We start from the raw sequence: 115,343 nt of genomic DNA, 5'->3' as shown, positions 1-115,343 counted from the left end.
TACTACGATGGTGGATTTCGGTACCAAAGTATTGGGTACACAAAATGCAACGTTAGACCATATCTTGGATTTTAAAGCCGAAATTGCGGACGCGCGCACATTCAGCTTTTTACACGAGTTGGAAATGCTTTTGGAGCATGGCCTTATAAAGGGTGGTGATCTCAACAATGCTATCGTATATGTGGACAAGGAAATTTCTGAATCCACCATGAAAAAATTAGAAAAAGCTTTTGATAAAAAAAAGCTTTCCGTAAAGCCGAACGGTATTTTGGATAACTTGACATTGCACTATCCCAATGAAGCGGCACGGCATAAATTATTGGATGTTGTTGGTGATTTGGCCTTGGCGGGAACTAGAATTCGGGGGAAGGTTATTGCCAATAAGCCTGGACATTATGTGAACACACAATTTGCGAAGAAGCTTTCCAAAATAATCAAAATAGAGAAACGTAATAAAGTGCCAAGCTTTGATTTGAATCAAACACCACTTATGGATGTTACACAAATCATGGGTATGTTGCCACATAGACCACCTTTTTTACTGGTCGATAAAATATTGGAACTTTCCGAAACCCACGTAGTTGGGGTTAAGAATGTGACCATGAACGAACCTTTTTTTGTAGGGCATTTTCCTGGTGCTCCCGTTATGCCAGGTGTACTACAAGTAGAGGCAATGGCACAAACCGGTGGGATTTTGGTTTTGAGTACGGTTCCCGACCCAGAAAATTACCTTACGTTCTTTATGAAGATAGATAATGTGAAATTTAAACAGCAAGTTGTTCCAGGAGATACTTTAATATTTAAATGTGATTTGATCTCTCCCATTAGAAGAGGAATCTGTCATATGCAGGCGTATGCCTATGCCAATGGTAAATTAGTATCAGAGGCGGAGCTCATGGCTCAAATCGTAAAAACCAAAAACAAAGACACTTAGATGAATCAACCTCTTGCTTATGTTCATCCTGGGGCAAAAATTGCAAAAAATGTTGTAATTGAGCCTTTTACTACAATTCATAATAATGTTACCATTGGGGAAGGTACTTGGATTGGCTCTAATGTAACTATTATGGAAGGCGCCCGCATAGGCAAAAACTGTAATATATTTCCAGGTGCAGTAATTTCCGCAACTCCCCAAGATTTAAAATATAAAGGAGAAGAAACAACCGTACATATAGGTGATAATACAACCATACGTGAGTGTGCAACTATTAATAAGGGTACGGCTGACCGCATGAAAACCATTATAGGAAATAACTGTTTAATAATGGCCTATTGCCATGTTGCCCATGATTGCTTTATTGGCGACGGCTGTATTTTTAGCAATAACTCAACATTAGCTGGCCATGTAACCATCGGAACAAACGTAGTCTTGGCAGGGATGGTAGCGGTACATCAGTTTGTATCGATTGGCAATCATGCTTTTGTCACCGGAGGCTCATTGGTTAGAAAAGATGTTCCACCTTATGTAAAAGCAGCAAGAGAACCACTTTCTTACGTTGGAATAAATTCAATAGGTTTACGTAGAAGAGGATTTACTGCCGATAAAATCAGGGAAATCCAAAATATTTATCGCATACTTTATCAAAAAAATTATAATAATTCACAAGCTGCCTCAATCATAGAAGCAGAAATGGAAGCAACTCCAGAACGTGATGAGATTCTTCAATTTATCAGGGATTCGCAGCGTGGAATAATGAAAGGATATTTTAGCTCAAATTAAGATTATGGCAAGTACTTCAGATATAAGAAAAGGATTGTGTATCAAATACAATCATGATATTTTTAAAATAGTTGAGTTTCTTCATGTAAAACCGGGAAAAGGTCCTGCTTTTGTTAGAACTAAACTTAAAAGCGTTACTACAGGAAAAGTGATAGACAATACATTTTCTGCCGGACATAAAATAGATGATGTACGTGTTGAAACGAGGTCTTATCAATATTTATATGCTGAGGGGGAAACCTTTCACTTCATGAATACGGACGATTACAACCAAATATCTTTGGAAAAGAACACTTTAGACGCACCAGACTTGTTGAAAGAAGGACAAGTAGTTACCATTCTTTTTAATACGGAAGATAGTATGCCACTTTCAGTAGACATGCCAGCCAGTGTTATTTTAGAAATTACGCATACGGAACCAGGAGTAAAAGGCAACACAGCCACCAATGCTACCAAACCTGCAACTGTTGAAACCGGCGCCCGGGTAAATGTTCCCCTGTTTATAAATGAGGGCGACAAAATAAAGGTAGATACCGAAAAAGGAGCCTATTTGGAAAGGGTAAAAGAATAATCCTTAATGAAGTTTCCGAAAACCTATACCCTTAAAGAAATCGCAGAAATTATTGATTCCGAATATATTGGAGTTGCTGATTTTCCTGTTTTGGGTATGAACGAAATTCATGTAGTTGAAAACGGTGATATTGTTTTTGTAGATCACCCAAAATATTATGATAAAGCGCTGCAGTCAAAAGCGACTACAATTCTTATCAATAAAAATGTAGAATGCCCAGAGGGCAAAGCGCTGTTGATCTCTGATGACCCTTTTAGGGATTTCAACAAGCTTACCAATTATTTTGAACCTTTCAAACATGCTAATAAATCCATTGCGGATACTGCAGCGATAGGAGAGGGAACCGTAGTTCAACCCAATGCCTTTATCGGTAACAATGTCAAAATAGGAAAAAACTGTGTTATCCATGCCAATGTTTCCATCTATGATAATTGCATTATCGGGAACAATGTAACCATCCATAGTGGAACAGTTTTAGGAGCTGATGCGTTCTACTATAAAAACAGACCAGAAGGTTTTGACAAATTGCTTTCTGGCGGTAGAGTGGTCATAGAAGATAATGTAGACATTGGTGCATCTTGCAGTATTGATAGAGGTGTAACCGCTGATACCACTATAAAAGAGGGAAGTAAATTGGACAATCAGATACAAATTGGCCATGATACCGTAATCGGAAAGAAATGTTTGATTGCTTCGCATACCGGTATTGCTGGCTGTGTTGTGATTGAAGACGAAGTTACGCTTTGGGGACAGGTAGGTGTCATTAGTGGTATAACCATTGGTAAGGGTGCAGTTGTTTATGCACAGTCGGGAATTGCAAATAGTTTAGAAGGCGGCAAGACTTATTTTGGTAGTCCTGCGGTCGAAGCAAGAGCAAAAATGAAAGAGTTGGCCATGATAAAAAATATTCCACTGCTACTTAAAAAAACAAAGCAGAAATAGCATACAATTTACTTTAAATTTCAGGGGCAAAATCCTATTTTTGTTCTACATTTTAAACATAAAATATGAGCGTTCTAGTTAACAAAGATTCTAAAATAATTGTACAAGGTTTTACAGGAAGCGAAGGCACGTTTCACGCAACTCAGATGATTGAGTATGGAACAAATATAGTAGGGGGGGTCACCCCGGGAAAAGGTGGGCAAGAACATTTGGGAAAGCCTGTTTTTAATACAGTTGAAGATGCGGTTAAGGAAGTTGGCGCTGATACCACAATAATTTTTGTGCCGCCTGCTTTTGCCGCAGATGCCATTATGGAAGCTGCCAGTGCGGGAATCAAGGTTATCATTACCATTACAGAAGGAATACCGGTTGCCGATATGGTAAAAGCGAACGATTATATAAAGGATATGGACTGTACGCTTGTTGGTCCAAACTGTCCAGGTGTCATTACTCCAGAAGAAGCTAAAGTTGGCATTATGCCAGGCTTTGTATTTAAAAAAGGTAATGTAGGTGTTGTTTCAAAATCTGGAACATTAACTTACGAAGCTGCCGATCAAGTTGTACGACAAGGGCTTGGAATAACAACTGCTATAGGAATTGGTGGAGACCCCATTATTGGAACCACGACCAAAGAAGCGGTTGAACTTTTGATAAACGATCCAGAGACAGAATGTGTTGTGATGATTGGTGAAATTGGGGGCCAATTAGAAGCCGATGCAGCCAAATGGTATAAAGAAAGTGGCAGCAAAAAACCTATTGTAGGATTCATTGCAGGAGAAACGGCACCAGCCGGAAGAACTATGGGGCACGCAGGTGCCATTGTAGGGGGAAGTGATGATACGGCGCAGGCTAAAAAACGAATCATGAGCGAATGTGGTATACATGTAGTAGATTCGCCAGCCGCAATAGGCATTAAAGTAAAAGAAGTTGTTGGGTAGCCAACAGTTAAAACTATTGTAAATCCCGTTTTATACGGGATTTTTTTTCTTCAATACGTAAAACAAAAACTATATTTGGTCAATGACCAATATGGATAAACTAAGAATAGCATGAAACTTTTAGAAGGCAAAAACGTAATCATCACGGGAGCAAGTAGAGGAATTGGTAAAGGAATAGCCCAAATATTTGGAAAGCATGGTGCAAATGTGGCTTTTACCTATAGTTCTAGCGAAGCACCAGCTTTAGAACTGGAAAGTGAACTAACTGCAATGGGGGTTCATGCCAAGGCCTATAAAAGTAATGCCGCAAGTTTTACGGAGTCAGAAGAATTGGTCAAGAAAGTTTTGGAAGACTTTGATAGTATTGATGTATTGATCAATAACGCTGGTATAACAAAAGACAACCTTCTCATGAGAATGGGCGAGGAAGATTTTGACAAAGTCATAGAAATCAACCTTAAATCTGTTTTCAATATGACCAAGGCCGTTCAGCGTACCATGTTAAAACAGCGTAAAGGTTCCATAATAAACATGAGTAGTGTGGTGGGCGTAAAAGGAAATGCTGGGCAGACCAATTATGCTGCTTCCAAAGCAGGGATGATAGGATTCACAAAATCAGTGGCATTGGAACTGGGCTCTAGAAATATTCGTTCCAATGCAATAGCTCCAGGATTCATCGAAACCGAAATGACCGATAAGCTTGACGAAAAAACTGTACAAGGGTGGAGAGATGCAATTCCATTGAAAAGAGGTGGAAGCCCTGAGGATGTTGCTAATGCTTGTGTATTTTTAGCTTCAGACCTGTCCGCTTACGTTACAGGTCAAGTCCTTAATGTGGACGGCGGCATGTTAACCTAAGATTGAATGGAAATACGTACGGTACTACTTATAGTTTTGGCAGTAATTGCTGCCCTTACCATCGTATTTTATCAATATTTCTACAAGGCCCGAAAGCGAGGTAAATTATCGATAATTTTAGCAAGCTTGCGTTTTTGTGCACTATTCGGTGCGCTATTGTTGCTAATCAATCCAAAATTTAAAAGGAACGAGTACTCACTTGAAAAAGCCAATCTTATCGTGTTGGTGGATGATTCTTCATCCATACAGGATGCCGCTGAGGAAATTGGCATAAAGGATAAAGTAAATTCGATAGTTGAAAATCAAGATTTGAACAAACGGTTTTCTATCCAACAGTACAGTTTCGGGAATCAAGTCAAACAGATTGATTCTTTTAGTTTCTCCGAAAATAATACGGATATTTCCAACGCGCTCAATAAGACTGGAGAAATCTTCTCAAAGAGCAATACTTCTATTGTGATTTTTACCGATGGAAATCAAACTTTGGGAAGGGACTATGACTATATCGATTTAGATGAAAATATAGCTGTTAATCCCATAGTTGTGGGCGATACCACAAAATATGAGGATATTTCTATTGGACTGATAAATACCAACACCTATGCTTTTTTAAAAAATAAGTTTCCTGTTGAAGCTACTGTACTTTACAACGGAAGGCAGAATATATCAAAAACCGTGAGTATTTTAATGGATGGTAAACGGGTACATAGTGAAACCATCAATTTTAATCAAGATAAGAGTAGTGCCACAATAAATGCTGAACTGGGAGCAACAAGTGTGGGCGTGAAATCGATTGAACTGGTTATTGAAAACTTAACAAATGAAAAGAACAAGAGCAATAACAGAAAGGTAACAGCAATTGAGGTCATCGATGAAAAAACCAATATTGCTATCGTTTCAGGTATTTTGCACCCAGATATTGGTACCTTAAAGAAAGCTATAGAAACAAATGAGCAACGTTCTGTTTCTATTGTAAAACCATCTGTTCAAACCAACAGGCTTTCGGACATTGACGTATTTATTCTATATCAGCCCAATAGTAGATTCCGGAATATCTACAGACACATCGAAAAAGTTGGGGCAAGTATATTTACCATTGCAGGAACAAAAACGGATTGGAATTTTTTAAATCAGTCCCAACAAAATTTTTCCAAAGAGAATTATAATCAAAGCGAAGAAGTTCTACCTGTTCTGAACAAGACTTTTAATGTTTTTGGTCTTGGAGATTTTAATGTATCTGAATTCCCTCCTTTAGAAGGCAATCTAGGTGATATTCAATTGAACAAAGAAGGGGAAACTTTGTTGTACCAACAAATTCGAGGAGCACAGTTGGATAAGCCACTTTTTTCGATTCTTAACGGGGGTGAACAAAAAGAAGCTATTTTATTTGGGGAAAATATATGGAAATGGCGTGCGCAAACATATCGAACGAATCAAAACTTTAAAAGCTTTGATGATTTCATTGGTAAGCTTATGCTCTATTTGTCCAGTAGTGGTACTAAAAGTAGGCTGGAACTTGACTATGATTTTATTTTCGATGATTCTAGCTTTGCTAAGGTGCGGGCTTCTTATTTTGATGAAGGCTATAGTTTTGACGCCAATGCAAACATTAAAATTGAGATAAGAGCCAAAGAAAATAATAGACTTAGAGAATATCCAATGCTTCTTAAAGGTACATTTTTTGAGGCTGACTTGAGCGATTTGCAAGCTGGTGATTACCAATTTACGGTTACTGTTAACAACGAAAACCTGAAACGTTCGGGCGCTTTCAAAATCTTGGACTTTAACCCAGAAAAACAGCTGGTAACCGCCAATTACGATAAACTTAAAAGACTCGCCAAAAAAACCGACGGAACTCTTTATTCCCCAAATGACATTGATTCGCTTATTGATGATTTGTCGACCTCTAGCAAGTATGTTCCTGTCCAAAAAAGCAAGCAAAATGTCGTATCTTTAATCGATTTTCGACTTCTTTTAGGCCTCATAATATTCACACTTTTATTAGAGTGGTTTATCAGAAAATATAACGGACTAACATAAAATTTAACACATGGATAGATTACCTAAGATTGCTTTACCTGTAATAGCGGTCATTATTGTTTTAATTATTTTAATTTCAAAGTCGGCCGTGACCATAGGTTCTGGAGAAGCTGGAGTATTGTACAAAACATTTGGAGGTGGTGTGGTAACCGAAAAACCACCTTTGGGGGAAGGTTTTCATATTGTTGCGCCTTGGAACAGGGTATATATTTACGAAGTACGGCAACAAGAGGTATATGAAAAAATGAAAGTGCTTTCAAGTAATGGACTTGATATCCAGTTAGAGGCATCCACATGGTTTCAGCCTAAGTATGGAGATCTTGGAAGACTTCATCAGGAAAAAAGTGAACAGTATAAAGATCGTATCTTGCTCCCGGCGATTCGTTCAGCGGCCAGGTCTGTTGTAGGACGTTATACACCGGAACAATTATATTCCAGTAAACGGGATGCCATACAAAACGAAATTTACGAGGAGACCAAAAAAATTGTGGACGACCAATACATACAGCTCAATGAAATATTGGTTCGTGATGTGACCCTCCCACCAACAATTAAAGAAGCAATCGAAAGAAAGTTAAAACAGGAACAGGAATCATTGGAATATGAGTTTAGGTTGGTAACTGCTCAAAAAGAAGCAGAAAAGCAGCGAATAGAAGCTCAGGGTAAAGCAGATGCAAACCGTATATTGAGCGCATCCTTGACAGATAAAATATTACAGGACAAAGGTATTGAGGCAACACTAAAGCTTTCCCAGTCGCCAAATGCCAAGGTTGTGGTAGTTGGTTCTGGCGACGCAGGTTTGCCCTTGATTTTGGGAAATAACTAAATAAACCTTTTTTGATATAAAAATAAATTTTACATTTGATATCGTAATGAAAAACAAGAACACACATCATCATTTTTATACTTGCACTCAAGCGAGATAGAAATGTATTGTTGTTTTTAAAATATATTCTAAACCCGTTTGAGAAATCAAACGGGTTTTGTTTTTGTGCCTGTTTGGTTTCCAAACAAAATTTAAAATAATGACTAGAATTAGAATTGCTGTACAAAAGAGTGGACGTCTTAATCAGGACTCCCTAAAAATTTTAAAGGATTGTGGTATTTCCATCGACAACGGTAAGGACCAACTCAAAGCTACGGCCCGTAATTTTCCAATGGAAGTTCTTTATCTCCGGAACGGGGATATTCCCCAGTATCTAAGGGATGGCGTTGTTGACATCGCAGTACTTGGAGAAAATGTATTGATAGAAAAGGGAAAGGATATATCAATAGCTGAAAAGCTTGGTTTTTCAAAGTGCAGGGTCTCTTTAGCGGTACCAAAGTCAACTAAATACGATTCGGTCAAAGATTTTGAAGGCAAGCGTATAGCCACTTCGTATCCCAACACGGTATTGGACTATTTAAATTCCAAGGGGGTCACGGTCGACCTTCACATCATTAACGGGTCTGTAGAAATAGCTCCAAATATTGGACTGGCCGATGGTATCTGCGATATTGTTTCCAGCGGTAGTACGTTGTTCAAAAACAATTTGAAAGAGGTCGAAGTGCTATTGAAAAGTGAAGCTGTCTTGGCAGTTTCCCCAAAAATCTCTGCAGAACGTACAGCTATTCTCGAAAAGCTACAGTTTCGTATTAAATCCGTGCTGCAGGCAAGAAAGAATAAATATGTATTGCTAAACGCTCCAAATGATAAGTTAGAAGAAATCATTTCAATATTGCCAGGTATGCGAAGCCCTACGGTACTTCCTTTGGCAGAAGAGGGATGGAGTTCAGTACACACAGTACTCAATAAAGACACTTTTTGGGAGGTTATCGATGAGTTGAAAGAAGCTGGTGCAGAAGGCATCTTGGTATGTCCTATCGAAAAAATGGTAATTTAAAAATACGAGGTCAGAGGTACAAAGCTGAAAGTACGTGATAGAATAATTAGGCTTTGTTTTTCCGGATAAGTTCAGGAATATGAAAAAGTATAAAAATCCAAATAAATCAGAATGGTCTAAAATCCTGTCAAGGCCCACACAGACATTTGATGAGGTTGAACCGATCGTGAAGGAGGTTTTTGAAAAGGTTCAAAATGAAGGAGATACAACGCTAAGAACATACACACAAAAGTTTGATGGCGTTACCATTTCAAACTTTAAAGTTTCAGAGCAGGAAGTACTTGAAGCTACTGTTCTAGTTTCAGAAGATTTAAAACAAGCCATTTCTCTGGCAAAAGGCAATATAGAAAAGTTTCATTTAGCTCAGAAAACCGGGAAAACTAAACTTGAAACGATGCCAGGAGTTTTATGTTGGCAGGAAAAAAAGCCTATACAAAAAGTTGGATTGTATATTCCGGGGGGTACAGCCCCTTTGTTCTCTACGATTTTAATGCTTGCTGTTCCTGCGAAAATTGCAGGTTGCGAAGAAATTGTATTGTGTACGCCACCAAACAGTAAAGGAGAAGTAAATCCGGCAATTTTATATACGGCACAGTTATGCGGTGTAACCCAAATCTTCAAAGTAGGCGGAATACAAGCTATTGCCGGAATGACATTTGGTACAGCATCTATTCCCAAAGTGTATAAAATATTTGGTCCGGGTAATCAGTATGTCACGGTGGCCAAACAGCTGGCAACTAAATATGGAATAGCAATCGATATGCCTGCTGGTCCAAGTGAATTATTAGTAGTGGCCGATGATACGGCCAATGCGGCTTTTGTGGCTTCTGATTTATTGAGTCAAGCAGAGCATGGCATGGATAGTCAAGTTGTTTTGGTCTCTACATCAGAACGGTTACTGGATGCTGTTGCAAAGGAGATTGACATACAACTAGAGCAACTGCCCCGCAAGGCGATTGCAAAAAAGGCGATTGAAAACAGTAGGCTTATTTTAGTTGAAAACAATCAAGTAGCGGTCGATATTATCAATGAATATGCACCAGAACATTATATCGTCTGTGTTGCCGATGAAGATTTTTATATCCAGAATACGATAAATGCAGGTTCGGTTTTTATTGGAAATTACACTCCGGAAAGTGCGGGCGATTATGCTTCTGGAACCAATCATACCTTACCAACTAACGGATATGCCAAGCAGTATAGTGGCGTAAATTTAGATAGTTTCATGAAGAGTATGACCTTTCAAAAAATAACAAAAGAAGGTATTTTAGGTATTGGTAACGCTATTGAACTGATGGCAGAAGCGGAAGGATTACAAGCACATAAAAATGCCGTGACGCTTCGATTAAATAGTGTAAAGAATTAATAATGTCAAGTCAAGCCTTTTGGTCGAGGTCTTTATAAAATGCAACATACGTTCAACATACAAGGTTTAGTTAGGGAAACCGTAAAAGATTTAAAACCCTATTCTTCTGCTAGGGACGAATATGTTTCGGATGGTTCTGAAATGATTTTTTTGGACGCGAATGAAAACCCCTTTGAAAATGGTTTAAATCGATATCCCGATCCACAACAACGAAGTCTAAAGACACTGTTAGCTGAAGAGAAGCAAGTTTCAGAAAAAAATATTTTGTTGGGGAATGGAAGCGATGAAGTACTGGATTTGATTTTTAGGGCCTTTTGCGAACCAAATTGGGATAATATCATCACATTGCCACCTACCTATGGCATGTACAAAGTGCTATGCGGAATCAATGCTATCGAAAACAGAGAAGTGCTACTGACATCTAATTTTGAGCCAGATGTACCTCAAATTTTAAGCGCCATAAATGGTAAATCCAAGATTATCTTTATTTGCTCTCCCAACAACCCTACGGGCAATGCCTTTTCGAGAGCGAAAATCGAAGAACTGTTGAACAATTTTAATGGGTTGATAGTGATAGATGAAGCCTACGTGGATTTTTCATCAGAAAAAAGTTGGATTGCATCTCTGGAGAGATATCCCAATCTTATTGTTACGCAAACCATGTCCAAAGCTTATGGCATGGCGGGAATTCGGCTGGGAATTTGTTATGCTTCCGAAGAAATTATTGAGATTTTGAACAAAATCAAGCCTCCTTACAACGTAAATCAACTCACGCAATACCAAGCATTAAAACGGATTTTGGACGAAACATTGGTACAAGAAGAAGTAAAGAAGATTCTTGTTGAACGTGATATTTTGATTAAAGAACTGAAGGAGCTAAGCTTTGTGGAATACATTTATGATTCAGATGCAAATTTTGTTTTGGCCAAAGTAGACGATGCTGATAAAAGGTATAAAGAGTTGTTGGCATTAAAAGTTGTGGTCAGGAACAGAAGCAACCAACCTTTATGCGAAAACACGCTAAGATTCACGGTTGGCACACCAAATGAGAATAGAAAATTGATAGCGATTTTAAAAGAAATTGAATAATGGGTAAAAAAGTACTTTTTATTGATAGGGACGGAACGATTATCAAAGAAACTGCTGATGAGCAAGTAGATGCCTTCGAGAAAATGATTTTTTATCCGAAAGCATTTACCTTCCTTGGAAAAATTGCCAAGGAACTGGATTACGAATTGGTCATGATAACAAATCAAGATGGTCTTGGTACTGCTATTTTTCCTGAAGAAACATTTTGGCCCGTACATAATTTCATTCTAAAATCCTTTGAAAATGAAGGTGTTGTCTTTGATAAGGTATTTATCGACCGAACATTTCCCAAGGATAATGCTAATACACGAAAGCCCGGTACTGGGATGTTAACTGATTATTTCTCAGAAACTTATGATTTAAAAGGATCGTTTGTAATAGGAGATCGCCTAACGGACGTGGAGTTGGCAAAAAATCTTGGGGCAAAAGGAATTTTTATAAATGACCAGACGAATTTGGGGACAAATGAGATTACTACAGCACAAGAAGCTTTAAATGAATATATCGCCTTAGAGAGTAATGATTGGGAAAAAATATATGAGTTTTTAAAACTGGAAAATCGGGTCGCTCGGATAGCAAGAAAAACTAACGAAACTGATATTCAAATCAAATTAAACCTTGATGGAACAGGAAGGGGCAACATAGATACTGGATTAGCTTTTTTTGACCATATGTTGGACCAATTGGCTCGGCATGGACAAATGGATTTAGATATAAAAGTAAAAGGTGATTTAGAAGTTGACGAGCATCATACCATTGAGGATACAGGAATTGCCTTGGGTGAAGTTTTCTTCAAATCGCTGGGAGACAAACTTGGAATAGAACGTTATGGTTTCTGTTTACCTATGGATGATTGCTTGGCGCAAGTTGCTATCGATTTTGGAGGGCGTAACTGGTTGGTTTGGGATGCAGATTTTAAACGGGAAAAAGTTGGGGATATGCCGACGGAAATGTTTCATCATTTTTTTAAATCGTTTACGGACGGTGCCAGGGCCAACTTAAACATCAAAGCGGAAGGCACCAATGAGCACCATAAAATTGAGGCGATATTCAAGGCTTTTGCAAAATCGATTAAAATGGCGGTAAAGCGCGATGTGGAAAAAATGGTTTTACCCTCAACTAAAGGAATGCTTTAGATACATATCAGGGGTATTGAGCTGTGAATATTTAGAACATTTAAAGGCATTTAAAACTCAATTCTAATATCTCATAACTAAAAAATGAAAATAGTAATCATAGACTACGGTGCAGGAAACATCCAGAGCATTAAATTTGCCGTTCAACGCTTGGGTTTCACGTCGCATTTGACGAATGACGTCGAAGAAATTGAAAATGCGGATAAAGTTATCTTTCCCGGAGTTGGTGAAGCAAGTTCAGCAATGAAAAAGCTTAATGCCAGTAGATTGGACAAGATAATCCCCAGTTTGAAGCAGCCTGTTTTGGGAATATGCTTGGGAATGCAGTTGATGTGCAATGCATCCGAAGAAGGAAACACAAAAGGTCTAGGAATCTTTGATTTGGATGTTGTGAGATTTCCATTATCTGTAAAAGTGCCTCAAATTGGCTGGAACCAGATAAGTGATTTAAAATCGGATTTATTCAAAAGTATTCCCGAGAAATCACATATCTATTTGGTACATAGCTTTTATGCGCCTATTGGAAAGGAGACCATAGCAACATCGGAATATGCATTGCCTTATAGTGCCGCCCTTGGAAAAGACAATTTTTATGGAACACAGTTTCATCCTGAAAAAAGTAGTAAGGTCGGAGCACAGATTTTACAAAACTTTTTAGATTTATGATGAAATATAAGGTTGTAAATCGGATATCAGAAAACAAAAACAGAAAGCAGATATCAGAAATCTGACCTCTGAAACTCGAAGTCTGAAATATGAGGTCCGAAGCTAAAACTATAAACTTGACACTAAGAGCTAATATTCGAGAATCAAAACCAAAACTTAAAGTTTGAAATTCAATACGCTAATGATATCGAATTTTCCCGCTTACAAAATCTCACGTCTCAATACTCATATCTAATTACTAATTATGCGAATTATACCAGCAATTGATATTATAGATGGAAAGTGTGTACGCCTATCCAAAGGAGATTATGATACCAAAAAGATTTATAATGAAAATCCTTTGGAAATTGCCAAACAATTTGAAGCCCATGGTATCGAGCATCTACATTTGGTAGATTTGGATGGTGCTAAATCAAAACATATAGTCAACCATAAAGTATTGGAAAACATAGCGACAAGTACCAATCTTAAAATTGATTTTGGAGGTGGCTTAAAAACTAATGAAGACCTGCATATTGCCTTTGAAAGTGGGGCAAATCAAGTTACTGGTGGCAGCATTGCAGTAAAAGAGAAAGAAACATTTTTAGGCTGGCTGCAAAAATATGGTGCTTCTAAAATCATTTTGGGAGCAGATGCCAAAGATGAAAAAGTTGCAGTTTCAGGCTGGTTGGAAGAATCGGACAGGCAACTTATTCCGTTTATTCAATCGTATCAAAAAAACGGTATTAAATACATCATCTGTACCGACATAAGCAAAGATGGAATGCTTGAAGGCCCCTCTTTTGAGCTCTACAAAAAAATCCTGTCCAAGACAATGAAAACTGAAACTACCATAACGGGAAGTGGTGTGGAAGACAAAGAAGTTGTTGGAGTCAACTTGATAGCAAGTGGTGGTATTTCCAGCTTCGAAGAACTGCCAAGGCTTAAGGAGATAGGCTGTGAAGCAACGATTATTGGAAAAGCCATCTATGAGAATAGAATCAGTTTAAAACAGTTGGAAAACTATATTTTGGGTAATGTATAAACAATGGCAAACAGAAGTAGTCCTTAATGCAAACTACAGAATGGACGAAAGTTTACGAATGATTAAAATCTGTTTGGATAAGCTTTCAGATGAAGTAATTTGGCGAAAACCCAATGAAAGTACAAATAGTATCGGGAACCTTATTTTACATCTATGTGGCAACATCACACAATATGGAATTTCTTCGATTCAAGGTACTGAGGATAACAGAAACAGGGATGAAGAATTTATGGTTTCATCTGGTTTGGACAAAGACGAACTATTTCAAAAACTAATTTCAACGGTAGAAAAAGCCAAGTTTGTATTTGTTTCAGCAACAAATGAAGAATTAATACGGAAAAGATCGGTACAGGGGTTCGAATTCTCTGGGATTGGCAATATTATCCATGTTGTGGAACATTTGTCGTATCATACAGGGCAGATTGCGTTGTGGACAAAAATTTTGAACAACAAAGATTTGGGATTTTATGATGGTATTGATCTTAATGTGAAAAATAGAGATTAGAAGTTAGAATTAAAAAGTACGAAGTACAATGTGGAAAATGAGTAATATCGTCACCCTGAACTTGTTTCAGGGTCACACTACTGGAAAACGGATAATTGGGATGGGATTCTGAAACAAGTTCAGAATGACGTAGAACTTAACTGAAAGTACATATATAGAGAGATGCAAGAAAGTTTTATTTATATAATGACGAACAAGTACAGAACTACATTTTATATAGGTGTGACTTCAGATTTATCTAGAAGGATTATAGACCATCAAACGGGTCAGAAATCAAAATTTGCAAAAAAATATAATATATGGGATTTAGTATATTTTGAAGTTTTTACGAATATTAAAGAAGCTATTGCTCGTGAGAAACAGTTGAAAAATTGGAAACATGAATGGAAAGTAAACTTGATTAAAGAAAAAAATCCTACTCTGGAAACGCTTTATTTTTAAAAGGATATCGTCACCCTGAACTCGTTTCAGGGTCACACTAAAAACTTAAGATAACAAGAATGGTGTTCTGAAATGAATTCAGAATGACGTTCAATTAAATTATAATAATGTGCTAACAAAACGAATAATTCCCTGTTTGGACATCAAAAATGGACGTACCGTAAAAGGCGTCAATTTTGTTGACCTTAGGGATGCAGGAGACCCAGTGGAACTTGCCCAAATATATGCGGACAAAGGGGCGGATGAATTGGTATTTCTTGATATTTCCGCAACCGAGGAAAAAAGAAAGACCTTAGCTGATTTAGTATATCATGTTGCGGAAAAAGTGAATATTCCATTTACTGTAGGAGGAGGAATTTCATCCATTGAAGACGTTGATATGTTACTTCAAAATGGGGCTGATAAGGTTTCTATTAATTCCTCAGCTGTCAAAAGACCTGAATTGATCAACGAACTGGTAGCTAAATTTGGTTCTCAGTGTATAGTGGTAGCTATTGACGCGAAGCTAATAGATGGATACTGGAAAGTACATCTGGTAGGTGGTAAAGTACCCACGGATATTGATTTGTTCGAATGGGCAAAAGAAGTTGAAGAACGTGGAGCAGGGGAGATATTGTTCACCTCTATGAACCACGATGGGACAAAAGGTGGTTTTGCGAACAAAGCTTTGGCAAAATTATCAACTTTGGTGAACATACCGGTAATCGCATCAGGCGGTGCGGGAACCATTTCACATTTTACCGATACTTTTACTGATGGGAAAGCGGATGCTGCATTGGCAGCCAGTATTTTTCATTTTAAAGAAATCGAAATAAAGGATTTAAAGCAACAATTACAGAAAGAGGGAATTCCCGTTAGACTTTAAAAATGAAAATAGACTTTACTAAAAACCCAGATGGATTGGTACCTGCCATCATTCAAGATTCAAGAACAAAAAATGTCTTGATGCTTGGGTACATGAACCAAGAAGCATTTGACAAGACAATAGAGACCAAAAAAGTAACTTTTTTTAGCAGATCCAAAAATAGACTTTGGACCAAAGGTGAGGAAAGTGGCAACTTTTTGAATTTGGTGCGTATAACAAATGACTGTGATAATGATACATTGCTTATAATGGTGAATCCGGCAGGACCCACTTGTCATAAGGGAACTGATACTTGTTGGGCAGAGGACAATTCACAGACTTATGGATTTCTAACGGAACTAGAGGATATTATAACTTCCCGAAAAGAAAATAAGGATGATGAAAAGAGTTATGTAGCTTCATTGTTTAGAAAAGGCATCAATAAAATAGCGCAAAAAGTAGGGGAGGAAGCTGTTGAAACAGTAATTGAGGCCAAAGATAATAATGATGAACTCTTTTTGAACGAGAGTGCCGATTTGCTATTTCATTATTTGATTTTGTTACAGGCCAAAGGATACAAGTTGAGTGCCATTGAAAAGATTTTAAAAGAACGACATAAATAAAATAGTACCATTCTTATTCGGAAATGTTCTTTTTGTAACGGTTTCGCCCCATATTGAAGATTCCTACTTTGATGCCAATACCAGTAGAAAAACCATTTAATCTTGTAATTGGGCTAGTGGCAAGGTCTATTTTATTGGTAAAACGGTATTTGACACCAGCTTCTAATTGTAGATATCTAGAGATGTTAAAAAGTACACTTACTCCTGGTTCAATCACATAAATGTTATTCACATTCTCAAATTCCCTATCTATAAATTCCTCACTAAAATCGTCACTGTTCCCAGTAGTATATCCTATACCTCCAAAACCGACAAACAAAGGCACTGATAAATTCAATCTTTTTTTACTAAAGAATATAGGTTCTAAATGTGCGCCCAGATAAGCTCCAATAAGTTTGTTGTCAATATCTACAACGGTAATGAACTCTTGATCAGATTGTAGGACATTTGCCGCTAAACCAATCTCAAATTTTCGATTGGCCACATAAGCGAATTTAATACCGACACCATAGGTTGATATCCCTTTTAACTCTCCGTAATGCCCAGTTACTCCTAAATAGACCCCGTGCACCACATTCTTGCGATCATTGAATTCAATATAGTCCATGGAATCCTTCTGTGCCTTTAGTTGTAAACCAAAGTGCAAGAATAGTAGTAGCAATATAAATTGGACAGTAGTATTAAGCATAGGTATTGGTTTTTATTAAAGACAATTTAAATTTTTAAGGGTTGCATGGAAACAACATTATTTTATAAATATCAGGTATTGTGTAATCTCTAAAACGAGCTTTTGGGTTATTTCCTTCACCACCAAACCACAAATAATTTTTCAATAGTTCCGTCTGGTTTTTTTACCCAGAGCATTGGCGCATTTTCTTTTAGCATGCTTAGGTTGACTTCAAGGAGTGCTGCATAGTGAGATGTGTATTTTCGATTTGATGTAGGGGTAATGACCCATTCTTTTTTAAAAGGAATGTAATACTCAAACTTCCTAAACGTTTCTGAGTTAAAATCGTTAAACCTAAGCCAGCTCCCTTGAATACATTTATTGTTTAATGGGCGGATAGAAATGTTACTATCGCCATAAGGAACGAAAAGTTGTGTTTTAAAACATGCCTGTTGAATAACAATAATGGGGTTTATCTCTAATTCTTGCAGCTTATCATGTAATGCAGCATTATATAACAAAGGAAATTGTTTTTCCTTCAATTTATCCAGTTTGGTAAAGAACATATCGCGTTTGTTCGGTCCCATTAAACGGTGAATTGGTTCTGAAATATCTGGATTGACAATGTAAAATTTATAGGCTAGCTCTATATGATACACTTGAGCGGTTTCTATATTCCTCAAGATAAAATCAAGTTCACCCAAGCGTATTTTACCTTCATCAATCAATAGATTCTTAGCTAGAATTTTCCACTGTTCCGAAAATGAAATCAATTGTTCAAAAACAATTTCCATTTGATGCCCTAGGCGTAAGCGTTCGTTAATAGTTTCAGACTCAAATTCAGTTAGTAAAAGCTCAGGAAATTCAAATTGTTCAATCCCAAATTGTTCATTCACCCAAAGCGGAGCAGTATTGTAAAAGCCCAAACATAGTTCTCTATCCATCCCAACAAATGTAATAGAATCAAGTAAACTCTTTTTTAAAATCATATCATTGAAATCAAATACGAGAGCGTAAGCTTAAGTTTGAACTTAAAACTTGAAACTTGAAACTTGAAACTTGAATTTGTGTTTGAACTTTGAATAAAGTTAAGTTTTCATTAAAGCGGTAATCATAAAGCAGAAAGTGTTAATTTTATGTAATGGCTATGAATACAAGAAAAGGATTTCGTTTTACTACATACGAAGCACCTAATCAAACCCCGTTTGAAAAACTTTTTGAGATTTTTCAAGAACTCATTACGCATACTTCCGGTGATGTCGAAGAAGCCTTGGATTGGCTCAGGGAATTGGACAAAGAATATGAACTTACCGATGATGATTACACTATCGACGACTTTATAGAAGATTTAAAAGCAAAAGGATTTATTCGAGAGGAGTTTGACGACGATGCGAAACAAGGAGAAGGTGATGGAGAAGAAGGTGACGGTAGCGGAAACCTTTCGATAACAGCTAAATTGGAACGGATGCTTCGGCAACGCGCATTGGACCAAATTTTTGGTAAGCTTAAAAGAAGTGGTTCTGGTAATCATAAAACTGGAAAATCAGGTAGGGGAGATGAACATACAGGAGAGTTTAGGGAATATCGTTTTGGGGATGGCCTAGAGCATATCTCCATGACGGAAAGTCTTAAAAATGCACAAATCAATCATGGATTGGACAGTTTTTCGTTAAATGAAGACGATTTGGTGGTAGAGGATACGCAGTACAAAGCACAGATGAGCACTGTACTGATGATCGATATAAGCCACAGTATGATTCTATATGGTGAGGACAGAATAACCCCGGCCAAGAAAGTTGCTATGGCACTGGCAGAATTGATTACCACGCGTTATCCTAAGGATACCCTCGATATTTTGGTTTTTGGTAATGATGCCTGGCCCATTCCAATTAAGGATTTACCATATTTGAAAGTAGGCCCTTACCATACCAATACTGTAGCCGGATTGCAATTGGCAATGGATATGCTCAGGCGTAAGCGAAACACCAATAAGCAGATTTTTATGATTACGGATGGAAAGCCATCTTGTCTGCGACTTCCAAACGGGGACTATTACAAAAACAGTGTTGGACTGGATGATCATATCGTGGAGAAATGTTACGCAATGGCGCAGCAAGCCAGAAAACTCCATATACCCATTACTACGTTTATGATTGCACAAGACCCTTATCTTATGCAATTTGTACGGCAGTTTACACAGGCCAATAAAGGGAAAGCATTTTATACGGGATTAAAGGGTCTTGGTGAAATGATATTTGAAGATTACGAACAAAATAGAAGAAAAAGGATAAAGTAAGTGCGAAGTAGGAATACGGAGCACAAATTTAGAAATAAACAAAAAACTGTCGCCCTGAGCCTGTCGAAGGGTGGAATGTTATAAAAATTGATTGAAAGAGGAATGAAAATAGATACCAAAAAAATAACAACTTTAGGCGCACTAAAAAAAATAGGCTACCAATCCAAGAGCATAAAAGACGAGCTAAGAGAAAATCTGTTGGAGAAAATAGCCCAAGGCGAAAATACTTTTCATGGGGTCTGGGGATATGAAAATTCCGTGATTCCAGAACTGGAGCGTGCGATTTTGTCCAGACATAATATCAATCTATTAGGATTGCGAGGTCAGGCAAAAACACGTTTAGCAAGGTTGATGGTGCAATTGCTGGACGAATGGATTCCAGTTGTAGAAGGTTCTGAAGTCCATGATGACCCATTTCAACCTATTTCTAGGTATGCGACTGAACTCATCAAAGAAAAAGGTGATGATACCCCGATTGATTGGATTCACAGGGATGAGCGCTTCTATGAAAAATTGGCTACACCAGACGTGACTGTTGCTGATTTGATAGGCGATATTGATCCCATAAAAGCAGCAAACCTAAAATTATCTTATGCGGATGACAGGGTCATTCATTTTGGTATGATTCCACGTGCAAATCGTTGTATTTTTGTTATTAATGAATTGCCCGACCTTCAAGCAAGAATACAAGTGGCCTTATTTAACATACTGCAAGAGGGAGATATACAGATTCGTGGATTTAAGTTGCGACTTTCCTTGGACCTACAATTCGTTTTTACCGCTAATCCTGAAGATTACACCAATAGAGGTAGTATTGTTACCCCTTTAAAGGATAGGATTGGCTCACAAATATTGACCCATTACCCAGATTCATTGGAAATTGCCAAAAAGATAACAAAGCAAGAAGCGCAATTGGACGGAAGGCAAAAAGATAGTATCCAAGTACCCGAAATTGCCATGGATGTTTTGGAACAAATCAGTTTTGAGGCACGTAATAGTGAATATGTAGATGCTAAGAGTGGTGTGAGTGCAAGGATGAGCATCACCGCATTTGAGAATCTTTTGAGTACTGCTGAGAGGAGAATCATTAGGTCTGGGGAAAAGCAGACCACAGTACGTTTGAGCGACTTTATGGGCGTGGTTCCATCAATCACTGGAAAAATAGAATTGGTTTATGAGGGCGAACAAGAAGGTGCAGGCTCTGTAGCAGAAATCCTTATTGAAGATGCCATAAAGTCTTTGTTCCCCAACTATTTTCCAGAGATTGCAAAATTAGAACGTAAAGATGCCGAAACTGCATATGACGATTTGATCCATTGGTTTTTTGATGGTGAAGGCTTTGAACTTCTGGACGAAGACACAGATGATGAGTACAAGACCAAATTGGATGCTGTTAAACCCTTAAATAAACTCATTGCCGACCATCAACCAGCTATTTCAAAAGAAGATTCCTACTTTATGAAAGAGTTATTGCTTTGGGGATTGGTCGCACATAAAAAATTGACCAAAAACCGTTTTACCGAAGGTTATCAGTTTAAAGATCTTTATGGTAGTTATATAAGGGGATTATAACGTTATTGCCAAATATTGATATCGTTGTATTTTTCAAAATTGTACCCACCAATATAGTGCTTGCGTTGCCAAAAGGAGAATAGTGTCAATACTATCAATAAACCGTATAAAGCAATGGAAAGCAAAACCATAGGTTTAAATATAGGTGCAATTAAATGTTGTTGGTATTGTGAAGAAGAACCCAGAACTACTATCACGTCATACATCTTGAATATGTAAAAGAGTAATACTGCATAAAGTCCATATTCAAGATTTCTCATTTGGGGATCAGGAATCTCTTCTTCCTTTATTTTGAACCAAATTACGTACATATACAAGAAATGTACTATGCTGAGCAGCGGTAAAATATAATTACTTAGCTTAAAAATGTAGAACTTATTGGTATAGGGACCGTAAAAATTCAATCCAATCAATATTAGTAAAACTACGGCGATAAGAATATTGGTTCTTTTCCAATTAAAAGTTTTGGATAGCGATTTCATATCATTTTCAAATTTGTGCCAGTTAACATGGTGTAAATAAAAGGATTAGAATTCAGAAGCTAGAAACAAATCGATATGTAACCAAAAATGTTGGTTCATCTGACAAACAAGTATTAAAAATGGCATTTGGATAGGAGCTTTTTATCCAGTAATCAACGGTATTAAAATGCCGGTTTTTAATGTATTGAAAAATAGCACAGTAGCATTGACTAAAAAGTTTTTTTGTATTTTGAAACAAAAACTAGCTACATGCCAAACTGGCTTTACATTTTGTTGATTGTTATTACAAGCTATTTGGTGATCAGTGTTTTGCTATATTTTTTACAGGATTACTTTTTATTTAAGCCTGAAAAATTATCCAAAGATTTTCAGTTCCATTACGATAATCAGGTAATTGAAGAGTATAATGTTGAGACAAGGGACGGGGCCGTTATCAATGGATTGCACTTTAAATCGGAAAAACCCAAGGGAATAGTTTTTTATCTAAAGGGGAATTCAAAAAGCATAAAAGGATGGGGGAAGTTTGCTGTCGATTTCACGCGTCATGGTTATGATGTCATTATGGTAGATTACCGCGGTTTTGGCAAGAGTACGGGGAGAAGAACACAGAAAGCGGTAAAACGTGATATGCAGGTAATCTATAACAAGCTCAAAGATAAAGTGACTGAAAAATACATTATACTTTATGGTCGTTCCATGGGTTCAGGTTTCGCTGCAAAATTAGCTTCAATGAACAATCCCCGTATGTTGATATTGGATGCTCCCTATTATAGTTTGAGCAAAGTCGCAAAAAAGTTTATTCCGTTTATGCCACTTTCTTTACTGATAAAATTTCCAATGCCAACTTACAAATGGTTAAAATATGTAAACTGCCCAATTCATATTATCCACGGCACGGATGATAAGTTAATACCCTATAAAACAAGTGTCAAACTCTCAAAAATTAAACCTGAGCTTACCAAACTTTACACGGTAATAGGAGGGGGACACAAAAATTTAAACACTTTTGAATCGTATCATACCATGCTGACAGAAATCATTACGACAAAACCCAAGAAAGTGGATCTAGAAGGTTCCAGTATTAATGTTAAACACTCTTCAAAACGCGCCAATGCAAAAGCTTAGACGTTTTGGGCTATCCATCTTATCTTTATTTTTACTACTTATAGCGATGCTTTATTTTCTTCAAGAAAAACTCATTTTTCTACCCTCAAAACTTCCTCTTGACTACGAATACTCGTTTACCCAAAATTTTGAAGAACTCTTTTTGGAGGGTACAGACGACGCTAAATTAAACGCCTTACATTTTAAGCAAGAGAATCCAAAAGGCTTGATACTATATTTTCATGGCAATGCGGGCGATTTATCTAGATGGGGGAACATTGCTTCTTCATTTGTGGAATTGCGCTATGACGTAATTGTCATGGATTATAGGACCTATGGAAAAAGTACCGGAAAACTAAGCGAATCGGCACTGTATGAGGATGCGCAATTGTTCTATGATTATGCACTGGACTTCTATGAAGAAGATAGTATTGTTGTCTATGGTCGTTCCTTGGGGTCTGGTATTGCAACCAATTTAGCATCCAATAACAAGCCAAAAAAACTGATTTTGGAAACTCCTTTTTATAGTTTGTTGGATGAAGCTCAAAATCGTTTCCCCTTTTTACCCGTCAAACACGTTTTAAAATATAAAATGACTTCATTTGAGTATATTCAAAACGTATCGGCTCCTGTTCGTATTTTTCATGGAACACTTGACAATGTTGTTTCTTATGAATCAGGCAAAAAATTATACGTTGCCATATCAAGTGAAGATAAAAAAATGTACACCATTAAAAATGGAAACCACAATAACTTGATAGAATTTGAAGCTTTTCGAAAAGGAATCAAAGAGGAACTATAGTAGTTTATTCGAATAAATCGGAAGATAGGTATCTATCGCCCCTGTCACAGACAATAGAAACAATAGTTCCACTTTCTAGGGATTTTGCCAAGCGAAGTGCAATGGTAGCTGCACCACCACTGCTCATCCCAGAAAAAATACCTTCTTCTTTAGCCAATCTTTTAGCCATTTGGTGTGCTTCTTCCTGGCTCACTTCCATTACCGTATCTACCTTTTTGGGATTAAAAATCTTAGGCAGATATGCTTCAGGCCATTTTCGTATTCCCGGAATTCTCGAATCATCCGTAGGTTGGACACCGACAATTTGAACATCAGAATTCTTTTCCTTTAAAAAGCTTGAGGTCCCCATGATCGTACCGGTCGTACCCATACTCGAAACAAAATGTGTGACTTGTCCATTTGTATCCTTCCAGATTTCTGGTCCAGTGGTTTTATAGTGCGCTTTCCAATTATCATCATTCCCAAATTGGTTGAGCATTTGGCACCCCTCATTTTTAACTTTATTTTCAGCATAATCACGAGAACCTTCTATACCAACATCAGCAGAGGTTAGAGTGACCTTGGCACCATATGCTCTCATGGTCTGTACACGTTCTTTTGTAGAGTTTTCTGGCATCACAAGCTCAATATCAAGCCCATAGATTCCGGCAATCATAGCTAGGGCGATACCTGTATTTCCACTGGTCGCTTCAATTAGTTTTGAGTTTTTTGTAATCTCGCCCCGTTCCATGCCTGCCCGTATCATGTTCAGAGCTGGTCTGTCCTTTACACTACCACCTGGATTGTGTCCTTCTAGCTTGAACAATAATTTCACATTAGGATTGGTATTCAAAACCTTGGATTCGACCAGAGGCGTATTGCCTATTAAATCAAGAATGCTATTGGACATTGGAAACGGTCTTTATTTTTATTTCTGGCGTATGAAAAACGGTTGAATTGGCAGGAACCGAAGCCGTCAACCAAGCATTACCGCCTATAGTGGAATTTTCGCCAATAATGGTTTCCCCGCCTAAAATTGTTGCATTCGCATAAATGGTGACATTGGACATTATTGTGGGGTGCCTTTTTACTTTCTGTAACTCTTTTGCAACATAGAGTGCACCCAACGTAACACCTTGATATACTTTTACATTGTCATGGATTATGGCTGTTTCGCCAATGACAACTCCCGTGGCATGATCTATAAAGAACGATTCCCCTATTTGTGCCCCGGGGTTGATGTCCACACCAGTTTGTCTATGGGCATATTCTGTCATTAATCGTGGAACCAAAGGAAATCCTTGGTTGTAGAGTTCGTGTGCCAATCTATATATGGCAATGGCATAAAACCCAGGATAGGCCATATATACCTCTTGAATGGATAAAGAGGCTGGATCACAATCCAAGATGGCCTTGGCGTCAAAGTTAAGTTTTTCCAAGATTCCAGGTAAGCACTGAATATAATGTTCCCATACCTTTGTGCAAGGTTTGTTAGAATCCCAACAGGCCAGTTCCACAAGTAGGCTGAATTTTTCACCTAATGCATCAAGATTGTTGGCAACAGGTGTATTTACATCAAAAAGTGTATAAAAAAGGGTGTTGGTGAAATGTTCTGTCTCTTCTTTTAGCCTATAGTCTAAATAGGGTAATTTCTTGTGCTTTTTTAAAGCAGCGATTATCGATTCTTTGTCCATTACCTGATTAAAAAATTAAAAATAACTAAATCCATTACCTTCACTGGATGAAATCGTTAACTTTAGCTTAAAAATAACACATCCTTTCCACACTGTGAAGAATTCTAGAATTACCAAAGAAACTTTGGACATTTTAAAAAAGTTGGCAAAAAACAACAATAAAGATTGGTTTGAAGCGAACAAAGCCACGTTTAAAAAATATGAAGCCGAAGTTAAATCCTTTTATACCATGCTACAAGAGAAACTGAATGTACATGATGACATTGAAAAAATGAAAATGTTCCGTATTTATCGGGATGTTCGTTTTTCAAAGGACAAGACACCTTACAAAACGCATTTTGCTGGTTCCTTCTCAAGATTGGGCGCCCATTTGAGGGGCGGATACTACGTTCATATTAAACCTGGGGGTTCATTTATTGCGACAGGCTTTTGGAATCCAAATAAGGAGGATTTGCTTCGTATTCGGAAAGAATTGGAGATGGATGCATCGGAATTTAGGGAAACCATAAATGAAAAAGCGTTTAAAAAGGTTTGGGGCGCATTAGAGGGCGATGAAGTAAAAACGGCTCCCAAAGGTTTTGACAAAGCGCATCCCGATATCGATTTAATAAAAAAGAAACAATTCATCTTTATCAAAAACTTTTCAGATACGGAAGTACTGTCCGATTCATTTATTGAAACGTTGGATGAATCGTTCAAGGCCATTAGACCTTATTTTGATTTGATGAGCGATATTTTGACCACCAATCTTAACGGGGAATCCATCTTAGACTAATACTGCGTTATCCAATAATTGCACTTGGTCTTTTATCCGCTCAATGACCATATTCATCATACGCTTGTTGAGCGCAGAGGAATTTTGAATGTAGTTTTGATACTCTTCAACAGTAAACTGCCCAATGATTATCCCTTTTAGCGAATTACGGAACTTGATATCCTTCTGGATTGATTTTTCAATAAACTCCAATCTTTTTTCCAAGGAAAGATCGTAAAATGCGCCTTTGTGTTTATCAATATAATTTCTAAAAACCTCTATGAGCAAGAGATTCTGAAATTTGATGACTGGACGTAAAGTTTTATTTTGAAAACGCTCATCGCGGCTCATATTATCATGTAGCCGAGCTTGTGCAATCTCTGGACGAATGTCCAAAAGATTCTTGGATCTTGAATCCATGGTCGTAAGTTTTATTAAAGTTACGTAATCACAAACTGCATAGTTTTAGAAGCACCAATAGTTTTTAACGATGTTATGAACAGGGGTGTTTTTAAGGGCTAGACCTGTTGTCTTGTCTTATCTCACTAAAATTTGGGAAAAGAGATACGTGGCAGAGCCTAAGTATTAGAACTACGAACGCTTCGCTAAAAGGGCCAAGAAACTAGACCTTTTTATCTTGATGTTAGATTCAAGCCAGGACCACGGGGTAAATTCTATAGATTAGAAAAATACCTATTTCTAACTCTTTTGCTTTTTTGACCCAGAAATTTCTTGTTTTAGTTCCTCAATCTCCTTTTGTTGTTGTATCGTATAGAGCATGAGTTCCTCTATCTTTTGGAGCAGTTTGGCGTTCATCTCTCCAAGTTTGATACCGTTCTCTTCAACTTCTTTGGCACTGGGAATATCCTGTAAATGTCCCTTTTCCGTTATATGAGCTTCAACTTCTTCCAACGTTGGTAGGTTATATTCCTTTTCGAACACGTAATCTGGCCATCCCACTAGATCTACTTTTACTTCTTTGGTATGGATATTACCGTTGACGGCTAGTTTGGCATCAGGATTTATAGTGCCAATCCCGACGTTTCCTAATGAGGTCCCATCTGTTTTTGTCGCCAAAATAGTATTTCGGTCCAAGGATTTGATAATATCCAAATCGCCCCCATCCGTATTAGTGGTAACTCCGTTCGAATACTGATATACGCCTCTCAAACTCCAATTCATGGCTCCTGTGGGACCACTGTATCCTAAAGGTATTATTCTGGCTACATTTTTTGTGATAAAGTTTGTTGCCAATCTAACTTGTATCTCATCTTGGACTTCCAACGAAGCATTTGGATTTGTTATTCCAACCCCAACGTTTCCTAATGGGGTTCCATCTGTTTTTGTCGCCAAAATAGTATTTCGGTCCAAGGATTTGATAATATCCAAATCGCCTCCATCCGTATTATTATCGACCCCGTTCGAATACTGGTACACTCCTCGTAAGCTCCAGTTCATTGCCCCAGTGGGACTACTGTACCCTAAGGGTACTATCCCTACCACATTTTTGGTAATGGAAATTGTAGCTAGTCTAACCCGAATCTCATCTTGGGCTTCCAGTGGAGCATTTGGATTGTCTATTCCTATCCCAACATTATCATTTGTAGTAATACTGGTTCCGTTGTCCGTCCATTGGGCATTAAGACCAAATTGAATTAAAACTGTAACTAAAAGAGTAGCTTTTTTCATTATGAAATGTTTTATATTCTATGAAGTGTTTGTAATTAAAAATGACAAAAAAAGTGTAAACTAATTAGTTGTCTTTAGCATTTTGATATCATCCAGTAATTCCATGTTCTGTTTCTTGAGCTTTTCAATCTCCTTTTGCTGTTGTATCGTATAGAGCATGAGTTCCTCTATCTTTTGGAGCAGTTTGGCGTCCATCTCTCCGAGTTTGATACCGTTCTCTTCAACTTCCTTGGCACTGGGGATATCCTGTAAATGCCCCTTTTCTGTTATATGAGCTTCAACTTCCTCTAACGTTGGTAGGTTATATTCCTTTTCGAATACGTAATCTGGCCAGCCTACCAAATCTACTTTTACCTCTTTTGTATGAATATTACCGTTGACGGCTAGTTTGGCGTCTGGAGAATTGGTTCCTATGCCTACATCTCCATTCATTCCAAGAAAAAACTCTTCATTACCAAAACCATCATAACCTCCTATCCAAAATCGAAGACCATTAGCATCGACCCCATAATCTACTTTCCCAGGATTGTTTCCAACCCTATTTAACTGAACTTGGACAGTACGGTCAAGAGCATCAATTTGAAGTTTTTGTGAAGGATTGTTTGTGCCAATGCCAATGTCTCCATTCATTCCAAGAAAAAATTCCTCATTTCCAAAAGCATCATATCCCCCCAGCCAAAAGTGCAATCCGTTTCCATCCACACCAAAATCTACTTTTCCTAGATTCGAACCCGTTCTATTCAGTTGAATTTGTGCGGTGCTATATGAAGCATTAATCTGCAATTTTCGTGATGGATTATCTATGCCTATCCCAACATTGTCTATTGTAGTAAGACTAGTTCCGTTGTCCGTCCATTGGGCAGAAATACCAAATTGTACCAAAATTGTAGCCAAAAAAGCAGCTTTTTTCATTCCTGTTTATTTTAATTTAAAAGTAAGAAATATATACTATGAAAAACAGTAAAATTGTACAAAAAGGATTGAAAGAATTTGGATAAAACGCTTTGATTTTATTAGACTTTTAAGAAGTGTAACGCAATTGGATTTTCGAGCTTTTAATGAGCCAAAATTATATGGTTGATTCGGAGTTTCAGTTTTTTTGGATACTATTGATTGTATTTGAATACACCATTGCTACAAGTTGTTTTCTTACCTTTATTTTTAAATTCGTGTTGACTTAAACTATATCCATGAAATTCGGAAAAGTAGACCATCCTGAATTAATAGATTTTACCATTCCCAATAATCACCCAGATACGGAAGTATTGCTTTCAAATACCCCTAAAAGCAAAAAAACCGATATCTATGTGGGCTGTGCCAAATGGAACAGACAGGACTTAAAAAACTTTTACCCAAGGGGTACCAAAGATGAACTTGCCTATTACTCGTCTCAATTTAATTGCATTGAATTAAATGCCACGTTCTACAGAATTTTTCCGGCTGAACAGTACCAAAAATGGTATGATAAAACCCCAGAGGGTTTCAAGTTCTTTCCTAAAATGACCAATGAAGTGAGCCATCTAAGAAGATTGAACGACAAAGTGTATGACATTGTTGATAGATATTTGGAAGTCACAGCACAATTAAAGGATAAACTGGGTACTATTTTCTTGCAGATGCACAATAACTTTGGACCAAAAAATTGGGATAGGATAGTGCAGTTTGTAAACTATTGGCCAAAAGAGTTTCCCTTGGCAATGGAGTTTCGGCACACAGATTGGTTTACAGATGAAAAAGTGGCTCAAGAACTGTATCACTTATTGGAAGAGAACAATATTGCCAATGTTTTAGTAGACACCGCAGGCAGACGCGATATTATGCACATGCGATTGACCAATAATGAGGCTTTCATCAGGTATGTGGGTGCCAATCATGCCTCAGATTATAACAGGTTGGATGACTGGGTCAACAAACTAGCTGATTGGAAAGCAAAAGGACTACAAAACATTCATTTTTTCGTTCATCAAAACTTGGAACTGGAATCTCCTTTGTTATCGGCTTATTTCATTGAAAAATTAAATCAAAGACTGGGTTGCGACCTAACAATTCCCAAGACAGCAAAACTGCCTCAGAAGAATTTATTTGATTAGGAATATCCTTGATCAAGGCAGTAATAAATTCATTTATTCTGATTTTTTAACGCAAAAAATTCATTGCTTGCAATTCTATGGACAAAGTGAAAAATGCCTATTACTACCCATATTTTTTTGCCCTAAATTTGTTTGACAACACGTAGAAAAACAAAATTCTTATGAGATTTCATACAAGAAAATGGGTCAAACCCGAAGATTTAAATGCCAATGGAACTTTGTTTGGCGGTAAGTTACTTGCTTGGATAGATGAAGAGGCCGCATTGTACAGTATTGTTCAATTAGAAAGTAAAAAAGTAGTGACCAAATATATTTCCGAAATCAATTTTATGAGCACCGCAGAAAAGGGCGACATCGTTGAAATTGGTATAGAGGTCATAAAATTTGGGACTACATCCATCTCACTGAACTGTGAGGTGCGCAATAAGATGACCCACGAAAGTATTGTTACCGTTGATAATATCATTATGGTTAATCTGGATGAAAAAGGGAATCCAAAGCCACACGGAAAAACGAAAATCGAATACGTAAAAGACAGGCTCGCAAAGCGCGAAAAAGAAGAATCTTAGTTTACCCCTTTGGCAATTTCCTGTACCTCGTCCAAGACACGCAGTAAATTTCCGCCCCAAAGTTTGCTAATTTCTTCTTCCGTATAGTTTCTTTTTACAAGCTCTAGCGTTACGTTAAAGGTTTCAGATGCATCTGACCATGCTTCAATACCGCCGCCGCCATCAAAATCTGAGCTAATTCCTACATGGTCAATTCCAATGAGCTTAACCATATAATCAATATGGTCCACAAAGTCCGAAACGTTTACCGCTGGAGGAGCATTTTCATCTTTTTTTGCTAACGCTGTCCCCATTTTCTTGACCTTTGGGTAATTCTCCATGAATTCGGCACGTTGTGTAGCTGACAATGTTGAAAATTGGGAGCGTTCGTACCAGTTAATACCCAGGGAATCAGCAATCTGTTTATGGATTTTTTTCATGTATTCTGCTCTTGCCTCATGCTTTTCTGTGTTTAAATACGAACTAAATGCCACTGTTTGAACTACCCCGCCATTCTGTTTGAGCAATAAAAGTTGTTCGTCGTCTAAATTTCTACTGTGGTCGCACAGTGCTCTCGCCGATGAATGTGAGGCTATGATAGGAGCTTCGGAAATTGCCACCATCTGCTTCATGGATTCTTTGGACGGGTGCGAAACATCTATCATTATTCCAAGTCTATTCATCTCTGTTACAGCATCTATACCAATATCACTTAAACCATTATGTAACCAAATACTATCTTTTTCGCCTGTATTGGAATCACAGAATTGACTATGTCCATTATGTGACAATGAAATGTATCGTGCTCCTCGTTTGTGGTATTCTTCAAATTTTGATAAGTCTTCACCTATAGGGTATGCATTTTCCACACCGATCATAGCCACTTTCTTGCCAGCGTTATTAATTCGCCTAACATCATTGGATGTCATTGCCAGTTCTATTTTGTCCGGCGCATACGTTTCGCAAAGCCGATGTATGGCTTCAAACTTGGCAATTGCATTTTCTGATGCCTTTGCGTAGCCTTCGGCATTTAGAGAATCCTGCCCGGTATAGACTATCAGCCAGGTTACATCCAAACCACCTTCTATCATTTTTGGTAACGTTATTTGCGTTTCCAGATCTTGGGTGTAGTTGATACTATCTGTAAAATTCTTCACATTGATATCGTTATGGGTATCAATAGTGATTACTTTTTCATGAATTCGTTTTGCTATTTCTTCCAAGGTTTCTTTCGGTTTTTCGTTTTTGTTGGCACATGAAAACAATAGGCAGACACTGCACAGTAAATAGAAATACTTCATAATGGTTTGTTTACACCTACAAATAAAGCAATTTGACAACAAAATGGGAACGGTTTGGAACAATAAGTTGGGAAACCCTCTTTAAATCAGGATTTTTAATAGTGTAAGCAACATATATAGAAAATTTGGGAACACGAGAATTATTACTGTATTTAGAAAAATTGGAAATAGGATTGAGCAACTTTTCCTATGAAGAACTTGGAACGGTCGAAGCAGGTGAATTGAAAAGATCTTTTGATTGTTTTAAATCCGGTCTTGAGAACAAAGTATTTGGCATTTCCGAAATGGAGCAGCTGGATGTAATTTACCAGCGAGTAGGCATTGAGGGTAACTCTGAACCATTCAGCGTTCAGAAAGAAGAAAATGAATTGAGCGATATCAATGTACTGCTCGATTTAATAAATACGCTTCAAAAAACTGGACTGTCCAAAAGTCAGCGAGAAATTGCCCAAATGATCAAAAATGTTTGTCTACAATTGGAAAATGGTCATAAAATACATAAAATCAATTCAAAAAATGAGACCAATATGCCTTCAAATATACTTTCAATAGAAAAAGACTTACAGTCTGTTGTTTTTGCCCAAAAGGTAAATTTAAAACCTGTGCTCACTGAGTGCATGGGACAAATGGAACTGCTGGAGGAATTGATACGGTTGTACAAACAGAATATTTTTGAATTTATAGGTAGCCTAAAAATTCATTTGGATACTGAAGATTTTAAAGAAATTGAGTATGCTTGCCAAAAAATTCAGCCCTGCCTTCGGATGATGAAAACGGTGAGCCTTTTAGAGATAACCGACCAAATTGTTACGGTTTGTAAAACGGACAAGGATACCAAGCATCTTTATTTTTTGTACGAGCAATTTTTGGTTGAATACCCAAAAGTTGAAGAAATGGTCGATTTTGAAATTGATGTGTTGCGAAATATGTAGAAATTAAACTAGTATTGTCATGGAAGATGGTTTTTTACCCGAATATCACCACAGTATCTTTTATCATCTTATAGAGTATGCATCGGATACGGATTCTAAACTTATTCTTTTGGACCAGATTTTAGAAGTAGGGGACAAGAAAGAAATACCTTTGCTTGAAGAACTTGAGAATTGTTCTGAACTTGTCATTAGCAACAAAGCCTTTCATGTTAAGGAGCAACTGTTATCGAACATTAAAGTTACTGAATTGGAAGATGAACTCATGCCTATGAGCCTATGCTTTTTGTATGAGGAGTTTGATATTAAGCCACCTAAAATCGATATAGATCTAGATATTGATTTTGAACTAACCCTAGATATTTTCAAAACAGAACTTTCCGATTCCGAAAAATAATTTGCTGCAAAAAATTCAAATTCAATTATCACTTGAATTTTCTCCCATAAAAAGTTATTCCTTTTAAAACTTTTTTTTCGATTTCACAACTCAAAAAAAGAATTTCACCACAAAATATTGTACTCTTATAATCTTTCATTTAGGTTTACGTTATAATTATAACCCAAATAAAAAACGACCTAAATATTATGTTATACGATACCTACGGAGAAGAATATTTGTCATTTCTTCAAGAACTTAACGAAATATTGAGCATTAACGAATTAGTGGAACTTGACTATTTATAGCCCAAATCTAAAAATACATCCCATGAAAAATCAGAACAACGAAAACACGGCCTACCTAAATTTCATCAAAGATTTGAATGACATGTTAACCGACTTTAACATAAGCCAATTGAACCGTACTTAAATGTTTTAAAGTGTATAACTAAGAAAGGGGACGTCAACGTCCCCTTTTTTTGTATATAGTACAAATTGGATTCACCCCAGGTAGGATTTCAAAATCTTGCTTTTAGATGCATGTCTTAACTTTCTAATCGCTTTTTCCCGTATCTGCCTTACACGTTCCCGTGTTAGGTCAAAAGTGCTTCCAATCTCTTCTAGGGTCATGGACTGCTGGTCTCCTATTCCATAATACAGGCGTACAACATCAGCTTCTCTGGGTGAAAGGGTTTCCAAAGCACGGTTGATTTCCGTGTTTAGGGATTGATGCATCAGTTCCTTATCGGGTTTGGGCGATTCGCCAGAGTTGATCACGTCATACAAACTGGATGTTTCTCCTTCTTTAAGCGGGGCGTCCATAGATACATGTCTCCCTGTATTCTTTAGCGATTGTTTCACCTCAGAAACCGTCATATCCAATTCTTTGGCAATTTCTTCAGGGGAAGGAGGACGTTCATGGGCCTGTTCCAAGTACGAAAATGTTTTTTTTATCTTATTGATCGAACCTATTTTGTTAAGTGGAAGTCGCACAACCCTAGATTGCTCAGCCAATGCTTGTAGGATGGACTGCCTGATCCACCATACGGCATATGAGATAAACTTAAATCCACGGGTCTCATCAAAACGTTTGGCGGCCTTTACCAAACCAACATTGCCTTCGTTGATTAAATCTGGCAGTGTCAAACCTTGATTTTGGTATTGTTTGGCAACGGAAACGACAAACCTTAGGTTGGCATTGGTAAGCTTTTCCAGGGCTACTTGGTCTCCATCCCTTATGCGTTGGGCCAGTTCTACTTCTTCTTGGGCAGTGATCAAATCTATTTTGCTAATATCTTGAAGGTATTTGTCTAGGGATTTTGATTCTCTATTGGTTACCTGCTTGATAATTTTAAGCTGCCTCATATGTGTAAATGATTTCTAAATGATTATAGCTTACATTATACATCATAAAAGGTTATTTTCCAAACAGCAAGTGTTATTGTTATCAAAATGTTATCAGAAGGACAAAAGATGACTTAAAAACCAGGTTCAAATGGTTGTTGATAGTATCTTGAAAGAATTGATGCAATAAAGCTCATAGGGCATACAAAAAACTCCTAATTTTGTAAGGTTTGATAATTTGGAACATTTAATATCCCGTTTTCCTTTGGAGATAGAAAGAACAGCTAGCAAAAAAACATTATACGATTACCAAGAAGAAGACCTTAAAAAAATCTTCAAGCACATTGATGAGCTACCGGCAGGTACAAATATCTTGTACCAGTTGCCGACAGGCGGTGGAAAGACGGTAGTTTTCTCAGAAATAACCCGTAAATATATTCAGGATACGGGTAAGAAGGTGATGGTACTTACCCACAGGATTGAATTGAGCAGACAGACATCTAAAATGCTTCACGGTTTTGGTGTTGCCAATAAAATCATTAACAGTGAGGTAAAAGAGCTTCAGGACCAAGATGATTATATGTGTTTTGTTGCAATGGTGGAAACCTTGAACAATAGACTTCAAGAAGAAAAGGTTACCATAAACAATGTTGGACTGGTCATTATTGATGAAGCACATTACAATTCCTTCAGAAAATTGTTCAAATATTTTGAAGGGGCCACGATTCTTGGGGTGACAGCAACCCCCTTAAGTTCCAACATAAAACTCCCTATGAAGGATCATTACAAACATTTGATCATTGGGGAGTCCATCAAATCTTTGATAGCGAAACGTTTTTTGGCCAAGGCGAACCTTTACAGCTATGATGTAAGCCTTAAAACACTGAAATTGGGCATCAATGGTGACTATACGGTAAAATCGTCCGATGAACTCTATGGCAACCACAGTATGTTGGGCAAACTGGTCTCTGCCTATGAGGAGATAGCAAAAGGTACCAAAACGCTTATTTTCAATAATGGGATAAATACATCGCTGTATGTTTACGAGACCTTTAGAAAGGCGGGTTACAACATACGGCATTTAGATAATAAGAATACCGCATCAGAACGAAGCGAAATATTGGAATGGTTTGCAAACACGCCAGATGCCATACTTACTTCTGTGAGTATCTTGACCACAGGTTTTGATGAACCCAGTGTACAGTCCATCATTCTTAACCGTGCCACTAGGTCACTTACGCTATATTTTCAAATGATTGGGAGGGGGTCACGTGTTCTGCCCAATAAAGATGAGTTCTCGGTCATCGATATGGGAAACAACCTTGCCAGATTTGGCCCTTGGGACGACCCTTTGGATTGGCAGGAAATCTTCCATTTCCCCGACTTCTATTTGGAGAACATCAAAAATGATGAGGAAATAGAGCGCGATTTTGTGTATGAAATGCCGGCAGAACTCAAAGCGAAGTTCAGTAAATCAGAAAATATTTCTTTCAACATTAAAGAAGAGTACAAGAAAATCTTCGCACAGGGTAAAAAGTCCAAATTGGTTTTGGAGATGAGCATTGAGCAACATGCACAGATCTGTGTGGAAAATAGTGAGGATGTGTTTGATGCCCGTATCTTGGCAAAGGAACTTAAAGAGGAAATTGCTTATCGGGTTCGTCAATATTCGTACTGTATCATGAACAACACCAAAAATTACAAAGAGTGGTTAGAAGAAGATTATGAACGTAAATTGCGTTCCAGTATTTCCAAAAAATTTGCTGCTATGCTATAATTGGCGGTTATTCTTTTCAATGTAGCTCATAAACAATGGGGAAGACTGTATTTATAATTGGTTACGTTTGGCCTGAGCCTGCCACAACAGCTGCGGGCCATCGTATGTTGCAATTGATATTATTTTTTAAAACCAACGGTTATACTGTTGTTTTTGGGACAACAGCAACTAAGACAGAGCATAGCCTTGATTTAGATACTTTGGAAGTAGAAACAGTTTCCTTAAAACTGAATCATTCCAGTTTTGACACGTATGTACAGGATTTACATCCTACCATGGTAATTTTTGACCGATTTATGGTCGAAGAACAGTTTGGTTGGCGTGTTGCAGAATTTGTTCCCAGTGCAATTAGAACACTGAATACGGAAGATTTACATTCCTTAAGAACGGCTAGAGCGGAATGCGTTAAGAAAGGGCAGGAGTTTACCTTGCAGCAATGGAAAAGCCACCCAAAAACAATGCGTGAAGTCGCCAGTATCTACCGTTCTGATTGTACGCTGTTAATTTCTTCCTACGAAGTTGAAATCTTGGAGAGCAGATTACAGCTTCCAGCAAACTTACTTTTCCACCTTCCATTTCTTTTGGAAAAAAACTTAGAAGCAGACATAACAAGGTGGCCCAATTTTGAAAATCGTAAAGATTTTGTTTGTATTGGCAATGGTAAACACGCTCCTAATGTAGATTCGATTGTTGTATTAAAAAACAATATTTGGCCCTTAATCACGAAAGTTTTGCCAGATGCAAAGCTACATATACACGGAGCTTACCTTTCGCAGCAGGTTTTGGAAATGCACAACCCAAAAGAAGGGTTTTATGTAAAGGGCTGGGCAAGGGATTTAAAAAAGGTAGTGCAAAATCACCGTATACTACTGGCGCCGCTTCAGTTTGGTGCAGGAATCAAAGGAAAGCTAATAGATGCGATGACGAATGGCACTCCTAGTATCACTACAAGTGTTGGGGCAGAAGGGATGCATGAAAATATGCCGTGGAACGGAACTATTACTGATGATTGGGAAACATTTGCAAAAGCTGCCATTACACTTTATAGTGATGAAAAAAAATGGCTGCAAGCTCAACGAAGCGGAGTATCCATAATAAACCAATTATACGATAAGGATATTTGGGAAGGCAAGTTGATGACCCATCTTGAAACACTTCAAAGTGAATTGTGTTCGCATCGAAACAATAATTTTATAGGAAAACTTTTGCAACAGCAAACCATGGCAAGTACTAAGTACATGGCAAAGTGGATTGAAGCAAAAAACAATAAATGAGTTTGGATTATGACAAATCTTTGCCCATATTCATAAGCGATAAGCTTAGCTCGTAATATTCGGCTTCCGTCAGTTCATTTCTAAGTTGCTCTGATGGGATTTCAACCATTAATCCTAACTTTTCAATGAGCAAAGTGCTGTTGGGCTTCAAAATTTGCATAACATATTCCCCATTTTTATGAAATCTTGCTCGTATCGTTGATTCATTAAAACGAAAAAATTTATTAAGCCTATATTTTGATTTACAATTACTTTCATCAACTTGTTCCAAAAATCGCTTACGGGCGATATAAAAGTCGCATAGCTCATAATATTCCTGCTCGGTCAGGTCATCTATGTACCTATCATCAACGCTCAGTACATTTACTTGCCTGCATAGAGTAGCAGTCTTCGTTTTTATGTAATCGGCATAGTTAGTGGAGCCATCTTGCAATCTAATCACCCTAACGGGAGTTCCGTCCCAATCCCTTTTGTATTCATAGTTTTTAAAGAATTGTTGGTTCTTTAGCAATATTTGTTCTCCATCTGGCGAATCATAGGATTCCACATGATTAAAATCTATTCCGTATTTGCTTACAAATTGTGTTTTCATCAAAATCGATTATTCCAATAAATATAGAGGATACTATTTGAATTGAGAACAGAGTAAGTGTATTTCTTTACAAGCATAACCAAGTCTGTAAAGTTCTTGCATGCTTTTCCAAATAAATACGTAGAGTAACTTGGCTTATTGTTCCCTCTTGTATTTAGGTACAGGTCATAACCAGGGAGTCCAAATAATTTTGATTCATTATGACATTTCAACCGATGGACCATTTAGACTTTGACTTTTGTGTACACTAGGAAAAGAGCTGTTAAATAGACTTATAGCTGTCCGTTGTTACCTATCAACAACTAGCACAACGGCTTTTATGGTTGTTATAAGTAGTTTTTATGTATCTAAGCAAATCTCTCTATTATTTGCTTTAGAATTATAGCACTTAGGTATAAACCCAGTCCAAATACCGAATGAGTTATAAAGCTCATAAGCCTGGCTTTGTTCGGGTCTGGTAAATTTGAGCCTGCAACACCAAAACCAAAAGCAGGTTGCATTAGAAAAAAAGGAGCAATAATAGTTATAATGCCAATACACAAAGCAGGTAGTACGGTTGGATTTTCCAACCATTTTTTCCCAAAAGCAAAAACCAATAAAAGTGCGAACGTGATTCCAATGAGATAGTGGGCAGTCCACCCAACTGACAGTTCATAAGGCATAGCTGAGGATTTCATGATATGGTTATGACGAAAATGCCCTTTTGTGAAATGCCCTATCCACCGGCCTAAAAATCTATAGTCAAGCGATTTTATACCGAAGATTTTTAATAACAAAGCATACAGGTCCATAAAAAGGGTAGCTCCAATACCTATTAAGATTGTCTGTAAGATTAAATTCATAGTCACTATATTTTAATTTTCATAGATACTTGTTCTTATGCCAGATAGAACTCATTTACTATCCTGTTAAATTCAGTTGGGTTATGTTTCCAAGGTATATGCCCGCTCTTTTCTATAAGTTCAACTTTAGCTGTTGGAAATCTTTTTAGAAGTTCATTTTTGCTATTTCCATAAATATCAGTTTTCCCATAGGTTATTAGTATCGGATAATTTGGATTGTTGAATATTGACAGTGGCCTATAGTTCACGATTTCTTTTGTAGTCTTGTTAATTGGCTCTGCATGTATTTTATTAAAAAAAGCTTCTTCAATTTTCACTTCACCATACGCGCTATGGTAGTTTTTAAGCACTTGTTTAAAAAGCTTTTGATATGCGCTATCACTTCCCAACATTCCTAATACCGAATTCCAGCCCATTTGTATCCATTCTTTTTTGGATGTACTCTTCTTATTGAATTCCATGACTTCCTTTTCAGTCTTTTTCCATGTTTCATTCGTACCGGAACTTGGGCTACAGAGAAATAAGCTTCTAATTTTCTTAGGTCTTGCTTCTGCATATATCTGGGCATATAGACCGCCCCATGAATGTCCAAACAGATGAAATCTGTCTATTTTTAAGTTTTCACTAATGGCGTCAATATCCGAAATGTAATCTTCCATAGCATATCCACACGCATTACATACCGATTGTCCAACTCCTCTTTGCTCAAAAGTTATTACCCGAAAATCATTTTTAAGTACTTCAACTATTTCCAACATATCATCAGGAACTCCTGGCCCTCCATGAAGTAACATAATTGTTTCAGAAGCTCTATTTGAATATGCTTTTAAGCTTAATGTGTGTGCTCCATTTCTTATAAACTCTGCGTTTTGTGCTGTTGAATCCATATACTCCGAGATTATACCAATACTGCTATTGCACTCAAATCGCTCATTTTTGGTATGAAGCAAAATTAGAATGCGGTCTACACTTTTCCATTAACAAATGATAAAAACGGTCAGCGGGACAACTCTTTGCGAAGTCTACTTAAAGAGATAGTTGTAATTCCTAGGTATGATGCAATATCGGTATGTGGAATACGGTTTTCCAAAAGTGGGTGTTTTTTGCGGAATCGTATCAATCTTTCTTTTGCCGTTAAAGAGGCTAGACCAATTTCTTTTTCAACTTTTGATATAAGCTCATTTTGAAGAACGGCGTTTCCGAAGTTGCGAATTTCTCTATTCGCTATTCTTAAATTTTCAAATGCTTCGGCATTCATCGATGCTAATGTTATATCAGTTATCGCTTTGAAATTTAGGTTGGAAATATTTTTTGAAGTCCTAATGGACTGAGGGGATAAAATGGTATTTTCAGTAAATAGGGATATGGTAATTTCGTCACCATCCGGATTGACTAAATAGCTTTTGCAAACTCCATCTAACAGGAAATATTCCTTTTCATTGTGTTTGGTATTTTGAATAAATATCTCTCCTTTTTTAAAGGTTTCAAGCGTGAGTAAACCGTCAATCTTACAAAATGATTTTTGGGATATTGAAAAAACCCCATCTACGATGTTTTTTACTTGCTCGTTCACAATATTAACAACGGTTTAGTGTATGATTACGTAGTGCATAAAGCATTAGTTGTTTTAAACTAATTGGTCTTCGACTATCCTTCAACCCTTCTTTTAAGACGCCAATTGGTAAAATATTCCCATCCTTCTCTTTCCGTTGAATTTTGAAGAGGATCAATTCCAAAAGCTTCACCCAAACTTTGCTTAATTCTTGGTTTAGTATCTATATCCTTCAACTCAGTTTCTGATTCCAACGCTTGATTGATATCATTTTTCAATTTGATATAGAACACTTCCATTTCCGACTTGGTGCTTAACTCAGAGATTTTCTCCGATAAGGTTTTATTTGATTCTTGCAGGACTTTTAAACTAGATTGTAAAAACTTATTGCTCTTTCTTGCCCTTAATAAGGGAATAATGAAAGTGATTATAGTCGCCACTATGGACAAAGCCCATAGCATCCATTGCGTTGATTCTGTCATCCCAGTTTTAATTTAATTTTAAAATTAGGGCATTATTCATAAAGATTGTGTGCAGTTTCAAAATAGAAGACTGACCGTAAAGAATTTGTTTTAGCCCTATTTTATGACTAATTGTGCATATATCGATTATCGATTGAATGACATCTGTATTCTCTTGACAAAGAAATTATTCAGTCTTGTATTTGACCTTAATTTCACGTTCCAAAATAATTTCTTGGTCCAGATTTATTCTAATTTTTAGAACCCCTTCAGGTATTATTATTTCTCTGAATTTTCTTGAATTCCATGTATTGTGAGTTTTCTTTTTAGGCCTGAACTTATATGCGCTACTTTGGGCTAAAAAGTTATTGTTGACATCTAAGAAATCCATTGAAGTTGTATAGGAGTTCTTGGTTAGATTGAACCATTTAATATAAAAGAATACCTTTTCACCCTCTTTTACATTAATCTCTTTTAGATTATTCAAAGGAATATTCTTTTCTGACATTCCAGAACTAACAATCAATCTTGCATTTATTTTGCTGGTTTTTTGAGCTGAAATTTTATTTTCATTGCCTTGTCCGTAGACTGTGTCATAAGGGAATATTGTTACTATAAAGATCAAGAATAAAGCTTTTATTTTCATTTTAATTCAGCTATTTTATTGTGTTTGGTTATATATTTTGAATAGTCCTTGTCGTTTCAGTATTGCAGCATTATTGATAACTGGTTTTTCACAATTTAAACTCCGTTATTTTTTCATTCGTATCAAAGATATCAGGATAGTGTTTTTTAATATTCTCGACCATGAAATCAAAAGGGACATCATCAAAATACCCATAATCGTCCAAGTATTCCATAAATCGGGTTCCCTTGCTATCGTATTGTTGCAAAAACGAATGGTTTTCCCCATCAAATTCCAATGGTTCAACATTCAGTTTCTTACACAGTGATTTATTGAATGCTGGCGACATTTTCAACCACTTCGCATCTAGATAGACGTTGACCATTCCGTGGGGCGTCAATTCATTGGAACCAAATTTTTCGGTTAATCTTTCAACAGCTATATGATTTTTGACTTTTCCCAAATGTAATCTTGCAGGTATTCCCAAAACACGAAGGCAAGCAATTAGCAATATTGATTTTTCCACACAATTTCCAGACTGTTTTTGCGCAATATGACTTGACTTATACTTGTCTTTTGAAAGACTTATGCTGTAAGGGTCATATTTCCAATGATCACGTACTTTGGTGTAAATTCCAATTGCCTTTTCTTTATCGGACCACGTATCAGTTTTAAATTCGGAAATCAGGTCTTGAACTGATTTGTTTTCAAAATCGAAGTAATATGTGGGTTCCAAATATGTCATTCACGATGGCGTATGGTTTTTAGTTTGTGCCCAACTGTAACGTAGCGAATTTATACAGGCTACTTTTTCTGAAAGGAATTTACAAAGTAAAAAGTAATAGCAGCATGAATTTGAATTCAATTTGCTATTACTTATACATCTTATTGGGAATAGTTACTTCTTTTTTAAACTACGACCTTCAGATTTTATAAAGTATTCGCAACACTTTGATTCCAAACACCAGATGCTGCTGTTTTTGTTGCATATGTTTCAAAATCTTTAGCAGGTCTACCTAAAACTTTGGCAACATCATTAGAGATCTCTTGGTTCTTAGGATTCCCCAATACTTCTTGGAATAAATAACCGAATAGCCAAACGTAAGAATCAGGTAATCCTGCCTTTCGCATACCTTCCTTAAATTCGTCAATAGAAATGGGTATAAATTGAATCTGTTTATCAGAAGCTTCTGCCATAATTTCAACGACCTCCTTAAAGGTTCGCTTTTGAGGCCCGGTAACGGTTATGGTTTGTCCATTATACGAATCATCCAAAATAACTTTCGAAACTACGTCAGCAATATCATCTACATCCACAAATGGAATTTCGGCCTCTGGCATGGGCAGTGCGACCGCACCATCTAATACAAATTCTAAAAAGGCACCTTCACTAAAATTCTGATTAAACCATGACGCTCTTACCAAGGTATAGTTTAATCCAGAATTGGCCACAATTTCCTCACAAGCTTCAGCTTCAGTTTCACCTTTACCAGAGAGTAATACTACTTTTTCTAAACCTGCCTCTAATGCCTTTTTAGTAAGTGTGCTGATCGCATCTCTTGAGCCTGGGACAGCCAAATCAGGATAATATACAATGTAAGCTCTATCCATATCTTTTAAAGCGGCACTATAGGTTTCTGGATTTTCCCAATCAAAAGCCGGGTTCGTTTTTCTCCCAACAACCCGTACGTTATGTCCAGATTGTGTTAAGTTTTCTGCAACTCTACGACCAGTTTTTCCAGTGCCTCCGATAACTAAAATGTTTTGTTTCATAATGCTTATGTTTTAAATAATTTGATGATACAAAGTTGCGCAGTGATCAAATGGGATTTTTGACACTTCAGGACAACCTTTTGACATTTTGCGCCAAAATGGAGTTTTTAGCTATTTTTCTAAATTCTGATGGAGTTTGGTTGGTCCATTTCTTGAATGCACGATTAAATGTACTTTGTTCTGAAAACCCCGTTAAGAAGGCAATCTCGCCAATGCTATGTACATCATCAAGTAACATTTCCTTAGAGAGATGTTCTTGAGTTTTTCTAATTAAATCCCGATAGGTCACACCTGCTTCAGAAAGTTTTCTGGTAAGTGTTCTATTGCTCATTGCCAAAAGGGCGCTTATATCTTGAATTCCCGGTATACCTGTTGGAAGGGCATCTTTAATTAACGATTCAACATCGCGGACAAATGTATTGCCCGGTATTTTAATTCCTTTTGTATTTTCATCTACTTGTTGCAGCAAGTAGTTATTGATACTTGCATCTGCTTTGGCAGTTCTCAGATTTAAATCAGCTGTTTTATAACTTATGGAATAGGACGGCTGATTAAAGTGTATAGGGCACTTAAAAGCGGCATTAAAGCTAGTCAAATCTTTGGGTGCGTTGTGCTTAAAACTAACTTGGGTTGGTAAAATATCTTTTTCGGACATGGCTTGCAATACCACAACAGTAGCAGATAAACTTGCCTCAGTTGATAATTCCATTCCTCTTCTATGGGCTTCTCTATTAAGTAGTACGTGAGAAACGTTTCCTTCTTCTTTGATTTGCCATACAAAGGTATTTGAGAGCAATTTAAAATAGCGTTCACTACGTTCAAAAATCTCACCAACTCTTGAACAAGTACGCCAGGAAAGCCCTAAAACGCCATAATCTTCAATAATCATTTGCTGACCTACACGAACCCCAAAACCAGGGCCAAGTTTATCATCGAGTAATTCGTGCGCAGTTAAAAACTCTTCTGCTGAGATGACCTGTAATTTTTCAGCTTCTTCAATTGGAGTAGGCCAATTTTTAAATTCATTTCTGGACATACCTTCTGCTATAGCACAATTGAGCATTTTGAGATATAGATTTATAGAAAAGTATTTCATTTTTACTTAGAAAACTTGAAGAGGTTATGGGCTTTCGGTTTCTTTAAATTATTGTAACGGTCACATATATTAAACGTAGCATGTAAATAGACGTTTATTTTTCGGATTATATATAAGCCGAATTTTTATGTTTTGTTTTTATCTTTTCTTTCTTAAAAGTCAAATTTAAAAATTTGGCGACTTTGCAAACACGCAAAAACCTCTCGGAAAGCCTTTACTAACTATGTTTTATAGGATACTTTGTTGCCATTAATACTTTATCAGAAGCCTAAGCCAACTGGTAAGGTTTTTGAATTAAAAGGATAAAATTTCGGTATTGTTCCTTCCAAACTTCCGTCTTCATCAATCCACGTTTGTCTAATATTAGTAAATAAATCTCGTCTTAGAGGAATTAGTGCATTTGGATTGTGAAAAATATTAACTCCTTCATTCCAATCTTCTTTTAAATCCCCAGGAATAATTGATTGAGAAAATTCTACGGGATGAGCACTCGGTGTTGTGTCAAATGCCAATCCTGCACGTTCCATAATAATTATCTCATCAGAAATTCCGCTCTGATATCCCATTCTATTGAATTTGTGTAAATCACTATTGTTTGTAAATATTACTGCACTTATATTTTCCGTGTCTGGTAGTCCAAAAAAGTTAGGTGGGATTTCTTTTTCTCCAAATTTGTGATTTTCAGTCCGTACTATTTCTTTTGGAATATGAGGTTCTTCGTCAGATTTTGATTCATAAGATAAACCATATAGATATTCAATGATTTTTGCATCAGGTAAAAAACTTGCTAAATAATTATGTGCTGGCGTTATCGCTAAAACTAATGGTTTGCCGACAACCCATTCAAGTTCCCAATATCTTTTTTGTAATTTGGAATACAATACACTTCCCATTCGCATGATGTAATGTTCAATCAGCTCATTTTGTACTTTTAAATCATTAGTTTTTTCAGCTTCGAGTATATATTCCTTTGTGAATTTTTCTTCTGGAACTTCATTTGATAAACTCGCTTCAACAAAAAAGTCGAAGCCGTCTTTTTCAACATAAAAATCTGGTCGATTGTGAGAATTATCAAAACTAAATCCACTTTCCTTAAAAAACTTGTACAAGAAAATTTCCCAAATTCTTGAATTAAATCCTGTAGTTTGAAATTGTTGAATAAAATTCCCATCATTATCTTCCATTTCAGATGTAATTTCTTCAATCAGTAATTTGGCTGGGTCTAATTGTTTTCCGGTACGTAATAGTTCAAAGATTGGATTCAATTTTGCTTCAGGAACGATATGTTTAAAGATGTCTTTCAGTTTTTTCAGTATTAATGGCAACGGTTGGATAAATACAACTTATCATAAAAGTAGGCATATCCAAAGTAAAAAATCGGTTATAGTATACCCTTTTTAGGATTTTGCAATAACCACTCAAAACAGCGTTATTGAAGAATACTTGGTTATAATATATTTAGAAAATCATATAAGTAAATGGGGTATGATATGTCACGGTATTAAAAACCAAATCCTCTTAACGCGTATTAATCTTCAATATAAAATTTTCTAAAATAGCATTAAATGTAGCAGGATTGTCCAAATTGGCAAAGTGTCCTGCATTTCTAATAACTATCATGCTGAAATTACCTCGTTTTTTAAATCTGGTCAGTGTGCTCCCAAGCACTTTATTGATTTCCTTGTCCAGTTTTCCTTTAAGTATCGTGACTGGTACAGTGGTTTCTTCTACAATGTCCAGATAGTCAAAGTTTGCCAAATGAGGCACTAATGTCATGATTGTCTTTTTGTTGGATTGCATTAGCATTTTTTCAATCCGCTCTTTGGAAGCAGCCGTTTGTCCAGCAGATTTGGATAAAAAAGCAATATATCTCAATGGTAATACCTTGTAAGACAATAGCAACAGCCCCAACATAAACTTTGAAGTTTTCATATGTGCCGTTGTACCAAAGGTCGTAAAGGATTTTATGCGTTCTGGCGCTAATCGCAACACTTCATAACCAACGTTACCACCCATGGAATTGCCCACAAAATGAACATGTCTGATTGCCAGCCTATAAAGTAGACCAATAATATCTTTAGCCATTTTTTGTAATGTTGGTTCAGGACTATCGAATTCATGTACAATACATGAATTACCATGCCCTCTCAAATTTATGGAAATCACTTTATATTTCTTATGGAAGTAGGCATGTTGTTCACTAAACTGCAAAGCGTTGGCACCAAGACCGTGCACAAAAAGAATGGTCTCATTGTTGGTTTCGCCACTTATGGTATAGGTAATCCGTACCTCGTTTAAATCTGCCGTGACTGTTTTAAATATAGTCATCTTGTTCATACTGAGTCTCTCTTTTTCACTTTAAAATCATGAAAAGGTCATATTCTACATTCGTGCTGCTCAAAGTGAATTCCAGAATCAAAAGCAAAGCCATTCTAAAACTAGAAATACTGAAAACTTCTTCATTTTTGGATTGGAAAATGGTACAAAAACTAATTATGAATTTCTGCAAACAACAAAACTCAAGATTTGGATAAAATCATATTAGTCGAAAAGTCTTGATTTTCGAAATCACTATGCACAAATTCCGTTATTTTGTAGTTGCATAAAATTATACTATGAAATCACCCAACTGGCAGACCGCTGTAGAATTTGAAGACATAACCTATAAAAAATGTGATGGCGTGGCCCGTATCGCTTTTAACAGACCCAATGTACGCAATGCTTTTAGGCCAAAGACCACTAGTGAACTTTATAAAGCGTTTTATGATGCTCAAGAAGACACGTCAATTGGTGTTGTATTACTTTCTGCAGAAGGACCTTCGACCAAAGATGGCGTGTATTCTTTTTGTAGCGGTGGTGACCAGAAGGCTAGGGGACACCAAGGCTATGTAGGCGAAGATGGAATGCACCGATTAAATATTTTGGAAGTACAACGACTCATTCGTTTTATGCCCAAGGTCGTTATTGCCGTAGTACCAGGTTGGGCCGTTGGCGGTGGGCATAGTCTGCATGTGGTCTGTGATATGACCTTGGCCAGTAAAGAACATGCCATTTTTAAACAAACCGATGCCGATGTAACCAGTTTTGATGGGGGATATGGATCAGCTTATTTGGCGAAAATGGTCGGACAGAAAAAAGCAAGGGAGATTTTTTTCTTGGGCAGAAACTATTCGGCACAGGAAGCCTATGAAATGGGGATGGTCAACGCCGTTGTTCCGCATGAAGAATTGGAAAATACTGCATACCAATGGGCTCAAGAGGTACTTGAAAAATCGCCGACCTCTATAAAAATGCTAAAATTTGCCATGAACCTTACCGATGATGGTATGGTAGGGCAGCAGGTGTTTGCCGGAGAAGCCACACGCTTGGCCTATATGACGGATGAGGCCAAAGAAGGGCGGAATGCTTTTTTGGAAAAACGGAAACCCAACTTTGGGAAGAACAATTGGATACCTTAATTTCAGTTTTCAGTTCTCTGACCTCCGATTTTACAACTTCCACAATTGTCATGCTGAGCTTGTCGAAGCATCTTTTAGTTCCAACTTTTCAGTTCTCTGATATCTGATTTCTGTTATTCTAAGTAAAATAGAACAATTCTACCATCAACCATTAACGAACAACCAAAACCAATATAGCCATAAACTAAAAAGAGCCTTGCCGTTATGGTCAAGACTCTTTTACGAGAACACTATATGAAAATGAAAAAATTTACTTGTCTTTAAATATTGTTTGTTGATTATTACACTGTAAATGTACCGTGACAGTTCACCCAAATGAAATTATTGTTGTGAACGGTTGTTTTGTTGTGGTTAGCGCAATGTTTTGGATAGTAATATCGATTTATGGTACAATTTTAACGACCTCTGACAGGAATGCGTTAACATCAAATGTTGGGTTTTCAGCCAATCCAGTGCGTACAACTACCAAATTCTTTGACGGAATCACAAAAACATATTGTCCTTGATATCCATTACAGGAAAAGAGGTCTCTGGGCGCATCGGGATATTTTCCTTCTGTGTTCAACCAAAAATGTGCTCCATAAGTGCCTTTGGAATGGAGCGTAGGCTCGGTGATATAGTCAACCCATTTTGAACTAAAGATTTGCTCCCCGTTCCAAGTACCCTTATCCAGATACAGCTGCCCAAAGCGAGCCCAATCCCGAGTATTGGCCCACGAATAGGAAGACCCTACGTAGTTGCCAGCAATATCCGCCTCCAATATCATGGAATGCATTCCAATTTTATCGATTAGTGCTGCATAAGGAAAATCAAGATATTCTTGGTGCGAACGAAACTGTTGTCGTAAAATCCCCGAAAGTAAATTTGTTGTACCAGAAGAATAGTTCCAGATTTCCTTTGGTTTGGCAATGGCTTCCTTTGCTTTTTGGGCTTGGGGCATATCGCTATCCAAAAAGAGCATTTTTGTGACGTCCGAGATTTTGGTATAGTCTTCTTCCCAAGCTAGGCCACTTTGCATGCGCAACAAATGATTTAACGTAATGTCCTTGCGGTCATCATCTTTCCACTCTGCAATAGGAGCGGGCCATGACATTTCCAACTTTCCTTGGTGTTCTAAAATTCCGTAACAGGTAGCCAGGACACTTTTGGTCATGGACCATCCCAACACTGGAGTGTCTTTAGTAAAACCATCAATATATTTTTCTGCAATTAAGTGACCTTTGTACAATATTAAAAGTGTTCTTGTTTTCTGTACTTCAGGATTTCCAAAAGCAGTGGCAATGGCCTTACTCACTTGGAGGTCATTGATTTCAGGGAAAATAGTATCCTTTGGACTGGCCTGTCCATAGGGATAAGGAATCGTATCCGAAGAAAAATCCCTGTTGGGTTTAAGTGTAAAAGCTGCTTCGTCATAATCATCATTTATAAGAACGGTGCCCAATCCTTCCCTGTACACTGCTTTTCGCTCCATAAGCCCGTAAACAGTTGCCGTAGCTGAATTATTGCTTTTATCAACTTCCGTATCTGCCAGTTTTACCAACGGTACATTGTTATCGTTTTGGGTTACCGATGCTGCCGAGCGTTCAGCAACAAACACAGCAGATGCCATATTTTTAACGGCATAACCGGATATCATGTTCAGTTTGGAATAGTTGAAATAAACAACAACACCGATAATGATTAGCAATAGAATTAATGAGCGTTTCAATAGTTTCATGGATATGGATTTATCGTAACTTAGAGGGGCTAAATATAAACATTTACAGCATGTCCAACATAGGATTGATCATTGAAGAAAGAAGTCGCGACATTGGTGATTTTTTGGTAGGAAGGCTCATTCCGTTTCGAAAAAAGCGAATGATCGGCCCTTTTATTTTTATTGACCATATGGGACCTACAGTGCTTGGACCTAATCGGTATATGGATGTGGACCAACATCCCCATATCGGACTATCCACGCTTACTTTTATGTTAGAGGGCGAAATTGTGCACGAGGACAGTATGGGTACAAACCAGCGGATAAGCCCAGGTTCTGTAAATTGGATGACTGCTGGCAAGGGAGTTTCCCATTCGGAAAGAACCCCTACGGATTTGCGTAACGGAAAGGTATTTACCGCACACGGTTACCAGATTTGGGTCGCACTTCCAAAAGAACTGGAAGACATAGAGCCAGAATTTCATCATATCAGCGGGAATGATTTGCCTAAATGGAAGGATGGCCCAACTGAATTCACATTAGTAGCTGGTGAAGGCTACAATAAAAAATCTCCCGTTCCCACATATTCCCCTCTTTTTATGGTCGAAGTGAAAAATGAATCTGAATACCTACTAGATGTTAAGGATAACCTCAAAGGGGAGATTGGTATCTGTATCGTGGAAGGCGGAATTACCGCTTGTGGTAAAGATATTGGGAAAGGAAATATTTTGGCTTCCAAAGTTGAAGATACGTGCGAGATTTTACTAAAACCAAATTCCCATATTTTACTTTTTGGAGGTGAGCCTTTTCCCGAAGAGCGACACATTTATTGGAATTTTGTTTCATCCAGCAAAGAGAAAATTGAAAAGGCCAAACAGGAATGGACCGCTAAAACTTTTCCAATGATGGAACATGACCCTACTTACGTTCCACTTCCAAGCTAAGATTTTTTCAAAAACAATATTATTGCCGCATATCCCTTGGTGCTACATTAACGGTATATATTATCCTTTTATATTTTGTTACTGCTTAAGTAATCAGGATTGATAGTTTTTTATTTATTCTTTTGGAATGTTACCATTCTCTAACCTGAAGCTGGTGCTTTTCACTCTTCCTTATAGTTTTCTTTTCATTTAGCTGTAGCTATTTTCAAAAAGAGCAAAAAAATAGAATTATTGTAACCATATCAATTTTTGGGAGTACTTGCTCAAAATAGCCCCTAATTCAATAAATCATCAAAATGAATTACTCCTATACGCTGTACTAACTTTTAACAAAATCCGAAACAGCGATAAACGCTTTATCTAATTTAAAAGAAACATAAAACCATAATAAATAAATACTTAAATGAAAACATGCCTAATTCAGACCTTTGTTTGTATTTCAATTCTAGTTACCTCGTGTTACTCACAAGAAAAATTGACCAAAGCCTACATCGATACCATCCTTAATACTCATGGGCGAAGTCTACTGAAAGACACCAATGCGTTTGCCGCATCCATATCCGTGATAAAAAATGGACAAACCTATACCAAACACTATGGGGAAATTGACAAGGGAAAGGGCAACAAAATTACAGATACAACGCTTTTTGAGATTGCATCGGTCACCAAAGTATTTACTGGAACTTTGATGGCGAAGGCTGTTTTGGGCAAAAAAGTAAATCTAGAGGATGACGTTAGGAAGTTTTTACCGGGAAAATACCCAAACCTTGAGTTTCAAGGTCGACCTATTCGAGTTAAAGATTTACTAGGATTCAAATCTGGGGTCAATCGGAGTTTTCCAGATATAAGTTCATTAAGAAGAGTAGAAGACGATAGCACGGCTTTTAGACTTAAAGAATTTGGTACAGCTTACGACAAATCAGATTTTTTTGAAGACTTGAGAAAAGTTGAGTTGGATACTTTCCCAGGTACAACGAACTATTATAATGAGCTATGCCCCGAACTTACAGGATACATTTTAGAAAAAGTCTATCAAAAGGACTTTAGAAAAATAGTTGAGGATGAACTTTTTGAAAAACTTGGGCTGAATGCTACCTCTTTTAGGGTGCCAAGCGCTAAAAAATTATTGAACGGCTACAATATTAACGGAAAATTGATGCCAAATTTTGCGTATCGTATCTGGGGAGCGGGCGGAATGTTAAAATCCACGATCAGTGACCTCAATAAATTTTTGAAATACCACTTAAGACTTGATGACAAAGTAGTTTTAGAATCTCGAAGAAATATTGTAAATTCTAATGAAAACTGGAATGGATACTTATGGGATGATATTAACGTGACCAGAAATGGCCTTCGTTGTCTTAAGCATGGTGGTGGATACGGAGTGCAGAATATATTCGTTGTTTTTCCTGAACAAAATTTGGGCATTTCATTGGTTATCAATCAAAGCACACCCATGACTCATGAAAGGCTTCAGATTGCCATTAACTCAATTGCAGATGATATAGGTGACCTTGACAAATACCGTGGGGAAACCTATGGTTACCGTATTGAAAATGATACTGTTATCTTTCAATATATCCATCCTGAAAAGTTGAATGTTGGTATGATTAAAAGTGTATCGGTTGCAGGAACCTTCAATAATTGGAATCCAAATAATGATTCATACCAATTGGATGATTTAGGACAAGGAGTTTATGAACTATCGGTTCCGATATCAAACTTCCAAAAAGCAAACAAACACGAATTTAGGTTTGTAATCAACAGGAATAGCTGGTTAACAATACCCAAAGAAATCTCAAATCGAACACATAAAAGAAGATATAATAATATTATGTTGGTGGTCAAGAAATAAAAGTTTTGATTGTTTACTGCAATTGCAAAAGAAATGTTTTAACAAAACCAAATAAATAAAACTATATATATTCTTACTACTTAATATTGTTCATTTACTGTAATCGAACATCATTTAATAGGCACTTGACTTACAAAAGGATTTTCTATCTTTAGAAATCAATCAATAATAATCTCTTTGAAGAATTTTTTGCTTTGTTTTTTGATATTATTTGCTTGTAAGAAAAAAACGGTTCCCCAGCCCAAATGGGAATGGAAAACTTTAGCAGTGACCGCTTCCGCTTATAATTCGGTTCCTTGGCAAACTACCAATACCAATCCAAGTATTGCAGCATGGGGCGATACTTTAAAACCGGGCATGAAAAGCATTGCCATCTCTAGAGACCTCTTAAAGTTAGGGTTAAGGCACAATACCATGGTGAAAATAGATACCTTTTCCGATACTTTTTATGTTATGGATAAAATGAACCGAAAGTGGCGCAATAGAATCGATATCTATATGGGATTGGACGTTAAAAAAGCAAGGCAATGGGGAAAAAGGAAACTACAAATCCAATATGCCGTCCCCTTGGATACTACAACTACTCCCAAAACAAACTAAATATGAAAAAAGTTAGATTATTGATTTTGATACTAATTGTGCTATGGTCATGTAATACGAAACATGAGATAGTGGACAGGCCAATCGTTTTTAATGAAGAGCGTATCGACCTGACCAAAGAATATCTGTTAAAGCGCTACAATTTAGAACAGGAAACACCAGAGATAGTTCCCAAAATGATTGTGCTGCACTGGACGGCCATTCCAACACTCCAAAAATCTTTTGAAGCTTTTGAAAAACCAACACTACCCAATTGGCGTCCCGATATAGAAAGCGTAAGTGGTCTAAACGTATCTGCTCATTTTTTGGTAGATCAAGACGGCACTATTTATAGATTAATGCCAGAAACTACCATGGCCAGACATGTAATTGGACTAAACCACTGTGCCATAGGTATTGAAAATGTAGGTGGCACGGAAGAGACTCCTTTGACCAAAGAACAGTTGGATGCCAATATTTTTTTAGTCGAATATCTGGCGGACAAGTACAATATAGAATATGTAATAGGCCATCATGAATATACCCAGTTTGAAGGTCACCCATTATGGTTAGAAGTTGACGATGGATACCGCACCACAAAAACAGACCCGGGAACTGATTTTATGAAAAGTGTACGGGAAGCCACAAAAAGATTTAATTTTAAGCCTGTTCCCTCAAAATAACAACATGCAGAAACAAATACTACTTTTTTTAGCTGGATTACTCAGCGTAATATCCCATTCCCAAGAAGCCATCACATCAAAACTATACGAAACATATAATGGTTACAAAGAAGCTTCTTTGGAAAAAAGACGTATCAAGCATAAACAAATACAGCCCTTGATACAAAGGTTTGATGCAAATCCAAAGTTTGAAGTGCAAAAAGTTGGAGAATCCATAGAAGGGCGCAATCTGCATTTGATCAGTATAGGTTCTGGATCGGAAAACATTTTTTTATGGTCACAAATGCACGGGAACGAACCGACCGCGACAATGGCCATTTTTGATATCCTCAATTTTTTGGATGCCCCGAATTCAAATCTGAAAAAGAAATCATTCTTTCAAAACTAAAGCTTCACTTTCTTCCCATGCTAAATCCAGATGGGGCAGAGGTGTACCAGCGTAGAAATGCTTTGGGAATCGATATCAACAGAGACGCCTTACGACTGCAATCCCCCGAAGGAAGAACATTGAAAAGGCTTCGCGACAGCTTAGATGCCAAGTTTGGATTTAACCTTCATGATCAAAGTACCTATTACAACGCAGAACTGACAAGTAAACCAGCTACGATTTCATATTTGGCAACTGCCTTTAATTATGAAAAGGATATTAATGAAGTTCGCTCAAACGCTATGAAGGTTATCGTTTACATGAACAATATCATCCAAAAATATGCACCAGGTCAGGTAGGACGATACAGTGATGATTTTGAACCAAGGGCCTTTGGCGACAATATTGCCAAATGGGGCACTAGCTTGATTTTAATTGAATCCGGTGGCTATGCAAACGATGTTGAAAAGCAGGAAATACGAAAGCTGAATTATGTTTCCATTTTGTCAGCGTTGTATACGATTGCAAAAGAAAGTTATAAAAGCATTCCAGAAGCCGATTATGAAAAAATCCCAAAAAACGACCGTAAGCTTTTCGACCTTAAAATAAAGAACATAACCTATGAACTTCTAGGCAAGGATTATATTTTGGATTTGGGAATCAATCGACGAGAGGTAGATGACGAAAACCATGAATCATTTTATTACCGAAGTATGATTGCGGATCAAGGCGACCTATCAACATTCTATGGCTACGAAACATTCGATGCTACAGGATACAAAATAGTGCCACCAAAGGTATATCCAAAAAAAATGGACACAAATACCAGAGCACTTTGGAACGACAAGAACAGTCCTTTTAAATCAGGCTACGGTTACTTTAAAACAAACTTTTTACCACCATTGGGCTATACCGAAATGCCAGGACACTTTGTTCCCGATTCTTATAAACTACCAGATTTTAGACTTCGACCGGGAGTAAACCCAACGTTTTTTTTAGAAAAAGACGGAAAATTGACCCATGCCGTAATCAATGGATTTTTAATTGATTTATCAAAACCCATAGAAAAGCAACAGTTTGGCAATGCATTAATCTATCGTTAATACCCAAATTGAATGTTTACTTGCGTACCATACTTGAAAAGTAGCACGAGCATTGTTAAGAGCAAACCTAGTATTGAAGTGAATAAAGATAGTACCACCCCTTTTGACCAATTGGATAATGGTCCTATCGCGCTTTTCTGAATAATCTCTTTTACCACATCCATAGTCATTTTTTTTGAGTTAAACTTAAATCAGTTCAAAAGGATGTAAATTGTTGTTGTTTATGTATTTACAACAACTATCGCGCCAGAAACCCTACTTTTGGGACATGGCCGAACATTAAAGAAATCGAAAGAATAGGATTTTATGCCAATCTAAATAAATTGTTATTCGCAGCCTCCCATAAATCCATTGGCACTGAACTTGGTCTGTACTGCGCCCTGCAGTCCACCATTGGTCAATTGAATAACTAGATTGTTGTCACCGCTACCATCCCGTTTTGGAGTACAATACTCAAACAAATAAAAACTGTTGGCCTGTTCCGAAACACGTTGGGAAATCTGTGTAAACGTAGCTTCCAATTCCTCTTTGTTTCCTGCAAATACACTAGCGGTTTTTCCAATATTTGTTAAGATACTTGTATCAATTTCAGAACCTAATCCAATGGTGAAAAAAGAAATATTTTGATTTGCGTCGTTTACCGCCCTTAACGCAGTTTCTTCTGAAAATCGTGAAGCCTGATCTGTGCCATCGGTAAAAAGTACAATGGAAGCCGCTCCTATAACGGAGGCCTCATTGTTTGCTTTAATTTCATCTTCGGCAATTTGGGTTGACTTTATAACAGCACCATACAAATCCGTTGATGGGTCGGTACTTATATCTGTAGTGATTCCGTCGATTGCCGCTGTAAGTTCGGTTGCAGAAGAGGTAGGTGGATTTAAGAGGTGTAGTTCGTCCTCACCATCAAACCAATAGATGGCCATTTTAAACGAATCTGCTTCGGGAGTAGGGATAACATTAGTAATAAAACTGGTAGATGCGGTTTTAAGCTCATCCAAACTGCTTTCCAAAACACTATTACTCAAATCAAGCACTAAAAGAGTCGTGTTGTTGAAGATTTGGGAATTGGATGAAATCCGAGCAGAAGATTCAGAAGAGGATATGGTATTGAAACAATCGTCGTTTCGGCCCTGCTCATAGATTGTAAATTGATCTGCCGTTAAACCAGATATAGGTGTCCCGGCACTGTCGAAAACTTTAAAAAGAATGGATACTTTTCCAGGAAGTGTGGTGAACTGGTCCTGAATGGAAAGCAATAGCTCATTTTCTTCAAAGCCTAAACAATCATCAGCTTCTTCGCCCTGGCCCAATTCCCGCTGGTTGATATCAAAATTGACATCATCATCAGAATTTCCGCAAGAAGAGATAAAAACGGTTAGAATAACAAAAAAGATGAGTTTGAATATATTTTTCATTTTACAAAAAGTTGAGGTTCTTTCTGCAAAACGCTTGTTTTGTTTGAAAATTACTTTTGGAGTTCATTATATGATTAAAGAAAAGTTAAAAAAAATAGCCGTTTGTTAAAAAAAAAGGAGTCCAATCAATTTTTGGTAACTTGAACATGCAAACAACTTGAAATTCAATCAATTCAAAAACACTATGCCAACGTATCAGATTAAAGTAAACGGAGAATCCAAAACAGTTGATGTTTCTGAAGACACTCCAGTGCTATGGGTGCTACGGGACCATTTAGAGTTAGTGGGAACAAAGTACGGATGTGGAATAGGCCAATGTGGTGCCTGCACCATACATGTTGACGGTACGGCAATGAGAAGCTGTTCCTTGTCCTTGGCCCAAATTGATGGTAAATCCATAACAACCATTGAAGGTCTATCCGAAGATGGAACACACCCGGTCCAAGAAGCTTGGAAGGAAGTGGATGTTCCTCAATGTGGTTATTGCCAAGCAGGACAGATCATGACAGCTTCCGCATTTTTGGAAAGCAATCCGAATCCATCCGAAGATGATGTGAAAAATGCAATGCACGGTAATATATGCAGATGTGCATCATACACCAGAATCCGTAAGGCGGTTATGATTGCTTCGGAGAACATGGATTAATCACAATGATGTTTCAAATGCTCAAGAAATTCTTTTTTATTTCCGTCTTTACTTCCCTAATTGCTTGTAATAGCAAAAGCAAGTCCATGAATCTTGACTCAAATAGTATTTTGGTAAAAGAAATGATCACAGCTGTAAACAAAAAAGATGCTCATCAATATGTGAAAAACTTTTCTGAAGATGTACAGATCTATTTAGATTCTGAACTCAAGCTAAGTGGGCGAAATAGTTTACAACATAACAGGGATGAACATTTTAAAAAGTATCCAAATGTCCGTTCAGAAATACAACATCTTGTCGAAATTGATAATAAGGTAATCATGCATGATAAGGTTTGGCTAAATCCATCAGATAAAGGAAGGGATATTGTAGAAATTTTCAGTTTTGAGGATAGTAAGATTTTCAAAGTGGAAGTGATTCAGTCTAAAGATTTTTTCAACTAAACAAAGGTAAAACACTCAAAATGTCAACAAATAAAACATTAACATTCAGCAGGAGGGCCTTTATGCGAACTTCTTCATTAGCAGGAGGCGGCATGCTGATCGGTTTCAACTTATTCCAGGCGTGCAAGCCCAAGGCCGCACCACCAATAGACCTCGCCCAATTAGACTACAATGACTTCAACGCATTTATAGAAATTGCGGACAATGGAGCTGTTACCATTTTTTCACCTAATCCCGAAATAGGACAAGGGGTAAAAACTTCCATGCCCATGATCATTGCGGAAGAACTGGACGTAGCATGGAAAGATGTGTATGTAAAACAAGGTATTCTTGACACTAAGAACTATACTAGACAAGTAGCAGGAGGAAGTCAGTCCATACGTCATGGATGGGATGCACTTAGGCAAACTGGTGCTACGGCCAAACAAATGTTGGTCAATGCCGCCGCTGCTCGTTGGGGAGTAGATGCATCTGAATTGACCGTAAGCGATGGGGTCATTACCAATGCTGCAGGAGAAACTTTGGGCTATGGTGATGTTGTTAAAGAAGCAGCATTATTGGAAGTGCCAGAGGATATTACCCTAAAAAGTCCGAAGGATTATAAAATTATTGGCAAGGATGCCGGTAACGTTGATATTGATAAAATAACAACCGGCAAACCCTTGTTTGGATTGGATTATAAAGCTGAAGGAATGGTATATGCTGCTGTTATAAGACCTCCAGCATTTGGTCATAAACTTGTTTCCTACGACGATGTAAAGGCCCGCGCTATGTCGGGTGTTATCGATATTTTTACAATTGGGGAAAAAGTACGTGGATTGCTAGAAGAAGACCCAAGTTTTGGCAGCAAGATTTCTGCTAGTGACAAGGTTGTTGTAGTGGCCAATTCGACCTGGCAAGCGCTCAAAGCTAAAGAAGCTCTACAGGCAGAGTGGGAAGAGGATTCAGCGATGGAAAGTACAGAAGAACATGATAAAAAGCTTACCGCTTTATTGGATGGCAATGACTTTGAAACCCCTCGTTCCGATGGAAATGTAAAAAAGGCCTTCGCCGAAGCGGATGAAATTTTGGAACGTACATACGAGTCTCCTTTTCTGCCACATAACTGTATGGAGCCCATGAACTTTTTTGCCAATGTAACGGATGACAAAGTACACTTGGTAGGACCTATACAAACTCCAGAGTGGAAAGCTGGTCTGGTTGCCAAAATGCTGGGCAGGGAAGAAAGTGATATTTATTTGGAAATGACCCGTATGGGCGGTGGTTTTGGCAGGAGATTGTACGGTGATTTCGTGCTCGAGGCTGCCGAGATTTCAAATCATATCAAAAAACCCGTAAAAGTAGTCAGTAGTAGAGAAGATGATATGCAAACAGGCGTTTACAGACCTGCCATAAAATATCGCATCAAAGCTGGAATCAAAGATGGAAAACTAACAGCATATCATTTAAAAGAAGCGGCTATAAATAGCAATATGTACGGTCTTATCCCGAACTTTTTTCCTGCTGGCGCTATTGAAAATTATCAAGTCGATACAGCAAAGTATACCAGTAATATTACTACTGGGGCATGGAGAGCACCCTATACTAATTTCCTGGCCTATGCCGAGCAGAGTTTCTTTGATGAACTGGCAGAATTAATGGAAGTGGATAAGATTCAATTGCGATTGGATTTATTGGATAAGGTGAAACCAGAAGAAGACGAAAGAATCCAGTATTCTCCTGAACGTATGAAAGATGTTATTAAAATAGCCGTGGAAAAATCAGGCTGGGGCACCAAACCCAAAAATGTATACCAAGGCTTTGTAAACTATTACTGCCATAATACCCACGTAGCAGAAGTCGCCGATGTTGAAATAGAGAACGGTGAACCTGTGGTCAAGAAAATAACCTGTGTGGTCGATTGCGGCATCGTGGTAAATCCTTTAGGAGCACTAAACCAGATAGAAGGTGGCGTTATTGATGGTGTTGGACATTCCATGTTTGGAGAACTGGCATTTAAGGATGGAAAACCAATGGCCAATAATTTTGATAGGTACCGACTTATACGAATGAAAGAAGCTCCCGTAGTGGAAACTTTTTTGATGGAAAACGAATATTCTCCAACAGGATTGGGAGAGCCAACCCTTCCTCCGGCTGGCGGGGCAGTAGCTAATGCCCTAAAGGCGGCTACGGGAAATAGATTATATAAACAACCATTCACCAAAACACCAGAACTTTTAAAAGTACCCCAAAAAGAAATTATAGGTTGATTTATGACGATATTATTATTCGGGATTACAAAGGACATTGTAGGGACCTCTACCTTGTCCGTTCCCACATCCAGTGTTACAGGCAGAAAAATTCCAAAAACCGTAAAAGAACTTAAACAGTTTTTAGGCGATACATATCCAGAATTGAACAAATTGTCCTCGCTTGCCATAGCCGTGAACAACGATTATGCAGAAGATGATAAAGTAATTAATTCATACGATGAAATAGCATTAATTCCACCCGTGAGCGGCGGATAATAAAAACAGAAGTACTATCTTTTCCACGGTTTTGAAGGATAACTATGCTGATAGATAATCACAATAGGGAAATTAACTATTTAAGACTTGCCGTAACGGACAGGTGCAACCTGCGCTGTAATTATTGTATGCCTTCGGAAGGAATCAACTTTGTGAAAAATGACAAGTTGCTTACTATTGAAGAGCTCACTCAAGTGGGAAGCATATTGGTGGAGCAGGGGATAGATAAAATACGGATTACAGGTGGGGAACCTTTTGTTCGAAAAGATGTAATGGTGCTGTTACGGGCATTGACCAAGATGAAAGGGCTTGACGATATTTCAGTCACCACAAATGCTACGTTGATCGGTCCTCATATTGATGAATTAAAACAGCTTGGGATTAAAAACATCAATGTTAGTTTGGATTCCATCAATAAAGAGACATTTGAGCGAATAACACGTAGAAAACAATTTGAAACTGTACACAATAACCTAATACGACTTATTACCGAAGGATTTAATGTCCGCATTAATTTTATCGTATTGGATGGTCAGAACGAACAGGATATTCTACCTATTTTAAAAGTTATGAAGCATTATAATGTTTCTGTCCGTTTTTTAGAAGAAATGCCCTTTAACGGAGGTTCAAAGAATTTCACCTCCATCAAATGGAATTACAAAGCTATTTTAGAACATATAGCACAAGCATATCCCGATTATCAAAAACTGGAGTCACCCAAAACATCCACTTCCATAAACTATAAAATACCGGGGCATCAAGGTACTTTTGGTATTATTCCATCCTTCAGCAGAACATTTTGCGGAAGTTGCAATAGGTTAAGAGTAACTGCAACTGGCGACGTGGTCACGTGTTTGTACGGAAAACCCAAAGTGAATCTTCGGGATATCATTCGTGAAGCAAATGGGGAAGAAAATGTAAAGAGTGCCATTCTTAATGCTATTGGCAATAGAGCCAAAACTGGTTTTGATGCGCAGCAAGAACATTCGACGACAGTATTCGATAGTTCAATGACATCCATTGGCGGTTAACTAAGATTGAAGTGTGAAAAATACAAACGAACATAAAATACCAAAGCTATATGGTTTAGTACTTGCAGGGGGCAGGAGCACCCGTATGGGAACCGATAAAGGGTTGATTCCTTATCGCGGTATTCCGCAGCAAGAGTATCTGTACCAACTTTTGGGTACCATCTGCGATACTGTCTTTCTTAGTATACGGGAAGAACAAGAGACAGCATTGACAAATAGCTTCAATACAATAATTGATAAAAATGAATATCGGGGGCCGTTCAACGGCATACTCAGTGCGCATAGCAATTATCCAGAAGTGGCTTGGCTTGTACTGGCATGCGATTTACCAATGATTGACAAAGAAGCACTGCAATTGCTTTCAAATAGTCGAAACACAAATAGATTGGCCACCTCTTTTGCAACAAAAGAAACTGGATTACCCGAACCTTTGATTACAATTTGGGAACCGGCTGGATTGCAAAAATCCATTTCATTTTTAAAAACTGCGAAAAGTAGCTGTCCACGAAAATTTCTTATCAATTCTGATATTCAACTCGTTCATCCAGAACAAGATGAACTACTGTACAATGCCAATTCCATTGAAGATTACGAGTTTATCAAATCAAAAATTGCTTTGGCCGATGGAGGATAGGTATAGTAGACAAACAAGTTTGAAGGAATTTGGCCCAGAAGGTCAATCCAAATTGATAAATAGCAAGGTCCTGGTAGTTGGTCTAGGCGGGTTGGGCATTCCTATCCTGCAATACCTGAATGCCATGGGCGTGGGAATGTTAGGACTTATGGACCAAGACGTTGTGGAATTGCATAACCTGCAGCGACAAGTACTGTATACCGAAAAAGATTTAGGAAGATTAAAACTGGAGGTTGCCCACGAAAAATTAAGTGTTCAAAATTCACAGACCGTTTTTGGCTTACATGACACTTTTCTGACCAGGGATAATGCACTGGACACTATAAAAGATTATGATGTCGTAGTCGATGCGACCGATAACTTCCCAACACGTTATTTGATAAATGATGCTTGCGTAATTCTAAATAAGCCTTTTGTTTACGGAGCTTTACATGGTTTTGAAGGGCATGTTAGCGTATTTAACCATGAAAACGGACCTACATACCGCTGTTTATATCCAGATATGCCAACCCCAAATGAAGTACCAAACTGCAATGAAAATGGCGTTATGGGGGTTTTACCTGGGATAATAGGAACATTACAGGCCTTGGAAACCATAAAATTGATATCAGGGGTAGGAGAAATACTTTCTGGAAGCTTGTTGATTTATGATGGATTAAGCCAGCGCACCACCAAAATGAAGTTTAAACCGCAGCTTTCGAATACTAAAATCACTGAACTCAAGGAAACTTATCAAACCGATTCTTGCGAAATAGTAGCTGAGGTCAGCGTAGAAACCTTTTTAGAACTCAGGGAATCTAAAACACCTTTTACCTTGTTAGATGTTCGAACTAAAGGGGAATTTGACCGTGGCCACCTTCAGGAAGCAATACATCTACCTTTGAATACGTTGCAACTGCCCAAACAACTATCTAAAAGTCATCACGATATTTATATCGTCTGTCAATCTGGAAAACGGAGTGCAATTGCTACAAAACAACTCCAAATGGATTATCCTGAATTAAAGTTTTATAATATTTTGGGAGGAATGAACAAATTAATGACCTTATCGTCATAAGTATCAAACCAAATGATATGATTACGTTCAAAGTGGCACTGCAAGCTGTACTTGAAAATGTGGAAGACTACGGAACTGAATCTGTTCCATTGCTACAGGCAAACAATCGAATTTTGGCCGAAAGCATCGTTGCCGATAGGGATTTTCCACCTTTTAATAGAGCTACCAAAGACGGCATTGCAATACAATATAAGAACCTTGAACCGAATAAAACAGTGTTCAAAGCTACAATGGTGGCCCAAGCCGGAAATCCGCAACTTATTCTAGAGGATAATGCTACATGTATCGAGGTAATGACAGGTTCCATGGTGCCTGAAAATGCAGATACAGTCATCATGTACGAGCACACATCCGAAGATAATGGGATTTTTACCGTGGAAAATGCAGTAGTCAAAGGACAAAATATCCATTATAAGGCAAGCGATATTGCAAGTGGTGAGGAATTACTTCAACCGGGGCTCAAAATTAATGCAGCTGAAATTGGTGTATTGGCAACTGTTGGCAAATCTGAAGTTCTGGTCAAAAAACTACCAAAAATAGCTGTTGTAGCTACAGGCAACGAACTGGTCAAAGTTGATGAAACTCCGTTACCACATCAAATACGAAAATCGAATACACATTCACTGGCAGCTCTTTTAGCTGATGAAAATATAACAGCGGAAACCTATCATTTTAACGACGATGAATCCATATTGCAGCGTAATTTGGAATCACTTCTTACTGATTATGATGTTTTACTTTTAAGTGGCGGGGTTTCCAAAGGAAAGTTTGATTTTTTACCTAAAACTTTTGAAGAACTGAGCGTTAAAAAGATATTTCATAAAGTGCTCCAGCGACCTGGCAAACCATTTTGGTTTGGAAAACATGAAACCAAAAAATCAATAGTATTTGCATTTCCAGGCAATCCAGTATCAACTTTTGTAAATTACCATCTATATTTTAAACCATGGCTTAACAAATCTTTAGATACAGAATCATCTCAATTTACTGTATTTTTAGAAGAACCTTTTGTAAACAAAACTGACTTAACAATGTTTGTAGGTGTGAAGACTAGAATCAAAGAAGGTGTTCTATGTGCAAATACGTTGAATACATCAGGGTCCGGTGACCTTTTAAATCTGTCTAGAGCGAATGGTTTTGTACAAATGGAACCCAATCAAGCCGTTGGAGAGGATGGGGCTGTATTATCATTTATACCTACGAAAAGTATTATTGTTTAAAACATATCAATGAATTATGGCGATAATCGTCAACTAGCAATTAGGTGTAAGAATTGAGATTTTAAAAACTTGAAACCCTTTTAAATGACCCACGAGCTAAAAAATATCATCCAACAATATGAAGAAGGCAGGCCAAATTCCCAAAAAGCTATTTTGGCGACCGTTGTTTCCTTAGAAGGTTCATCATATCGTAGACCTGGAGTACGTATGTTGATTTTTGAAAATGGAGATATGGTGGGTGCAGTAAGTGGTGGATGTGTGGAGAAGGAAATCCTAAGGCAAGCACAATCGGTTTTTACCAATGGAGTGCCAAAAGTAATGGTCTACGATGGCAGATATCGTTTAGGCTGTGAAGGCATTCTGTATATTCTATTGGAGGTTTTTGATCCAAGCCCAGACCTGATAACCCAGTTTTGGAGCACCATTTTGCAAAGAAATACATTTGAGATACAATCATTCTATGAAAAGGAGCATACTGCGCATGAAGATTTTGGAACCTTTTTCCGTTTGGGAGCCGTTGCATACCCTATAAATCAAAGTGTCCAAAAACAAGACATAGATTTGTTGTATTTTGAGCAAAAGATGCAACCTTGTTTTCAATTAATGATCATTGGTGCAGAGCATGATGCCGTACAATTGTGCAAATATGCAGCTTTAACAGGTTGGGAAGTTACCATTGTTGCCAACCCACGAGAAGAGAAAACTGAAAATGATTTCCCAGGCATTCACAAACTCATTACCGTCGAGCCAGAATCTTTCCGACCAAAACTGGACGAGCAGACCGCCGTGGCCATAATGACCCATAGCTTTGTTAAGGATTTACAGTATCTCGTCGCTTTGAAGGACCAAAAACCAGCTTATATGGGTCTTTTGGGCCCTTTTAAAAGACGGGAAAAGTTATTTGATGAATTATTGGAACGACATCCAGATATTTCGGAAAACTTCCTAGACCAAATACACGGTCCAGCTGGAATTGATATTGGAGCAGAAACACCGCAAGAAATCGCAATAGCTGTTTTGGCTGAAATTTTAACTGTTGTACGTCATAAAGAGCCAATGCTCTTAAAAAACAAAATGGGTAAGATTCACAACTAATATGTCCAAATCTATTGCTACACTGATATTGGCTGCAGGAGCTTCAAAAAGAATGGGGAATTCAATAAAGCAGTTGCTTCCTTGGGGAAAGACCACACTTTTAGGACATGCACTTGAACAAGCACAGAAAGTAACGGCTCACACATATGTTGTTTTAGGGTCCAATGCGAATGAGATACGATCATCCATTTCTGAAGCAAACTTGGTTTATAACCCCAAATGGCAATCCGGTATTGGAAGTTCAATTGCTGTAGGAGTAAAACATACTTTAGAACATGATAAGAATTTTGATGGAATTTTAGTCATGCTTGCTGACCAGCCAATGATAGATTCGGTATACTTAGATTTGATGAAAAAGAAATTTAATGATGGTGAATCAATCATAATAGCAACAGCCTATGAAAATAAAGTTGGTGTCCCTGCAATTTTCCACCGTTCCATTCTCTCAGAACTTCTTGAACTTGATAAGGATTCTGGTGCAAAACAGATTATAGAAAAGTACATAGATGATACCGAACGTGTTTTTCCCAATGGAAAGGAAATTGACATTGATACACAAGAAAAATATTCACAACTGCTTGATAAAATGATAAATTAACCATGAGAACCTATATTATAACTTTACTATTCTTTCTTTGCTTTTTATGTACAAAGAGTCAAGAAATGGGGTTTGAGGAGTATAATCCCAAATCAACATTGGTAGTTCCAGAAAACCCTGTCGACAAAGCCAAGTTTACCTTTATCGATGTCCATAGTCATCAATTCAACATGGCAACACAAGATTTGTCCGCTCTAGTACGAGATATGGATAAAATGAATATGGGCGTCATGGTCAATCTGAGTGGTGGTTCTGGTGAAGGCTTGCGGGATATGCTGAAAAATGTCAACGATAATTATCCCAATAGGTTTGTAATTTTCGCCAACATAGATTTTAGCGGAGTTGGTAAGCCCAATTGGGGAGAAGAAGCTGTAAAACAGTTGGAATCTGATGTAAAAAGTGGAGCAAAAGGACTAAAAATCTACAAAAGCTTGGGATTACGGCACAAGGATATCAATGGAAAACGTATTGCGATCGATGACTCTAGGCTAGACCCTATCTGGACAAAATGTGGTGAATTGGGAATTCCCGTATTGATTCATGCAGCTGATCCAAAATCATTCTGGGACCCTATGGACAAAGACAATGAAAGATGGTTGGAACTGAAAACGAGGCCTAGAAGGAAACGCTCCGCTACCAATCCTGCACCTTGGCAACAGATTATTGACGAACAACATCGTATGTTCAAAAAGCATCCAAAAACCAAGTTTATCAATGCGCACATGGGATGGTATGCAAACAACCTGGCTAGGCTAGGGGAGTTAATGGATGAAATTCCCAATATGTCTGTTGGTATAGGTGCTATTATAGCAGAACTGGGACGCCAACCCAGAATGGCAAAGAAGTTCTTCTTAAAATATCAAGATAGAATCCTATTTGGTAAAGACAGCTGGAAACCAGAAGAATTTCCAACCTATTTCAGGGTTTTGGAAACTGATGATGAATACTTCCCATACTACAAAAAATACCATGCTTTTTGGGCAATGTACGGATTGGATTTGCCCGATGAAGTATTACAAAAGGTATATTATAAAAATGCGTTGAATTTAATTCCTGAAGTGGATAAATCGTTATTTGAAAAATAACGGTTAATTGTTGGTTTTATGTATTTCGGGTGGGTTTGTTTCATTTTCCAAATCCTGAAAAATTCCACAAGATATCTGTTTTTTCACCAATGATTTGGATTTTTTTCGCTTGACCAAAGCCTCAATCTCTTTATTCAGGAATTGCATGGGACAGATTTTATTCATTACATATAACGAATCCTTCCAAAGTTTAGTCTATGTTAATTATCATTAGAATTCGCAAGGGCCAATCCTTGGGTGTCCCATCCAACTGGTTATAGCACAAAACGAACCAAGGTCCATAACAAACCGTCTGGTTTTTTTGATTCAGATGCCTCGATACAATTCATTCATCTATTTGATTTTCAATATGTTTCAACACAAACATCCAATTCATTTTTAATATCAAGGCAGCGGTCGGTATATTATCGTCTTCAATGGCTTGAATCAAAGCTTCATTCTGATTGTTCACATTTTCATAAAAAGAAGCTTCATGCTTGCCAAATCCTTGTTCATAAAATAGTAATCTAGCCTTTAGGTCTTCAAGCAACTGAATTAAAATGATATTTGCACAACGGCTTATCAAAGCCCTATGAAATTCAAATCTTTCTTTCAACTTTCCAGAATCTGTATTCGCTTGTTTCAATCTGGTCTGGTGCAGTCGTAGAACCTGAATGAATTCAGGAGTGAACGAAGAATTCTCCAACGCCATTAATTCAAGTTGGGATATGGTTTCGTAGAGGTTTTTTGCTTCAGCTTTGCTTAGTTCAAAAATAACAAAACCTCGATTTGGAACCGCCTTAATAATTCGAGCCTGTTCCAATTGGCTCAAGGCTTCGCGAATTGGAGTGACACTAATCCCCATTGTTCTGGATAAACGCGCCAGATTAATGGTTTTGCCCACCTCTAATTCTCCCATCTGGATTTGTTCTAACAAATGGGATTTTACTTGATTTCGTAGAATGCTAAGACTATTCATGGCTTTAAGATACAAATCGTATACGATTTTAACGTTTTTTCACTTTAGGTTATTACGCTTATATTTAATCACTTTAAAATTTTATAGGCATGCATAAGTTTTGTTTTGGAATAGTACTGTGTTTTATTGTTTTTAGCTGTAAGGAAGCAACCAAGTCGGTTAAAGAGGTTGATTTTTACGATTCACAGCTTTTCAAAGACGTTCAGCTGACTACTATTTTTAAGGATTCAAAAACTTTTGTCGACTTGGTTCCAAAAAATACCATTTCAATTTTAGAAGCTAAATATCTTGTTGAAAAAGAAAAGGAAGGCTTTGACCTTAAAGCTTTTGTTGAAGAAAATTTTGAGGATAGGTCAATGCAAGCCTTGGAATTTGAAACGGACACAACAAAAACCATGTATGAGCATATCTCGTTGATGTGGGACAAGTTGACCAGAGGTCCGGATAGTAGCATTGCCAACTCCTCACGAATAGCGTTGCCAAAAAAATATGTTGTTCCCGGCGGTCGTTTTCAAGAAATCTACTATTGGGACAGCTATTTTACCTTAGAAGGTTTATTGGCTGATGGCAGGGACGATTTAGCACAGGATATGGTCGATAATTTTGCTTTTTTGATCGATACCGTAGGTTTTATACCAAATGGTACGCGTAACTACTATAGAACCAGGTCGCAACCGCCATTCTTTTCCCTTATGGTTGACGCCATTTCACGAAAAAATGAAAAAATATTAAAATCATATCTATACCAATTGGACAAAGAGTATAATTTTTGGATGGATGGAATCCAGGATACCAATATTGTTGGTCCAAAGAATCATGTGGTTCGATTAGGAGAGGATAAAGTCTTAAACAGGTATTGGGACAAAGGATATACGCCAAGACCCGAAGCTTATAAGGAGGATTTGCATTTGGCCAGTGTATTTGAATCTGATTCTTTACAGCGAATACTCTTCAATAATCTCAGATCAGCTGCAGCTTCGGGCTGGGATTTTAGTTCTAGATGGTATACGGAAAAAGGAAGTTTCAGTACCACAAAAACCGCTGATATACTTCCCGTCGACCTAAATTGCTTGTTATATTTTATGGAATGTACCATTTCAAAAATATATTCAGAAGATGGCTTTACCAATTTAGGGCTTCAGTTTAAAGCTAGGGCCGAAAATCGTAAGAAAGCTATCTCCAACTATTTTTGGAATGAGGAAACAGGATTTTATCACGATTATAACTTTGTAGAAAATGAAAATACTACAGAACTCACGCTGGCAGGAGTTTTTCCTTTATACTTCAATGTAGCTTCAGAGGAGCAGGCCAAACAAGTAAAGGAAATGATAATGGATAAATTCCTAAAAGAAGGTGGACTGGTTACTACTTTGGAACATTCGGGCCAGCAATGGGATGCTCCGAATGGTTGGGCCCCTTTACAATGGATTGCCGTTAAAGGGTTACTTAACTACGGATATACCAATGAAGCTAAGGAAATTATGCAGCGATGGCTGGCACTGAACGAGAAAGTGTATAAAAACACTGGAAAAATGATGGAGAAATACAATGTTGAGGACTTGACATTGCTTTCTGGAGGAGGGGAGTACGAAACTCAAGATGGTTTTGGATGGACCAACGGGGTTGCGCTTGGGTTCAAGAAGATACTGGAGGAACTTAGCGAAGACAATAAATAAATTCTTGCGTTTGGTCGTAAACCAATTTGAGATGTATAATACCCTTTTCAGTTTAAATAGTCTAAGATTCGTTATTGTCCAAAAAAGTACCCAAGTCGTTTAGGGTCTTATCCCAAAATCTCTCATAAAACTTGGCCCATTCCGTAATTTTTTCAAGCGGTCTGGCATCCGCAACACAAAAGCGCTCCCTTCCTTTTGCAGTAATATCTACCAATCCTGCATCTTGAAGTGTTTTTATATGCTTTGTGATACCTTGACGACTAATTTCAAACTGACCTGAAATCTGGGTTATGGATAGGGCAGAAGAGGCAATGACCAAGGCATGAAAAATTTCACGCCTTTTAGGGTCTGCTATTGCTTTTAGAATTTTGGTAATATTATCTTGCATGAATCTGTTTTGGTAAAAATGTTTCAAGTTTATCTATACAACCATTCCATCCCGCATCAAAGCTTGAAAAGAACGTTACGGCAGAGTTTTCTGGATAGTTGGAAATACCCGAGTGCTCAAGAACAAGCTTAGTTCCTTTGTCATTTTCAGTAAGTTCCCACTTTACAATCGTTTCAATATCCGTTCCTTCTACGATCCAAGTATATATTAATGTAAATGGCTCCGCATGTTTAACTACTCCAGTGATTTTTTGACAATCCTCTTCAAGACTTGAAAACGTATAGGCATATCCTGATTTAGCTTCAAAATCCGCTTTAACAAACCAAGAGGAGATTTCATCAGCTTTAGAAATGGCATCCCAAACTTTTTGTATGGGATAATTAAAACTGTGTTCTTTTCTGATTACATCTTTCATTTTATTTTGTTTTATTGGTTAATAATGCAACTAATTGGTTGCTAATTTATGTAAATAATTTTAAAAAGCAACTAAAAGGTTGCATTTAAATATTGTAAACATATTTATCTACATAAGAAATTAATTTTCCACACCTTGATTAAGTCAACGAATATTCAGGAACACCATTGGTAAAAAAATTAGGTCATAAAGTAGGTTTTTCAATATGTATGCACAATGCGCTTATTTTTTCAAAAAAGCCTTTTTTTCACATTTCTTTTAGAATTAAGACGTACGCTTTTGGTTATCTTACGATGCAATTTCAACCAAAAACTTCACATGTCACATTTCTCAAATTTTTTCCTCGTAGCACTTCTATTTGTCTCTTTAACTTTTAATACATCAGCCCAAAAACCAGACTCCACAACTTACAAAGGACTAGAGTTTAGGAGTATTGGTCCAGCAATGACTTCGGGACGTATTGCCGATATCGCCATTCACCCCAAAAACGAAAGTGTTTGGTACGTAGCGGTAGGCTCTGGTGGCGTCTGGAAAACAATAAATGCCGGTACCACATGGAAACCAATTTTTGATAAAGAGTCCAGTTATTCCATTGGTTGTGTAACGATTGACCCAAACAATACCAACACAGTTTGGGTAGGTACGGGTGAAAACGTAGGTGGAAGGCATGTTGGCTTTGGAGATGGTGTGTATGTAAGCCATGATGAAGGAAAGACATGGAAGAACATGGGACTCAAAATATCAGAGCACATTTCCAAGATTATGGTACACCCAGAAGATTCAAACACAATATGGGTGGCATCGCAGGGGCCTCTTTGGAGCAAAGGTGGCGAACGTGGGCTTTATAAATCCACAAATGGTGGGAAAACATGGAAAAGAACTCTGGGAGACGATCAATGGACAGGTGTTACCGATATGCTGATTGACCCTACCAACCCAGATGTATTATATGCCGCAACATGGGATAGGCACAGAACAGTGGCGGCGTATATGGGCGGTGGTCCGGGTTCAGGCATACATAAAAGCACTGATGGTGGCGAAACTTGGTCTAAGTTGACCAATGGTATTCCAAAGTCTAACCTAGGTAAAATTGGACTGGCAATTTCTCCTTTTGACCATGAGACTATTTACGCTGCTATAGAATTGGACCGAAAGAAAGGTGGTCTTTTCATTTCCAATAACCAAGGTGCATCTTGGACCAAACAATCCGATGCAGTATCTGGTGGAACCGGTCCACATTATTATCAAGAGCTCTACGCATCACCACACCAAGAAGGGAAACTCTATCTGATGAGCAATTATGTTCAAATCTCCAATGATCATGGCAAAAGCTTTGAACAAATGAATGAGAAAAAGAAGCATGTGGATAGCCATGCCATGGCTTTTAAGGCATCCGACCCAGATTATGTACTTTTTGGTACAGATGGAGGGTTGTACGAATCTTATGATCTGACCAAAACATGGCGGTTTTTTGAAAACCTTCCGCTTACACAGTACTACAAAGTTGCGGTTGATGATACGGAACCATTTTACAATATTTATGGGGGCACTCAAGATAATGGTTCACACGGTGGGCCATCAAGAACAACCAGCGAAGCTGGAATTCTAAGCTCGGATTGGTGGAAAACTCTAGGTGCGGACGGGCATCAATCAGCCGTAGAACCGGGCAATCCAGATATTACCTATGGGGAGTTCCAACAGGGTTGGTTATGGCGGATTGATCAAACAACGGGTGAAACCGTGTTTATTCAGCCGCAACCATCAGCGGGTGAACCTCATGAACGTTTTAACTGGGATGCACCTATATTGGTAAGCCCACACAATCCAAAGCGCTTATATTTTGCGTCGTATCGTGTTTGGAAATCAGAAAACAGGGGAGATGACTGGACAGCCATCTCAAAAGACCTGACCCGAAATGAAGAGCGGTTGAACTTACCTATTCTAGGAAGACAGCAAAGTTGGGACAATCCTTGGGACGTAGGTGCCATGTCCAATTACAACACAATTACTTCATTGGCAGAATCGCCTGTACAAGAAGGTCTTATTTATGCGGGCACAGATGATGGGATTCTTCAAGTGACCGAAGATGGTGGTACGAGTTGGACTAAAATAATGCTGGGAGATATCAAAGGAGTTCCAAACCGGGCTTTTGTCAACGATGTAAGAGCCGATTTATATGATGCCAACACGGTTTATCTTGTGCTTGACAATCATAAAGAGGGTGATTTTAGGCCATTTCTTTTGAAAAGTACAGATAAGGGCAAAAGTTGGGACTTTATAAATGGAAATTTACCTAAGCGTTTGCTCACATGGCGAATTGTACAAGACCATAAGGTAAAAGGACTTTTGTTCGCTGCTACAGAATATGGAATTTATTTCACTAAAAATGGAGGCAGCAACTGGATACAGCTTGATGGTGGTTTACCCACTATATCGTTTCGGGATATCACCATTCAGCGAAGAGAAGATGATTTAGTGGGCGCCTCCTTTGGTAGGGGCTTTTACATTTTGGACGACATCTCCCCATTACGGGAATTTGATGCTTCAAAAATGAATGAAACCACTCTTTTTAAGGTTAAACCAGCGTATTGGTATATTGAGCGAAGTGCTCTTGGTAGTCAAGGCAATACGCAATATGTAGCAAAAAACCCTCCGTTTGGAGCAACGTTCACTTACTATTTGCCAGAGAAGTTAAAAACTTTGAAAGATTCACGAACGGAAAAAGAGAAAGTGCTTAACAAACAAAACGGCAATATTACTTTTCCGGGCTGGGAAGCATTGGAAAAGGAGAAAAATCAGGAGAAGCCTGCACTAATGCTCATAGTAAAAGACAGTAATGGAAATGTAGTCAATTCAGTAGAAGGTACGAACAAGAAAGGATTCAATAGGGTAGCTTGGAATCTTACTTATGCAGATAGGTCGGGTATCCCATTAAAAAAACCAAAAGGGGATGATGATAATTTCTTTGGCTCTCCCTATCTGTCCACACCGGGAACCTATTCCGTTGAATTGCATCAGCGTTTAGATGGTGGCTTCAAACAACTTTCGGAAATACAGACTTTCCAAATAAAACCTTTAAAAGAAGGTGCCTTACCTGCTAAACCGACCTCAGAAATCGATGCTTTCCGGGAGATGCACCAGAATTTCCAACAAGATATAGCCGCCACAAACTCCATCTTGGAAAAGAGCATTTTAAAAACCAACGCTATGAAACGTGCTCTGGATGAGGCAGAAAGACCTACATCGGCATTATATTCAAAAATATATAATGCTCGCACTGGACTTTTGGAGCTCAACAAACAAATGAAGGGCAATCCAGCTAAAAATGAAGTAGGGGAGAAGACACCACCAGCACCAGGAGACGGCAGTTTTGTTGGTTATGTCGCATTAGGAAACACATATGGCCCAACCGGTAATCACAAAGCTGCAATGGGACGAGCTCAGAACCAATTGAAAACCATCAAAAAAGAGTTAGGTGTATTGATTACTACAATGTCCAATTTGGAAAAAGAACTAAAAGCTGCTGGAGCTCCTTGGATTGAAGAGCAAGGACTTATAGAAAACTAAACCTAAGAGCATGAGTCACTTCAGTATTGCTATAGTTTTTTGTTTGTCTTTGCTTAGTGGTTTGCAGGCACAATACACCGAGTCTGACTGGGCGGAACGCGATGAATGGATGAAAACCCAAGTCTTGTTGGATATGGCCAATGTTTCTGTAGATGATAGGGTAGCGGATATTGGATGTCACGAAGGTTATCTAAGCATTCATCTGTCAAAACTGGTCCAAGATTATGGAGAAGTATACGCTGTGGATGTAAGGGAAGATAGATTGGCAACACTTAGTGCTAATGCGAAAGAACGTAAACTTACCAATATAAAAACAGTTTTGGGAGAATATGATGACCCAAAACTGCCTAAAAACAGTTTTGATGTGGTTTTTATTATGGACACCTATCACGAAATGGAATCCCATGAAAAAATCCTTCAGCACGTGAAAAATGCACTGAAAAAAGGAGGCAGGCTTATGATTTTGGAGAAATTGAAGGACAGGGTAAAGGGGAAGACAAGAAAAGAACAGGTAAACGCCCATTCATTAAGTCCAGGATATGTTAGAAAAGAATTGAAGCAGGCAGGTTTTACTATAATTTCCGAAATTGAAAATCATGGCAAATGGGAGCTGGAAGATGATAAACAAATGTGGGTGATTTTAGCCCAGAAGCTTTAAAAAGTATTGGGCGGTATGCTAATTCACTCTTTAGCAACAAAAGATATTACGTGCTATCAATTCTGTCTTAATTCATAAATATAGCTCAAGATACCCGGTAAATCTTCACCCGATTCATTAATTAACTGCTGTCCATCAATTTCGAGTGTTGATAGAACATCATTACCAGCAAAAGTGACTTCGTTTTCATCAGAAAACCAAGTTCCAGTTGCTGAAATAGCATCTGAACAGCTTATGGCATATTGGTTGTTTGTAATGGGAGTTATTGTTATGGCCGTCTGTTCGTATGTCCATACCAAATCACCATCAATCAAAAGTGTACCAGAGATACAGTCCAGCTCATCCATCAGATTTGTAGAGGCTGTACCATCCATGTTTATGTCCTGCGCCTCACTAACATTTACTTCTACCAAATCCCAAAGTCCAAGAACAGCAAAATTAGGTGGGTCGATTGCTTCTTGTCCATCATCAAGACTACAAGAAGAACATAAAACAAGTACTATCGAAATACAGAGAATTTTATTGATTGTGTTCATAAGTCAATTTTTTCTTCAAAGTAAAACAATTTAATTAAAACTCATTTATTGAAAGTTAAATCCTTACAAGTTCAACCAAAGCACTGTTTACTTTTTGTCCATAAATTCACTACATTTAAGAGATTTGATAAAACTTTATAAATGACAAAACCAGCCTATTTTTCCTTTTTCCTTTCTACTATTTTTTCTTTTTTGATGTATCAAAACTCACACTCACAAAGTGACTTCTTAATTGGGGATGCCTTACCAGATGCCCCTGAACTGGCTCGTCGTGGAATGTACGGTGTAGGAGTTAAAACTATCGATTTACTGCATGAGAACCAGTTGGATGTACTAAGTATTAAAGAAGGTAAAGGTGAGCAATATGACCGTCCCATCATAATAGAGGTCTGGTATCCAGCAAACATTCCAGAAAATGTTGAAGAATTGGAAACGTACACTCAAGTGCTGGGGAAAAATGCCACTGAAGGTCGTCCTGTAGTTCCTTTCACTTTTCAAGGTCGGGCACTTAGGGATGCTACTATTATTAAAGATAAGGGGAAGTTCCCATTGGTAATTTTATCCCATGGATATGTGGGCTCACGATTTTTGTTCACATACCTATCAGAAAACTTGGCATCAAAAGGATACGTAGTGGTTTCCATTGACCATACCGATTCTACATATAAAGATGCTGCTAATTTTACGAGTACTTTGGCAAATAGGTCGTTGGACCAATTATTTGTTTTAAATGAAGTTGAACGACTTTCCTCAAACACAAGCGATAGTTTCCTTGCCAATTTGGTAGATACTTCCAATACAGGGCTCGTTGGCTATTCTATGGGCGGCTATGGAGGTCTAAATACCTGTGGTGCTGGTTATAGCAAAGCGGCAATAGCTTTTTTTAAATCGATGACAGGAGGCAGTGATGCATTGGATAAACTCGGCATGGCCCATGAATCCTATACCGCTTCCATTGATACACGAATAAAAGCGTTTGTAGCACTGGCACCTTGGGGAATGACCAATGGTGTATGGGATGAGACTGGTCTTACAGGTCTAAAAACCCCTACGTTTTTTGTAGCAGGTAGCGAGGACGATATTTCCGGATATGAAAAAGGAATCAAGGCCATTTATGAAGGGGCCGTAAACAGTGACCGCTACTTGTTGACCTATATGAATGCAAGGCATAATGTAGCTCCCAATCCTCCAGCAAATGCAACAATGCAAGAAGGATTGCATATTGATGAATATTTAAGGTATGCGGATTCAGTTTGGGATATGAGAAGAATAAACAATGTTAATCAGCATTTTATAACCGCTTTTTTGGGCACGTATTTAAAAGGGGAGGACTACAGTGACTATTTAAATCTAGAACCAGATTCAAATACAGGGGATTGGAAGGGTTTTAAGCCAAGAACTTCGGTCGGAATGGAGTTACTCCATGCATCTGCAGGAAAGGAATAATTAGCAATACGATGAAAAGAAGAGATTTTATTATTGGCACAGGAGCTGCTGCTCTAACTGCAATTTCATACAGTAATGTTCTAGGTGCAAATGATAAAATTGGTATTGCCGTAGTTGGTACAGGACGACGGGGTAGGTGGGTATTGGGAGAGATGCTCAAAACCAATCAAATAAAGCCAATAATTTTTTGTGATGTTTGGGATGAACAGATAAAAAGAACAATTGATTATTTAGCGCTTGGAAGAATACCCATGACTTATGATTTGGAAGAAGTCTTGACCAATGATGCCGTGGATGCCGTACTCTTGGCAACTCCAGACCATTTGCACAAAAATTATGCAATTCGGATACTTGAAGCTGGAAAACACCTATTGTTGGAAAAACCGGTCACATTGCATTTTGATGAGGGACCATTGATAAAAGAAGCTGTGGAAAACAGCGGAGTGGTTTGCCAAACCGGCACCCAACAACGTAGTGGGTTAATGTACCAGAGGGTAAAAGAAGAGTTTTTTGGAGGGTCAAAAAAATTAGGAGATATCGTTTTTGTTAGAGCTGTTTGGAGCAATTTTGGATGGCAAAGACGACAGTTGAAACAGCAACCCAAACCTGAAAATTTTAAATGGGATATGTTTTTGGGACCTGCGCCAAAAATAGATTACTACTGGCCCAGATATGATGGCTGGCGTCATTACAAAGAATACGGCACTGGTATATTGTCCGATTTGTTAACCCATTGGGGTGATGTGGCGCAATGGATGATGGACGATACCAACCCATTGAATGCAGTTACTACGGGAGGTATTTATCATATGAAAGATGATAGAACAAATCCAGATACTGTGAATACGATTATTCAATATAAAGACGGATGGAACTTTACTTTTGAATGCAGTGTATTGCCCATTAAGAATCAACATGATTCTGTTCTTTTTCATGGTACCGAAGGAAAACTGGAACTTTACCGTTCAGGCTATATTTATACGCCTCACAAAGGCAAACCTTTGGTTTTTGAAAATAAGGAAAATCTAACCTATGCGCACGCTAAGAATTTTTTTGATGCAATTAAAAAGGGAGTCAAACTAAGTGCTCCCATTGAAGTTGGGCTTAGTGCTGTAAAACCATCACACTTGGCGGCAGCTTCTTATTGGTCTGGAAAACGTATGCAGTTCAATGCAGGTCAAACTAGGATAATTGCTTCCTAAATCCTAGATTCTTCCTTACTGGGCAATGCTGTTCATCGATTACTTGAAAAAAGTATACTAAATAGCCCCAATTTTCGTTAGCACAGCATAACCCCAAGGATTATCGTATCATGAAAAATTCTAGACATATAGCTTTTAAATTGATGTTTGCTGTTTTTATTATGGCCGGCTTGCAAAGCTGTAGTGAAGATGAAAATGCTCCTGGTACTAGTGAGGATTTTACGCAGACCGAACTTCAGACCGTTTTAGAAACTGATAAAATCGCTAGCACGGTCGACAGTGTTTTGGCAGAGATTTTTTCAACTGAAAGAACTACTGGCAAGTCTATGGAAAACTCCAATGATTGCTATTCCGCAGAATTTTCTCAAACAGGCTTTGTAGTATCGTTCAATAATTGTACGATCAACGGTACCGATGATATTAATGGTAATTTGACTATCACATATGCTGTTGAAAATGAATCTTCAGCCTTTACGGCAACATATTCTGATTTTTATATCGGTAATCTGAAGATAAACGGTACCCGAAATTATGTGCTTACCACTGCACTAGACCAGAATACTATCGCATTTACCGTGACCAGTTCCATGACCGTGGAAACAGAAATAGGAACTTTGGTTACCGAAAGTGGAACAAAAACTTTTAGTTTCAACTTTGGCGATACTTTGGGAAGCAGTACGTTTACCCTAACCGGAAACTGGAAAGTAGAGGCAAACGGAACTACTTATATGGTAGAAACCGTAGATGATTTAAAAGGTAGCCTCACTTGTGAGCATTTAATTGGTGGGAGCATGAATATAGATAAGAACGGTTTTATCATCAACGTGGATTTTGGTGAGGGCCAATGCGATAATACAGCTACAATTACACTTCCTAACGAAAGTTCTCAAGAAGTTACATTTTAGGATTAACAGTAAAAAACATTGCTCCCGTTCACTATTCAATTTAACAGCTAAATTACGATTGGCACAATTCTTTTATCTGGCGTAACTTTATGCTCAAGACTATCCTCCCTTTTTTGACAATTTGGAAATAGTGGGTATAGTATAATTTAAGAGATGATTGAAAATCTAGTACAGGAGCAACGCAGGTTTTTTAAAACACAGCAGACCAAGGACATTACGTACCGTAAACAACTTTTAAAACGTTTTCATCAAGAATTGATTTCGAATGAAGACGCTATCTGTGATGCACTCTATGCTGATTTTAAAAAACCAAGGTTCGAGGCACTCGCCAGCGAAACACAAATGGTACTTTCCGAGCTGAAGTATGCCATAGACAATTTGGAATTTTGGGCCAAACCCACTAGAGTAAAATCTATCTGGACCAATTTTCCCTCTTCAGATTGGATATATCCTGAACCCTTTGGAAATGTGTTGATCATTGCGCCATGGAACTATCCCTTTTTGTTATCCATATCTCCTTTAATAGGTGCTTTGGCAGCTGGTAATACTGTTGTTCTGAAACCATCGGAGCTTAGTCCGAATACCTCTGAAATTATAGTCAAGATTATACAAAATGTATTTCCCATAGAATATGTAAGTGTAGTGGAAGGCGGGGTTTCCGTTTCGCAAGAGCTGCTATCAAAAAAATGGGACTACATCTTTTTTACCGGTAGTAGCAAGGTCGGTAAAATTGTGTACAAAAGTGCCGCCGAACATCTTACTCCCGTTACATTGGAATTGAGCGGAAAGAACCCCTGCATTGTTGATGCTACTGCGTCTATACCACTGGCAGCAAAACGTATTGTTTGGGGCAAGTTCCTTAATGCGGGACAAACCTGTATAGCCCCTGACTACATTTTGGTCCATTCTTCTAAAAAGGATGAACTGATAGCTGGGCTAAAAAAAAATATTGAAGGTTTTTATGGCAAGGATATTCAAAAATCCAATGATTTCGCAAGAATAGCTACTGAAGGTCATTACAACAAGTTAAAAGAACTCTTGAAAGGAGAAGATGTTGTTTTTGGAGGGAGTTTTGATGATACAGAACAATATATAGCACCAACATTGGTGAACGAGCCCATTTTTAATGAAGGGGTAATGGAAGATGAAATTTTTGGACCGATATTACCCATCATTTCCTATGAATCTGAAAACGATATCAACAGATACTTGATGAACTACGAAAACCCTTTGGCATTCTATGTATTTTCAAACGATAAAAAGTTTCAGAAAAGAATTCTTGCCAAGTACAGTTTTGGTGGAGGCGCGGTAAACGATACTATAATTCAAATTATCAATAAAAAATTACCTTTTGGTGGAGTAGGGGGTTCAGGTATTGGTGGATATCACGGTAAACATACCTTCGATTTGTTCTCACACAAAAAAGCGATCATAAAAAGAGCCAATTGGATTGATGTTCCCGTGCGCTATGCCCCTTATACTATCCCAATAAAATGGGTAAAGAAAATCAAACACCTTCTCTAAACTGATATTTTACAGTGTTAAAATTAAAATAGGAAGTATCGAGGATCAACCAAAAACTGGACTACTTTGGTTATCTTTAAATCCATCTTAAAACTAAAGAAAATGAAACGATTGACCATTTTTTCGCTATGTCTTTGTATGCTGATCGTAGCATCCTGCAAACAAAAGACCAAAGACAAAAAAGTTGAGAAACCTATGGCTGAAGACCTATCCGTGAAGGTAAAAGGTGAGGAGGTTACTTATGCATCGGACTCAACAAACCTAAAAGGATATATAGCCTATGATGAGAATGATAAAGGGAAACGTCCTGGAGTACTGATTGTACATGAATGGTGGGGGCACAACGACTACGTACGGGAGCGAGCCGATATGCTTGCAGAGCTGGGTTATGCTGCACTGGCCGTTGACATGTATGGTGACGGAAAACAAGCAGAGCACCCAGATGATGCGGGCAAATTTGCCATGAGCGTCATGACGAATCTTCCGGAGGCCAAAGCGCGTTTCAATGCTGCAATGGAGTTACTCCAAAAACATGAATCTGTAGACTCTGAAAGCATCGCTGCCATAGGGTATTGTTTTGGGGGAAGTGTAGTTTTAACAATGGCAAATGCGGGAGCTGAACTGGATGCTGTTGCCGCTTTTCATAGCGGAGTACAACTTCCGGTAATGCCTAGCAATGATTTAAAAGCCAATGTTTTGGTATGCAACGGCGCAGATGACCCATTTATCAGCCCAGAATCTATAGTAGCTTTCAAAACAGCCATGGATTCTATTGGTGCCGATTATGAATACATTTCCTATCCCGGTGTAAAACATAGTTTTACCAGTAAAGCAGCTGATGCCAATGGTGAGAAATTTGATTTACCGTTAGAGTACAATGCAGAGGCCGATGAAAAATCGTGGGCCAGCCTTCAAAAACTCTTGGAAGAGACTTTTTAGGAACCTTTACCCCTAAGGGTTACAATAACGGTACCTGTGCAAACCGGAAATCCCAATAATACTATCGGGATTTCCGGTTTGTTGATTCACTTTGTGCGTATTGGTAGTTTTTCTGGCCAATAGATTTTTTTAAGTATACAGGCAGCGAATGGTCATTGTGGTGCATTCTATATATAGATGATGCAATGATGCATATTCGTTTAACCTTAATTTATATTTATGAAAACTACCTTAATTACATTTTGTATCACTCTTTCACTTTTAGGAAACACACATCTTTCTGCCAATAACGGCGGAATAGACCCTATACAAAATGCAAGAGTCTATGTTTATCGCCCTGCCAATTTAGTTGGATTTGCGTGGGTGTTCAATCTAAAACTAAATGGAGAAAAGTATGCAAAAATCAGAAATGGCAAATATTTTGTCCTGTCCTTAAAGCCTGGAAAAACAACTTTTGGTATCAAAAAAAAGGAAGTGACCATAGATTTAGAAGCAGGAAAAACCTATTATTTACGTTCCTTTATACAACAAGGTTTTTATATAGGAAAACTGGACCTCGTAGAAGTAACAGCTCCTTTTGCCGAGCAAGAGTTTGCACGAAAGCCCATGAAACTTGTAGCAAAAGAGTAAGTACATGTTAGCTGTATTTCACATTTCCAGTTTTTAAAGAGCGTGATTTGATAGGAAAGCGTACCGTAAAACGATGTCTTAAAGGCAACAGAAAAGCGCAAAAGTTACTCTACGATACTTATGCAGAAAAAATGTTCGTGCATTGCTATCGGTATGTCAAACAAAAAGAAGATGCGGAAGAAATCGTATCTGAAGGCTTTGTAAAGGTGTTCTCGAACCTTTCAAAAATTGATTATAGGGATGCCCAAAGCTTTGAGGGGTGGGTAAAGCGTATTATGATCAATGAATGCTTAATGTTCTTGCGCAAAAAAGACCTACTGGTTTTTGATAAAATGGAAATGACCCTGGCCGAGACCACACTAAAGGTTGAAGGTATTTTGGAGGCGGATGACATATATGCACTTATAGTTGCCTTACCCGTTGGGTACAGAACCGTTTTTAACCTTTATTCAATAGAGGGTTTCTCTCACAAGGAAATCGCACAAAAACTTGGCATAAAGGAAAGTACCTCGCGGTCCCAGCTTGCCAAGGGTAGGGGGTTGCTTAAAACTTTAATGGCCAAAACTAACATATGAAAGAGGAATTTGACCATGTACTGAAAAACAAAATAGCGGAACTGAACCAAGTTCCTGGTGTCCCTTACAATAAAAAAAAGGTTTGGAAGATCATTTATCCCAGAATTCGTGTAAGGTCATCATGGAATTTCTTCAAGATTTTTACTGCGGGATCTGTACTTATTTCAGTGGTGATCATTCTATACATGTATTGGCCCAAGAAGATGTCAGAGTTTCAAAAGGATACTATTGATGTGCTCCCTAAAGCAGTTTTAAAAAAGGAAAAGGAAATCAAAACCAACAGAATAAGTACAGTAGATTCTGTGATGGAACCGATAAATGCTTCAGAACAAATTACAACGAACAAAACAACTACTGTTCCCGATATGGATACACCATCCATCAATACACCCAAGAAAGTTCAGGTGAAAATGCTCAAACCAAAACTAGATATAAGTATTGATGACGCTATTAAGCCAAAAAGTACTACAACTTCAGAATATAGAAAGTCAGTGGTGCATATATACCGTCCAAAACGGTATATTGGTTCAGGTTTGGTCTTTAGATTGAACGGAAATGACAAGCTTATATCCAGAGTCAAGAATAACAGCCATACCATGGTCTATTTAGATCCCGGGGCTATGAAATTCGCGATTGGTAAAAATGAGCTGCCATTGGTTTTGGAGCCTAGCGAAATTTACCATCTATGGATTTCTTATGAAGGTTTCCCTATTGGAAAAGTAGTGCTTAGGACCGTGGACAAATCCTTTGTAGATCGTAATCGATAGGTTTACGGATCATCATTAATTCCGATAATTCTTTTTAAACTCTAAAGGCGTCGTGTTTGTCCTCAACTTAAAAACCCTGGAAAAATAGGCATAATCGTCGTATCCAAGTATCTCAGAAATAGCTGTTAGCGATTCTTTTGAATATACAATAAGCCGTTTTGCTTCGAGCAGAACACGTTCCGTAATCAGTTCTGTAGTGGTTTTGTTCAGAGTGCTCTTTGTGATTCTATTCAAATGTTTTGTAGAAATATTCAGTTTATCCGCAAAAAACTTTGCAGATTTTTCGGTTCTATAATACTGTTCTATAACATTCTCCAAAGCTTCCAAAGTCTCAAGGTAGGTAGGGGAGAGTACTTTCTTTTCAGCTTTAAGGTTACTGAATAGACGTGTTGCATCAATATAAAGGAGGTTTAAAAGACTGGCCAGTTTTTGTCTTTTATACAGGCCATCTTGATGGAATTCAGTATTGATGGCACTAAAATACGATGCGATCATTGTTAATTCTGGTCGTTGTATGGTAATGGCCAATGTATTGTTGTACGAATTATAAAATGGAAAGCTTGAGAGTTTCCCTTTTGAAAAAAAGAATTCATAAAACGCTTGGGTATGAAAAAAGATATAACCAGATGGGGCAGTATCGAACTCCCAAGAATGGGTCTGACCAGGTCTTAAAAAAAATAAACTCCCAGGGTTTACGGAATAGGAGTTGAAATCTATTTCGTGCTTGCCAGTGCCTTTGGTGAACAGTACGCACAGAAAAAAATCATGTTTATGGGGTTTATGAATAATGTCCGCATTCTTTTTTAAATGCAGTGATAGATCATTACTATAAAAATCGGTAAGTGATTCCTCTTGTTCAAATTGTTCAATATTAAGTACTATAACGGGCTTCATTGCACAGAATATGTCCTAAAAGTACAAAAAGTAGCGATATCCGTGCGAAAGCGTTGATGGAGTTGTCGCCTACATTTGCAAAGCAAATCAATATGTCGTGAAGTTTTTAAAGGGAACTAAAATTTATAGTATAATAAAGGGTGCATGTCCTGTTTGTCAAAGTGAGAGCATGTATTTGGAACAGAACCCCTACAAACTGTCCAAAACTTTAAAAATGAAGGAGCGCTGCAGCAACTGCAACACTAAATATAAAATTGAACCGTCATTTTTTTATGGAGCTATGTATGTGAGTTATCCGGTCGGACTTTTTTTCGCCGGGTTTGCATTTGTCTTATCCTATTTGGTTTTTGATATAGGTCTAATTACAACCTATGGTATTATCGTAGTTGTTATGTTTGCCTCTTTACCGTTGATTCTGAGAATCTCTAGAAATATTTGGATCAATCTGTTTATGAGTTTTGAAAAAGGGAAGTCCCCTAAAGAAGTTCTTAAATAGTCGTGAATGTTCACCAAAGGGAAGAATCTGTATTACTCGTCACCATGCCTTACTTCGTTAAATGGTAATTTTTTATTCTTCCTAAAATCAAAGCTGCCATAGAAGAAGAGACGCAGGGTATGATTAAGGTTATAAACATTACCTGTAGCGAGTTGTTGATAGACCATCATATAGCCGCAATCCACTTTCCAACTTTTATTTATTTTATGCTTTATGCCAACAGTTAATCTGTTCTGGTTAAAGGTGTTAAAGACAACGTCCTTACCAAAATTCAGGTGTGTTTCATTAGCCAATATAAGTTCCGTAGGCCCATTTTGTTTAAAGGGAAGTCCAGCACTGACCAGAAATCGAATACGATTAACAAAAAAATCATCATTTAAGGATTGACCATCCTGCACATTATTAAAAAAACGTTGTTCTAATCTGATTCGAAACAAAGCGTTCATTTTTTCATAACGTTTGGATATACTTAACTGCTGGTAAATCCTGTTCTCGTTTAGAAAATTGTCCCAATCACCGGTGGGAGTCAACCAAAGGTGTGCATAACCTGTCGCTAAACGAAGGTTAGCATTTAAATAGTATTGGCCGCCAACGCGAAGGAAGTAGAAATTGGGATCCGCTAAAAAATTGTTTCTACGAATATGTATATCGTTCAATACGGCCCAACGATTGGCAATTCTGAATACATTGTTCGTTGAAATCCAAAATTGAGCATTTTCATTAACGACTTTTTCAGGTAATTCCTGACCGCAGGACGGGCGACTTACCAAAAACAAAACTAGGGTTGCAACAACGACGAAAAATTTCAAGGGATTAAATTTTGAGAATAAGACTTAGTACTGGCTGATTATTTTTTTTACAATCTAACTTGAATATGGGCAACGAGAATCTTACCTGAAAGATTATGTAGCGAAGATACTTTCTAAAATGGAGCTTTATCCTGAAAAATATCATTGTGATTGAATATAAATTACCTATGAGTTATATTGGGATTTCGTTTTAATGCTGATATAGAACCAGTTACTTAGAAACTAACGGATAGAGAGGTGGTATAATCATGATATCTTAAATACTTATTTTACATAATATAAATTATGAAACATCTGAATTCCATAATTAGCCATTATGTAAAATTGCTTTGATGGTCGTTTTTTAACACAAAATCCTTACAAGGATATTTGTTGTGGCGTCTATGCTGAGCGTAGTCGAGGCATAAAATATTAAAGTCCTGCCTTTTCAATATTTAATTCATAAGTAAAGTAGCCCAAGTCGAAGACTTATTATTGCAACTGGATTTTTTCAATGAAAATATCTGCTTTTCCATTTATATTTTGTTCTAAAGACTCCTTTTTAAATCCAGAGGAGATACTAATTATATCTCCATTATAATCTTCAAAAATAAAATGTGGATATCCGATAGTGCTCAGTTCGTCAACTTGATTTGTAGCTCTATTAAGAATAACGGCTTCCTTTTTATGAGGACTATCCGCATCTATCTGCCAACCTGGGTCATTATTGGTTCCTAAAATAAGGTTTCCATCTGTACTGGTTCCCGTTGGAAAACTTGGAAATTCAAAAGACTGTAAAATTTGAAAAGTATCTGTGTCGTAAAGTCTGTTTTCACCTGTATTTAATAGGTAACCTGACACGCTATTATAAAGAGTTCTTTTCCCATTTCTTGCTTGTATGCTAAAATCAACCATAGTTGAGCCTATGATAAATCCATTGTCATCAAGTGTTTTTACAATACTGTTCGGCTCGTTCGGATGGCCAATCAATACCCTATTGTCATTAATCATGAAACCTCTATGGTAACTATTACCTTGGTGCTGGGTAAAATGTGTATCAGTGTCTACTAAAGATAGATTTCTGTTGTCCCGCTTTAGTGTGTATATATTGTTTGATTCAATTACTATCCAAAGGTCCAATTCGGGAACATAAGTGAAATCCCTAAAGCTAAAAACTCCTTCTGGGTCTATTGCATATTTAAACTCTAGAGTGTTTGCATCGTAAAAATGCAATTCAATACCCTGTTGCACAACTAATTCCTTACCATTTTGAATAGAATTAAAGACCTTAATTCCTGAATAAGTCTGCGATTCAGGAGATATATCTGAGATGGTTTCGATTTCATGAGTCTGATAATTGAAACGAAGAATATTCACTCCTGTAATCCCATTTCCACTGTTTTCGCCATAGAGATATACAATGGGCTCCTCTGAATCAACATCTAGAGAAATGACTCTTTTGAATTCAATAATCTCTTTCCTTTTAAAGATTACTTCCCTCACCCCAGTGCGTTCTGAGTCGCTTATAGGGCTTTTATTCCCAAAAATATTGTAGGCATAAACAGTATAAAACGGATTTTCTAAATAAGGTGGGGTTTCATCTGTAAAACTTGTTTCGTTGATATTATCAATTTCCGCCAAAACATATTCTTGTGCCGCACTAGCGCTAGTACCTGCATAATTTGAAACCGTTACCTCATAATGAGAAAAATATGGAGAATCCGAAGGTGCCCAAGAAAGGGAAATGCTATTGCCATTTACAATAGGTTCATCAAGGGAAATAGCATTTATGTAAATGAAAAAGCTTGGGTTTACCCCTATATAAGTACTCTCGCCAAGGAGGCCTTTATCCGTATATACTCTTAGATAATAGCAAAGTGATTCTTCTCCAGGTGGATTCAAATCGGTATATTCAACTGTGCTTACATCGATAATAGTGGCTATTAATTCAGCGTTTGCCTTTGTACAATTTTCTCCAGCACTCCTATATATTTCGTAACGATTAAATGTGTTGAAACCTTCATAGGCTTCCCACGTAAAGCTTAATACATCTTCGAAATCTTCGTCACGATTACGATCAAAGGTACTAGTGGTTAAATCAAATTCGTTGGCGTCATATCTGTTGGCAGTCAAAATCAATACATCCAATTCACCATCACTATCAACGTCAAATCTAGATTTAAAAACAAATTCCTGAGCAGTAATTCTTATTATAACTAAATCATCTGATTGACCAACTGAATTACTTAAAGTTAAGACTCCCCTATCTAAAGTCCAATTTAGCCTGTTAATTTCTGGTCTACAATCACTACCAGGAAAGATATATTCTCTATACATACCATTATCGGAGTAAACAAAAAAATCTCTCCCACATTCTGGATAATTTATTGGAACAGTAGTCCGTTCCCCTTCAAATTCAGCACTAACAATTGCCCAAACTCCTTCAAGCTGATTTATGGATGCTGAACTATCTGCTCCACTGTAAAAGTTGTCAATATTCCCTTGGTCAATATCATTTTCATTGTCTTTTGAACAGCTAATAGCCAAAACTAGAATAACGTAATAAAAGCACTTTTTTAATTTCATTCGTTTCAAAAATCAAAATTGATTAATTCCGATAACGGAACATAAAGAAACATCATTTTCCTGTAATAATTGTACAAAAAAGATGACATGTCGATTTTAGCAGGTAACCATCCCATTCCACATAAATTCCCCTTCCCTCCTATCCTACTTTGCTTAGGCTCAGGCGGACAAGCTTGTCGGGTCGTGTAAAAAGTGTTCCACTTCCTTTTAAAGAGGGTTTTTAGAAGAAATTTCAGGGGATGCAGTACAAACTTGGCCAGCACATTGTCTCGCTCCTATTTCAAAAGGTCCACAAGACCTTTTTCATTAGACCGTACTAAAGCTCAAGTTATCCCGAAACAAGTTCGGGACAGGCGCCACACGGTACATTATGAAACATTAATATTCCATAATTAGCCATGGCGCCTGTGCTGAGTGCAGCCGAAGTATAAAATTGCTGTGGAAGTGGTTTCTTAATTGAGAATCATTACATAGGTACAACTTATAAAAAAACGACTCCAGAACAGGTCTGAAGTCGTTAAAATCTTTCTATGCTTTATGTCCTGAAAAAACAATTTAATTTTTGACAAATGCCGGAACGAAGGTTTCAAAAATGGGTTTCATAATTTTGTCATCATCCCTGTCAAAACCTGAGATAGCTATAGTCAAATCAAGTTCTTCCACGACCATAACGCGCTGTCCACCACCGCCCCAAGCCAAGGTCATATCATAGCTTTTATTCCCAACCTGTACAGGGGTATAGTACCAAAAATATCCATAAAGATAATTCTTGGGCATCCAATCTATTGCCGGTCTTACGATACCACTGGTAGCTTTTTCCAGATAGGCTGCAGAAATGAACTGCTCCCCATTCAATTTGCCTCCGTTTTGCACCAAGTGTCCAAACTTGAGCATGTCGCGAGGCATAATACTTGCTCGCCATCCCGCTTGTGGCAAACCACTGGCATGATTGGACCATTCGTAATTGGTAATACCGAGTTTGTCTAGAAATTCTCGCTGTATAAAGTTTTCAGCTGTTCCAGGCACCACGGCGTCAATAACCGTCATAACCATCATGGGGTTAAAATTGCCATATAAATAGGTCTGGGTTTCATTGGTAATGGGCTCGCTGCGTTCAAAAAGTGTCTGAACCAACCCCTGCCCTTTTAGTTTAACAGAATCATTTTCAACTTCTTTCCATTTTTCTCTATCAATCGTCAATCCCCCTTGCATGGTCAATGCCTTATTCAGCGTGATTTTTTCCGTACCTTTCGTGAATTTTTTGGAATCTAAGTCTTTCAAGAAATGTGTCAAAGGTCTGTCTAGATCTTCCATAGTCAAATAACCCAACTGCATAGCTCTTCCTAAGACTAAACTGGTATACCCTTTTACCGCAGAAGCTTGTCCGTGCGGCAAATTGATACGTCCTTTTTTATAATAGGACTCAAAAACAAGCTTGTTTTTGTGCGAAATGAGCAAGGCATCATAATTTCCATATGTGCCCTCAAAAATTTCTTGGGCAACATTTAGGATTGCTTTCTTTTTATTACCATCAATCGATAGTTCTCCAACTGATATCCCATCTTCCCTATCCTCGGGAGTGGTACTAACAAAGGCATTATTAAGGTGGGGAATTTCCCGGAACGAAGCCTTATAGTCATCGACTGCAATAGGTGACATTGAGGATGACAGCCAGGCGACACTTTCCACTGCGATTCTTGGGAAAGCAGTTTGGTGATTGCCTTCAATGGTTTTGCTCTGCATGGATACCTTCAAATGTTTTCTAGCCCGTAGTAAATCCTTAAATGCCTCGGTAGTTTCATCCCTTTCTTTCTCCAAAGTGCCATATGCCATAAATACATTGGCATGCAATGCCTTGTCCTTATCCGACTCGGCAGCTACAAGTTCAGCATTGATCTCCGATAGATAGGGCATTGTACCTTTACTCAATGGACTGCCAAGAATGTAATTATCAAAAGTATCGGGTTGCGTCAGCAGTATGTAAGCACCGAATCCTCCACTTAGTGAGTATCCGAAGTAGCTACGACTGTTGGGATCGGTACGATAGTTTTTATCGACATAACTGATTACATCGTTCCGTATAAATGCTAAATGATTTTCGGCTTGGCCAAATTTAAGTTTTGGATGATCGGGGTTTGACTTTTTCCAGAATGAATAATCGGTAAACCGGCTGACGTGTTCTCCATATTGTTGCCTTAAATCTTCTGCCACGTCCTTCTGCCAGGAAATTCCAACTAGAATGATATCTTCCAATATGTATTCTGTAGCACCGGACAGCATTTCACGATGCCAAACGGCATCTGTATAATAAAGGACAGGATACTTTTTATCGGGGTTCTCATCGTAATCTTCAGGCAACTCTATATAAAGTTCATAGTTCCTTTCAGTTTTTGTTTCTTTTATAGGGACTACCTGTATCTGTGGCAATACCAAGGAAGTTCCTGTTGTAGTTGATGAGATTTTTTTTATGTTAGTTTCCTGCGTAAATGCGTTGCTTGTTAGTATAAGAAGTAGTACCAGTAACCCTTTAGTAATGCCTTTCATTTTTTTATTTGTTATAGCTGAACGATAAAAGTATCGTATAAACCCTACCTGATATTGTAAACAGGATAAGTCTAGAGATTAAATGATGAAATCACTTCATCATTGATATAAGCGTTTTACAAGAAATTATGAAAGTTTGTGTCTGTAAGTAGTACTTTTAATCTTTCACTAAAAAGGGTTCATGACACAAAAGTCTTTGAAGAAAATCATACTCCTCAATCTGGGTGCATTTTTATTGGTGCTGCTACTGGAACTATTGAGTAATTGGATTATCAAGGATAAACTGGGTTCTGATTATGCGTTATTCGTTCACAGTTTGAACTATACCTTACACATCATGGGAATAATATGGGTAAATCATTTTATTCTCATTCCCTTTTTCCTGGACAAAAAGCGCTACTTGTTATTTTCCATATTTCTTGTGGCCACCATCTTTACTGCAATTTCTAGCAAAATAAACTTTGCATATAGTTGGAACACTATTTCTAAATTTTTCTTCTTCTTTTTATATACCACCGGAACGGGAATGGCAGCTTTTTTTTTACGAAGAAGCATGCGCATTCAAAGAGAAAACAGTGAAAAAGAAAAACTGCAAAGAGAACTGGAGTTGAATTACTTAAAGGAACAGGTAAACCCACATTTTTTATTTAATTCATTAAATAGCATTTATTCGCTTTCCAGACAGCAATCCAAGGAAACGCCCGAGGTTGTCATGCAACTTTCGGAATTGATGCGATATCAATTAGAAAGTGCTAAAAAAGACTTTGTCTCATTGAAAGAAGAGCTGGAGTTTATTGAGAATTATCTATTGCTTGAAGAAAAACGATTGAGCAAACGTTGTACCATTGAATTTTTAATTGAAGGAGAATCATCAAATTATAAAATAGCGCCAATGCTACTCATACCCTTTGTTGAAAATGCGGTTAAGCATGGTGCTCAAGCCACCAATGCACAGAGTACAATTGATGTGAATGTTTCCATAAAAAATGCCAAGCTTCATGTTCATGTTGTAAATTCAAAACATAATACAGCAACCAAATCGTCAAGAATGGGGACTGGGCTTGAAAATGTGAAGAGACGATTGAATTTATTATATCCGAATGCCCATGTACTAGATATTAATGATATGGAGAAAACATATCATGTAAATTTATCCATTGACCTAACAGACTAGTAGGAATGATCAAAATTGCCATTGTTGATGAACAGTTAGCTCGTGAAGTGCTTGAAGAGTATTGTTCTAAAATAAACAACTTTGAATTAGTCTTAAGTACTGGGAATCCGATTGAGTTCGTGAATTTTATGCAGCAACATAAAATCGACCTCGTTTTTTTGGATATAGAAATGCCGGAACTTAATGGAATGGGAATTCTGCGTTCTATGATACAACCACCTAAAGTAATTTTAACAACGGCATATTCAGAATATGCTCTAGAAAGCTACGACTTTGGTGTGGTCGATTACTTATTGAAACCTATAAAACTTGAACGTTTTTTACAAGCCATAAACAAAGTGTCAGCTTCAACAATAACAGAACCCATACCTGATAAGAAACAAGAAGAACTTTCCATAAAGCATGATGGATTACCGATTACCATTCCGTTGAAATCAATTCTCTACATTCAAAGTTTCGGGAATTATTTAAAAATTTTTACGGATACCAGAATGTATCTTATCTCCGAGACACTGATTAATATCAACACCTTGTTATCCGAAAATTTTCATCGCACGCATAAATCCTATATTGCCAATTTGGACAGGGTTACAAAGGCTACCCGAACACACTTATTGATTGTAGATAAGAAGGTGCCTGTAAGTGCCATGTACAAGGTTGTTGTATTTGAAAAATTGGAAGCTTTGGCGAAGCCATAAATACACATTCTAATTCTACGCCGTTCCATACACATTTCCCTCCCCTCCTATCCTCCTAGGCTGATGCTTTGGCGGACAAGCTCGTCAGGTCGTGTAAAAAGTGTTCCATTACCTTTTTAAATAAGATTTTTAGAAGAAATTTTTCAGGAAGTGCGGTAATAACTTTCGCTTTTACCAAAGCTCAAGTTACATAACGCGAGAACATTTCTGTATTTCATGTTCCAAATCATCGATAAGATATTCATATTCCGACTTTAAGCTTAAACCTTTTAACATAACTTCACTCATTTTGTTCAAAAGCAAAATATACATGTTCTCAACTTTCGAGGATTGAAAAACTTTAATATAAGAAGCTTTATCCTTTTGTTCTTCATACTCCGTTCTATCCCTTAGCCCAGCTAAAACCTCTGGTTTAATACTGTAATTATTGATAAAGTACTTTTCCAAATGCTCCTTGGTATATTCCGTGATTTCGTCTTCACTTTCTTGATAGTCCTTTACGATATCATATAATTTTGATATCCGATTTTTTAGGGAATCATTCGTTATCAGTTCAATTTTGCCAGAATTGATCATGGCATTATAAATCCCAGTGGATGGGTCGAACGTATAGTTTCTAACGTTTAGTGTTATCAAAGAGTCGAGATACGTATTCGGTTGGTTAGAAAGATCTTTAAAAACAACTTCTCGCAGACTCCTGTTCCGTAGAACTTGGGCATTAAAAATGCTGTCGAACTCGGCAACATTAATTTTAATGGATTCATATAAGCTATTTAGGGTCTTTAATTGCTCCTTTTTTAATTGTTCCTTTTGGTTCCAATTATCAATTTGAAGGGCAATCAAGATTCCTATGACGACAAGTACTATTTCTCCGATTGCATACATCAAATATTTGCTGAACTTATTTTTCGTAAGGAGTCTTTGACGAATCTTTCTAAAGAATTTTATCATTTAATCAGTGGTTGGTCATAATGAGTCAGTATAGCTCGACGTAAAGTACAAATTACTTTCGCTTTTATCAAAACTCAAATTACATAACGCAGTACATTATAATTCATTTTGTAATATCATAATTCGACATTATGCAAAATTGCTTTGATTGTCATTTTTACTACAAAATTCTTACACATAATCCATTTGTAGTGGTATCTGTGCTAAGTGCAATCGAATTATAAGTATCCGTTCCCAAACAAAATATATGTAAGAAATGCAAAGAATAATTAGTTAAGCAATTTTTTAGCTATTCCTTAAGTTTTAATTACATAATCTTTAACGGTAATTGATTCTTGTAAAGATATTTTTGTCTTCAACCAATCAAACCTATGAGACGTAAATCATTGTTACTCTTACTTTGTCTATTCCAACTTACCTTCTTTAGCTACGGGCAAAACAAATCAAAAACCCAAACGGCAAGAACCCAACTTTCTGAACATTTTTGGGACAGAACGGAATTTAAGGCGGGGTTTGTGGGAACTGTCTTTTGGAGCAATGGCCTGTCAGTTGGCGCAGAATATCTCTGGATAGAGAACGAAAAAACGAAAACCCGTAAAGGTACAGCGCGAACCAATACCCATCAGTTCCTATTTAATGGAAATTTGGGGTTTGTAACCAACTTTTCATCAAAAACGGATACTGGGGCATACACTAACTTTGGACTTACTTGGCGTCGTACCAATAAAAAGGGAAAACAGTTCAACATCGAAATGAATCCTTTGGGATATTATCGCTCTTTTTTGCCAGAGACTTACGAGGTAAATGGTGATTCGGTCGATAAAGTTTTCTTGCCAGGGCGCGGATATTATGCCCCCTCATTATCTGTTGGAATAGGAAAACAGCGCAAGGGCAAAGTACGTTCTGCCAGCTATTTCAATATCAACTACACTATGAGAACACCATACAATGCCGGAGCCTTGCCTACCTTTTCGTTGCAATATGGTTTCCGGTTCAATTTTAAAAATAAAAGACAATGAAGCAGCCACTTGTCGATACCATCAAAATAGGATTTCTGGCAATGGCCACATTGTTGGTCAATGCCTGTTCGAACGATCATACGCTAAGTAATCTTGATGCTACTGTTTTTGTACGTCATAAAGGTGCCGATATGCCGGCCTATATCAAAGGAAATGCCAATGAAAAGATATTCCTTATCACCTTACATGGTGGTCCAGGTGGTACAGGATTGGGTTTTCAGGGAAATGCCTTTGATCGGATAGAGGATAACTATGGGGTGGTCTATTTTGACCAACGTGGTTCTGGAATGTCACAGGGAAATTATTCCGAAGATGACGTTACGATTGATTTAATGGCGGAAGATGTACTCGCTTTGGTCAAAGTCATAAAGCGTGTGTACGGTGATGATTCCCGGTTCTTTTTATTGGGACATAGCTGGGGTGGTGCCTTGGGCCCGGCGACCTTGTTGAAAGACCAAAGTGAATTTTTAGGTTGGATCAATGTGGATGGCAGTCACAACCCCAAAAATCTTTATTTTGAATACATACGAAACTTTGAGCGCGTTGCGGCGGCTCAAATTAAACTTGGAAATAGTGTTCCCTTTTGGGAGTCCGTTTATGATGAACTGGATAAAGTAGATGCGAATGTTGTGACTCTTGACGATTTTAACCGTTTGAACACCCTTGCGTTTGATGCAGAAGGATATCTAAATGATGATGGCTTTATTAATGATGTCGAGAACGGCGGTATTGGAGTTTCTGATTATAACCTACTCACTTTTGTCTGGAACTTGTTAAAAATTCAATCCATCTTGGACGATGATATTATAGGTGAATTGTCCTTCACAGAAAGGCTTTCGGAGATTACCATTCCCTCATTGACCCTTTGGGGAAGGTATGATATGGTCGTTCCAGAATTCTATGCGCAGGAGGCTTATGATAATTTAGGTTCCAGTGAAAAAAGGCTTGTGTTTTTTGAAAGATCTGGACACTCACCCATGTTCACTGAACCAAACCAGTTTGCCGAGGAAGTGATCCAATTTATGAATCAAAATGAATAATGTATTGCCGTTTCCGTTCCATAAATTTTCACCCCTTCTCACTCTAGGGATTCAACAGAAACCGTATTAACTCGCTCCTATTCTAAAAGGTTTATTGGACCTTTTCATACGGTCGTACCAAAACTCAAGCTATATAACGCAAGAACATTATAATACAGATTAGTTTATATGTTTTCTAGTTGAATCGTTTTTCACTTGATAGGTGTTATTACTGAATAGTAATACTTAAAATTCTAGTTTATAGCCAACCCCATGAATATTGGTGAGTTTAACAGAATGATCTTCTTGTAATTTTTTACGCAACTTAGATATGTACGTATCTAGACTTCTACCTACAATAACACCATTGTCTTCCCACACCTTTTTTGTTAACTCATCTCTTTTTATAATATGATTCGGCTTGGCTATAAATATGCATAACAATTCACATTCTTTTGTAGACAAACTAATTTCGAAACCTTCTTTTATAAGCTTGTTTTGCCCAGGATAAAATTTATACTTCCCAATAGATTCATAATCCCTATAACTATCCTTAAAAATAGATTTCGATTTTTTTCTAAAATATGTAAATACTATCGCCATCAATATTGCAATGCCCAAAAACAGTACATATACAGAACCCGAAGAACCTGAATTTGCCAAGGATGGTTTTACAAACTTGACATTTATTAAATAACATCCTTTTTTTAATTCCCTGTTTCTACAATAGATATCCTTGTTTCCTTTTTTTTCCTGTTTTTTGTAGTAACTATAGGCTACTTCCTTGTCTGAACATTCTAATACTTCTACTAAATAATCCTGGGGCAACCCAGCTTTTTTAAAGCTATTGTTTATATAGATAACCAGGTTATCTGGATAAATACTTAACTGTTCTTCAAATGATAATTGATACTTTAATGTGTCCAAAGTCAACACAGGTTTCACTAGGGTTGTAGAATCTTGGTTGGCCAACAACAAGTGATGTCCCACTTCGCGCAGTGATACGCTAACTTTTTCTGAAAACGAGATATTTTGCCTTTCTGAACAGGACGAAATACCTAGAAATAAGGTAATAATACAACCTTTAAAAAAGTATTGGATATCTATATTCATAATAAGTTTTAAATAACATACAATCCAAGGACTTTTCACAATAGTTGACACTTCTTTTACATTCTTTTGACATTTTTTACTGAGTCTGTCAATAGTTTTATGAAAAATTGATTTTTAAAATAAATACATCTATGAAGAATTGTATTTTTCTACTTATAACTATTAGTTGTTCAGTACTATGCTCATACGCCCAAGAGCAACTTCATATTAACACTTCAAAAAGTGAACTCAAATGGTTTGGGACAGATGTATTAAATGTTGGTGGTCATCATGGTATAGTCCATTTTAAAAACGGTCATTTTATCAAAACCGATACTAAAATTACTGGTGGGTCTTTTATAATAGCTATGAATACTATTGCATTAATAGAAGAAAATGAAGCTGATTATGATAACAGTCTTGTGAATCACCTGAAAAATGAAGATTTTTTTGACGTGAAAAAGTTTTCGGTTGCAAAATTAGTGATAACAAATACCCATTATCATGATGCTACACACTTATCAATAATAGCTAATTTGACCATAAAAGAGATTACAATACCTATAAAATTCCAAGCAGAGGTTGATTTTCAAAAACAACAAATGACTACAAAGTTTAAAATTGATAGAACACGTTGGGGCATTACTTATGAAAGTCAGAATTATAGTGTTAGACTAAAGGACAAGGCTATCTCCGATATGATAGACTTTGATGTGAAATTACGTTTATAGCTCTTACTCGATGCAATACGCATTTTGCTTTCAACCCTTTATCCTAGCTAAAAAAGAGTATTTCATCACATTTTTAGAGAAACTTTACAAGGAATTTTAGTGAAATAGCCTGTACTTTTTTGTGTAGTACAGTTGAGATTAAGAATCCAGCCTTTTGTGATCAATGACAGGTTCAATATTAAAATCATCAGGAGATAACTCGTTTTTAATTTCTATTATTCCATCTTCATCGGTAGAAATTAAAATTCTCTTATTTCTGTAATTATTTATGATCTCTACATTGGAAATCCGTTGAATCAGCTCGGTCCACTCTACATTTGCCGAGTCTTCTTTTCCTCTCTTAATCGCAATAACATACATTCCCATAATCATCAAAGTTAATTATCATTTCAGACTATTTGGTTTGCTGCTTACAGGCTAGGCATTCCTTCTCCTTGATATATGGCGTCCATTCCTATCGACTGCGCATTTTTTCTGAGTAGAAACTTTGCCATTAAAGCTTTAGACTTATTTCTTGGCATTGCAATATATTCGGTTGATTTTGAAAGAATTGCAGCCAAAGCACCACATACGAGGGGGCTAGCCATTGAAGTTCCGTCCATTGACGCGTATGGGGCAATCAAGCCAAATCGTTCAGGAACCGTAGAAATGATCCCAACTCCTGGTCCACAAGCAAAAATCTCATTGCCGAAACAACTAAAATTGGCATGATATAAATTATTGTCACCAAATCGGGCACTATCTTGTGGAAGGCGTATAGAAGGCATGCTGCCAGAAGGACCCCATCCAAGAAGCCCGATTGCAGAAACAGCTATCGTTTCTGAAAAGGCCGCAGGAAATTCCACAGGTCCATTGGAGTTCCCTGCTGCACAGATACAAAGTGTTCCTCTTTCCAAGGCATCCAAGATAGCATCCCTTTCAATATCAGAGCCTTGAGAAGCACCTAGACTCATGTTGATCAAGTCAACACCTATTTCTTTTGAGAGTTCATCTATAGCGTTGGCGATATCACCTTGATTGGCTCCCTCTCCTTTAGGGAAAACCCGCGCAGAATGCAGGTTTACCCCAGGAGCAATTCCTCCATATTGGTTCGCATCCAATGGTCTTGCACCAATACTACCACTAACATGCGTTCCGTGTGAATCTACATCCGCACCACCGGAAAAATCAAATCCTCCGTCGATAAAAGCACCTATATCATTGACATGAGCCAAGTTTTGGTGAGGACCAATTCCTGTATCTATAACACCAACTTCAATACCTTGTCCAAGGTCCTGATCGTACCGACTAATACCCATTTGACGGTGCCACCACCCCTTGAAAGTTGCAGCTTTAGGCAATGCTGGAATGGTTAGGGTTACTGTGCTTTGAGGTCCCCTTACAACCATGGGCCAAAAGCCACCTGCAGGAATTACTATCAACGCAGATGGATTAAAAAAGTGGGAAAATTGAAAGTTTACTATTCCTGATGAGTCCGTTACCAATTCAATTTGTCTTCCAACATTCTCAGGAGAACGAAGAAAAAGTATAACCTGAGTACCCTCTAAAGGAGTGCCCCCTCCCCTAACTGTTACTGTTACTTCTTTAATATTACCGAACTCTACTGGTCCTGACAGCTCGTTACGATCGCTCAAGAGAAAATCCATAGGCCTTATGGAATCATTGTAATGTAAGATTTCAGGTTCTACCATGACATCATTTGGAAGATTACTCATTTTTGCTGTCATTTCTGCTGGCTCTGCTTCAAAAACTACTGTTTTTCGAGAGGTCTCATGTTTAGGTGTATTTTCCTTGATTATACTTGAACCTAGCATGAAATTACTTGTTTTAACGGATTCAAGTGAATCCCTAGAAGCTCTTTTTTCAGAGTCTTGAAATTTACCTGCTCTCCTGTTAGACATAATATACTTCGCCATAACTTTTTACTTTGAATTTAAATTAATAAAACATCCAGATTGTCCAAACTTTGAGTGGGTAGTAAGCGTTAAGTCACTGTTATAACAGGTTTGGTTATTTTTGAAGGAAGACCCAGCAATTCCAACATCTGAATTGTTTCAATTTAGAAATTATCTTAGAAAAACTACTACATGAAAACCTTAAAAAAATTAGGCTTTTTCTTCAACTTAAGAGTTTTTTGTAGCTTTTGCGCTTAAAACAAAATATGGTCAAGAATGTCTTTTTTGGTTCACTAATTTTTCTACTCCTTTTGGTTTCTTGCAGAATCGATAAAAAATCTGAGGTTCAAACTTGGCGGACCAAAAAGTGGGCCATGGAAAACCAAGTACACAATGAGCTATTGGGTATTGAAAAAGAACAGGGCTGGGCATTGCTTTTTGACGGCAAGACCTTAAATGGTTGGCACCTTTACAACAACCCAGATTCTACTGGATTTTCTGCCTGGGAAGTACGGGATGGCACCCTTTTTTGTAATGCTACCGATGAAAGCAGAGTGTTTGGGGATTTGGTCACCGATAGGGAATACGAAAACTATGAATTGGTGTTTGAATGGCAAATGTCGTTTAGGGGAAATGGTGGTGTTTTTATCAATGTACAGGAATCTCCTGACCATAGTGCCACCTATAAGACTGGCCCGGAATATCAATTATTGGAACCGAGCCACATGGATACCAAAACACCTCTGAAACGATCAGGCTGTCTGTGGGGATTATCACCACAGTTAAACAATGTTGAGGCAAAAGCTACTGGACAGTGGAATACGGGCAAAATCATTCAACAAAATGGAAATATTAAGTTCTATCTAAACGGAAAGCTTACCGCTAAAGAAGATTTGACCTCATCAGATTGGAGGACTAAAATTGCTGCTTCAAACTTTAAGGATATGGCTGGTTTTGGAAAAGCAACCCAGGGCAAAATTGCACTTCAAAATTGGTATTTTGATTCTTGGTTCCGTAATATGAAGATTAGGGAGCTCTGAAGTTTTCTCGCGAACCGCAATGTTCTCATAAAACTTAATACCATATTATTGAGTTTTGCACAGGTAATCTAATGAGCTTTAATCGACTTAGGTTTCTAATTTTAATTCCTAAACTTACATAATTACACTATTTGCTTGCTATTCTCCAAGGTGGATTCAGCCTGTTATCGCCACCATAGAACAATACGAGTTGATTTCCATCCGAATCCTTTAGTCTTGCCTCCCTCCATAACCATCTTTGGTCAGTAGGCTCTAGATCAAATTTAATACCGTTTTCCTTGAGCATTTTCACATGTTCATCTAGATTCTTACATTCAAAGTAAATATAGATTCCTTCTCCTTTTGGCAGTTCTTCGGTCTTGTGAATTGAAAAAGTTGAGTTTCCATCAGGACATTCAAATCTTGCATAATGGGGAAAGGATTTCACAATCAATCGTAGTCCCAATTTTTCATAGAAAGGGATTGATCGTGTCAAATCCAATGAAGGAACAGTTATTTGGTTTAGGTTCATATAGTGTCAATCTTTTTTTGAATCTTAAAGCAATTTTGAAAGGTCATTCCAATCGGCATTCAAAATAGTAAATATCAAAACAATACTAACCAATGGGAAGCCCAACGTAGGTATTTTGATCCTTTAATTCATTGTAATTGCTTACCGTCATACCCTTTTTGACCCTAAATGTTTTAGGTTTTGTCCTTGGCAGTAAAAATCTCACCCTCCCATGTAACCTTTTGTTCAAAACTTGTGTATCCAATAAAAGGTGTGAAGGTTTTTTTTGTCAATCAAAAGAAGCTACAACCGCTTTTTATATTGAATATTTTCATCCTCTAAGGAATAACAAAGTTTTGCTTTTTTCAGGCCAAAGGTTCTTCCTTCCCACGCTTCGTAATTGGCATAGAGCGCACCATTTTTTCTAAATGCCTGTTGTAGACCTTCTTCTTTCCCCCTGTTCAAATTCATTTTTTTGAAAAGTTCACCTGTGGGATACCATTTTATTTGCTCTCCATGTGGCTTACCCGTATGATACTTGTAATGGGCAATCAGAACGTGTGCCGAATCTTGCGACCATATTTTTTTCTCTCCATGTAATTTCCCTTTGTCATACGCTGCAACATTTTTAAAATGCCCATCGGGATACCATTGAATAAAGTTGTCTTGCTTTTTTCCATTTAAAATCCCAAACTTTTCCTTTAGCGTATTATCTGGATAATAACTTACAGCAAATCCGGAATAGGGTATACCACTCAATGTCCATATCGATGTTTTGTGATTGTATTCCAGGGCCGATTTTTCGATCAGTGTATCGGGAACCTTCAATACAAGGTCAGCACTATTGCCTAACGATGATTTTCTTTTTTGTTCAGAACATCCCATGAACAGAATGCTTAAAGACAAAAGCGACCAAAAAAATATTTTCATTTCAATATTTTAAATTTCAGTGATTCATCCAAAAAAAGAGGTCCTAAGTCAAAAAAATGATGGATGGTCTCACTTAAACGTGTTGCCTACATAATAGTATTGGGAGTACCTTGCAAATCTCCAGCAAAAAGCGCGATTATGCTCCCAAAATAAAATTCATTGACAATGTGATAATGATAAATAATCTCCCCGTCGCTGTGTGGGGTCGTTCCAAAATGTCCTCCCGATTCATCTAGATCCGTGGGGTAAGAACCATCCGCTTCCCTTCTTCCATATAATAAAAACCCATCCGCCATAATACCTATCAATTTTTCATCATCATAGGAAAGTGTAGTATTCTCGGGGATATCGGAAGATTCGATATGGTAGTGATAACCAGAAGGGCCATTGTGGGCCCCTGCATAATCGAATGTTTGAGCAATTTCTTCTTCTATAGGTCTACTGTCCCCTTCTAAATCATTGAAGATAGGAACTCCCGTTACGGAAATACCAATGGCACCTAATCCAGTCGCTGTGCTCGAAGCTGCCAATTCCGGGGCAGAGGATACGGTTAAGGAATAGCTACGATCGCCACCAATACGACCAGGTGTCTGGCGTATTGCAACTACGGGTTCGATGTATAGAGGGGCTGTCTCCTCCCAGTAGGGTGATGTATGGTTGGGTATACCATTTGATTCAATGGTAATTTCATCTCCATCGTATGATACGGTCACCGCATCAGGATTAAATTCATCAAATGCCGATAATGGTGTACTTACTGCATCAGATATATCATCGGTATCGTCAGTATTATCTGTGTCATCTGTATTTTCAGCATCACTGCTACATGACAACATAAAAAGAATAGCTCCTGAAAGAAGGAAAGATGTTATTGTTGGATACTTCATTTTCATATTTTTTTAATTAAAAAAGAATGTTATGTAACATTAGATGCTTTTTTACACTACTTCTTGCGGTTGTGTTTCATTTTTTTTGATAAAGCAGCAAAAATGCTATGAAGTGAAGTTGTCCGTATGTATTTTTAAACTGATCTTTTATCTTTGATACTACTTATGAAAAAGCAATTGTTTCCCTTACCTACATCATATTATTTTATATTTAGTTTTTTAACACTCGTTGTGGTCACTGCTTGCAGTTCAAGTAATTCGCCTGTAGAAGAACCAGAAATAGTGGATGATTCCAGCAGCGATGCCACAAATGACGATGAAGTGGACACTGATGAGGCACCAGATGGTGATACCGATGGAACGCAAGATGACAATGCAAATGATGATTCTGATACCGACTCAGATTCCAGTGTTCCACCGTCGGATATTTTTAATTTATCAACTTGGAATATCAGTATCCCAACCGATACGGATAATAGCGGTACCGCAGATACCATAAGTGAAAATGACCTGAACAACGGTTACGAAGACCCAGCGTATTTCTATACAGCCGATGATGGCGGTATGGTATTCAAATGTCCCGTTGAAGGATTTAAGACATCTGTGAACACAAGCTATGTACGGACAGAACTACGGGAAATGTTACGCGCTGGAAACACTTCCATACCAACGAAAGGGGTAAACAAAAACAATTGGGTCTTTGGCAGTGCCCCGCAATCGGATATTTCTGCGGCAGGCGGCTATGATGGTGAATTGAAGGCTACCTTAGCCGTAAACCATGTAACAACTACAGGGAGTAGCAATCAGGTAGGCCGTGTTATCGTAGGGCAAATACATGCAAACGATGATGAACCCGTACGTCTATATTATCGTAAACTTCCCAATAATGACTTGGGTTCTATTTACATAGCCCATGAGGAGAATGCCGATGATGAATTTTGGTACGAAATAATCGGAAGTCGCTCAAGCAGTGCCGATAATCCATCGGATGGAATCGCCCTTGACGAAAAATTCAGTTACGCGATAAAGGTCGTTGGTAATGACATGTGGGTGACCATTAGCAGGGAAGGAAAGGAAGATGTTGAGCAATATGTAGATATGACAACCAGTGGTTACGATGTTGGTGGGCAGTATATGTATTTTAAGGCCGGGGTTTATAATCAAAATAATACTGGTGATGCAACAGATTATGTCCAAGCTACATTTTATAGTCTTTCCAATTCACATTCAAACTAGATTAAAGTTCCTAAAAGACTGCTTTATTGTCAAAAGTTTTCGAAAGAGGTAAAAGAATAGGGCATTTATTTTGCTACAAAGCGTTTTTATCAGCTTTATATAACTTGATTGCCTTAAGATAATCTTTTGCTCCGTTCATCGTCATATCATGAATAAAACCATTGAGTTCAGGGTGGTTTCTGTTGACCCAAACCACCAAGGAATCCACTTGTTTTCTCCAAATATCCCAATCTGCATCTTTACATTCCAATTCTTCGATTTTCGATATTTTTCCAGACTCAAAAGAGATTTGATATTGACATGTCATAGGACCGTTTTTTAAAAATTTAAGACGATCCGAATTTAAGGTCACCATAGCTATGGCTTTGTTGTCTTTTTCTTCTAGTTCAATCAATTTGTAAGACGTTCCAAAAATGGAGTCCCATTTAAACACTTCGTAGAAACTATCATGGTCATAAGGCATGACGTAATCTCCCGAAACAGTCGTTAAACTATCGCTTAGAAGGACTCTTAGTGCATCAAAGTCACTTGCATTTCTTGCAGTATAATATTTAGTGACCGTTTCCCGATGGGTGAACTCCTCATTCTTGCATCCTATTAGGAAATACAAAAGAAGCAGTATGATAAAGCTATTTTTCATTAATAGTTTGATGAATTTGTTTACTTAAGCTTAAATTTTTTTAATCATCTGTTTTAGCGCTAATGCACATTACAGTATCATCACTATTTATTGGTGGCGTAGCCAGTTTGTATAGGATGATACCATCTTTTGGAGCTTTGTATTCTTCAAGAACAATCCCAAATTCGTCCGTAGTGTAGCCTACAATCTCGTCTTTTTTAACTGTATCACCTGCTTTATAATCGCTATAAAAGATACCTTGTACATTAGATTTGATATAGGTTTGGTTATTACGGTATATAATATTTGAATGAGGTCCTGTGCCTTTGGCATACATCTGCATAGTGGAAAGCATATTGTACACTCCCTTTTTGATCAGGTTAACATTCTCTTCCTGTACATTGCCCAGTTTACCGCATTCAATACTTAAAGCTGTTTTTCCATCCTGAACCGCTTGTTTGAAGGTATACTTTGCCGCTTCGGTATCTGATATCGTATACGGATAGGAAACTACATATTCAAATCCACTGTTTTCAGAAAGTTTCTTGGCCAATGCTGTTTGTTCTGGCTTCTTTTTATTATCGTAGTAGCATACAAACGGTATTAGGTCTTCACAGGCATCACCGCCATGAACATCAAGAAAAACATCACTAACAGGAATAATATTGGCAGTAATAAAGTGTGCTATTTGTTCTGTAATGCTGCCATCTTCTTTTCCTGGAAAGGCATTGTTCAAATTCTTTTTATCTTGAGGGTTAATGAAAGGGGTTCGGGTAAAAAATGATGCAATATTAGCAATCGGAATAACAATTAGGGTCCCTTTTAGTTGTTTCAAATCAATTTCTTCCATTAATTTCTGCGTAGCCATTATTGGAGGATATTCATAGCCATGAACCCCAGCAACGATAGTGAATACAGGTCCCTCGATCTTACCTTTAAGTATAGAAATGGGTAGAAATCCCTCGTTCCCTGCTTCATCCTTAAAATCGATTCGCATATGTTCTTTGGATAATCGCGTTTCATCGTAAAAGTTCTTTTGAAAAGCGTTTTGGGCGACTAAAGTAGTTGCTGTAAAAAGTAGTAATACAGATAAGAAGGTTTTTGACAACTCTATCATAGTTTTTTGTTCGTATCGATATGTATAGTTAAATATAAACAATATAATTGCCTAATGCGAGGGTGTGGGATTTTATGGATTGACCAAAGTAACTGAATTCAATCTTACCCATTAAGAACAAATTATTTCTGAAGTCAATTCCAAGATTAGAACATCCTAAAGTATTGGTCCTGTAGAACTTTTGTGTTACGATTTTTATTCTTTACCTCTAAAGCTCTCAATAATTTTAGCGTCAACCCAATAAATGTCCTTATTACTCGTGTAGAAAAAATACTTTCCATCTTTGCTGACAAATGGGCAAAGTTCATGATTTTGAGTATTGATACGTTCGCCCATGTTACTAGATTCAGACCAGGTTCCATCTGGATTTTTAAAGCTAATATATAGGTCGCCTTGACCTAGCCCATCTTTTCTTATAGCACAAAAAATAATATAGGATTCGTTAGGGTCAATAAATACATCCGCTTCATAGGCCGAGGTATTGATTGCGTCGCTTAGTCGAATGGCCTTTTGGAATTCTCCATTAACCACTTTTGAAGCGTAGATATCAAAGCTAGACCCATTCTTATTTGACGAAAAATACATTGTGCCGTTGTTGGTGAATGAAATATAATATTCGTCTTGGTTTGAGTTGATGTTAGGGCCTGCATTAATGGGTTCAGACCATGTATCCCCTACCCTTTCTGCATACCAAATGTCGTAATCATCCTTTTTATCCAATCCATCCAAGGTTCTTTGGGAGATAAAGTAGAGTCTATCCTCATTTGGCGAAAGAAATGGGTCGTTATAGCCATATTTTTTATGGGATAAGATTGTTCTAGGTTCACTCCAACGTTCTCCGTTTAGTTTGGAATATCGAATCTCTTCCTTTCCATTAACATTTACACCATAAAAAAATTCAGTAGCATACTTATTAAAAACGGACCCGAACTCATACTCACCTTTTTTGGAAATAAAATCAGGTGCAAAAACTTCTGGAGTTGTTGATGGCGGTTTTTGTTTGAGGTATTTGAGCTTTTCATCTGACTCAGTTTGTCCGTATATATTGAGAAAGATGAATGGGCTTAATAATAGAATGGGAAGTCGCATAGTTGTATGTTTTATTGATTCTTTTTTGGTGCTTTGCCCTTAATTCTTAATTATAGAAAATAAATTTAAGGTAAAAATAGGCGAGTTAGAACAATAAAAATTGTATGAGATTAACATGCCGGCCATATACTCAAATTTTTTCTGCAAGAGCTGCACCAATAGAGTAATAGTACTGAAAATATTTAATGGGGGTTTTCTTAGAAAACCCCCATAATTTACAAACCAGTATTTGACATACAACACCTATTGGCCAGTACTTTCCTTTTGAAGGGTATTGTCATTAATTACAAGGATCATTTGGAGTTATATAAATGGCTGTCGTATCTTTTCTCCAATCGCTGTACACACCATTTCCAGCTTTAATATCATCTACAAGTTCTGGTGCCACAATGATACAGGAAAGATCGGGGTTACCTTCAAGATATGACCTTTCAAGCTTTTTACAGTTATAGAGACCTATAATCCCGTTAAGCTTACTGAAACTTAGCTCTAATCTTTTTAATTCTGTGTTTTTCAACAAGTTGACACTGGTTAAGCCAGAACCAACGGCATTCAATACCTCTAACTTAAGGTTATTGCTGAAATCTAAATTGGTTAAATTTTTACTGTTATTCAAATCTACATTTAGCAATTCTGGGTTATTACTGAAATCCAATCTTGTAAACCCATTGGCACGTGCCCAAAAGGTGCGCAACCGCGGTAGTATGGAAAGATCAAACTTGGTTAGCGCATTGTTATCTACTCTTACTTTGTCCAGAATATTGTTCTCTTCATTCAATTGAATAGACGCCAAATTGTTGTTGCTATTGATTTCTAGTTCTCTTAGCCCGTACAACTCTCTCAAATCCAAAGAGGTAAATCCTGAGGTAAATATTGACAGCCTAGATATAGGCAGCGGTTTCCCACCAGAAAAACTTAAGGTCTTTAGATCTGGAATCGCAGTAATTGTAAGCTCTCTAAGACTCTTAAAAGCTTCAATACCCCTTAGGTCTGTAATTGGTAAATTGTTTATTTCCAATTTGTCCACATTAGCGACATTTAACCGAGTGAGCTTACCATCTTGAACATCATCGTATCCCTCACTTATTAAGAAACGTTCAAACTCCACATCATAAATAGTCACCTCATCAAAACCAGTACAATCCACTGCATAACCTGTTACCGCATTAATGCTCCAAGTTGAAAACCTTCCTTGGAACTTATTCGCCATATCTACATCGACCTGTGACCCAAGTGTAATACAGCTCAAAAAAACACCTCGCTCATTAAATGTATTTACCAAGTTAAGCGCTACATTTTGTGAAAGGTCCAGATTGGTTAACGGGTTATTGGTCAAGAAAAGCACTTTGAGCAGCCTGTTTTTGGTCAAGTCTATCGTCTCCAATTGGTTATCCCAGAGTCTAAGGGTTTCAAGTGCCGTGTTTTTTGTCACATCAACAACTTTAAAGAGGTTTTCGTTCATCGAAAGCCCTTTTAAAGCCACATTAGCCGTTAAATCAATTGTTTCTATTTGATTTTTGTCAAGTAATAGTTCTTCTAGTTTTAGGTTTTTGCTCAGGTCTACAGTCTTTAATTTATTATTACTGGCAGCAAGAACTTTTAGTCCTGTAAAAGCTTCGATACCTGTCAAGTCTGTAATTTCTTTGTTGTCAATGACAAGTATCTCCTCCTTTACTACCTTGGACCGCCTAACTTTGCCATCTTCAACATCATCTATATTCAATTCAATAAGTGCCTTTTCAAAGTTAGCATCCGGAATCTCCACAATTGCAGAAACGACCGCTTCACAATAGGTGGACAAACCAGGATTGTTCAATAGTTTCCAATTGGCATACCTTCCTTCCTTCTTTACAGCTTTTTCAACTTCTTCGACTGAAGCTAATTGAATACACCTAACCTGATCATCCGCGGCCAATGAGACACTGGTCAATGCCGTATTGTTACTTAAATCAAGTACAGTCAACTTATTGGCACTTACATCAAGGGATTCCAAAGCTGTATTAACAGAAAGGTTTATCGAAGCAATTTGATTTTCCCTCAAATCCAACGTCTTTAATTTGGTATTATTGACAAGATCAATTTTTGAAAGTAAATTCTTGGCCAAGTCCACTTGTTCAAGATTGACATTCTTGGATAAATCCACATCACTGATTTTATTGCCAGAGGCCTTTAAGGTTTTTAAAGCCTTAAAATCAGCGATACCGGTCAGGTCTTCAATTGCTTTGTTGCCAATATCCAAAGAGGTCAATTTTTCAATATTCTTTGTTTTAACAAGATTATCCTCTTTATCATCCAGATCAAGGGATATCAATGCCTTTTCAAATGCATCATCAGGAATTTTTGTTGTTTTTGTTTCCGCAGAATTTCCAGGCTCTTCATCTTTAGAGCAAGAGCTGGAGATTATGGCAAGCGATAGGGCAAATACATAAAATGGTCTTTTTATCATTTTTTGATTATTTGGGTTAAAAAAAAATAACAAATACAAAAAAGGAACATGTTTGCCTTACAGTTCCATTTCATATTTGTTCTGGCACAAAGGTATTTTATGCATATATGCAGAAACAGTACCCTTTTTGGGTATATTTTAGTGGCTTATTGATTGGAAAATAGATAGAAGTCAGTAAGGCTAAAATTAAAACAGAAATCGGCCAACTCCTTTTTGTTGCTGATTTTCAATTTTTTGTAAATGTTCTTTTTATGTTTTTCTATAGTATGGGGAGATAAAAACATATGTTGGGCAATCTCAGTGGCACTACAGCCCTGGTATACCATTTTGAGCACTTCTAATTCACGTTGTGACAACTTTCCCAATATATGTATCTTCTTTCTTGTAAACTGTTGCTTGTACTTTTCCTTGTTGATAAGAAGTTCAAATTTGAAAGTATAATTTATAGGATAGCCTAAAAAACACCAGCAATTTTTATATACGCACCATTTTAAGGTCACCAAGTACGAAATAGCACTTTTTTCAGTCAGCACTTTTTGAACGCTCTGCAGTACACATGATTTTTCCCTATCAACGCTCAGGATGCGTTTAACAAATTCAACTCTATCTTCTTTGGGCATATATTTTAAAAAGGCATTTGGTCCCTTCCCCATTGTTTCAAAAGAATCATTGAAGACATTAAAAGCACTTGGATGTATATAATCCACACTTCCAGTTTTTGAAAAAACAGCATATATGCCGTAAAAATTTTGCGGCAGTTGGTCAGGGTCTTTAATCACAACTTCTAAAATATCCAAAGCAAGCTTTTCCATTGGGCGATATAGCTTTATAACAGATTGAACACCCTACAAAAATGATAGAGTGCAAAGTAATTGTCGACCTCAATCTTTCGATAGATGTTTTTCCGATATTTTTTTACTGCATTCGTAGATATTTTTTGAAAAGTGGCAATTTCAGAAGCGCTATATCCTTTACCAAACAAGCCAGCAACCTCCAATTCCCTAGAACTTAACAAATCATACTTATACTGATGCCGTTTTATATAATCGGCCTCTTCAAAAAAATACATCACCAAATTATTGAGTATCCCAAGAGAATCAATGGGTATGCTCATATTCACTATTCTTTTGTCCACGACTTTACCAATCGTGTAAAAAGTTGAAGAAAACTGAGTTGGGGCATAATGAATACGCTGGGCAAACTCAACATGATGTTGTTGATCAGAATTTTTGAGGTAATTTTCGTTAAGGCGAACAGCATTTTGCAAATCTGAAACATGTACACTTTGGGCAAGAATAAGTGCACCACGAGTTTGGAGGTCTTCTTTGGCAATATCAAACCCCCCCATTAGCTTGGGGCAGAATGCTATTGGTTTAAAGTTATCCGCATCATTAATATGAAGATACAAGGGAAGATATGTACTGATCTCCTCTACCGTTTTTTCATTGGAAACTATCTGGTCAATGATGTATTGTATCGTAAAATTAGTCATGTTGAGACAACTTTATATAGAATCCTTTGCTTGGGCACAAAGCCCATATACGATCTTAGACCAAGTTCCAAGCATGAAACCGCAACAATTTGATTAATTCCGTTTTATAGCTTTAAAGAAGTACAAACCTAACAAGATACCTAGTGAGAAATAATGTTGTTTTTCATTCGTCCGTAAAAATGAAATATTTGTCCTTGATCGTTAGTTATTCGCTATTTCAACAATATTCCACAAGCATGTAAGTCTTAATTTTCATTATCTCTTTTAACTATCAAATGTTATAACTCATTACATTTGTGGACTTCTTAATACCCTACATGAGCTTTATAAACCATAGGTGCCAATAATCCCAATCATATTTCGATTTATCATTTACCAGACATGAAAAAGACTTTACTATTTGCTTTAGGCTGTTTATTAAACCTTTATGGTTTTTCGCAAAGCGATGAAAAGGTAGATTCAATATTAAAAAGGATCGATTCCAAAATCCCAAAAAAAGAAAAAATCGATCTATATATACTGTTAGCGGAAGAACACGCTTACTTGGATTCTGCCAAAACCGCTATGTATGCAGAAAAAGCAATAACTCTAGCTGAAGAAATAGATTTTCCAGAGAGTATAGCCGATGCATATTACGAAATAGGATGGGGCAAAATACAACATGGCGCCCCTTATCAAGAAGCAATTAAACCATTTGAACTGTCCTTAAAATATTCGGAGGAATCAAAATATTATTCAGGAATAGCAAATGCGTTCAATGGTATGGGCATGATACATAAAAATATGGGACAATATGATATGTCCATTGATTTTTATAAAAAAGCTTTAAAAATTCAACAAGAACATGAAATTGATACTGGCTTGGCCAGTAGTTATACAAATCTTGGTTTAGTATATAAATTACAGGGGAATTATATCGATGCTTTAGATTACTACAACAAAACATTGCAAATTGATTTAGAAAGCGGCAACAAAAATTATATTGCTGGGAGTTATGCCAACATTGGTATCATTCATAAAATGTCTGGTAATTATCCCGAAGCATTAAAATATTATTTTGAATCCTTAAAAGTCAGTGAAGCATTAGGAAATCAAAAATATATTGCAAACAACTACAATAACATTGGCGGGTTATATCACGAACAAAATGATTATCAATCAGCATTAAAGTATCACTTGAAGTCATTAAGTATTAGAGAGGAGATCAATGATAAAAAAGGAATTGCTACAAATTATTCAAATATTGGAATAGCCTACAGTGGATTAAAAGATTACGTAAAAGCCTATGATTATCAATTAAATGCATTAGAATTACAAAAAGAATTGGGCGATAAAAGAGGGGTGGCAATCGCCCAGATCAATATTGGTGAAAATTTTTTAGCAGAAAAAAAATACAATGAAGCCATCCCGTTTTTAAAAAAAGGAATAGACATAAGCAATAATATAGCAACTACGGATATTTCTATTTCAGGAATGAACCTATTGGGTGAATGTTTGTTTGAATTAAAAAGATATCGGGAAGCAGAAAAAATCCTAAAAGAAACCGTTTTAAAATCTAGAGAAACAGGTCTTCTCAAAGAAACACAAATTGCATCTGAAAACCTGACCAAAACCCAAAGCGCTTTAGGCGATTATAAAGCCGCACTCAAATCGTATGAGTTGTACCATGTAATGTACGACACGCTTTTAGGAAAAGAAAAAACAAAACAACTTTCACAGCTACAAATTCAATACGAAACAGAGAAAAAAGAACAGGAAATTAAAAGCTTGGCCCAACAAGCTTCTATCCAATCCTTAAAACTGAAACAAGCAGATTTTAACAAGACCATCCTTGCAGTTGTGGTCGTATTGACAATTTTAGTTGGACTAATCTTATTCTTGGTTAGCAGGCAGAAACAATTAAAATTAAAACAAAAGGCGCAAAATATAGAACAAAACCTGTTGCGGGTACAAATGAACCCACACTTTATCTTTAATGCAATGACTTCCATACAGGACTATATGAATCAGGGTGACGCAAAGCAAGCCAGTATATACCTTATGAAATTTTCCAAGTTAATTAGACAAGTACTTGATAATTCGAGAAACGAACTCATCCCTCTTGATCAAGAGATAAACATGTTAGAAAACTACCTAAGTATACAAAACCTGAAAAGAGAACACCCTTTTGCTTTTAACATTGAACTGGAAAAGGATCTAAATCCTGAAGAAATTACGATACCGCCCATGTTTGCTCAACCATTTATAGAAAATGCCATTGAGCACGGAATCACGTCTATCAAAAAGAACGCCACCATCCATATTCATTTTTCCATACAAAAAGATAGTTTGATCCTAAATATTTCTGATAATGGAGAAGGTGTGGAAGAAACGATGAAACTTAAACAAAAAGATTATATATCCCACGCCATAAAAATTACTGAAGAGCGAATTGACCTGTATAGAAGAATGCAGAAGAAAGAAATCACTTTTAATATCAAAAATCTTTCCCAGGGTACTCAAGTAATCTTTAATTTACCATATCAATACATATAAATGCAGGCAATACTAATAGACGATAATCCAGCGGCCAGAAGAAGTCTTGCAAATCTAATTCAGGAATATTGCCCTCATATTCAACTATTGGGAGAAGCCGCTACCGTAGCTGAAGGAATACAACTGATCATCGAACAAAAACCCCAATTGGTGTTTTTGGATATTGAGATGCCAGATGGTAATGGATTCGATTTATTAAAAAAGTTACCGGAAATTAATTTTCAAGTGATTTTTATTTCATCTCACGAAAAATATGCGCTTAGGGCTATAAAACACAGTGCATTGGACTATATTTTAAAACCTATTGATCCAGATGAACTAATTGAAGCTATTAAAAAGGCAAAATCAGAGGTCTTAAATCATAAAACCTTGGAAAAGATACAAACTCTAATTGTTAATACCACTGACCATCAAAAAGCTCCTACAAAATTGGTCCTAAAAGACAAATATGGTATTCAAATTGTATCAATATGTGATGTTGTCTATTTGGAGGCCAATGGGAGTTATACCCATTTCCATATTCATGATCAAGAAAGTCTCTTGGTATCTAAGGGCTTAAAAGAATATGAAAGTATAGTATCAAACGAACAATTTTTCAGATGTCACCAATCGTATTTAATCAATCTGGACTATTTGTTAAGATATGATGGAAGAGATGGTGGTTTTTTACTAATGAAAGATGGGAGTAAAATTCCGCTTGCCACTAGGAAAAAAAATGCATTTCTAAAAATTATCAATTCTTAGACCAGCCTTATAAGTGCATTGTCTGCCGTTTATCCTCACATTTTATTCTTCAATTACTATAACCCAAAATGACACCTTTTTTTGCAATTATAGATTATCCATATTAAAATACCCGCCTTTGTTATCCTTTCTGTCGAGTGATTGACTAATTATTAGATGGGCGACATTGATCATATTTCGCAATTCACATAGTGCCGTGTTTACCTTTGCCCCATTATAAAACTCCTCTATTTCCCTATACATCAAATCCAAATGTTTTGCAGCTTGCAATAATCTATGATTACTGCGTACGATACCTATGTAGTCACGCATTAGAGCTTGTAATTTCTTCAAATTATGTGTTATAACAATATGCTCTTTAGAGACACGTGTTCCTTTATCGTTCCAGTCCGGAATAGATATTGCTCTTGGTGAAGTCGGATTAACTTGAAGGTATTCGTAAATATTATGGGCATAGACCAATGCTTCCAATAGGGAGTTTGATGCCAACCTGTTTGCCCCATGCAATCCGGTTCTGGAACACTCCCCACATGCAAAAAGATTGTTTATTGAGGTTTTGCCATCTGTATCCACCACAATACCGCCACACAAGTAGTGTGAAGCTGGAACTACTGGTATCCAATCTTTTGCTATATCAATATGTTGTACGGCACATTTTTCATAAATATTTGGAAAATGCGCTTTGAACTTTTTCATATCAAGGTGGGTACAATCCAGATACACATGTTCGTCTCCAGTTTTTTTAAGTTCATTGTCAATACTTTTTGAAACGATATCCCTAGATGCCAATTCTGCGCGCTCATGATAATCCAGCATAAATCTGTCCCCGTTCTTATTGCGCAGATACGCACCAAAACCCCTTACGGCTTCAGAAATCAAAAAGGACTGACCTTCCTCAAGACTATACAATGCCGTTGGATGGAACTGAACAAATTCCATATCAGAAATTCGTGCTTTTGCCCTGTAGGCCATTGCAATGCCATCCCCTGTTGCAATAGCAGGATTCGTAGTATGCCCATATACTCTACCGATACCGCCAGTAGCCAGTATTGTTGAACCAGCTTTTATAGTTTTTATGTTTCCGGTTTTTTGGTTGAGAACATAAGCACCGTAGCAAGAAATATGTTCTGGATTCATAATCTGCAAGTGATGCTCTGTAATAAGGTCTATTGCAAAATGATGGCTCAATATGGTAACATTGGACAATTGATAGGCACGCTTTAACAATGCGTTTTCTATCTCGTAACCCGTGATGTCCTTATGATGCACAATGCGAGACTCGGAATGTCCTCCTTCCTTGCCTAAATTCAAATTACCTTTGACATTCCTATCAAAATCGATTCCCCATTGTATTAGGTTTTGAAGTCTTTTTGGCCCTTCTTTGACGACCATTTCCACAACCGATGCTTCACATAGGCCATCGCCAGCTGCTTGGGTATCTCTTATATGCTTATCAAAAGAATCTTTATTGGTGTCCAAAACGATGGCAACTCCACCTTGGGCATATTTGGTATTCGATTCCTCTTCATCGGCCTTGGTGACCATGAGAACTGTCTTATCATGAAATTTTTCCGCAATTTTTATGGCGAATGTCAATCCTGCAATTCCTGAACCAATTACGAGATAGTCTACCGAAACCATTTATGCCTAATTTGAACGCTCTAACATCCGCTCAATCGGAACAAGAGCCTTTTTTCTAATATCTTCAGGTACATCGATCTGTGGGCTTTGATACCTTAAACAGTCATATAGTTTTTGAAGTGTGTTGACTTTCATATAGCTGCACTCACTACAAGCACAGGTGTTATCCTCCTCTATCGGTGCTGGAATCAATTCTGTGCCCGGGACTGCCTTGCGCATCTCGTGCAATATACCAGCTTCAGTGGCAACTATGAATTTCTCTTTAGGATGTTCTTTCACAAATTTTATCATCCCGGCGGTAGAGCCTACATATTTAGCCGT

Annotated in this window: 115 protein-coding genes (2 of these 115 only partly in view); 68 read left to right on the top strand and 47 right to left on the bottom strand. The window is 37.4% G+C overall.

Features of this window, described 5'->3' with window-relative positions; translation table 11 throughout:
- The 18 genes from LV716_RS16930 to hisIE all read left to right on the top strand — a co-directional run.
- A protein-coding gene (locus LV716_RS16930; protein WP_163418957.1) for a bifunctional UDP-3-O-[3-hydroxymyristoyl] N-acetylglucosamine deacetylase/3-hydroxyacyl-ACP dehydratase crosses the window boundary here: on the top strand, positions 1–934 show its 3' portion. 479 nt of this gene lie to the left of the window's left edge; the window shows 934 of its 1,413 coding nt (coding positions 480–1,413); the start codon falls outside the window, past its left edge; it ends in the stop codon at positions 932–934.
- Positions 935–1,720 carry an acyl-ACP--UDP-N-acetylglucosamine O-acyltransferase gene (lpxA, locus tag LV716_RS16925; RefSeq protein ID WP_163418956.1) on the top strand — a complete coding sequence of 262 codons (786 nt, stop codon included), beginning with the start codon at positions 935–937 and terminating at the stop codon, positions 1,718–1,720.
- A gap of 4 nt (positions 1,721–1,724) precedes the next feature.
- The gene (gene efp / locus LV716_RS16920; protein ID WP_163418955.1) at positions 1,725–2,291 is read left to right on the top strand and encodes an elongation factor P; all 567 of its coding nucleotides are present in this window, start codon (positions 1,725–1,727) and stop codon (positions 2,289–2,291) included.
- Positions 2,292–2,297: 6 nt separating this feature from the next.
- Positions 2,298–3,233 carry a UDP-3-O-(3-hydroxymyristoyl)glucosamine N-acyltransferase gene (locus tag LV716_RS16915; protein ID WP_163418954.1) on the top strand — a complete coding sequence of 312 codons (936 nt, stop codon included), beginning with the start codon at positions 2,298–2,300 and terminating at the stop codon, positions 3,231–3,233.
- A gap of 65 nt (positions 3,234–3,298) precedes the next feature.
- Positions 3,299–4,171, top strand: a complete 873-nt coding sequence (gene sucD, locus LV716_RS16910; RefSeq protein ID WP_163418953.1) for a succinate--CoA ligase subunit alpha — start codon at positions 3,299–3,301, stop codon at positions 4,169–4,171.
- A gap of 111 nt (positions 4,172–4,282) precedes the next feature.
- Complete coding sequence (gene fabG / locus LV716_RS16905) at positions 4,283–5,029, top strand: 3-oxoacyl-[acyl-carrier-protein] reductase (RefSeq protein WP_163418952.1); 747 nt, start codon at positions 4,283–4,285, stop codon at positions 5,027–5,029.
- Between the two features lie 6 nt (positions 5,030–5,035).
- Positions 5,036–7,069, top strand: coding sequence for a VWA domain-containing protein (locus tag LV716_RS16900; RefSeq protein ID WP_163418951.1), 2,034 nt, complete (start codon positions 5,036–5,038; stop codon positions 7,067–7,069).
- A gap of 10 nt (positions 7,070–7,079) precedes the next feature.
- Positions 7,080–7,895 carry a prohibitin family protein gene (locus tag LV716_RS16895; protein ID WP_163418950.1) on the top strand — a complete coding sequence of 272 codons (816 nt, stop codon included), beginning with the start codon at positions 7,080–7,082 and terminating at the stop codon, positions 7,893–7,895.
- 199 nt (positions 7,896–8,094) lie between these two features.
- Entirely contained in the window at positions 8,095–8,952 is an 858-nt protein-coding gene (hisG, locus tag LV716_RS16890; protein WP_163418949.1) for an ATP phosphoribosyltransferase, read from the top strand.
- A gap of 79 nt (positions 8,953–9,031) precedes the next feature.
- The gene (gene hisD, locus LV716_RS16885) at positions 9,032–10,318 is read left to right on the top strand and encodes a histidinol dehydrogenase (protein ID WP_163418948.1); all 1,287 of its coding nucleotides are present in this window, start codon (positions 9,032–9,034) and stop codon (positions 10,316–10,318) included.
- A 39-nt stretch (positions 10,319–10,357) separates the two neighbouring features.
- Positions 10,358–11,407, top strand: coding sequence for a histidinol-phosphate transaminase (gene hisC / locus LV716_RS16880; protein WP_163418947.1), 1,050 nt, complete (start codon positions 10,358–10,360; stop codon positions 11,405–11,407).
- A complete protein-coding gene (gene hisB / locus LV716_RS16875) occupies positions 11,407–12,543 on the top strand; it encodes a bifunctional histidinol-phosphatase/imidazoleglycerol-phosphate dehydratase HisB (protein ID WP_163418946.1) in 1,137 nt (378 codons plus the stop codon). Before hisC ends, hisB begins: the two co-directional genes overlap by 1 nt.
- A gap of 84 nt (positions 12,544–12,627) precedes the next feature.
- A complete protein-coding gene (gene hisH, locus LV716_RS16870) occupies positions 12,628–13,209 on the top strand; it encodes an imidazole glycerol phosphate synthase subunit HisH (protein WP_163418945.1) in 582 nt (193 codons plus the stop codon).
- Positions 13,210–13,453: 244 nt separating this feature from the next.
- Positions 13,454–14,233, top strand: coding sequence for a HisA/HisF-related TIM barrel protein (locus LV716_RS16865; RefSeq protein ID WP_163418944.1), 780 nt, complete (start codon positions 13,454–13,456; stop codon positions 14,231–14,233).
- Positions 14,226–14,738, top strand: coding sequence for a DinB family protein (locus LV716_RS16860; protein ID WP_163418943.1), 513 nt, complete (start codon positions 14,226–14,228; stop codon positions 14,736–14,738). The genes LV716_RS16865 and LV716_RS16860 overlap by 8 nt, the downstream gene beginning before the upstream one ends.
- A 162-nt stretch (positions 14,739–14,900) precedes the next feature.
- On the top strand, positions 14,901–15,179 hold the full coding sequence (locus LV716_RS16855) for a GIY-YIG nuclease family protein (RefSeq protein WP_163418942.1): 279 nt from the start codon (positions 14,901–14,903) through the stop codon (positions 15,177–15,179).
- 109 nt (positions 15,180–15,288) lie between these two features.
- Positions 15,289–16,044 (top strand): imidazole glycerol phosphate synthase subunit HisF, encoded by a 756-nt coding sequence (gene hisF / locus LV716_RS16850; RefSeq protein ID WP_163418941.1) that lies wholly within the window; start codon positions 15,289–15,291, stop codon positions 16,042–16,044.
- Between the two features lie 2 nt (positions 16,045–16,046).
- The gene (gene hisIE / locus LV716_RS16845) at positions 16,047–16,646 is read left to right on the top strand and encodes a bifunctional phosphoribosyl-AMP cyclohydrolase/phosphoribosyl-ATP diphosphatase HisIE (RefSeq protein WP_163418940.1); all 600 of its coding nucleotides are present in this window, start codon (positions 16,047–16,049) and stop codon (positions 16,644–16,646) included.
- Between the two features lie 13 nt (positions 16,647–16,659).
- Here hisIE and LV716_RS16840 read toward each other — a convergent pair whose 3' ends face one another.
- Both LV716_RS16840 and LV716_RS16835 read right to left on the bottom strand, forming a co-directional pair.
- Positions 16,660–17,334, bottom strand: a complete 675-nt coding sequence (locus LV716_RS16840) for a hypothetical protein (protein WP_163418939.1) — start codon at positions 17,332–17,334, stop codon at positions 16,660–16,662.
- Between the two features lie 116 nt (positions 17,335–17,450).
- Positions 17,451–18,302, bottom strand: a complete 852-nt coding sequence (locus tag LV716_RS16835) for a DUF1853 family protein (RefSeq protein WP_163418938.1) — start codon at positions 18,300–18,302, stop codon at positions 17,451–17,453.
- 152 nt (positions 18,303–18,454) lie between these two features.
- Here LV716_RS16835 and LV716_RS16830 point away from each other — a divergent pair, with 152 nt between their 5' ends.
- Both LV716_RS16830 and LV716_RS16825 read left to right on the top strand, forming a co-directional pair.
- Complete coding sequence (locus LV716_RS16830; RefSeq protein ID WP_163418937.1) at positions 18,455–19,609, top strand: VWA domain-containing protein; 1,155 nt, start codon at positions 18,455–18,457, stop codon at positions 19,607–19,609.
- 102 nt (positions 19,610–19,711) lie between these two features.
- Complete coding sequence (locus LV716_RS16825) at positions 19,712–21,181, top strand: magnesium chelatase (RefSeq protein WP_163418936.1); 1,470 nt, start codon at positions 19,712–19,714, stop codon at positions 21,179–21,181.
- Between the two features lie 2 nt (positions 21,182–21,183).
- Here the strand turns inward: LV716_RS16825 and LV716_RS16820 are convergent, their stop codons facing one another.
- A complete protein-coding gene (locus LV716_RS16820) occupies positions 21,184–21,663 on the bottom strand; it encodes a hypothetical protein (protein WP_163418935.1) in 480 nt (159 codons plus the stop codon).
- Positions 21,664–21,912: 249 nt separating this feature from the next.
- Here LV716_RS16820 and LV716_RS16815 point away from each other — a divergent pair, with 249 nt between their 5' ends.
- Together LV716_RS16815 and LV716_RS16810 are read left to right on the top strand one after the other, a co-directional pair.
- On the top strand, positions 21,913–22,788 hold the full coding sequence (locus tag LV716_RS16815) for an alpha/beta hydrolase (protein WP_163418934.1): 876 nt from the start codon (positions 21,913–21,915) through the stop codon (positions 22,786–22,788).
- A complete protein-coding gene (locus LV716_RS16810; RefSeq protein ID WP_163418933.1) occupies positions 22,775–23,569 on the top strand; it encodes an alpha/beta hydrolase in 795 nt (264 codons plus the stop codon). Before LV716_RS16815 ends, LV716_RS16810 begins: the two co-directional genes overlap by 14 nt.
- A 4-nt stretch (positions 23,570–23,573) precedes the next feature.
- Here LV716_RS16810 and cysM read toward each other — a convergent pair whose 3' ends face one another.
- On the bottom strand, positions 23,574–24,458 hold the full coding sequence (cysM, locus tag LV716_RS16805) for a cysteine synthase CysM (protein ID WP_163418932.1): 885 nt from the start codon (positions 24,456–24,458) through the stop codon (positions 23,574–23,576).
- The gene (gene epsC / locus LV716_RS16800) at positions 24,448–25,242 is read right to left on the bottom strand and encodes a serine O-acetyltransferase EpsC (RefSeq protein ID WP_163418931.1); all 795 of its coding nucleotides are present in this window, start codon (positions 25,240–25,242) and stop codon (positions 24,448–24,450) included. The genes cysM and epsC overlap by 11 nt, the downstream gene beginning before the upstream one ends.
- A gap of 94 nt (positions 25,243–25,336) precedes the next feature.
- Here epsC and LV716_RS16795 point away from each other — a divergent pair, with 94 nt between their 5' ends.
- A complete protein-coding gene (locus LV716_RS16795) occupies positions 25,337–26,017 on the top strand; it encodes a DUF2461 domain-containing protein (protein WP_163418930.1) in 681 nt (226 codons plus the stop codon).
- On the opposite strand, the gene LV716_RS16790 is transcribed toward LV716_RS16795, so the two are convergent.
- The 3 genes from LV716_RS16790 to LV716_RS16780 form a co-directional block, all read right to left on the bottom strand.
- Positions 26,009–26,416 carry a glyoxalase gene (locus LV716_RS16790; protein ID WP_163418929.1) on the bottom strand — a complete coding sequence of 136 codons (408 nt, stop codon included), beginning with the start codon at positions 26,414–26,416 and terminating at the stop codon, positions 26,009–26,011. The two genes, LV716_RS16795 and LV716_RS16790, sit on opposite strands and share 9 nt — an antisense overlap.
- A gap of 279 nt (positions 26,417–26,695) precedes the next feature.
- Complete coding sequence (locus tag LV716_RS16785; RefSeq protein WP_233759172.1) at positions 26,696–27,685, bottom strand: hypothetical protein; 990 nt, start codon at positions 27,683–27,685, stop codon at positions 26,696–26,698.
- Between the two features lie 60 nt (positions 27,686–27,745).
- Entirely contained in the window at positions 27,746–28,597 is an 852-nt protein-coding gene (locus LV716_RS16780) for a hypothetical protein (RefSeq protein WP_163418928.1), read from the bottom strand.
- Between the two features lie 278 nt (positions 28,598–28,875).
- On the opposite strand from LV716_RS16780, the gene LV716_RS16775 reads away from it, so the two are divergent.
- Together LV716_RS16775 and LV716_RS16770 are read left to right on the top strand one after the other, a co-directional pair.
- Positions 28,876–29,775, top strand: a complete 900-nt coding sequence (locus LV716_RS16775) for a DUF72 domain-containing protein (protein ID WP_163418927.1) — start codon at positions 28,876–28,878, stop codon at positions 29,773–29,775.
- A gap of 161 nt (positions 29,776–29,936) precedes the next feature.
- Positions 29,937–30,344 (top strand): acyl-CoA thioesterase, encoded by a 408-nt coding sequence (locus LV716_RS16770; protein ID WP_163418926.1) that lies wholly within the window; start codon positions 29,937–29,939, stop codon positions 30,342–30,344.
- Here the strand turns inward: LV716_RS16770 and LV716_RS16765 are convergent.
- Complete coding sequence (locus LV716_RS16765) at positions 30,341–31,624, bottom strand: dipeptidase (RefSeq protein WP_163418925.1); 1,284 nt, start codon at positions 31,622–31,624, stop codon at positions 30,341–30,343. The genes LV716_RS16770 and LV716_RS16765 overlap by 4 nt on opposite strands.
- 125 nt (positions 31,625–31,749) lie before the next feature.
- Between LV716_RS16765 and LV716_RS16760 the strand changes: the two genes are divergently transcribed.
- Positions 31,750–32,556: a hypothetical protein gene (locus LV716_RS16760; RefSeq protein ID WP_163418924.1), complete on the top strand. Its 807-nt coding sequence runs from the start codon at positions 31,750–31,752 to the stop codon at positions 32,554–32,556.
- Positions 32,557–32,575: 19 nt separating this feature from the next.
- Positions 32,576–32,950, top strand: coding sequence for a hypothetical protein (locus LV716_RS16755; RefSeq protein WP_163418923.1), 375 nt, complete (start codon positions 32,576–32,578; stop codon positions 32,948–32,950).
- A 482-nt stretch (positions 32,951–33,432) separates the two neighbouring features.
- On the opposite strand, the gene LV716_RS16750 is transcribed toward LV716_RS16755, so the two are convergent.
- Positions 33,433–34,296 carry an RNA polymerase sigma factor RpoD/SigA gene (locus tag LV716_RS16750; protein ID WP_163418922.1) on the bottom strand — a complete coding sequence of 288 codons (864 nt, stop codon included), beginning with the start codon at positions 34,294–34,296 and terminating at the stop codon, positions 33,433–33,435.
- Between the two features lie 217 nt (positions 34,297–34,513).
- Between LV716_RS16750 and LV716_RS16745 the strand changes: the two genes are divergently transcribed.
- Positions 34,514–36,052, top strand: a complete 1,539-nt coding sequence (locus LV716_RS16745; RefSeq protein WP_370637436.1) for a DEAD/DEAH box helicase — start codon at positions 34,514–34,516, stop codon at positions 36,050–36,052.
- Positions 36,053–36,087: 35 nt separating this feature from the next.
- Positions 36,088–37,326 carry a glycosyltransferase gene (locus tag LV716_RS16740; protein WP_163418921.1) on the top strand — a complete coding sequence of 413 codons (1,239 nt, stop codon included), beginning with the start codon at positions 36,088–36,090 and terminating at the stop codon, positions 37,324–37,326.
- Positions 37,327–37,333: 7 nt separating this feature from the next.
- On the opposite strand, the gene LV716_RS16735 is transcribed toward LV716_RS16740, so the two are convergent.
- From LV716_RS16735 to LV716_RS16685, 11 genes are all read right to left on the bottom strand, one after another.
- Complete coding sequence (locus tag LV716_RS16735) at positions 37,334–37,918, bottom strand: hypothetical protein (protein ID WP_163418920.1); 585 nt, start codon at positions 37,916–37,918, stop codon at positions 37,334–37,336.
- 347 nt (positions 37,919–38,265) lie between these two features.
- Entirely contained in the window at positions 38,266–38,760 is a 495-nt protein-coding gene (locus LV716_RS16730; protein WP_163418919.1) for a DUF2938 domain-containing protein, read from the bottom strand.
- 35 nt (positions 38,761–38,795) lie between these two features.
- Positions 38,796–39,647: an alpha/beta fold hydrolase gene (locus LV716_RS16725; RefSeq protein WP_163418918.1), complete on the bottom strand. Its 852-nt coding sequence runs from the start codon at positions 39,645–39,647 to the stop codon at positions 38,796–38,798.
- Positions 39,648–39,757: 110 nt separating this feature from the next.
- On the bottom strand, positions 39,758–40,333 hold the full coding sequence (locus tag LV716_RS16720; protein ID WP_205600134.1) for a Crp/Fnr family transcriptional regulator: 576 nt from the start codon (positions 40,331–40,333) through the stop codon (positions 39,758–39,760).
- 74 nt (positions 40,334–40,407) lie between these two features.
- A complete protein-coding gene (locus LV716_RS16715) occupies positions 40,408–40,794 on the bottom strand; it encodes a hypothetical protein (protein WP_163418917.1) in 387 nt (128 codons plus the stop codon).
- A 166-nt stretch (positions 40,795–40,960) separates the two neighbouring features.
- Positions 40,961–41,419, bottom strand: coding sequence for a hypothetical protein (locus LV716_RS16710; RefSeq protein ID WP_163418916.1), 459 nt, complete (start codon positions 41,417–41,419; stop codon positions 40,961–40,963).
- An 88-nt stretch (positions 41,420–41,507) separates the two neighbouring features.
- The gene (locus tag LV716_RS16705) at positions 41,508–42,143 is read right to left on the bottom strand and encodes a transglutaminase family protein (protein ID WP_163418915.1); all 636 of its coding nucleotides are present in this window, start codon (positions 42,141–42,143) and stop codon (positions 41,508–41,510) included.
- A gap of 185 nt (positions 42,144–42,328) precedes the next feature.
- Positions 42,329–43,171 (bottom strand): NmrA family NAD(P)-binding protein, encoded by an 843-nt coding sequence (locus LV716_RS16700; protein ID WP_163418914.1) that lies wholly within the window; start codon positions 43,169–43,171, stop codon positions 42,329–42,331.
- Positions 43,172–43,238: 67 nt separating this feature from the next.
- Complete coding sequence (locus LV716_RS16695; protein ID WP_233759171.1) at positions 43,239–44,234, bottom strand: AraC family transcriptional regulator; 996 nt, start codon at positions 44,232–44,234, stop codon at positions 43,239–43,241.
- A gap of 293 nt (positions 44,235–44,527) precedes the next feature.
- The gene (locus LV716_RS16690; RefSeq protein WP_163418912.1) at positions 44,528–45,592 is read right to left on the bottom strand and encodes a hypothetical protein; all 1,065 of its coding nucleotides are present in this window, start codon (positions 45,590–45,592) and stop codon (positions 44,528–44,530) included.
- A 193-nt stretch (positions 45,593–45,785) separates the two neighbouring features.
- Positions 45,786–46,604 (bottom strand): alpha/beta fold hydrolase, encoded by an 819-nt coding sequence (locus LV716_RS16685; protein ID WP_163418911.1) that lies wholly within the window; start codon positions 46,602–46,604, stop codon positions 45,786–45,788.
- Positions 46,605–46,882: 278 nt separating this feature from the next.
- On the opposite strand from LV716_RS16685, the gene LV716_RS16680 reads away from it, so the two are divergent.
- Complete coding sequence (locus tag LV716_RS16680; protein WP_163418910.1) at positions 46,883–47,725, top strand: 1,4-dihydroxy-2-naphthoyl-CoA synthase; 843 nt, start codon at positions 46,883–46,885, stop codon at positions 47,723–47,725.
- A gap of 382 nt (positions 47,726–48,107) precedes the next feature.
- On the opposite strand, the gene LV716_RS16675 is transcribed toward LV716_RS16680, so the two are convergent.
- A complete protein-coding gene (locus LV716_RS16675; RefSeq protein WP_163418909.1) occupies positions 48,108–49,442 on the bottom strand; it encodes a serine hydrolase in 1,335 nt (444 codons plus the stop codon).
- A 50-nt stretch (positions 49,443–49,492) separates the two neighbouring features.
- Here LV716_RS16675 and LV716_RS16670 point away from each other — a divergent pair, with 50 nt between their 5' ends.
- The 6 genes from LV716_RS16670 to LV716_RS16650 all read left to right on the top strand — a co-directional run bounded on the left by LV716_RS16670 (position 49,493) and on the right by LV716_RS16650 (position 54,952).
- Complete coding sequence (locus LV716_RS16670; protein WP_163418908.1) at positions 49,493–50,365, top strand: pirin family protein; 873 nt, start codon at positions 49,493–49,495, stop codon at positions 50,363–50,365.
- Between the two features lie 403 nt (positions 50,366–50,768).
- A complete protein-coding gene (locus tag LV716_RS16665) occupies positions 50,769–52,220 on the top strand; it encodes a serine hydrolase (protein WP_163418907.1) in 1,452 nt (483 codons plus the stop codon).
- A gap of 177 nt (positions 52,221–52,397) precedes the next feature.
- Positions 52,398–52,820, top strand: a complete 423-nt coding sequence (locus LV716_RS16660; RefSeq protein ID WP_233759170.1) for a 3D domain-containing protein — start codon at positions 52,398–52,400, stop codon at positions 52,818–52,820.
- A 2-nt stretch (positions 52,821–52,822) separates the two neighbouring features.
- The gene (locus tag LV716_RS16655; protein ID WP_163418906.1) at positions 52,823–53,482 is read left to right on the top strand and encodes a peptidoglycan recognition family protein; all 660 of its coding nucleotides are present in this window, start codon (positions 52,823–52,825) and stop codon (positions 53,480–53,482) included.
- A 4-nt stretch (positions 53,483–53,486) separates the two neighbouring features.
- Positions 53,487–53,870 carry a M14 family zinc carboxypeptidase gene (locus LV716_RS18575; RefSeq protein WP_370637435.1) on the top strand — a complete coding sequence of 128 codons (384 nt, stop codon included), beginning with the start codon at positions 53,487–53,489 and terminating at the stop codon, positions 53,868–53,870.
- A gap of 17 nt (positions 53,871–53,887) precedes the next feature.
- Positions 53,888–54,952 (top strand): peptidase M14, encoded by a 1,065-nt coding sequence (locus tag LV716_RS16650; protein ID WP_370637434.1) that lies wholly within the window; start codon positions 53,888–53,890, stop codon positions 54,950–54,952.
- 326 nt (positions 54,953–55,278) lie between these two features.
- Here LV716_RS16650 and LV716_RS16645 read toward each other — a convergent pair whose 3' ends face one another.
- The gene (locus LV716_RS16645; protein ID WP_163418904.1) at positions 55,279–56,367 is read right to left on the bottom strand and encodes a VWA domain-containing protein; all 1,089 of its coding nucleotides are present in this window, start codon (positions 56,365–56,367) and stop codon (positions 55,279–55,281) included.
- Between the two features lie 184 nt (positions 56,368–56,551).
- Between LV716_RS16645 and LV716_RS16640 the strand changes: the two genes are divergently transcribed.
- The 11 genes from LV716_RS16640 (at position 56,552) to LV716_RS16590 (ending at position 66,683) form a co-directional block, all read left to right on the top strand.
- Entirely contained in the window at positions 56,552–57,013 is a 462-nt protein-coding gene (locus LV716_RS16640; protein WP_163418903.1) for a (2Fe-2S)-binding protein, read from the top strand.
- 86 nt (positions 57,014–57,099) lie between these two features.
- Complete coding sequence (locus LV716_RS16635) at positions 57,100–57,456, top strand: nuclear transport factor 2 family protein (RefSeq protein WP_163418902.1); 357 nt, start codon at positions 57,100–57,102, stop codon at positions 57,454–57,456.
- Between the two features lie 20 nt (positions 57,457–57,476).
- The gene (locus LV716_RS16630) at positions 57,477–59,705 is read left to right on the top strand and encodes a xanthine dehydrogenase family protein molybdopterin-binding subunit (protein ID WP_163418901.1); all 2,229 of its coding nucleotides are present in this window, start codon (positions 57,477–57,479) and stop codon (positions 59,703–59,705) included.
- 3 nt (positions 59,706–59,708) lie between these two features.
- The gene (locus tag LV716_RS16625; protein ID WP_163418900.1) at positions 59,709–59,963 is read left to right on the top strand and encodes a MoaD/ThiS family protein; all 255 of its coding nucleotides are present in this window, start codon (positions 59,709–59,711) and stop codon (positions 59,961–59,963) included.
- A gap of 44 nt (positions 59,964–60,007) precedes the next feature.
- Complete coding sequence (gene moaA, locus LV716_RS16620; RefSeq protein WP_163418899.1) at positions 60,008–60,994, top strand: GTP 3',8-cyclase MoaA; 987 nt, start codon at positions 60,008–60,010, stop codon at positions 60,992–60,994.
- 13 nt (positions 60,995–61,007) lie between these two features.
- Positions 61,008–61,628: an NTP transferase domain-containing protein gene (locus LV716_RS16615; RefSeq protein WP_163418898.1), complete on the top strand. Its 621-nt coding sequence runs from the start codon at positions 61,008–61,010 to the stop codon at positions 61,626–61,628.
- Positions 61,618–62,685 (top strand): HesA/MoeB/ThiF family protein, encoded by a 1,068-nt coding sequence (locus LV716_RS16610; protein WP_163418897.1) that lies wholly within the window; start codon positions 61,618–61,620, stop codon positions 62,683–62,685. The genes LV716_RS16615 and LV716_RS16610 overlap by 11 nt, the downstream gene beginning before the upstream one ends.
- 17 nt (positions 62,686–62,702) lie before the next feature.
- The gene (locus tag LV716_RS16605; RefSeq protein ID WP_163418896.1) at positions 62,703–63,905 is read left to right on the top strand and encodes a molybdopterin molybdotransferase MoeA; all 1,203 of its coding nucleotides are present in this window, start codon (positions 62,703–62,705) and stop codon (positions 63,903–63,905) included.
- A gap of 84 nt (positions 63,906–63,989) precedes the next feature.
- The gene (locus LV716_RS16600; protein ID WP_163418895.1) at positions 63,990–65,000 is read left to right on the top strand and encodes an XdhC family protein; all 1,011 of its coding nucleotides are present in this window, start codon (positions 63,990–63,992) and stop codon (positions 64,998–65,000) included.
- A gap of 1 nt (position 65,001) precedes the next feature.
- Positions 65,002–65,598 (top strand): NTP transferase domain-containing protein, encoded by a 597-nt coding sequence (locus LV716_RS16595; RefSeq protein WP_163418894.1) that lies wholly within the window; start codon positions 65,002–65,004, stop codon positions 65,596–65,598.
- A 65-nt stretch (positions 65,599–65,663) separates the two neighbouring features.
- Positions 65,664–66,683 (top strand): amidohydrolase family protein, encoded by a 1,020-nt coding sequence (locus LV716_RS16590; protein WP_233759169.1) that lies wholly within the window; start codon positions 65,664–65,666, stop codon positions 66,681–66,683.
- Between the two features lie 3 nt (positions 66,684–66,686).
- On the opposite strand, the gene LV716_RS16585 is transcribed toward LV716_RS16590, so the two are convergent.
- Positions 66,687–66,830, bottom strand: coding sequence for a hypothetical protein (locus LV716_RS16585; RefSeq protein ID WP_163418892.1), 144 nt, complete (start codon positions 66,828–66,830; stop codon positions 66,687–66,689).
- Positions 66,831–67,008: 178 nt separating this feature from the next.
- Entirely contained in the window at positions 67,009–67,641 is a 633-nt protein-coding gene (locus LV716_RS16580; RefSeq protein ID WP_163418891.1) for a GntR family transcriptional regulator, read from the bottom strand.
- An 89-nt stretch (positions 67,642–67,730) separates the two neighbouring features.
- Here LV716_RS16580 and treF point away from each other — a divergent pair, with 89 nt between their 5' ends.
- Entirely contained in the window at positions 67,731–69,317 is a 1,587-nt protein-coding gene (gene treF / locus LV716_RS16575; protein WP_163418890.1) for an alpha,alpha-trehalase TreF, read from the top strand.
- A 61-nt stretch (positions 69,318–69,378) separates the two neighbouring features.
- Here the strand turns inward: treF and LV716_RS16570 are convergent, their stop codons facing one another.
- The gene (locus tag LV716_RS16570; protein ID WP_163418889.1) at positions 69,379–69,705 is read right to left on the bottom strand and encodes a helix-turn-helix transcriptional regulator; all 327 of its coding nucleotides are present in this window, start codon (positions 69,703–69,705) and stop codon (positions 69,379–69,381) included.
- Positions 69,695–70,120 carry an SRPBCC domain-containing protein gene (locus LV716_RS16565; protein ID WP_163418888.1) on the bottom strand — a complete coding sequence of 142 codons (426 nt, stop codon included), beginning with the start codon at positions 70,118–70,120 and terminating at the stop codon, positions 69,695–69,697. Before LV716_RS16565 ends, LV716_RS16570 begins: the two co-directional genes overlap by 11 nt.
- Positions 70,121–70,438: 318 nt before the next feature.
- Between LV716_RS16565 and LV716_RS16560 the strand changes: the two genes are divergently transcribed.
- Both LV716_RS16560 and LV716_RS16555 read left to right on the top strand, forming a co-directional pair.
- On the top strand, positions 70,439–73,687 hold the full coding sequence (locus tag LV716_RS16560) for a sialidase family protein (RefSeq protein WP_163418887.1): 3,249 nt from the start codon (positions 70,439–70,441) through the stop codon (positions 73,685–73,687).
- 10 nt (positions 73,688–73,697) lie between these two features.
- Complete coding sequence (locus LV716_RS16555; protein WP_163418886.1) at positions 73,698–74,345, top strand: class I SAM-dependent methyltransferase; 648 nt, start codon at positions 73,698–73,700, stop codon at positions 74,343–74,345.
- Between the two features lie 56 nt (positions 74,346–74,401).
- On the opposite strand, the gene LV716_RS16550 is transcribed toward LV716_RS16555, so the two are convergent.
- On the bottom strand, positions 74,402–74,881 hold the full coding sequence (locus LV716_RS16550; protein ID WP_163418885.1) for a hypothetical protein: 480 nt from the start codon (positions 74,879–74,881) through the stop codon (positions 74,402–74,404).
- Positions 74,882–75,022: 141 nt separating this feature from the next.
- Between LV716_RS16550 and LV716_RS16545 the strand changes: the two genes are divergently transcribed.
- The 8 genes from LV716_RS16545 to LV716_RS16510 all read left to right on the top strand — a co-directional run bounded on the left by LV716_RS16545 (position 75,023) and on the right by LV716_RS16510 (position 82,869).
- Positions 75,023–76,327 carry a dienelactone hydrolase gene (locus tag LV716_RS16545; RefSeq protein ID WP_163418884.1) on the top strand — a complete coding sequence of 435 codons (1,305 nt, stop codon included), beginning with the start codon at positions 75,023–75,025 and terminating at the stop codon, positions 76,325–76,327.
- 11 nt (positions 76,328–76,338) lie between these two features.
- Positions 76,339–77,529 carry a Gfo/Idh/MocA family protein gene (locus tag LV716_RS16540; RefSeq protein WP_163418883.1) on the top strand — a complete coding sequence of 397 codons (1,191 nt, stop codon included), beginning with the start codon at positions 76,339–76,341 and terminating at the stop codon, positions 77,527–77,529.
- Between the two features lie 110 nt (positions 77,530–77,639).
- Complete coding sequence (locus LV716_RS16535) at positions 77,640–78,434, top strand: hypothetical protein (protein ID WP_163418882.1); 795 nt, start codon at positions 77,640–77,642, stop codon at positions 78,432–78,434.
- Positions 78,435–78,587: 153 nt separating this feature from the next.
- Entirely contained in the window at positions 78,588–79,958 is a 1,371-nt protein-coding gene (locus LV716_RS16530) for an aldehyde dehydrogenase family protein (RefSeq protein WP_163418881.1), read from the top strand.
- Positions 79,959–80,060: 102 nt separating this feature from the next.
- Entirely contained in the window at positions 80,061–80,897 is an 837-nt protein-coding gene (locus LV716_RS16525) for a dienelactone hydrolase family protein (protein WP_163418880.1), read from the top strand.
- A 219-nt stretch (positions 80,898–81,116) separates the two neighbouring features.
- Complete coding sequence (locus LV716_RS16520) at positions 81,117–81,527, top strand: DUF2846 domain-containing protein (RefSeq protein WP_163418879.1); 411 nt, start codon at positions 81,117–81,119, stop codon at positions 81,525–81,527.
- Positions 81,528–81,574: 47 nt separating this feature from the next.
- A complete protein-coding gene (locus LV716_RS16515; RefSeq protein ID WP_205600133.1) occupies positions 81,575–82,102 on the top strand; it encodes an RNA polymerase sigma factor in 528 nt (175 codons plus the stop codon).
- Positions 82,099–82,869, top strand: coding sequence for a hypothetical protein (locus LV716_RS16510; protein ID WP_163418878.1), 771 nt, complete (start codon positions 82,099–82,101; stop codon positions 82,867–82,869). The genes LV716_RS16515 and LV716_RS16510 overlap by 4 nt, the downstream gene beginning before the upstream one ends.
- A 15-nt stretch (positions 82,870–82,884) precedes the next feature.
- Here LV716_RS16510 and LV716_RS16505 read toward each other — a convergent pair whose 3' ends face one another.
- Positions 82,885–83,763 (bottom strand): AraC family transcriptional regulator, encoded by an 879-nt coding sequence (locus LV716_RS16505; RefSeq protein ID WP_163418877.1) that lies wholly within the window; start codon positions 83,761–83,763, stop codon positions 82,885–82,887.
- 97 nt (positions 83,764–83,860) lie between these two features.
- On the opposite strand from LV716_RS16505, the gene LV716_RS16500 reads away from it, so the two are divergent.
- Positions 83,861–84,259 carry a DUF983 domain-containing protein gene (locus LV716_RS16500; RefSeq protein WP_163418876.1) on the top strand — a complete coding sequence of 133 codons (399 nt, stop codon included), beginning with the start codon at positions 83,861–83,863 and terminating at the stop codon, positions 84,257–84,259.
- A gap of 32 nt (positions 84,260–84,291) precedes the next feature.
- Here the strand turns inward: LV716_RS16500 and LV716_RS16495 are convergent, their stop codons facing one another.
- The 3 genes from LV716_RS16495 to LV716_RS16485 all read right to left on the bottom strand — a co-directional run bounded on the left by LV716_RS16495 (position 84,292) and on the right by LV716_RS16485 (position 90,177).
- The gene (locus LV716_RS16495) at positions 84,292–85,068 is read right to left on the bottom strand and encodes a DUF2490 domain-containing protein (protein ID WP_163418875.1); all 777 of its coding nucleotides are present in this window, start codon (positions 85,066–85,068) and stop codon (positions 84,292–84,294) included.
- A gap of 471 nt (positions 85,069–85,539) precedes the next feature.
- A complete protein-coding gene (locus tag LV716_RS16490) occupies positions 85,540–87,633 on the bottom strand; it encodes a lipocalin family protein (protein ID WP_163418874.1) in 2,094 nt (697 codons plus the stop codon).
- Between the two features lie 555 nt (positions 87,634–88,188).
- A complete protein-coding gene (locus LV716_RS16485; protein ID WP_163418873.1) occupies positions 88,189–90,177 on the bottom strand; it encodes a serine hydrolase in 1,989 nt (662 codons plus the stop codon).
- A 181-nt stretch (positions 90,178–90,358) separates the two neighbouring features.
- Between LV716_RS16485 and LV716_RS16480 the strand changes: the two genes are divergently transcribed.
- Entirely contained in the window at positions 90,359–91,351 is a 993-nt protein-coding gene (locus tag LV716_RS16480; RefSeq protein WP_163418872.1) for a sensor histidine kinase, read from the top strand.
- Positions 91,352–91,356: 5 nt separating this feature from the next.
- A complete protein-coding gene (locus tag LV716_RS16475; protein ID WP_233759167.1) occupies positions 91,357–92,049 on the top strand; it encodes a LytTR family DNA-binding domain-containing protein in 693 nt (230 codons plus the stop codon).
- 186 nt (positions 92,050–92,235) lie between these two features.
- Here LV716_RS16475 and LV716_RS16470 read toward each other — a convergent pair whose 3' ends face one another.
- Positions 92,236–93,000 (bottom strand): DUF6090 family protein, encoded by a 765-nt coding sequence (locus LV716_RS16470; RefSeq protein WP_163417935.1) that lies wholly within the window; start codon positions 92,998–93,000, stop codon positions 92,236–92,238.
- A 371-nt stretch (positions 93,001–93,371) separates the two neighbouring features.
- Between LV716_RS16470 and LV716_RS16465 the strand changes: the two genes are divergently transcribed.
- Both LV716_RS16465 and LV716_RS16460 read left to right on the top strand, forming a co-directional pair.
- Complete coding sequence (locus LV716_RS16465; RefSeq protein ID WP_163418870.1) at positions 93,372–94,019, top strand: hypothetical protein; 648 nt, start codon at positions 93,372–93,374, stop codon at positions 94,017–94,019.
- Positions 94,016–95,059: an alpha/beta fold hydrolase gene (locus LV716_RS16460; protein WP_163418869.1), complete on the top strand. Its 1,044-nt coding sequence runs from the start codon at positions 94,016–94,018 to the stop codon at positions 95,057–95,059. The genes LV716_RS16465 and LV716_RS16460 overlap by 4 nt, the downstream gene beginning before the upstream one ends.
- Positions 95,060–95,284: 225 nt before the next feature.
- On the opposite strand, the gene LV716_RS16455 is transcribed toward LV716_RS16460, so the two are convergent.
- Positions 95,285–96,151 (bottom strand): winged helix-turn-helix domain-containing protein, encoded by an 867-nt coding sequence (locus tag LV716_RS16455; protein ID WP_163418868.1) that lies wholly within the window; start codon positions 96,149–96,151, stop codon positions 95,285–95,287.
- A 131-nt stretch (positions 96,152–96,282) separates the two neighbouring features.
- Between LV716_RS16455 and LV716_RS16450 the strand changes: the two genes are divergently transcribed.
- Positions 96,283–96,861 carry a YceI family protein gene (locus LV716_RS16450; RefSeq protein ID WP_163418867.1) on the top strand — a complete coding sequence of 193 codons (579 nt, stop codon included), beginning with the start codon at positions 96,283–96,285 and terminating at the stop codon, positions 96,859–96,861.
- A 138-nt stretch (positions 96,862–96,999) separates the two neighbouring features.
- Here the strand turns inward: LV716_RS16450 and LV716_RS16445 are convergent, their stop codons facing one another.
- Together LV716_RS16445 and LV716_RS16440 are read right to left on the bottom strand one after the other, a co-directional pair.
- Entirely contained in the window at positions 97,000–97,227 is a 228-nt protein-coding gene (locus tag LV716_RS16445; protein WP_163418866.1) for a hypothetical protein, read from the bottom strand.
- Positions 97,228–97,271: 44 nt separating this feature from the next.
- A complete protein-coding gene (locus tag LV716_RS16440; protein WP_163418865.1) occupies positions 97,272–98,777 on the bottom strand; it encodes a S8 family serine peptidase in 1,506 nt (501 codons plus the stop codon).
- 353 nt (positions 98,778–99,130) lie between these two features.
- On the opposite strand from LV716_RS16440, the gene LV716_RS16435 reads away from it, so the two are divergent.
- Positions 99,131–99,796, top strand: a complete 666-nt coding sequence (locus LV716_RS16435; RefSeq protein ID WP_233759166.1) for a DUF1080 domain-containing protein — start codon at positions 99,131–99,133, stop codon at positions 99,794–99,796.
- A 127-nt stretch (positions 99,797–99,923) separates the two neighbouring features.
- Here the strand turns inward: LV716_RS16435 and LV716_RS16430 are convergent, their stop codons facing one another.
- The 3 genes from LV716_RS16430 to LV716_RS16420 all read right to left on the bottom strand — a co-directional run bounded on the left by LV716_RS16430 (position 99,924) and on the right by LV716_RS16420 (position 102,103).
- Positions 99,924–100,307, bottom strand: coding sequence for a VOC family protein (locus tag LV716_RS16430; RefSeq protein ID WP_163418863.1), 384 nt, complete (start codon positions 100,305–100,307; stop codon positions 99,924–99,926).
- A 282-nt stretch (positions 100,308–100,589) separates the two neighbouring features.
- A complete protein-coding gene (locus LV716_RS16425; protein ID WP_163418862.1) occupies positions 100,590–101,216 on the bottom strand; it encodes a toxin-antitoxin system YwqK family antitoxin in 627 nt (208 codons plus the stop codon).
- An 86-nt stretch (positions 101,217–101,302) separates the two neighbouring features.
- Positions 101,303–102,103, bottom strand: coding sequence for a YHYH protein (locus LV716_RS16420; protein ID WP_163418861.1), 801 nt, complete (start codon positions 102,101–102,103; stop codon positions 101,303–101,305).
- A 165-nt stretch (positions 102,104–102,268) separates the two neighbouring features.
- Between LV716_RS16420 and LV716_RS16415 the strand changes: the two genes are divergently transcribed.
- Positions 102,269–103,339 (top strand): polysaccharide lyase family 7 protein, encoded by a 1,071-nt coding sequence (locus LV716_RS16415; RefSeq protein WP_163418860.1) that lies wholly within the window; start codon positions 102,269–102,271, stop codon positions 103,337–103,339.
- Positions 103,340–103,412: 73 nt separating this feature from the next.
- On the opposite strand, the gene LV716_RS16410 is transcribed toward LV716_RS16415, so the two are convergent.
- From LV716_RS16410 to LV716_RS16385, 6 genes are all read right to left on the bottom strand, one after another.
- Positions 103,413–103,979, bottom strand: a complete 567-nt coding sequence (locus LV716_RS16410; protein ID WP_163418859.1) for a hypothetical protein — start codon at positions 103,977–103,979, stop codon at positions 103,413–103,415.
- Between the two features lie 40 nt (positions 103,980–104,019).
- The gene (locus tag LV716_RS16405; RefSeq protein ID WP_163418858.1) at positions 104,020–105,075 is read right to left on the bottom strand and encodes a M14 family metallopeptidase; all 1,056 of its coding nucleotides are present in this window, start codon (positions 105,073–105,075) and stop codon (positions 104,020–104,022) included.
- A 195-nt stretch (positions 105,076–105,270) separates the two neighbouring features.
- A complete protein-coding gene (locus LV716_RS16400) occupies positions 105,271–106,164 on the bottom strand; it encodes a PD40 domain-containing protein (RefSeq protein WP_163418857.1) in 894 nt (297 codons plus the stop codon).
- Between the two features lie 280 nt (positions 106,165–106,444).
- Positions 106,445–108,610, bottom strand: a complete 2,166-nt coding sequence (locus tag LV716_RS16395; RefSeq protein WP_163418856.1) for a hypothetical protein — start codon at positions 108,608–108,610, stop codon at positions 106,445–106,447.
- 146 nt (positions 108,611–108,756) lie between these two features.
- Positions 108,757–109,422: a response regulator transcription factor gene (locus LV716_RS16390; protein WP_163418855.1), complete on the bottom strand. Its 666-nt coding sequence runs from the start codon at positions 109,420–109,422 to the stop codon at positions 108,757–108,759.
- A 14-nt stretch (positions 109,423–109,436) separates the two neighbouring features.
- On the bottom strand, positions 109,437–110,102 hold the full coding sequence (locus LV716_RS16385; protein WP_163418854.1) for a helix-turn-helix domain-containing protein: 666 nt from the start codon (positions 110,100–110,102) through the stop codon (positions 109,437–109,439).
- A 381-nt stretch (positions 110,103–110,483) separates the two neighbouring features.
- Here LV716_RS16385 and LV716_RS16380 point away from each other — a divergent pair, with 381 nt between their 5' ends.
- The gene (locus LV716_RS16380; RefSeq protein WP_163418853.1) at positions 110,484–112,637 is read left to right on the top strand and encodes a tetratricopeptide repeat protein; all 2,154 of its coding nucleotides are present in this window, start codon (positions 110,484–110,486) and stop codon (positions 112,635–112,637) included.
- Positions 112,638–113,381: a LytTR family DNA-binding domain-containing protein gene (locus LV716_RS16375; RefSeq protein WP_163418852.1), complete on the top strand. Its 744-nt coding sequence runs from the start codon at positions 112,638–112,640 to the stop codon at positions 113,379–113,381.
- Between the two features lie 87 nt (positions 113,382–113,468).
- Here LV716_RS16375 and nadB read toward each other — a convergent pair whose 3' ends face one another.
- On the bottom strand, positions 113,469–115,022 hold the full coding sequence (nadB, locus tag LV716_RS16370) for an L-aspartate oxidase (protein ID WP_163418851.1): 1,554 nt from the start codon (positions 115,020–115,022) through the stop codon (positions 113,469–113,471).
- Between the two features lie 6 nt (positions 115,023–115,028).
- Positions 115,029–115,343 carry the end of a quinolinate synthase NadA gene (nadA, locus tag LV716_RS16365; protein ID WP_163418850.1) on the bottom strand. Its footprint extends 612 nt past the window's final position, so the window shows 315 of its 927 coding nt (coding positions 613–927); its start codon lies off the right edge, out of view; the stop codon is at positions 115,029–115,031.

The sequence above is a fragment of the Flagellimonas sp. HMM57 genome, assembly GCF_021390175.1.
Classification (GTDB): Bacteria; Bacteroidota; Bacteroidia; order Flavobacteriales; family Flavobacteriaceae; genus Flagellimonas.
The sequence above is the reverse complement of the archived record's forward strand: the minus strand, read 5'-3'. Positions and strand labels throughout refer to the sequence as shown.

What these genes read in the sequence shown, in the direction of transcription:
- LV716_RS16645 (WP_163418904.1), bottom strand. Translation starts at nt 56,367, where the DNA reads ATGAAAAATATATTCAAACTCATCTTTTTTGTTATTCTAACCGTTTTT.
- LV716_RS16895 (WP_163418950.1), top strand. Translation starts at nt 7,080, where the DNA reads ATGGATAGATTACCTAAGATTGCTTTACCTGTAATAGCGGTCATTATT.
- LV716_RS16630 (WP_163418901.1), top strand. Translation starts at nt 57,477, where the DNA reads ATGTCAACAAATAAAACATTAACATTCAGCAGGAGGGCCTTTATGCGA.
- LV716_RS16375 (WP_163418852.1), top strand. Translation starts at nt 112,638, where the DNA reads ATGCAGGCAATACTAATAGACGATAATCCAGCGGCCAGAAGAAGTCTT.
- treF (WP_163418890.1), top strand. Translation starts at nt 67,731, where the DNA reads ATGCATAAGTTTTGTTTTGGAATAGTACTGTGTTTTATTGTTTTTAGC.
- LV716_RS16585 (WP_163418892.1), bottom strand. Translation starts at nt 66,830, where the DNA reads ATGCAATTCCTGAATAAAGAGATTGAGGCTTTGGTCAAGCGAAAAAAA.
- LV716_RS16755 (WP_163418923.1), top strand. Translation starts at nt 32,576, where the DNA reads ATGGAAGATGGTTTTTTACCCGAATATCACCACAGTATCTTTTATCAT.
- LV716_RS16740 (WP_163418921.1), top strand. Translation starts at nt 36,088, where the DNA reads ATGGGGAAGACTGTATTTATAATTGGTTACGTTTGGCCTGAGCCTGCC.
- LV716_RS16405 (WP_163418858.1), bottom strand. Translation starts at nt 105,075, where the DNA reads ATGATAGAGTTGTCAAAAACCTTCTTATCTGTATTACTACTTTTTACA.
- sucD (WP_163418953.1), top strand. Translation starts at nt 3,299, where the DNA reads ATGAGCGTTCTAGTTAACAAAGATTCTAAAATAATTGTACAAGGTTTT.
- LV716_RS16770 (WP_163418926.1), top strand. Translation starts at nt 29,937, where the DNA reads ATGAGATTTCATACAAGAAAATGGGTCAAACCCGAAGATTTAAATGCC.
- LV716_RS16590 (WP_233759169.1), top strand. Translation starts at nt 65,664, where the DNA reads ATGGGGTTTGAGGAGTATAATCCCAAATCAACATTGGTAGTTCCAGAA.
- LV716_RS18575 (WP_370637435.1), top strand. Translation starts at nt 53,487, where the DNA reads ATGCAGAAACAAATACTACTTTTTTTAGCTGGATTACTCAGCGTAATA.
- LV716_RS16450 (WP_163418867.1), top strand. Translation starts at nt 96,283, where the DNA reads ATGAAGAATTGTATTTTTCTACTTATAACTATTAGTTGTTCAGTACTA.
- LV716_RS16700 (WP_163418914.1), bottom strand. Translation starts at nt 43,171, where the DNA reads ATGAAACAAAACATTTTAGTTATCGGAGGCACTGGAAAAACTGGTCGT.
- LV716_RS16410 (WP_163418859.1), bottom strand. Translation starts at nt 103,979, where the DNA reads ATGAAAAATAGCTTTATCATACTGCTTCTTTTGTATTTCCTAATAGGA.
- LV716_RS16715 (WP_163418917.1), bottom strand. Translation starts at nt 40,794, where the DNA reads ATGACAGAATCAACGCAATGGATGCTATGGGCTTTGTCCATAGTGGCG.
- epsC (WP_163418931.1), bottom strand. Translation starts at nt 25,242, where the DNA reads ATGGACAAAGAATCGATAATCGCTGCTTTAAAAAAGCACAAGAAATTA.
- LV716_RS16480 (WP_163418872.1), top strand. Translation starts at nt 90,359, where the DNA reads ATGACACAAAAGTCTTTGAAGAAAATCATACTCCTCAATCTGGGTGCA.
- LV716_RS16635 (WP_163418902.1), top strand. Translation starts at nt 57,100, where the DNA reads ATGAATCTTGACTCAAATAGTATTTTGGTAAAAGAAATGATCACAGCT.
- LV716_RS16775 (WP_163418927.1), top strand. Translation starts at nt 28,876, where the DNA reads ATGAAATTCGGAAAAGTAGACCATCCTGAATTAATAGATTTTACCATT.
- hisIE (WP_163418940.1), top strand. Translation starts at nt 16,047, where the DNA reads ATGAAAATAGACTTTACTAAAAACCCAGATGGATTGGTACCTGCCATC.
- LV716_RS16705 (WP_163418915.1), bottom strand. Translation starts at nt 42,143, where the DNA reads ATGACATATTTGGAACCCACATATTACTTCGATTTTGAAAACAAATCA.
- LV716_RS16865 (WP_163418944.1), top strand. Translation starts at nt 13,454, where the DNA reads ATGCGAATTATACCAGCAATTGATATTATAGATGGAAAGTGTGTACGC.
- LV716_RS16750 (WP_163418922.1), bottom strand. Translation starts at nt 34,296, where the DNA reads ATGAGGCAGCTTAAAATTATCAAGCAGGTAACCAATAGAGAATCAAAA.
- LV716_RS16455 (WP_163418868.1), bottom strand. Translation starts at nt 96,151, where the DNA reads ATGAATATAGATATCCAATACTTTTTTAAAGGTTGTATTATTACCTTA.
- LV716_RS16555 (WP_163418886.1), top strand. Translation starts at nt 73,698, where the DNA reads ATGAGTCACTTCAGTATTGCTATAGTTTTTTGTTTGTCTTTGCTTAGT.
- LV716_RS16675 (WP_163418909.1), bottom strand. Translation starts at nt 49,442, where the DNA reads ATGAAACTATTGAAACGCTCATTAATTCTATTGCTAATCATTATCGGT.
- LV716_RS16540 (WP_163418883.1), top strand. Translation starts at nt 76,339, where the DNA reads ATGAAAAGAAGAGATTTTATTATTGGCACAGGAGCTGCTGCTCTAACT.
- LV716_RS16655 (WP_163418906.1), top strand. Translation starts at nt 52,823, where the DNA reads ATGAAAAAAGTTAGATTATTGATTTTGATACTAATTGTGCTATGGTCA.
- LV716_RS16490 (WP_163418874.1), bottom strand. Translation starts at nt 87,633, where the DNA reads ATGAAATTAAAAAAGTGCTTTTATTACGTTATTCTAGTTTTGGCTATT.
- LV716_RS16815 (WP_163418934.1), top strand. Translation starts at nt 21,913, where the DNA reads ATGCCAAACTGGCTTTACATTTTGTTGATTGTTATTACAAGCTATTTG.
- LV716_RS16425 (WP_163418862.1), bottom strand. Translation starts at nt 101,216, where the DNA reads ATGAAAATATTTTTTTGGTCGCTTTTGTCTTTAAGCATTCTGTTCATG.
- LV716_RS16475 (WP_233759167.1), top strand. Translation starts at nt 91,357, where the DNA reads ATGATCAAAATTGCCATTGTTGATGAACAGTTAGCTCGTGAAGTGCTT.
- LV716_RS16400 (WP_163418857.1), bottom strand. Translation starts at nt 106,164, where the DNA reads ATGCGACTTCCCATTCTATTATTAAGCCCATTCATCTTTCTCAATATA.
- LV716_RS16855 (WP_163418942.1), top strand. Translation starts at nt 14,901, where the DNA reads ATGCAAGAAAGTTTTATTTATATAATGACGAACAAGTACAGAACTACA.
- LV716_RS16430 (WP_163418863.1), bottom strand. Translation starts at nt 100,307, where the DNA reads ATGAACCTAAACCAAATAACTGTTCCTTCATTGGATTTGACACGATCA.
- LV716_RS16625 (WP_163418900.1), top strand. Translation starts at nt 59,709, where the DNA reads ATGACGATATTATTATTCGGGATTACAAAGGACATTGTAGGGACCTCT.
- LV716_RS16520 (WP_163418879.1), top strand. Translation starts at nt 81,117, where the DNA reads ATGAAAACTACCTTAATTACATTTTGTATCACTCTTTCACTTTTAGGA.
- LV716_RS16785 (WP_233759172.1), bottom strand. Translation starts at nt 27,685, where the DNA reads ATGAAAAAAGCTACTCTTTTAGTTACAGTTTTAATTCAATTTGGTCTT.
- LV716_RS16665 (WP_163418907.1), top strand. Translation starts at nt 50,769, where the DNA reads ATGAAAACATGCCTAATTCAGACCTTTGTTTGTATTTCAATTCTAGTT.
- hisH (WP_163418945.1), top strand. Translation starts at nt 12,628, where the DNA reads ATGAAAATAGTAATCATAGACTACGGTGCAGGAAACATCCAGAGCATT.
- LV716_RS16560 (WP_163418887.1), top strand. Translation starts at nt 70,439, where the DNA reads ATGTCACATTTCTCAAATTTTTTCCTCGTAGCACTTCTATTTGTCTCT.
- LV716_RS16685 (WP_163418911.1), bottom strand. Translation starts at nt 46,604, where the DNA reads ATGAACAAGATGACTATATTTAAAACAGTCACGGCAGATTTAAACGAG.
- LV716_RS16435 (WP_233759166.1), top strand. Translation starts at nt 99,131, where the DNA reads ATGGAAAACCAAGTACACAATGAGCTATTGGGTATTGAAAAAGAACAG.
- hisC (WP_163418947.1), top strand. Translation starts at nt 10,358, where the DNA reads ATGCAACATACGTTCAACATACAAGGTTTAGTTAGGGAAACCGTAAAA.
- hisB (WP_163418946.1), top strand. Translation starts at nt 11,407, where the DNA reads ATGGGTAAAAAAGTACTTTTTATTGATAGGGACGGAACGATTATCAAA.
- LV716_RS16765 (WP_163418925.1), bottom strand. Translation starts at nt 31,624, where the DNA reads ATGAAGTATTTCTATTTACTGTGCAGTGTCTGCCTATTGTTTTCATGT.
- moaA (WP_163418899.1), top strand. Translation starts at nt 60,008, where the DNA reads ATGCTGATAGATAATCACAATAGGGAAATTAACTATTTAAGACTTGCC.
- LV716_RS16390 (WP_163418855.1), bottom strand. Translation starts at nt 109,422, where the DNA reads ATGGAAAAGCTTGCTTTGGATATTTTAGAAGTTGTGATTAAAGACCCT.
- LV716_RS16730 (WP_163418919.1), bottom strand. Translation starts at nt 38,760, where the DNA reads ATGAATTTAATCTTACAGACAATCTTAATAGGTATTGGAGCTACCCTT.
- LV716_RS16465 (WP_163418870.1), top strand. Translation starts at nt 93,372, where the DNA reads ATGAGACGTAAATCATTGTTACTCTTACTTTGTCTATTCCAACTTACC.
- LV716_RS16680 (WP_163418910.1), top strand. Translation starts at nt 46,883, where the DNA reads ATGAAATCACCCAACTGGCAGACCGCTGTAGAATTTGAAGACATAACC.
- LV716_RS16825 (WP_163418936.1), top strand. Translation starts at nt 19,712, where the DNA reads ATGAAAATAGATACCAAAAAAATAACAACTTTAGGCGCACTAAAAAAA.
- LV716_RS16670 (WP_163418908.1), top strand. Translation starts at nt 49,493, where the DNA reads ATGTCCAACATAGGATTGATCATTGAAGAAAGAAGTCGCGACATTGGT.
- LV716_RS16420 (WP_163418861.1), bottom strand. Translation starts at nt 102,103, where the DNA reads ATGAAGTATCCAACAATAACATCTTTCCTTCTTTCAGGAGCTATTCTT.
- hisG (WP_163418949.1), top strand. Translation starts at nt 8,095, where the DNA reads ATGACTAGAATTAGAATTGCTGTACAAAAGAGTGGACGTCTTAATCAG.
- LV716_RS16605 (WP_163418896.1), top strand. Translation starts at nt 62,703, where the DNA reads ATGATTACGTTCAAAGTGGCACTGCAAGCTGTACTTGAAAATGTGGAA.
- LV716_RS16820 (WP_163418935.1), bottom strand. Translation starts at nt 21,663, where the DNA reads ATGAAATCGCTATCCAAAACTTTTAATTGGAAAAGAACCAATATTCTT.
- LV716_RS16525 (WP_163418880.1), top strand. Translation starts at nt 80,061, where the DNA reads ATGAAACGATTGACCATTTTTTCGCTATGTCTTTGTATGCTGATCGTA.
- LV716_RS16790 (WP_163418929.1), bottom strand. Translation starts at nt 26,416, where the DNA reads ATGGATTCAAGATCCAAGAATCTTTTGGACATTCGTCCAGAGATTGCA.
- lpxA (WP_163418956.1), top strand. Translation starts at nt 935, where the DNA reads ATGAATCAACCTCTTGCTTATGTTCATCCTGGGGCAAAAATTGCAAAA.
- LV716_RS16545 (WP_163418884.1), top strand. Translation starts at nt 75,023, where the DNA reads ATGACAAAACCAGCCTATTTTTCCTTTTTCCTTTCTACTATTTTTTCT.
- LV716_RS16595 (WP_163418894.1), top strand. Translation starts at nt 65,002, where the DNA reads ATGTCCAAATCTATTGCTACACTGATATTGGCTGCAGGAGCTTCAAAA.
- LV716_RS16695 (WP_233759171.1), bottom strand. Translation starts at nt 44,234, where the DNA reads ATGCTCAATTGTGCTATAGCAGAAGGTATGTCCAGAAATGAATTTAAA.
- LV716_RS16445 (WP_163418866.1), bottom strand. Translation starts at nt 97,227, where the DNA reads ATGGGAATGTATGTTATTGCGATTAAGAGAGGAAAAGAAGACTCGGCA.
- LV716_RS16835 (WP_163418938.1), bottom strand. Translation starts at nt 18,302, where the DNA reads ATGATTTTAAAAAAGAGTTTACTTGATTCTATTACATTTGTTGGGATG.
- LV716_RS16600 (WP_163418895.1), top strand. Translation starts at nt 63,990, where the DNA reads ATGACCCACGAGCTAAAAAATATCATCCAACAATATGAAGAAGGCAGG.
- LV716_RS16470 (WP_163417935.1), bottom strand. Translation starts at nt 93,000, where the DNA reads ATGATAAAATTCTTTAGAAAGATTCGTCAAAGACTCCTTACGAAAAAT.
- LV716_RS16735 (WP_163418920.1), bottom strand. Translation starts at nt 37,918, where the DNA reads ATGAAAACACAATTTGTAAGCAAATACGGAATAGATTTTAATCATGTG.
- LV716_RS16725 (WP_163418918.1), bottom strand. Translation starts at nt 39,647, where the DNA reads ATGGATTCAACAGCACAAAACGCAGAGTTTATAAGAAATGGAGCACAC.
- cysM (WP_163418932.1), bottom strand. Translation starts at nt 24,458, where the DNA reads ATGTCCAATAGCATTCTTGATTTAATAGGCAATACGCCTCTGGTCGAA.
- LV716_RS16830 (WP_163418937.1), top strand. Translation starts at nt 18,455, where the DNA reads ATGGCTATGAATACAAGAAAAGGATTTCGTTTTACTACATACGAAGCA.
- LV716_RS16710 (WP_163418916.1), bottom strand. Translation starts at nt 41,419, where the DNA reads ATGAAAATAAAAGCTTTATTCTTGATCTTTATAGTAACAATATTCCCT.
- efp (WP_163418955.1), top strand. Translation starts at nt 1,725, where the DNA reads ATGGCAAGTACTTCAGATATAAGAAAAGGATTGTGTATCAAATACAAT.
- LV716_RS16395 (WP_163418856.1), bottom strand. Translation starts at nt 108,610, where the DNA reads ATGATAAAAAGACCATTTTATGTATTTGCCCTATCGCTTGCCATAATC.
- LV716_RS16460 (WP_163418869.1), top strand. Translation starts at nt 94,016, where the DNA reads ATGAAGCAGCCACTTGTCGATACCATCAAAATAGGATTTCTGGCAATG.
- LV716_RS16915 (WP_163418954.1), top strand. Translation starts at nt 2,298, where the DNA reads ATGAAGTTTCCGAAAACCTATACCCTTAAAGAAATCGCAGAAATTATT.
- LV716_RS16535 (WP_163418882.1), top strand. Translation starts at nt 77,640, where the DNA reads ATGAAAAATTCTAGACATATAGCTTTTAAATTGATGTTTGCTGTTTTT.
- LV716_RS16580 (WP_163418891.1), bottom strand. Translation starts at nt 67,641, where the DNA reads ATGAATAGTCTTAGCATTCTACGAAATCAAGTAAAATCCCATTTGTTA.
- LV716_RS16505 (WP_163418877.1), bottom strand. Translation starts at nt 83,763, where the DNA reads ATGAAGCCCGTTATAGTACTTAATATTGAACAATTTGAACAAGAGGAA.
- LV716_RS16530 (WP_163418881.1), top strand. Translation starts at nt 78,588, where the DNA reads ATGATTGAAAATCTAGTACAGGAGCAACGCAGGTTTTTTAAAACACAG.
- LV716_RS16385 (WP_163418854.1), bottom strand. Translation starts at nt 110,102, where the DNA reads ATGACTAATTTTACGATACAATACATCATTGACCAGATAGTTTCCAAT.
- LV716_RS16900 (WP_163418951.1), top strand. Translation starts at nt 5,036, where the DNA reads ATGGAAATACGTACGGTACTACTTATAGTTTTGGCAGTAATTGCTGCC.
- LV716_RS16840 (WP_163418939.1), bottom strand. Translation starts at nt 17,334, where the DNA reads ATGCTTAATACTACTGTCCAATTTATATTGCTACTACTATTCTTGCAC.
- nadB (WP_163418851.1), bottom strand. Translation starts at nt 115,022, where the DNA reads ATGGTTTCGGTAGACTATCTCGTAATTGGTTCAGGAATTGCAGGATTG.
- LV716_RS16640 (WP_163418903.1), top strand. Translation starts at nt 56,552, where the DNA reads ATGCCAACGTATCAGATTAAAGTAAACGGAGAATCCAAAACAGTTGAT.
- LV716_RS16415 (WP_163418860.1), top strand. Translation starts at nt 102,269, where the DNA reads ATGAAAAAGCAATTGTTTCCCTTACCTACATCATATTATTTTATATTT.
- LV716_RS16860 (WP_163418943.1), top strand. Translation starts at nt 14,226, where the DNA reads ATGTATAAACAATGGCAAACAGAAGTAGTCCTTAATGCAAACTACAGA.
- hisD (WP_163418948.1), top strand. Translation starts at nt 9,032, where the DNA reads ATGAAAAAGTATAAAAATCCAAATAAATCAGAATGGTCTAAAATCCTG.
- LV716_RS16550 (WP_163418885.1), bottom strand. Translation starts at nt 74,881, where the DNA reads ATGAACACAATCAATAAAATTCTCTGTATTTCGATAGTACTTGTTTTA.
- LV716_RS16810 (WP_163418933.1), top strand. Translation starts at nt 22,775, where the DNA reads ATGCAAAAGCTTAGACGTTTTGGGCTATCCATCTTATCTTTATTTTTA.
- LV716_RS16380 (WP_163418853.1), top strand. Translation starts at nt 110,484, where the DNA reads ATGAAAAAGACTTTACTATTTGCTTTAGGCTGTTTATTAAACCTTTAT.
- LV716_RS16780 (WP_163418928.1), bottom strand. Translation starts at nt 28,597, where the DNA reads ATGAAAAAAGCTGCTTTTTTGGCTACAATTTTGGTACAATTTGGTATT.
- fabG (WP_163418952.1), top strand. Translation starts at nt 4,283, where the DNA reads ATGAAACTTTTAGAAGGCAAAAACGTAATCATCACGGGAGCAAGTAGA.
- LV716_RS16570 (WP_163418889.1), bottom strand. Translation starts at nt 69,705, where the DNA reads ATGCAAGATAATATTACCAAAATTCTAAAAGCAATAGCAGACCCTAAA.
- LV716_RS16510 (WP_163418878.1), top strand. Translation starts at nt 82,099, where the DNA reads ATGAAAGAGGAATTTGACCATGTACTGAAAAACAAAATAGCGGAACTG.
- LV716_RS16440 (WP_163418865.1), bottom strand. Translation starts at nt 98,777, where the DNA reads ATGGCGAAGTATATTATGTCTAACAGGAGAGCAGGTAAATTTCAAGAC.
- LV716_RS16485 (WP_163418873.1), bottom strand. Translation starts at nt 90,177, where the DNA reads ATGAAAGGCATTACTAAAGGGTTACTGGTACTACTTCTTATACTAACA.
- LV716_RS16650 (WP_370637434.1), top strand. Translation starts at nt 53,888, where the DNA reads ATGCTAAATCCAGATGGGGCAGAGGTGTACCAGCGTAGAAATGCTTTG.
- LV716_RS16610 (WP_163418897.1), top strand. Translation starts at nt 61,618, where the DNA reads ATGGAGGATAGGTATAGTAGACAAACAAGTTTGAAGGAATTTGGCCCA.
- LV716_RS16565 (WP_163418888.1), bottom strand. Translation starts at nt 70,120, where the DNA reads ATGAAAGATGTAATCAGAAAAGAACACAGTTTTAATTATCCCATACAA.